Source organism: Nocardia sp. NPDC050412 (genome assembly GCF_044458825.1).
Lineage (GTDB): Bacteria > Actinomycetota > Actinomycetes > Mycobacteriales > Mycobacteriaceae > Nocardia.
The window spans coordinates 1-114,497 of sequence record NZ_JBITIJ010000006.1; the positions used below are offsets into that span (position 1 = coordinate 1).

At 65.8% G+C, this 114,497-nt stretch carries 108 protein-coding genes (1 of these 108 running past the window's edge); 55 read left to right on the forward strand and 53 right to left on the reverse strand.

What is annotated here, in order from left to right; all coding sequences use genetic code 11:
* Window positions 1-151: 151 nt before the first annotated feature.
* From aroA to ACIBI6_RS17725, 4 genes are read left to right on the forward strand one after another with little or no spacing between them, the layout of a single operon-like run.
* On the forward strand, window positions 152-1,462 hold the full coding sequence (gene aroA, locus ACIBI6_RS17710; protein ID WP_364343934.1) for a 3-phosphoshikimate 1-carboxyvinyltransferase: 1,311 nt from the start codon (window positions 152-154) through the stop codon (window positions 1,460-1,462).
* Window positions 1,459-2,445, forward strand: coding sequence for a ribosome small subunit-dependent GTPase A (rsgA, locus tag ACIBI6_RS17715; protein WP_364344565.1), 987 nt, complete (start codon window positions 1,459-1,461; stop codon window positions 2,443-2,445). Before aroA ends, rsgA begins: the two co-directional genes overlap by 4 nt.
* 35 nt (window positions 2,446-2,480) lie before the next feature.
* Entirely contained in the window at window positions 2,481-2,759 is a 279-nt protein-coding gene (locus ACIBI6_RS17720; RefSeq protein WP_396957073.1) for a type II toxin-antitoxin system Phd/YefM family antitoxin, read from the forward strand.
* A complete protein-coding gene (locus ACIBI6_RS17725) occupies window positions 2,756-3,022 on the forward strand; it encodes a type II toxin-antitoxin system RelE/ParE family toxin (RefSeq protein ID WP_364343940.1) in 267 nt (88 codons plus the stop codon). Before ACIBI6_RS17720 ends, ACIBI6_RS17725 begins: the two co-directional genes overlap by 4 nt.
* A 71-nt stretch (window positions 3,023-3,093) precedes the next feature.
* On the opposite strand, the gene secA is transcribed toward ACIBI6_RS17725, so the two are convergent.
* Complete coding sequence (gene secA / locus ACIBI6_RS17730) at window positions 3,094-5,922, reverse strand: preprotein translocase subunit SecA (protein ID WP_364343943.1); 2,829 nt, start codon at window positions 5,920-5,922, stop codon at window positions 3,094-3,096.
* A gap of 586 nt (window positions 5,923-6,508) precedes the next feature.
* Between secA and ACIBI6_RS17735 the strand changes: the two genes are divergently transcribed.
* The 6 genes from ACIBI6_RS17735 to bluB all read left to right on the forward strand — a co-directional run bounded on the left by ACIBI6_RS17735 (window position 6,509) and on the right by bluB (window position 13,475).
* Window positions 6,509-7,921: a wax ester/triacylglycerol synthase family O-acyltransferase gene (locus ACIBI6_RS17735; protein ID WP_364343946.1), complete on the forward strand. Its 1,413-nt coding sequence runs from the start codon at window positions 6,509-6,511 to the stop codon at window positions 7,919-7,921.
* A 7-nt stretch (window positions 7,922-7,928) separates the two neighbouring features.
* Window positions 7,929-8,486, forward strand: a complete 558-nt coding sequence (locus ACIBI6_RS17740; protein WP_396957342.1) for a DUF6912 family protein — start codon at window positions 7,929-7,931, stop codon at window positions 8,484-8,486.
* A gap of 95 nt (window positions 8,487-8,581) precedes the next feature.
* Window positions 8,582-9,739, forward strand: a complete 1,158-nt coding sequence (locus tag ACIBI6_RS17745) for a ferredoxin reductase (protein WP_364343949.1) — start codon at window positions 8,582-8,584, stop codon at window positions 9,737-9,739.
* 82 nt (window positions 9,740-9,821) lie between these two features.
* Window positions 9,822-11,237: a fatty acid desaturase gene (locus ACIBI6_RS17750; RefSeq protein WP_364343952.1), complete on the forward strand. Its 1,416-nt coding sequence runs from the start codon at window positions 9,822-9,824 to the stop codon at window positions 11,235-11,237.
* Window positions 11,238-11,336: 99 nt separating this feature from the next.
* Complete coding sequence (locus tag ACIBI6_RS17755; protein ID WP_396957077.1) at window positions 11,337-12,584, forward strand: fatty acid desaturase family protein; 1,248 nt, start codon at window positions 11,337-11,339, stop codon at window positions 12,582-12,584.
* Between the two features lie 246 nt (window positions 12,585-12,830).
* The gene (bluB, locus tag ACIBI6_RS17760) at window positions 12,831-13,475 is read left to right on the forward strand and encodes a 5,6-dimethylbenzimidazole synthase (RefSeq protein ID WP_396957079.1); all 645 of its coding nucleotides are present in this window, start codon (window positions 12,831-12,833) and stop codon (window positions 13,473-13,475) included.
* 320 nt (window positions 13,476-13,795) lie between these two features.
* Here bluB and ACIBI6_RS17765 read toward each other — a convergent pair whose 3' ends face one another.
* Window positions 13,796-15,088, reverse strand: a complete 1,293-nt coding sequence (locus ACIBI6_RS17765) for an acetyl-CoA C-acyltransferase (RefSeq protein WP_396957081.1) — start codon at window positions 15,086-15,088, stop codon at window positions 13,796-13,798.
* 417 nt (window positions 15,089-15,505) lie between these two features.
* On the opposite strand from ACIBI6_RS17765, the gene ACIBI6_RS17770 reads away from it, so the two are divergent.
* From ACIBI6_RS17770 to ACIBI6_RS17780, 3 genes are all read left to right on the forward strand, one after another.
* The gene (locus ACIBI6_RS17770; protein ID WP_364343964.1) at window positions 15,506-16,210 is read left to right on the forward strand and encodes a helix-turn-helix transcriptional regulator; all 705 of its coding nucleotides are present in this window, start codon (window positions 15,506-15,508) and stop codon (window positions 16,208-16,210) included.
* A gap of 12 nt (window positions 16,211-16,222) precedes the next feature.
* Window positions 16,223-16,645 (forward strand): hypothetical protein, encoded by a 423-nt coding sequence (locus tag ACIBI6_RS17775; RefSeq protein ID WP_364343967.1) that lies wholly within the window; start codon window positions 16,223-16,225, stop codon window positions 16,643-16,645.
* Between the two features lie 79 nt (window positions 16,646-16,724).
* Window positions 16,725-17,270 carry a hypothetical protein gene (locus tag ACIBI6_RS17780; protein WP_364343970.1) on the forward strand — a complete coding sequence of 182 codons (546 nt, stop codon included), beginning with the start codon at window positions 16,725-16,727 and terminating at the stop codon, window positions 17,268-17,270.
* A gap of 176 nt (window positions 17,271-17,446) precedes the next feature.
* On the opposite strand, the gene hpf is transcribed toward ACIBI6_RS17780, so the two are convergent.
* From hpf to cofD, 15 genes are all read right to left on the reverse strand, one after another.
* A complete protein-coding gene (gene hpf, locus ACIBI6_RS17785; RefSeq protein ID WP_364344571.1) occupies window positions 17,447-18,130 on the reverse strand; it encodes a ribosome hibernation-promoting factor, HPF/YfiA family in 684 nt (227 codons plus the stop codon).
* A gap of 263 nt (window positions 18,131-18,393) precedes the next feature.
* Window positions 18,394-19,038: a ComF family protein gene (locus ACIBI6_RS17790; protein ID WP_364343973.1), complete on the reverse strand. Its 645-nt coding sequence runs from the start codon at window positions 19,036-19,038 to the stop codon at window positions 18,394-18,396.
* A 74-nt stretch (window positions 19,039-19,112) separates the two neighbouring features.
* Complete coding sequence (gene lpqB, locus ACIBI6_RS17795; RefSeq protein ID WP_396957085.1) at window positions 19,113-20,930, reverse strand: MtrAB system accessory lipoprotein LpqB; 1,818 nt, start codon at window positions 20,928-20,930, stop codon at window positions 19,113-19,115.
* Window positions 20,931-20,932: 2 nt separating this feature from the next.
* Window positions 20,933-22,813, reverse strand: a complete 1,881-nt coding sequence (mtrB, locus tag ACIBI6_RS17800) for an MtrAB system histidine kinase MtrB (protein ID WP_396957343.1) — start codon at window positions 22,811-22,813, stop codon at window positions 20,933-20,935.
* Window positions 22,814-23,042: 229 nt separating this feature from the next.
* Window positions 23,043-23,720 carry an MtrAB system response regulator MtrA gene (mtrA, locus tag ACIBI6_RS17805; protein WP_062984230.1) on the reverse strand — a complete coding sequence of 226 codons (678 nt, stop codon included), beginning with the start codon at window positions 23,718-23,720 and terminating at the stop codon, window positions 23,043-23,045.
* Window positions 23,721-23,798: 78 nt separating this feature from the next.
* Window positions 23,799-24,446: a dTMP kinase gene (locus ACIBI6_RS17810; RefSeq protein ID WP_364343979.1), complete on the reverse strand. Its 648-nt coding sequence runs from the start codon at window positions 24,444-24,446 to the stop codon at window positions 23,799-23,801.
* Between the two features lie 101 nt (window positions 24,447-24,547).
* Complete coding sequence (gene ahcY / locus ACIBI6_RS17815; protein WP_364343982.1) at window positions 24,548-26,032, reverse strand: adenosylhomocysteinase; 1,485 nt, start codon at window positions 26,030-26,032, stop codon at window positions 24,548-24,550.
* 69 nt (window positions 26,033-26,101) lie between these two features.
* Window positions 26,102-27,172: an alkane 1-monooxygenase gene (locus tag ACIBI6_RS17820; protein WP_364343985.1), complete on the reverse strand. Its 1,071-nt coding sequence runs from the start codon at window positions 27,170-27,172 to the stop codon at window positions 26,102-26,104.
* 278 nt (window positions 27,173-27,450) lie between these two features.
* Window positions 27,451-28,071: a TetR/AcrR family transcriptional regulator gene (locus tag ACIBI6_RS17825; protein WP_396957344.1), complete on the reverse strand. Its 621-nt coding sequence runs from the start codon at window positions 28,069-28,071 to the stop codon at window positions 27,451-27,453.
* A gap of 39 nt (window positions 28,072-28,110) precedes the next feature.
* The gene (locus ACIBI6_RS17830) at window positions 28,111-28,293 is read right to left on the reverse strand and encodes a rubredoxin (protein ID WP_364343988.1); all 183 of its coding nucleotides are present in this window, start codon (window positions 28,291-28,293) and stop codon (window positions 28,111-28,113) included.
* Window positions 28,290-28,463: a rubredoxin gene (locus ACIBI6_RS17835; RefSeq protein ID WP_040694908.1), complete on the reverse strand. Its 174-nt coding sequence runs from the start codon at window positions 28,461-28,463 to the stop codon at window positions 28,290-28,292. The genes ACIBI6_RS17830 and ACIBI6_RS17835 overlap by 4 nt, the downstream gene beginning before the upstream one ends.
* 2 nt (window positions 28,464-28,465) lie before the next feature.
* A complete protein-coding gene (locus ACIBI6_RS17840; protein ID WP_396957089.1) occupies window positions 28,466-29,704 on the reverse strand; it encodes an alkane 1-monooxygenase in 1,239 nt (412 codons plus the stop codon).
* A 209-nt stretch (window positions 29,705-29,913) separates the two neighbouring features.
* Complete coding sequence (locus ACIBI6_RS17845; protein WP_364343995.1) at window positions 29,914-30,429, reverse strand: NUDIX domain-containing protein; 516 nt, start codon at window positions 30,427-30,429, stop codon at window positions 29,914-29,916.
* A 76-nt stretch (window positions 30,430-30,505) separates the two neighbouring features.
* Window positions 30,506-31,870: a coenzyme F420-0:L-glutamate ligase gene (locus tag ACIBI6_RS17850; RefSeq protein WP_364343998.1), complete on the reverse strand. Its 1,365-nt coding sequence runs from the start codon at window positions 31,868-31,870 to the stop codon at window positions 30,506-30,508.
* On the reverse strand, window positions 31,867-32,865 hold the full coding sequence (gene cofD / locus ACIBI6_RS17855) for a 2-phospho-L-lactate transferase (RefSeq protein ID WP_396957092.1): 999 nt from the start codon (window positions 32,863-32,865) through the stop codon (window positions 31,867-31,869). The genes ACIBI6_RS17850 and cofD overlap by 4 nt, the downstream gene beginning before the upstream one ends.
* A gap of 528 nt (window positions 32,866-33,393) precedes the next feature.
* On the opposite strand from cofD, the gene ACIBI6_RS17860 reads away from it, so the two are divergent.
* From ACIBI6_RS17860 to ACIBI6_RS17890, 7 genes are all read left to right on the forward strand, one after another.
* Complete coding sequence (locus tag ACIBI6_RS17860; protein WP_029901515.1) at window positions 33,394-33,627, forward strand: WhiB family transcriptional regulator; 234 nt, start codon at window positions 33,394-33,396, stop codon at window positions 33,625-33,627.
* Between the two features lie 152 nt (window positions 33,628-33,779).
* Window positions 33,780-34,259: a metallopeptidase family protein gene (locus tag ACIBI6_RS17865; RefSeq protein WP_330249994.1), complete on the forward strand. Its 480-nt coding sequence runs from the start codon at window positions 33,780-33,782 to the stop codon at window positions 34,257-34,259.
* Between the two features lie 106 nt (window positions 34,260-34,365).
* A complete protein-coding gene (locus ACIBI6_RS17870) occupies window positions 34,366-34,746 on the forward strand; it encodes a DUF3499 domain-containing protein (protein WP_083898166.1) in 381 nt (126 codons plus the stop codon).
* A gap of 60 nt (window positions 34,747-34,806) precedes the next feature.
* Window positions 34,807-36,177 (forward strand): phosphomannomutase/phosphoglucomutase, encoded by a 1,371-nt coding sequence (locus ACIBI6_RS17875; protein WP_396957345.1) that lies wholly within the window; start codon window positions 34,807-34,809, stop codon window positions 36,175-36,177.
* Window positions 36,178-36,418: 241 nt separating this feature from the next.
* Window positions 36,419-37,639, forward strand: coding sequence for a tobH protein (locus tag ACIBI6_RS17880; RefSeq protein WP_396957094.1), 1,221 nt, complete (start codon window positions 36,419-36,421; stop codon window positions 37,637-37,639).
* Entirely contained in the window at window positions 37,639-38,859 is a 1,221-nt protein-coding gene (manA, locus tag ACIBI6_RS17885) for a mannose-6-phosphate isomerase, class I (RefSeq protein ID WP_396957096.1), read from the forward strand. Before ACIBI6_RS17880 ends, manA begins: the two co-directional genes overlap by 1 nt.
* Window positions 38,860-39,155: 296 nt before the next feature.
* On the forward strand, window positions 39,156-40,076 hold the full coding sequence (locus ACIBI6_RS17890) for a cation diffusion facilitator family transporter (RefSeq protein WP_396957098.1): 921 nt from the start codon (window positions 39,156-39,158) through the stop codon (window positions 40,074-40,076).
* 82 nt (window positions 40,077-40,158) lie between these two features.
* Here the strand turns inward: ACIBI6_RS17890 and ACIBI6_RS17895 are convergent, their stop codons facing one another.
* Complete coding sequence (locus tag ACIBI6_RS17895; protein WP_396957100.1) at window positions 40,159-41,622, reverse strand: phytoene desaturase family protein; 1,464 nt, start codon at window positions 41,620-41,622, stop codon at window positions 40,159-40,161.
* A 55-nt stretch (window positions 41,623-41,677) separates the two neighbouring features.
* Entirely contained in the window at window positions 41,678-42,262 is a 585-nt protein-coding gene (locus ACIBI6_RS17900) for a TetR/AcrR family transcriptional regulator (protein ID WP_364344019.1), read from the reverse strand.
* Between the two features lie 104 nt (window positions 42,263-42,366).
* On the opposite strand from ACIBI6_RS17900, the gene ACIBI6_RS17905 reads away from it, so the two are divergent.
* Both ACIBI6_RS17905 and ACIBI6_RS17910 read left to right on the forward strand, forming a co-directional pair.
* The gene (locus ACIBI6_RS17905) at window positions 42,367-42,792 is read left to right on the forward strand and encodes a DUF4267 domain-containing protein (RefSeq protein WP_396957101.1); all 426 of its coding nucleotides are present in this window, start codon (window positions 42,367-42,369) and stop codon (window positions 42,790-42,792) included.
* 183 nt (window positions 42,793-42,975) lie between these two features.
* A complete protein-coding gene (locus tag ACIBI6_RS17910; RefSeq protein ID WP_396957102.1) occupies window positions 42,976-43,191 on the forward strand; it encodes a DUF4287 domain-containing protein in 216 nt (71 codons plus the stop codon).
* Window positions 43,192-43,265: 74 nt separating this feature from the next.
* On the opposite strand, the gene ACIBI6_RS17915 is transcribed toward ACIBI6_RS17910, so the two are convergent.
* Window positions 43,266-43,487: a hypothetical protein gene (locus tag ACIBI6_RS17915; protein ID WP_396957104.1), complete on the reverse strand. Its 222-nt coding sequence runs from the start codon at window positions 43,485-43,487 to the stop codon at window positions 43,266-43,268.
* A gap of 27 nt (window positions 43,488-43,514) precedes the next feature.
* Entirely contained in the window at window positions 43,515-44,873 is a 1,359-nt protein-coding gene (locus tag ACIBI6_RS17920) for a cation:dicarboxylate symporter family transporter (RefSeq protein ID WP_364344028.1), read from the reverse strand.
* A 109-nt stretch (window positions 44,874-44,982) separates the two neighbouring features.
* Between ACIBI6_RS17920 and ACIBI6_RS17925 the strand changes: the two genes are divergently transcribed.
* Both ACIBI6_RS17925 and ACIBI6_RS17930 read left to right on the forward strand, forming a co-directional pair.
* Entirely contained in the window at window positions 44,983-46,671 is a 1,689-nt protein-coding gene (locus ACIBI6_RS17925) for an ATP-binding protein (RefSeq protein ID WP_396957106.1), read from the forward strand.
* Window positions 46,668-47,369, forward strand: a complete 702-nt coding sequence (locus ACIBI6_RS17930; protein ID WP_364344034.1) for a response regulator — start codon at window positions 46,668-46,670, stop codon at window positions 47,367-47,369. Before ACIBI6_RS17925 ends, ACIBI6_RS17930 begins: the two co-directional genes overlap by 4 nt.
* An 89-nt stretch (window positions 47,370-47,458) precedes the next feature.
* Here ACIBI6_RS17930 and bla read toward each other — a convergent pair whose 3' ends face one another.
* Both bla and ACIBI6_RS17940 read right to left on the reverse strand, forming a co-directional pair.
* The gene (gene bla / locus ACIBI6_RS17935; protein ID WP_396957108.1) at window positions 47,459-48,379 is read right to left on the reverse strand and encodes a class A beta-lactamase; all 921 of its coding nucleotides are present in this window, start codon (window positions 48,377-48,379) and stop codon (window positions 47,459-47,461) included.
* Window positions 48,380-48,500: 121 nt separating this feature from the next.
* Complete coding sequence (locus ACIBI6_RS17940) at window positions 48,501-49,091, reverse strand: helix-turn-helix domain-containing protein (protein WP_396957110.1); 591 nt, start codon at window positions 49,089-49,091, stop codon at window positions 48,501-48,503.
* 315 nt (window positions 49,092-49,406) lie between these two features.
* Here ACIBI6_RS17940 and ACIBI6_RS17945 point away from each other — a divergent pair, with 315 nt between their 5' ends.
* A complete protein-coding gene (locus ACIBI6_RS17945; RefSeq protein ID WP_396957112.1) occupies window positions 49,407-50,429 on the forward strand; it encodes an NAD(P)/FAD-dependent oxidoreductase in 1,023 nt (340 codons plus the stop codon).
* 3 nt (window positions 50,430-50,432) lie between these two features.
* On the opposite strand, the gene ACIBI6_RS17950 is transcribed toward ACIBI6_RS17945, so the two are convergent.
* The 3 genes from ACIBI6_RS17950 to ACIBI6_RS17960 all read right to left on the reverse strand — a co-directional run bounded on the left by ACIBI6_RS17950 (window position 50,433) and on the right by ACIBI6_RS17960 (window position 54,081).
* Window positions 50,433-51,746: a cytochrome P450 gene (locus ACIBI6_RS17950; protein WP_396957114.1), complete on the reverse strand. Its 1,314-nt coding sequence runs from the start codon at window positions 51,744-51,746 to the stop codon at window positions 50,433-50,435.
* 103 nt (window positions 51,747-51,849) lie between these two features.
* The gene (locus ACIBI6_RS17955; RefSeq protein ID WP_396957115.1) at window positions 51,850-52,572 is read right to left on the reverse strand and encodes a TIGR03089 family protein; all 723 of its coding nucleotides are present in this window, start codon (window positions 52,570-52,572) and stop codon (window positions 51,850-51,852) included.
* Window positions 52,573-52,590: 18 nt separating this feature from the next.
* The gene (locus ACIBI6_RS17960) at window positions 52,591-54,081 is read right to left on the reverse strand and encodes an LCP family protein (RefSeq protein ID WP_396957116.1); all 1,491 of its coding nucleotides are present in this window, start codon (window positions 54,079-54,081) and stop codon (window positions 52,591-52,593) included.
* 228 nt (window positions 54,082-54,309) lie between these two features.
* On the opposite strand from ACIBI6_RS17960, the gene rfbD reads away from it, so the two are divergent.
* The 3 genes from rfbD to ACIBI6_RS17975 all read left to right on the forward strand — a co-directional run bounded on the left by rfbD (window position 54,310) and on the right by ACIBI6_RS17975 (window position 57,362).
* Window positions 54,310-55,176 (forward strand): dTDP-4-dehydrorhamnose reductase, encoded by an 867-nt coding sequence (gene rfbD / locus ACIBI6_RS17965; protein WP_364344051.1) that lies wholly within the window; start codon window positions 54,310-54,312, stop codon window positions 55,174-55,176.
* 91 nt (window positions 55,177-55,267) lie between these two features.
* Window positions 55,268-56,167, forward strand: a complete 900-nt coding sequence (locus ACIBI6_RS17970) for a glycosyltransferase family 2 protein (protein WP_364344054.1) — start codon at window positions 55,268-55,270, stop codon at window positions 56,165-56,167.
* 115 nt (window positions 56,168-56,282) lie between these two features.
* The gene (locus ACIBI6_RS17975) at window positions 56,283-57,362 is read left to right on the forward strand and encodes an NDP-sugar synthase (RefSeq protein WP_364344057.1); all 1,080 of its coding nucleotides are present in this window, start codon (window positions 56,283-56,285) and stop codon (window positions 57,360-57,362) included.
* A 213-nt stretch (window positions 57,363-57,575) separates the two neighbouring features.
* On the opposite strand, the gene ACIBI6_RS17980 is transcribed toward ACIBI6_RS17975, so the two are convergent.
* The gene (locus ACIBI6_RS17980) at window positions 57,576-59,153 is read right to left on the reverse strand and encodes a carboxylesterase/lipase family protein (protein ID WP_396957118.1); all 1,578 of its coding nucleotides are present in this window, start codon (window positions 59,151-59,153) and stop codon (window positions 57,576-57,578) included.
* Window positions 59,154-59,304: 151 nt separating this feature from the next.
* Here ACIBI6_RS17980 and ACIBI6_RS17985 point away from each other — a divergent pair, with 151 nt between their 5' ends.
* Window positions 59,305-59,532: a zinc ribbon domain-containing protein gene (locus tag ACIBI6_RS17985; protein ID WP_364344063.1), complete on the forward strand. Its 228-nt coding sequence runs from the start codon at window positions 59,305-59,307 to the stop codon at window positions 59,530-59,532.
* A 32-nt stretch (window positions 59,533-59,564) separates the two neighbouring features.
* Here the strand turns inward: ACIBI6_RS17985 and ACIBI6_RS17990 are convergent, their stop codons facing one another.
* From ACIBI6_RS17990 to ACIBI6_RS18005, 4 genes are all read right to left on the reverse strand, one after another.
* A complete protein-coding gene (locus ACIBI6_RS17990; protein WP_364344066.1) occupies window positions 59,565-59,840 on the reverse strand; it encodes a SelT/SelW/SelH family protein in 276 nt (91 codons plus the stop codon).
* 17 nt (window positions 59,841-59,857) lie between these two features.
* On the reverse strand, window positions 59,858-60,244 hold the full coding sequence (locus ACIBI6_RS17995) for a YchJ family protein (RefSeq protein WP_396957120.1): 387 nt from the start codon (window positions 60,242-60,244) through the stop codon (window positions 59,858-59,860).
* Window positions 60,245-60,497: 253 nt separating this feature from the next.
* Window positions 60,498-60,986: a hypothetical protein gene (locus ACIBI6_RS18000; RefSeq protein WP_396957346.1), complete on the reverse strand. Its 489-nt coding sequence runs from the start codon at window positions 60,984-60,986 to the stop codon at window positions 60,498-60,500.
* 40 nt (window positions 60,987-61,026) lie between these two features.
* Window positions 61,027-63,453 (reverse strand): AAA family ATPase, encoded by a 2,427-nt coding sequence (locus ACIBI6_RS18005; protein WP_364344072.1) that lies wholly within the window; start codon window positions 63,451-63,453, stop codon window positions 61,027-61,029.
* 475 nt (window positions 63,454-63,928) lie between these two features.
* Between ACIBI6_RS18005 and ACIBI6_RS18010 the strand changes: the two genes are divergently transcribed.
* The 4 genes from ACIBI6_RS18010 (at window position 63,929) to ACIBI6_RS18025 (ending at window position 71,671) form a co-directional block, all read left to right on the forward strand.
* Window positions 63,929-66,778: a DUF5691 domain-containing protein gene (locus tag ACIBI6_RS18010; RefSeq protein ID WP_364344075.1), complete on the forward strand. Its 2,850-nt coding sequence runs from the start codon at window positions 63,929-63,931 to the stop codon at window positions 66,776-66,778.
* Window positions 66,779-66,792: 14 nt separating this feature from the next.
* Window positions 66,793-67,875: an AAA family ATPase gene (locus tag ACIBI6_RS18015; protein WP_364344590.1), complete on the forward strand. Its 1,083-nt coding sequence runs from the start codon at window positions 66,793-66,795 to the stop codon at window positions 67,873-67,875.
* An 84-nt stretch (window positions 67,876-67,959) separates the two neighbouring features.
* The gene (locus tag ACIBI6_RS18020; RefSeq protein ID WP_396957347.1) at window positions 67,960-70,410 is read left to right on the forward strand and encodes a DUF5682 family protein; all 2,451 of its coding nucleotides are present in this window, start codon (window positions 67,960-67,962) and stop codon (window positions 70,408-70,410) included.
* A 100-nt stretch (window positions 70,411-70,510) separates the two neighbouring features.
* Complete coding sequence (locus ACIBI6_RS18025) at window positions 70,511-71,671, forward strand: VWA domain-containing protein (protein ID WP_396957123.1); 1,161 nt, start codon at window positions 70,511-70,513, stop codon at window positions 71,669-71,671.
* A gap of 1 nt (window position 71,672) precedes the next feature.
* On the opposite strand, the gene ACIBI6_RS18030 is transcribed toward ACIBI6_RS18025, so the two are convergent.
* The gene (locus ACIBI6_RS18030; protein ID WP_396957125.1) at window positions 71,673-72,500 is read right to left on the reverse strand and encodes a phosphatase PAP2 family protein; all 828 of its coding nucleotides are present in this window, start codon (window positions 72,498-72,500) and stop codon (window positions 71,673-71,675) included.
* Window positions 72,501-72,717: 217 nt separating this feature from the next.
* Here ACIBI6_RS18030 and ACIBI6_RS18035 point away from each other — a divergent pair, with 217 nt between their 5' ends.
* On the forward strand, window positions 72,718-73,059 hold the full coding sequence (locus ACIBI6_RS18035) for an ADP-ribosylglycohydrolase family protein (protein WP_396957127.1): 342 nt from the start codon (window positions 72,718-72,720) through the stop codon (window positions 73,057-73,059).
* Window positions 73,056-73,292 (forward strand): hypothetical protein, encoded by a 237-nt coding sequence (locus ACIBI6_RS18040; protein WP_364344087.1) that lies wholly within the window; start codon window positions 73,056-73,058, stop codon window positions 73,290-73,292. The genes ACIBI6_RS18035 and ACIBI6_RS18040 overlap by 4 nt, the downstream gene beginning before the upstream one ends.
* Here the strand turns inward: ACIBI6_RS18040 and ACIBI6_RS18045 are convergent.
* From ACIBI6_RS18045 to ACIBI6_RS18090, 10 genes are all read right to left on the reverse strand, one after another.
* A complete protein-coding gene (locus tag ACIBI6_RS18045) occupies window positions 73,276-75,792 on the reverse strand; it encodes an FtsX-like permease family protein (protein ID WP_364344596.1) in 2,517 nt (838 codons plus the stop codon). The genes ACIBI6_RS18040 and ACIBI6_RS18045 overlap by 17 nt on opposite strands.
* 174 nt (window positions 75,793-75,966) lie before the next feature.
* On the reverse strand, window positions 75,967-76,743 hold the full coding sequence (locus ACIBI6_RS18050; protein ID WP_364344090.1) for an ABC transporter ATP-binding protein: 777 nt from the start codon (window positions 76,741-76,743) through the stop codon (window positions 75,967-75,969).
* Between the two features lie 81 nt (window positions 76,744-76,824).
* The gene (locus ACIBI6_RS18055) at window positions 76,825-77,250 is read right to left on the reverse strand and encodes an acyl-CoA thioesterase (protein ID WP_364344093.1); all 426 of its coding nucleotides are present in this window, start codon (window positions 77,248-77,250) and stop codon (window positions 76,825-76,827) included.
* 54 nt (window positions 77,251-77,304) lie between these two features.
* Window positions 77,305-78,123, reverse strand: coding sequence for an alpha/beta fold hydrolase (locus ACIBI6_RS18060; RefSeq protein ID WP_396957131.1), 819 nt, complete (start codon window positions 78,121-78,123; stop codon window positions 77,305-77,307).
* A 78-nt stretch (window positions 78,124-78,201) separates the two neighbouring features.
* The gene (locus ACIBI6_RS18065; RefSeq protein ID WP_364344099.1) at window positions 78,202-78,780 is read right to left on the reverse strand and encodes a TetR family transcriptional regulator; all 579 of its coding nucleotides are present in this window, start codon (window positions 78,778-78,780) and stop codon (window positions 78,202-78,204) included.
* 11 nt (window positions 78,781-78,791) lie between these two features.
* The gene (locus ACIBI6_RS18070; RefSeq protein WP_396957133.1) at window positions 78,792-80,258 is read right to left on the reverse strand and encodes an FAD-dependent oxidoreductase; all 1,467 of its coding nucleotides are present in this window, start codon (window positions 80,256-80,258) and stop codon (window positions 78,792-78,794) included.
* Between the two features lie 12 nt (window positions 80,259-80,270).
* Window positions 80,271-80,660 (reverse strand): carboxymuconolactone decarboxylase family protein, encoded by a 390-nt coding sequence (locus ACIBI6_RS18075; RefSeq protein WP_364344599.1) that lies wholly within the window; start codon window positions 80,658-80,660, stop codon window positions 80,271-80,273.
* A 97-nt stretch (window positions 80,661-80,757) separates the two neighbouring features.
* Window positions 80,758-81,660, reverse strand: coding sequence for an NAD(P)-dependent oxidoreductase (locus ACIBI6_RS18080; protein WP_364344105.1), 903 nt, complete (start codon window positions 81,658-81,660; stop codon window positions 80,758-80,760).
* Window positions 81,657-82,409, reverse strand: coding sequence for an SDR family oxidoreductase (locus ACIBI6_RS18085; RefSeq protein ID WP_364344108.1), 753 nt, complete (start codon window positions 82,407-82,409; stop codon window positions 81,657-81,659). The genes ACIBI6_RS18080 and ACIBI6_RS18085 overlap by 4 nt, the downstream gene beginning before the upstream one ends.
* A gap of 18 nt (window positions 82,410-82,427) precedes the next feature.
* Entirely contained in the window at window positions 82,428-83,951 is a 1,524-nt protein-coding gene (locus tag ACIBI6_RS18090; protein ID WP_364344111.1) for an aldehyde dehydrogenase, read from the reverse strand.
* A 290-nt stretch (window positions 83,952-84,241) separates the two neighbouring features.
* On the opposite strand from ACIBI6_RS18090, the gene ACIBI6_RS18095 reads away from it, so the two are divergent.
* The 9 genes from ACIBI6_RS18095 (at window position 84,242) to ACIBI6_RS18135 (ending at window position 93,305) form a co-directional block, all read left to right on the forward strand.
* Window positions 84,242-85,447: a cytochrome P450 gene (locus ACIBI6_RS18095; protein WP_364344114.1), complete on the forward strand. Its 1,206-nt coding sequence runs from the start codon at window positions 84,242-84,244 to the stop codon at window positions 85,445-85,447.
* On the forward strand, window positions 85,447-86,253 hold the full coding sequence (locus tag ACIBI6_RS18100) for an SDR family oxidoreductase (RefSeq protein WP_364344117.1): 807 nt from the start codon (window positions 85,447-85,449) through the stop codon (window positions 86,251-86,253). The genes ACIBI6_RS18095 and ACIBI6_RS18100 overlap by 1 nt, the downstream gene beginning before the upstream one ends.
* Window positions 86,250-86,465: a ferredoxin gene (locus ACIBI6_RS18105; protein WP_396957135.1), complete on the forward strand. Its 216-nt coding sequence runs from the start codon at window positions 86,250-86,252 to the stop codon at window positions 86,463-86,465. Before ACIBI6_RS18100 ends, ACIBI6_RS18105 begins: the two co-directional genes overlap by 4 nt.
* Window positions 86,465-87,016, forward strand: a complete 552-nt coding sequence (locus ACIBI6_RS18110; protein ID WP_364344123.1) for a nuclear transport factor 2 family protein — start codon at window positions 86,465-86,467, stop codon at window positions 87,014-87,016. Before ACIBI6_RS18105 ends, ACIBI6_RS18110 begins: the two co-directional genes overlap by 1 nt.
* Entirely contained in the window at window positions 87,010-88,254 is a 1,245-nt protein-coding gene (locus ACIBI6_RS18115) for a hypothetical protein (RefSeq protein WP_396957137.1), read from the forward strand. The genes ACIBI6_RS18110 and ACIBI6_RS18115 overlap by 7 nt, the downstream gene beginning before the upstream one ends.
* A gap of 12 nt (window positions 88,255-88,266) precedes the next feature.
* A complete protein-coding gene (locus ACIBI6_RS18120) occupies window positions 88,267-89,874 on the forward strand; it encodes an acyl-CoA synthetase (protein WP_396957138.1) in 1,608 nt (535 codons plus the stop codon).
* 100 nt (window positions 89,875-89,974) lie between these two features.
* A complete protein-coding gene (locus ACIBI6_RS18125) occupies window positions 89,975-91,570 on the forward strand; it encodes a succinic semialdehyde dehydrogenase (protein ID WP_396957140.1) in 1,596 nt (531 codons plus the stop codon).
* Window positions 91,571-91,596: 26 nt separating this feature from the next.
* A complete protein-coding gene (locus ACIBI6_RS18130; RefSeq protein ID WP_364344135.1) occupies window positions 91,597-92,823 on the forward strand; it encodes a cytochrome P450 in 1,227 nt (408 codons plus the stop codon).
* The gene (locus tag ACIBI6_RS18135) at window positions 92,820-93,305 is read left to right on the forward strand and encodes a glutathione peroxidase (RefSeq protein WP_396957143.1); all 486 of its coding nucleotides are present in this window, start codon (window positions 92,820-92,822) and stop codon (window positions 93,303-93,305) included. Before ACIBI6_RS18130 ends, ACIBI6_RS18135 begins: the two co-directional genes overlap by 4 nt.
* 46 nt (window positions 93,306-93,351) lie before the next feature.
* Here ACIBI6_RS18135 and ACIBI6_RS18140 read toward each other — a convergent pair whose 3' ends face one another.
* From ACIBI6_RS18140 to ACIBI6_RS18160, 5 genes are all read right to left on the reverse strand, one after another.
* The gene (locus ACIBI6_RS18140) at window positions 93,352-93,933 is read right to left on the reverse strand and encodes a TerD family protein (protein WP_364344141.1); all 582 of its coding nucleotides are present in this window, start codon (window positions 93,931-93,933) and stop codon (window positions 93,352-93,354) included.
* An 80-nt stretch (window positions 93,934-94,013) separates the two neighbouring features.
* The gene (locus tag ACIBI6_RS18145; protein ID WP_364344144.1) at window positions 94,014-95,369 is read right to left on the reverse strand and encodes a cytochrome P450; all 1,356 of its coding nucleotides are present in this window, start codon (window positions 95,367-95,369) and stop codon (window positions 94,014-94,016) included.
* Window positions 95,370-95,670: 301 nt separating this feature from the next.
* The gene (locus tag ACIBI6_RS18150; protein ID WP_396957145.1) at window positions 95,671-95,940 is read right to left on the reverse strand and encodes an isocitrate lyase/phosphoenolpyruvate mutase family protein; all 270 of its coding nucleotides are present in this window, start codon (window positions 95,938-95,940) and stop codon (window positions 95,671-95,673) included.
* Window positions 95,916-97,745, reverse strand: coding sequence for a protein kinase (locus ACIBI6_RS18155; protein ID WP_396957147.1), 1,830 nt, complete (start codon window positions 97,743-97,745; stop codon window positions 95,916-95,918). The genes ACIBI6_RS18150 and ACIBI6_RS18155 overlap by 25 nt, the downstream gene beginning before the upstream one ends.
* Window positions 97,746-97,918: 173 nt before the next feature.
* Window positions 97,919-99,076 carry a serine/threonine-protein kinase gene (locus ACIBI6_RS18160; protein ID WP_364344153.1) on the reverse strand — a complete coding sequence of 386 codons (1,158 nt, stop codon included), beginning with the start codon at window positions 99,074-99,076 and terminating at the stop codon, window positions 97,919-97,921.
* A gap of 130 nt (window positions 99,077-99,206) precedes the next feature.
* On the opposite strand from ACIBI6_RS18160, the gene ACIBI6_RS18165 reads away from it, so the two are divergent.
* From ACIBI6_RS18165 to ACIBI6_RS18180, 4 genes are all read left to right on the forward strand, one after another.
* Window positions 99,207-99,977, forward strand: coding sequence for a deoxyribonuclease IV (locus ACIBI6_RS18165; RefSeq protein WP_364344156.1), 771 nt, complete (start codon window positions 99,207-99,209; stop codon window positions 99,975-99,977).
* Window positions 99,978-100,273: 296 nt separating this feature from the next.
* Window positions 100,274-101,203, forward strand: a complete 930-nt coding sequence (locus tag ACIBI6_RS18170) for a TauD/TfdA family dioxygenase (RefSeq protein ID WP_364344159.1) — start codon at window positions 100,274-100,276, stop codon at window positions 101,201-101,203.
* A gap of 135 nt (window positions 101,204-101,338) precedes the next feature.
* The gene (locus ACIBI6_RS18175) at window positions 101,339-102,547 is read left to right on the forward strand and encodes a CaiB/BaiF CoA-transferase family protein (RefSeq protein WP_364344162.1); all 1,209 of its coding nucleotides are present in this window, start codon (window positions 101,339-101,341) and stop codon (window positions 102,545-102,547) included.
* 222 nt (window positions 102,548-102,769) lie between these two features.
* Window positions 102,770-103,687 (forward strand): hydroxymethylglutaryl-CoA lyase, encoded by a 918-nt coding sequence (locus ACIBI6_RS18180; RefSeq protein ID WP_364344168.1) that lies wholly within the window; start codon window positions 102,770-102,772, stop codon window positions 103,685-103,687.
* A 47-nt stretch (window positions 103,688-103,734) separates the two neighbouring features.
* Here the strand turns inward: ACIBI6_RS18180 and ACIBI6_RS18185 are convergent, their stop codons facing one another.
* Window positions 103,735-104,568, reverse strand: coding sequence for a GNAT family N-acetyltransferase (locus ACIBI6_RS18185; protein WP_364344171.1), 834 nt, complete (start codon window positions 104,566-104,568; stop codon window positions 103,735-103,737).
* Between the two features lie 65 nt (window positions 104,569-104,633).
* Window positions 104,634-104,975 (reverse strand): hypothetical protein, encoded by a 342-nt coding sequence (locus ACIBI6_RS18190; RefSeq protein WP_364344174.1) that lies wholly within the window; start codon window positions 104,973-104,975, stop codon window positions 104,634-104,636.
* 228 nt (window positions 104,976-105,203) lie between these two features.
* On the opposite strand from ACIBI6_RS18190, the gene ACIBI6_RS18195 reads away from it, so the two are divergent.
* On the forward strand, window positions 105,204-105,680 hold the full coding sequence (locus tag ACIBI6_RS18195; protein WP_364344177.1) for a hypothetical protein: 477 nt from the start codon (window positions 105,204-105,206) through the stop codon (window positions 105,678-105,680).
* Between the two features lie 50 nt (window positions 105,681-105,730).
* On the opposite strand, the gene ACIBI6_RS18200 is transcribed toward ACIBI6_RS18195, so the two are convergent.
* The gene (locus tag ACIBI6_RS18200) at window positions 105,731-106,876 is read right to left on the reverse strand and encodes an acyl-CoA dehydrogenase family protein (protein WP_364344180.1); all 1,146 of its coding nucleotides are present in this window, start codon (window positions 106,874-106,876) and stop codon (window positions 105,731-105,733) included.
* Between the two features lie 9 nt (window positions 106,877-106,885).
* On the reverse strand, window positions 106,886-108,058 hold the full coding sequence (locus tag ACIBI6_RS18205; protein ID WP_364344183.1) for an acyl-CoA dehydrogenase family protein: 1,173 nt from the start codon (window positions 108,056-108,058) through the stop codon (window positions 106,886-106,888).
* A 198-nt stretch (window positions 108,059-108,256) separates the two neighbouring features.
* Between ACIBI6_RS18205 and ACIBI6_RS18210 the strand changes: the two genes are divergently transcribed.
* Window positions 108,257-109,009, forward strand: coding sequence for a hypothetical protein (locus tag ACIBI6_RS18210; RefSeq protein ID WP_364344186.1), 753 nt, complete (start codon window positions 108,257-108,259; stop codon window positions 109,007-109,009).
* Between the two features lie 4 nt (window positions 109,010-109,013).
* Here the strand turns inward: ACIBI6_RS18210 and ACIBI6_RS18215 are convergent, their stop codons facing one another.
* Window positions 109,014-110,150 (reverse strand): epoxide hydrolase, encoded by a 1,137-nt coding sequence (locus ACIBI6_RS18215; RefSeq protein WP_364344189.1) that lies wholly within the window; start codon window positions 110,148-110,150, stop codon window positions 109,014-109,016.
* A gap of 89 nt (window positions 110,151-110,239) precedes the next feature.
* Between ACIBI6_RS18215 and ACIBI6_RS18220 the strand changes: the two genes are divergently transcribed.
* Window positions 110,240-111,199, forward strand: a complete 960-nt coding sequence (locus tag ACIBI6_RS18220; protein WP_396957153.1) for a helix-turn-helix transcriptional regulator — start codon at window positions 110,240-110,242, stop codon at window positions 111,197-111,199.
* 57 nt (window positions 111,200-111,256) lie between these two features.
* A complete protein-coding gene (locus ACIBI6_RS18225; protein ID WP_364344195.1) occupies window positions 111,257-111,586 on the forward strand; it encodes an MmcQ/YjbR family DNA-binding protein in 330 nt (109 codons plus the stop codon).
* 9 nt (window positions 111,587-111,595) lie between these two features.
* On the opposite strand, the gene ACIBI6_RS18230 is transcribed toward ACIBI6_RS18225, so the two are convergent.
* A complete protein-coding gene (locus ACIBI6_RS18230; RefSeq protein WP_396957155.1) occupies window positions 111,596-112,513 on the reverse strand; it encodes an SMP-30/gluconolactonase/LRE family protein in 918 nt (305 codons plus the stop codon).
* A 130-nt stretch (window positions 112,514-112,643) separates the two neighbouring features.
* Between ACIBI6_RS18230 and ACIBI6_RS18235 the strand changes: the two genes are divergently transcribed.
* The 3 genes in view from ACIBI6_RS18235 to ACIBI6_RS18245 are tightly spaced (at most 47 nt apart) and all read left to right on the forward strand, a layout consistent with a single transcriptional unit that may run on beyond the window.
* Window positions 112,644-113,366, forward strand: coding sequence for an alpha/beta fold hydrolase (locus tag ACIBI6_RS18235; protein WP_364344201.1), 723 nt, complete (start codon window positions 112,644-112,646; stop codon window positions 113,364-113,366).
* 47 nt (window positions 113,367-113,413) lie between these two features.
* Complete coding sequence (locus tag ACIBI6_RS18240; RefSeq protein ID WP_396957157.1) at window positions 113,414-113,791, forward strand: hypothetical protein; 378 nt, start codon at window positions 113,414-113,416, stop codon at window positions 113,789-113,791.
* Window positions 113,784-114,497: the 5' portion of a hypothetical protein gene (locus ACIBI6_RS18245; protein WP_364344207.1), read on the forward strand. The gene runs 576 nt beyond the window's last position; the window shows 714 of its 1,290 coding nt (coding positions 1-714); the start codon lies at window positions 113,784-113,786; its stop codon lies off the right edge, out of view. The genes ACIBI6_RS18240 and ACIBI6_RS18245 overlap by 8 nt, the downstream gene beginning before the upstream one ends.

A 114,497-nucleotide genomic window follows, 5' to 3' on the forward strand; every position in this document is an offset into this window, starting at 1 on the left:
GGGGGCCGTGCGGGCCCCCGCCCGCCCGCCGGCCCGCCCCCGCGGGCGCGGGGGGGGGGGGCGGGCCCGCGAGACACCAGGGGGCCGCGAACCCGCCGCGGCGCAGCCGCGGCAAATCAAACACAGCCCAGCCCGCGTGTCCGGTGACGCGATGGGCGAAGATGGACGGGTGAGTTTCTGGCCAGCGCCCCATGTCGATGTCCCCGTGCACGCGACCGTGACCCTGCCCGGATCTAAATCGATCACGAATCGGGCCTTGATCCTGGCGGCACTCGCCGAGGGTCCCTCGACCATCTCCGGTGCGCTGCGCAGCCGCGATACCGAACTCATGATCGGCGCGCTGTGCGCATTGGGCGCGCGGATCGAGGGCGACGCCGAAACGCTGACCGTGACGCCCGCGCCGCTGCAGGGCGGCAACGTCGACTGTGGCCTGGCCGGCACAGTCATGCGGTTCCTGCCGCCGGTCGCGGCCCTGGCCACCGGTGATGTCGCCTTCGACGGTGACGAGCAGGCCCGGGTTCGCCCACTCGGCACCATCCTGGAGGCACTGCGCCGGATCGGCGCGGATATCGAGGGCGACGCACTGCCTTTCACGGTGCACGGCAAGGGCGCGCTGCGTGGCGGCGCGGTCACCATCGATGCCTCCGGATCCTCACAGTTCGTCTCCGGCCTGCTGCTGTCGGCGGCCCGGTTCGACGAGGGCATCGTGGTGCATCACGATGGCAAGGCGCTGCCCTCTATGCCGCATATCGAGATGACGGTGGAGATGCTGCGGCGCGCCGACGTCGCGGTCGATGCCCCCGCCGACAGCCGCAAAGCCCAGACCTGGACCGTCGCACCCGGCCCTATCCGCGCGGTGAACTGGGATGTGGAACCGGATCTGTCCAATGCCACGCCGTTCCTGGCCGCGGCCGCCGTCACCGGCGGCGAGGTCCGCATCCCGCACTGGCCACGGCTGACCACACAGCCCGGTGACGTGATCCGAGAGATCCTGGTGCGCATGGGCGCGGAGGTCACCCGGTTCGACGGTGTCCTGACTGTGCGCGGCCCGGAGCGACTGGCCGGTATCGATATCGATCTGCACGATGTCGGCGAGTTGACCCCGACGGTGGCCGCCCTAGCGGCACTTGCGGATTCGCCGTCCTGGCTGCGCGGTATCGCCCATCTGCGCGGGCACGAGACCGATCGGCTCGCGGCGCTGTCCACCGAGATCAACCGGCTCGGTGGCAATGTCACCGAGACCGAGGACGGACTCGAAATCACCCCGGCCCCGCTGCACGGCGGCAACTGGCATTCCTATGCCGACCACCGAATGGCAACGGCCGGTGCGATTCTCGGACTCCGGGTGCCCGGTGTGGCGATCGAGGATATCGGCACCACCGCGAAGACGCTGCCCGGATTTGTCGGCCTGTGGGAGCAGATGCTCGATCCCACGCTCACTGATCAGGGAGCGGCCCGCTGAGACGACGCGATTACGACGAGTCGGATGTCCGGGTACGCCCGGGCAAGTCGTCTCGTCCACGCACCAAAACCCGTCCGCAGCACAATGATGCGGAATCGGCCATGGTCGTTTCGGTGGACCGTGGTCGCTGGGGTTGCGTGCTCGGCGGCGATCCGGACAAACTGATCGTCGCCATGCGGGCCAGGGAACTGGGCCGCACGCCGATCGTCGTCGGCGATCAGGTCGACGTAGTCGGCGATCTGTCCGGCAAACCCGATACCCTCGCCCGCATCGTCCGCGTCGGCGAACGCCGAACCGTCCTGCGCCGCACTGCCGATGACACCGATCCGTTCGAACGGATCGTCGTCGGCAATGCCGAACAACTGTTCATCGTGGTCGCCCTCGCCGATCCGCCGCCGCGCACCGGTTTCGTCGAGCGCGCCATGGTCGCCGCGTATGCCGGTGGGCTGCAACCGATTCTGTGTTTGACCAAACACGATCTGGCCGCCGAATCCGAATTCGCCGCCGCCTTCGACGATCTCGACCTCACCATCATCTATGGCGGCGTCGACGACCCCATAGCACCGGTCCTGGATCTGCTCACCGACCGCCTCACCGCCTTCATCGGCCACTCCGGCGTCGGCAAATCCACGCTGGTGAATCGCCTTGTGCCCGATGCGGATCGGGCGGTCGGCGAGGTCTCGGGCGTGGGCAAGGGCAAACACACCTCCACCCAATCCGTCGCCCTACCGCTCCCGCAGAGCGGCTGGGTCATCGACACACCTGGTGTCCGCTCCTTCGGGCTGGCCCACATCACGCCCGACGATGTCATCGCCGCCTTCACCGATCTGGCCGCCGCCATCGAGGACTGTCCACGCGGCTGCACCCATCTCGGTCCCCCCGCAGATCCCGAATGCGCCCTGGATACCTTGCCCGGCAAGGATCGCCGTGTTGCCGCCATCCGCCTGCTACTGACCGCGCTGAACACCAACGAATCCTGGTAATTTCTCGTGTACACAGTTCGGTGTACACTCCAGATGTGGAAGATCAGCTCAGCATCCGTGAGGCTCGAGCCCAGCTCCCTGCCGTCATCAACGCCGCAGTACAGGATGGGCACGTGACAGTCATCACGCGTGCCGGAGAACCCGCAGCCGCAGTGATTCCGCTGTACATGCTCGCCAAGCTCGAAGAGTGGGAAGACGAGCAACTCGGACGCATGGCCGACGAGGCGCTCGCTGAAGGTGGTGAACCAGAACACATCACGCTAGGCCAAATGATGGATGAGATCCTCGATGCTGGACATGAAGGCACGGCGTGAAATACGAATTCCGCTGGACCCCAGCAGCGCGTCGTGCACTACGAAATATCCCGCATCCCGATGCCATGCGCCTGTTGATCGCGCTCACGCTGCTGGGCGATGACCCATACCGACGTGATGGGGTAGATGTCAGAGGTCTCACCGGTCGCCCAGGATTCCGGCTACGAGTCGGCAATTACCGACTGGTATACGAGGTCGATGACGGCAAACTGATCATTCTCGTCATCACCGCCGGACACCGTCGCGACATCTACGAGCGCTAGATACGGGACCGGACACGGCGAAGGCGCGCTCATCGACCTCGAGTCGATGAGCGCGCCTTCGGAATTGATGGTCAGTGCCGACGACGCGACTTCGGTGCGCGCTTCGGCTTGGCCTGCGAGCGGGCCGCCTCGCGACGCTCACGGCGGGTGGCGCCGTCGCCGTACTCCTCGACGTCGCTGTGCACCGCGGCGTGGCCGCCCTCGTCCGGCCCCGAGTAGTGGAAGCCGTTGTTGGCCCGGGAATCACCGATCCCCTTGGCGCGCAACGCCGCCGGCGCGCCATTGGCTACCGGCGCCTCCTGGGTGGGCAGTGGACGCGGCGCGGCGGCGCCGACCGGCGAGCGCAGGCCCGGATCGATCCCGACGCCCTCGGGCTGCGGCTGCTGCACCTCGACCTGCAGGTTGAACAGGAAGCCGACCGACTCCTCCTTCAGGCCGTCCAGCATCGCGGCGAACATATCGAAGCCCTCGCGCTGGTATTCCACCAGCGGATCGCGCTGCGCCATGGCACGCAGGCCGATGCCCTCCTTGAGGTAATCCATCTCGTAGAGGTGCTCGCGCCACTTGCGGTCCAACACCGAAAGCAGCACTTGGCGTTCGAGATTGCGCATCGAACCCTCGCCGGCCAGACCGTCGATCTGCTGTTCACGCTTCTCGTAGGCGTTGTGCGCGTCATCGAGCAGCGCTTCGACCAGTTCGTCCTTGGTCAGGTCGCCCGCCTCGCCGACACCGGTCTCACCGGTCAGCTCCTTGTAATCCAGGCTCACCGGATACAGCGTCTTCAGCGCGCTCCACAGCTTGTCCAGATCCCAGTCCTCGACGTAGCCGTCGGCAGTGGCGCCGTCGACATAGGCGGTGACCACGTCGGTGATCATCTCCTGGACCTGGCCCTCCATATCCTCACCGCGCAGGATCCGGTTGCGCTCGCCGTAGATGATGGTGCGCTGCTGGTTCATCACCTCGTCGTACTTGAGCACGTTCTTCCGGATCTCGAAGTTCTGCTGCTCGACCTGGGTTTGCGCGCTCTTGATTGCCTTGGAGACCATCTTCGCCTCGATCGGCACATCATCCGGCAGGTTGAGCCTGGTCATGATGGCCTCGAGGGCGGCGCCGTTGAAGCGCCGCATCAACTCGTCACCCAGCGAAAGGTAGAACCGGGACTCGCCCGGGTCACCCTGACGACCGGAACGACCGCGCAACTGGTTATCGATACGCCGCGATTCGTGCCGCTCGGTGCCGAGCACGTACAGACCACCGGCATCGCGCACCGCGTCGGCGTCCTCGGCGGTCTGCTCCTTGACCCGCTCCAGCGTCGGCAACCAGGCGGCCTGGTACTCCTCCGGCGTCTCAACCGGATCCAGACCCTCCTTGCGCAGGATGATGTCGGTGATGATGTCCGGGTTACCGCCGAGCACGACGTCGGTACCACGACCGGCCATATTCGTCGCGACCGTGACCGCGCCCGGGCGACCGGCCTCGGCGATGATCTCGGCTTCCTTCTCGTGGAACTTCGCGTTCAGCACGTTGTGTGCGATGCCGCGCTTGGTGAACTGCTTCGACAGGTACTCCGAGCGCTCGACGCTGGTGGTACCGATCAGCACCGGCTGGCCCTTCTCGTGCCGTTCGGTGACATCGTCGACCACGGCCGCGAATTTGGCCTCTTCGGTCTTGTAGATCAGGTCGGACTGGTCCGCGCGGACCATCGGCCTGTTCGTCGGGATCGGGACCACGCCGAGGCTGTAGATCTGGTGCAGCTCGGCGGCCTCGGTCTCGGCGGTACCGGTCATTCCGGAAAGCTTGTCGTAGAGGCGGAAGTAGTTCTGCAGCGTGATCGTGGCCAGGGTCTGGTTCTCCGGCTGGATCTCGACGCCTTCCTTGGCCTCGATCGCCTGGTGCATACCCTCGTTGTAGCGGCGCCCGACCAAGATGCGGCCGGTGAATTCGTCGACGATGATGACCTCGCCGTCGCGGACGATGTAGTCCTTGTCCCGGTGGTAGAGCTCCTTGGCCTTGATGGCGTTGTTCAGGTAGCTCACCAGCGGCGAATTGGCCGCCTCGTAGAGGTTATCGATGCCGAGCTGATCCTCGACGAACTCCACGCCCGCCTCGTGCACACCGATGGTGCGCTTCTTGATGTCGACCTCGTAGTGCAGGTCCTTCTTCAACAGCGGTGCGATGCGGGCGAATTCGGCGTACCACTTCGAGGAGGCGTCGGCCGGACCCGAGATGATAAGCGGCGTGCGGGCCTCGTCGATGAGGATGGAGTCGACCTCGTCGACCACGGCGAAGTTGTGCCCACGCTGGACCAGATCGTCCAGGGAGTGAGTCATATTGTCGCGCAGGTAATCGAAGCCGAATTCGTTGTTGGTGCCGTAGGTGATGTCGGAGTTGTAGGACTCGCGACGCTCGGCCGGGGTCATACCGGACAGGATCACCCCGACACTCAGCCCGAGGAAGCGGTGCACGCGGCCCATCCACTCGGCATCGCGCTTGGCCAGGTAGTCATTGACCGTGACCACGTGCACGCCGTCGCCGGAGATCGCGTTCAGGTAGGCGGGCAGCACACAGGTCAGGGTCTTGCCCTCACCGGTCTTCATCTCGGCGATATTGCCGAGGTGCAGCGCCGCGCCACCCATGATCTGCACCTTGTAGTGCTTCTGGTTCAGCACCCGCCAGGACGCCTCACGGGCCACCGCGAACGCCTCCAGGAGCAGATCGTCCAGCGATTCGCCGTCCGCGTAGCGGTCCTTGAACTCGTCGGTCTTGGCACGCAGCTCGTGGTCGGTGAGCTCCTCGACCTCGGGCCCGAGCGCGAGGACCTCTTCCGCGAGATGGGCGAGCCGCTTGACCGTGCGTCCCTCACCAATCCGTAGCAACCTCGTCAGTGTCAGCGCAGGCACGGGTCTCGTCAGTCCTCTGGTCGGTGTGTCAAATGTTCGGCCGTCACCCTGGGCGGGCAGTGTGCACATGGCCCCCGCCGAGCACGGCGGAATCCGCAGCACGCTTCATGGTAATGCGGCATCCATGGTAGGTGCCGATGACCAGCGACATCGCGCCGCATCCGCCGCTACCGCCGAGGCGATAGCCGTTTCTTCTCACCGTACCCGTGTGTCGGCCGTCGGAGCGGGTGGGAATCCGCTGGACCGGAACCTGTTTCAGCGCGGGTGTCATACGATATGAGTCGTCCGTCGTGCCGGACGCCGTGAACCTGATCTACCAGGGGCAACCCGTTATCCGACGGCACGTGACGACACCAAAGGGCAGCGCGGCTCAAAGGCATCCGTTATACGGCACCAGATTAATGTGAGCGGATCGAGTTCCTCCGGTCTCGATCCAAGGCAGCCTTCCACGGAACCAAGCGTGGGTAAAGGGATGCGCGAATATCGCTGGATATGCCACAGGGGGCAGGACGAACCGTTGTGGGCGACCACAATGGGCGGTGAGACGGCTCGGGTGGGAGCCACATCGGAAGGAGCACCGGGCAGCGTGATCACGAGATTGACGCCGCAGGACGCGTCGTTCTATCGGCTCGAGTCGAGCAGCAATCCGATCCATATCGGCTCTCTCGCGATCGTCCGAGGTAGCGACTCCGCACAGGAGGAAACGGCACTCGACTACGACAGACTGGTCGATCTGGTGGAGAGCAGGCTTTCGCTGGTCCCCCGCTATCGCAGGAAGGTGCGCGAAATCCCGTTCGCGCTCGGCCGCCCGGTCTGGGTGGAGGACAGCCATTTCGATATCACCTATCACATCCGCCGCTCCGCACTGCCCGCTCCGGGCAACGACGGCCAGCTGCACGATCTGGTGGCGCGGCTGGCGTCGCGACCGCTCGATCAGAGCCGCCCGCTGTGGGAGATGTATTTGATCGAGGGCCTGGCGCAGGGCCGGTCCGCGATCTTCACCAAAACCCATTCGGCGCTCGTCGACGGGGATACCGCACTCGAGATCGGGCACGTCATCCTCGATACCAGCGCATCACCGCGCGGTATCGCCGATGACGCCTGGGTGGCCCCACGCGAACCCAACGAGATGGAACTGATGATCGGCGCGCTCACCCACCTGGCCGCGCAGCCGCGCGAGGCGCTCGAGGTCGCGCGCGATGCGAGCGCGCAGGCGTTCTCGGTGGTCGAGGCCGCGGGAAAGGCGGTGGATTCGATGGTTTCGGCCGTGCGTGCGGCCACCATCGGCGCACCGGACAGCCCATTGAACGCCAAGACCTCACGCAACCGCCGCTTCGATGTGGTGCGCACCGATCTCGAGGACTACCGCAAGATCCGCAAGCGCTTCGAATGCTCGATCAACGATGCGATCCTGGCCGTCGTCACAGGGGCGCTGCGCAATTGGCTGCTCTCGCGCGGTGAGGCACTCACCGAATCGACCGTGCTGCGCGCGGTGGTGCCCATGTCGGTCTATGTCGAAGGCATCGACGACCAGCTGAAACCCGCCAGCGAGGTCTCCTCGTTCCTGATCGATCTGCCGGTGGGCGAACCGAATCCCGTGATGCGCCTATCGCACATCTCCCATGCCACCGAGGCCGATATCAAGCATCGGCGCGGGGTGCGGGCGCGCACCCTGGTGCACCTTGCCGGCTTCGCTCCGGCGAGCCTGCATGCGATGAGTGTGCGGGCGGCGAGTACGTTCGCAGAGCACACGTTCAATCTGGTGATCACCAACGCACCGGGTCCGCAGACCCCGATGTATATCGGCGGCGCGCGGATGCTGGAGATGTATCCGGTGTCGCCGCTGCTGCGCAACCAGGCCTCGAGCATCGGGATCACGTCCTATGACGGACGCGTCTTCTACGGACTCAATGCCGACCGCGACGCGATGGCCGATATCGGCGTGCTGGCCGCGTCGGTGCACGAGTCCATGGAGGAGATGCTCGGTGCCTGCGTCTGAGAACATCATGCGGGTCTATATCCCCGCCACCGTGCCGATGCTGCGGGAGCTCGTCGCGAACCGGGAACTGCGACCGGCCGGCGGAACCGCCTTCGCGGTCACGCCGACGCTGCGCGAGGCCTACGCCTCCGGTGACGACGATGAATTGGCCGAGGTGGCGATGGCGGAGGCCGCGCGGGCCTCGCTGCGCCTACTGGCCGCCGAGCGCGAGGAGGCCACCGAGGCGTCCGACGACGAGGACACCGACGCCGACGACCCCGCCACGACCTATCACAGCCCGGTCTATCGACGCGCGGTAATCGCCGCCGATGTGACCGGCGCGAAGCTGCGCCCCGATCTCGACGACGCAGTGGTCCGACTGGCCGGATCGATCAGTTACGACCGGATCGCGTCGGTGCACGTCGACCTGGCCGAGGCCGAACCCGAGGTGGCCAAGGCGGTAGATGTCATCGATGCCGCCGACCTCGGCGATGCCGATGCCGAATTCGTGCTCGGTGATGCCGAGGACCATCAGCTGGCCTGGTACGCGGCCCAGGAATTGCCGTTCCTGCTCGAATTACTGTGACGGGCAACCTACACGTCACGTAGTAACCTACGATGCCGTAACCTGGCTGCGAGGCGGCCTCACCGGTCGCTACGACAGGGAGACGAACGGCGGCAATGGTCTTGAAAAAAGCGGCACTCTCGGTGCGCACAGTCCGGGAGTGGCTGGAGGCTCCGGCGGCGGACGTCGCCGAACGCGGTGGACGGCTGAACGTGCTGCGCGGCGCCGTCGCGCGCGTCACCACGCCACTGCTGCCCGACGACTATCTGCATCTGGCGAATCCGCTGTGGTCGGCGCGTGAGCTGCGCGGCCGAATTGTCGAGGTGCGCAAGGAAACCGCCGATTCGGCCACCCTGGTCATCAAGCCGGGGTGGGGCTTCGACTGGAAATACGAGCCGGGTCAGTACATCGGTATCGGCATGCTGGTCGACGGCCGCTGGCACTGGCGCTCCTACTCGCTGACCTGCCCGCCGAACTGGACCGATCCGGAACATCGCGGCAAGCGCCTGATCTCCATCGCGGTCAAGGCGATGCCCGAGGGGTTCCTGTCCAGCCACCTTGTCAGCGGGGTCGCCGCGGGCACCATCGTCCGGTTGGCCGCACCGCAGGGCGGTTTCGTGCTGCCGTCGCCGCCGCCGGAGAAGGTGCTGTTCCTCACCGCGGGCAGCGGCATCACCCCGGTCATGGCCATGCTGCGCGCGCTGGATCGCCGCGATGTGGTCACCGATGTGGTGCACGTGCACTCCGCGCGCACCCGTGACGATGTGATGTTCGGCGCCGAACTGCGCGATCTGCACGATCGCCACCCCAGTTTCTCCTCGCATCTGCACCTCACCGATGAGCAGGGCCGGTTCTCCCTGACCACATTGGACGAACAATTCCCGGATTGGCGCGAGCGCCAGACCTGGGCCTGCGGTCCGGCCGCCATGCTCGACGAGATCGAACAGCACTGGCGCGAGGCGGGCATCAGCGACCGGTTGCATGTCGAGCGCTTCGAGATCGAGCGCTCCGCCGTGGGTGAGGGCGGCACCGTGACATTCGGCAATACCGGGCGCACTGTCGAGGTCGACGGCGCGACCAGTCTGCTGGAGGCTGGCGAATCCGCCGGTGTGCAGATGCCGTTCGGCTGCCGGATGGGCATCTGCCAAACCTGTGTCATCACACTGACTTCCGGACATACCCGCGATCTGCGCAATGGTGACGAGCGCCGCGAGGGTGACAAGGTGCAGACCTGCATCTCGGCCGCAGCGGGCGACTGCACACTCGACATCTGAGACAGCGACACTCGCAGACGCACCGTCCCCGGGGGATCCGCCAGGTACCCTCGAGATAAATTCAGTCAGGGAAAGGACCCCGGTGGCCATCGCCGATATCAAAGCGTTCGCCCATCTCACGGCGGCTGACATCGAAACACTGGGGCAGGAACTCGATTCCATTCGGCGGTCCGTCGAACTGTCCCGCGGCGAGCGTGACGCAAAGTACATCCGGCGCACCATCGCGGCACAGCGTGGCCTGGAAGTGCTAGCGCGCGCGGTGCTGTTCGGCAGCCGCAATCGGTGGGCTTGGCTGACCGGGACGGCGCTCCTGTCGGTCGCCAAGATCATCGAGAATATGGAGCTCGGGCACAACGTCAGCCACGGGCAATGGGACTGGATGAACGATCCGGAAATCCACTCCGGCACCTGGGAATGGGATATGACCGGGCCCTCGGCGCAGTGGCGGCGGGCGCACAACTATTCGCACCACACCTACACCAATGTGCTCGGCAAGGATGAGGATCTCGGCTTCGGCATCCTGCGGATGACCCGCGACGAGCAGTGGCGGCCGATCCATCTGATCCAGCCGCTGGCCAATATCCTGCTCGCGGCCACCTTCGAATGGGGTATCGCGCTGCACGACTTGAGCATCGAGAAGGAGCTCTCCGGCACGCCGCCCAAGGAGCGGATGTCGGAGCCGAACAAGGAGTTCGCCCGCAAGATAGCCCGCCAGGTGGCCAAGGACTTCCTGTTCTACCCCGCGCTCACCGGACCGGCCTTCATGTCGACGCTCAAGGCGAACGCGACCGCCAACCTGGTGCGCAACCTGTGGGCATATGCGGTGATCTTCTGCGGCCACTTCCCCGATGGCGCCGAGAAATTCACCATCGAGCAGCTCGAGGGCGAGACCAGCGGCGAGTGGTATCTGCGCCAGATGCTCGGCAGCGCCAACTTCAAGGCCGGACCCGCGATGGCCTTCATGAGCGGCAACCTCTGCTACCAGATCGAACATCACCTGTTCCCCGACCTGCCGAGCAACCGGTATCCGGAAATCGCCGAGCGGGTCCGCGAATTGTGCGACAAGTACGACCTGCCCTACACCACCGGCTCCCTCGGCAAGCAGTATCTGCTGGCCTTCCGGACCATCCACAAGCTCGCACTGCCGGACCGTTTCCTCAAGCGCACCGCCGATGACGCACCGGAGACCTCCTCGGAGCACAAGTTCGCAGGTATCTCACTGCCCGCCATGCCGTCGATGCCCAATGCCGAGCGCTGGGCCGACAAGTGGAACGAGACGCACTGGCTGCCCGTCGACCCCGAGACCGGTAAGCGGCGCGGCCTGCGTTCGGCGCTCAACGAGGCCAAGGTGGTGCTGCGGGAGACGGCGCGGCACGAGAAGGAAGTGCTGCGCGAGGCCAAGCTGGCGCTGCAGGAAAAGGCCCGTCAGGAGAAGGCGACATTGCAGCGTAAGGCCATGCGCGAGCGGGCGATCCGCCGCATCCGCCGCCGTAAGTGACCTAGCATCCCCCAGCCGCATTGGCAATGGGGGATTTGCCACACTCCGGAGACACACCTCGCAACCTACGGTCTCGTAACTTACGGTACTGTAACCACCATGGCGATTTCGGATGTCAAGGAATACGCGCACCTCACCGAAGCCGATGTGGAGGCGCTCGGTGCGGAGTTCGACGCGATCCGGCGCGATATCGAGTCCACGCGCGGTGCTCGGGACGCGCGGTATATCCGCAATGTCATCCGGCTGCAGCGTGCGCTCGAGATCAGCGGCCGCGCGGTGCTGTTCGCCAGTTTCCTGCCGCCCGCCTGGTTCGCCGGTGTGGCCCTGCTCAGCACGGCCAAGATCATCGAGAACATGGAGATCGGGCACAACGTTATGCACGGGCAGTGGGACTGGATGAACGATCCGGAGGTCCACTCCAGCACCTGGGAATGGGATAACACCGGCCCGTCCAAGCACTGGAAGCAGACGCACAACTATCTGCACCACAAGTACACCAATGTGCTCGGCATGGATGACGACATCGGCTACGGCCTGCTGCGCGTCACCCGGGATCAGCGGTGGAAGCCGTTCAATATCGGCAATCCGGCCTACAACCTGCTGCTGCAGCTGTTCTTCGAATACGGCGTGGCGATCCAGCATCTGGAGCTGGGCAAGGTGCACCGGCTGAAGGAGGGTTCGCCGCAGCGGGCCGAATTCGAGGTCAAGCGCCGCGAGGTGCTGGTCAAGATAGGCAAGCAGGTCGGCAAGGATTACCTGCTGTTCCCGCTGCTGACCGGGCCCGCCTTCTTCTCGACGCTCACCGCGAACCTGACCGCCAATATCATCCGCAATGTCTGGACCAATGCGGTGATCTTCTGCGGCCACTTCCCCGACGGCGCGGAGAAATTCACCAAGGCCGATATCGACGGCGAATCCAAGGGCCAGTGGTACCTGCGCCAGATGCTGGGCAGCGCCAATATCTCGGGTGGTCCGGTCATGCACTTCATGACCGGCAATCTGAGCCACCAGATCGAACACCACCTGTTCCCGGATCTGCCGAGCAACCGCTACGCCGATATCGCGGTGCGGGTGCGCGCCCTGGCCGAGAAGTACGACCTGCCCTACACCACCGGTTCGCTTCCGGTGCAGTACTTCAAGGCCTGGCGCACCATCCTGAAGCTGGCACTGCCGAACAAGTACCTGCGCGCGACCGCCGACGACGCCCCCGAGACCGCCTCGGAGCGTAAATTCGACGGCGCCATCATGCCGAGCTTCGATCCGGTCACCGGTAAGCGGCGCGGCCTGCGCACGGCGCTGAAGGATAGCCGCCGCCGGTTCGCCCGGCGGGCCGTCGCCGCCGGCTGACGCACAGTTCGTAGGCGAAGGTGCCCACGGAAGTCCGTGGGCGCCTCAGTCTTTCGAGTATCCGGAAGCGAGTACCGACAGCATCCGGCTGCTTGTAGCCGCGCTGTCACGACGGCCACAGCCGGTGAGCGCGGGCAGCCGTTGATGAGTCGTGCGGCCCGAGTCAGCCGGGGTGCAGGTTGGCGCGCAAGCGCATCCTCTCGGGTGTCGGCGAGAGCGAAAGGTTGCGGCTGGTTGACTGGGGCCGTGTGTGCTGAAGATCTGAGCGTTTACGAGGCCATCCGGATGCGGCGGGATGTGCGGGCCGAGTTCACCGGTGACCTCGTCGAGGATGCGACGCTGTGGCGGATCCTCGATGCCGCGCATCGCGCGCCCAGTGTCGGCAATTCACAGCCGTGGGACTTCGTGGTGGTGCGCGAGACCGCGACGCTGCGCAAGTTCGCCGATCACGTCGCACAGAAGCGGATCGAATTCCGGGATGCACTGCCGCCGGAGCGGGCGGCAACCTTCGAACCGATCAAGATCGAGGGCATTACCGAGAGCGGCACCGGCATTGTCGTCACCTATGACCACGACCGCGGCGGCCCGCAGGTCCTCGGCCGCGCCACCGTCCCCGAAACCGGCATCTACTCAGCGGTTCTCGCGATCCAGAACCTCTGGCTGGCCGCCACGGCAGAGCAGGTCGGCGTCGGCTGGGTCTCGTTCTACGACGCCGAATTCCTGACCGATCTGGTCGGCCTACCCGACAGCATCCGCCCCGTCGCCTGGCTGTGCGTCGGCCCAGTGCACGAATTCCAACAGGTACCCGACCTGGAACGCCTCGGCTGGCGCACCGGCCGCGCCCTCACCGACGCCGTCCACCAGGAAACGTTCCGCACGCCACCGAGCTGAGTCGAATGCTCACCGAGCGTAGTCAAATGGCTGCGCCAGCAACATCCGACTCCCCTCGACAAATGCTCGAGAATGCAACCCCGGCCGGTCGACCGAGCTGAGAGCTGCGGGCCTGCCCGCCGGTCCGCGGGAGATGAGCCGGGTACGACACCGACGCGCCCAGCACTGCGACTGCAAAACCGCGGGACAGCTAACACCCCAGGGGCGGCAGACCCGAGGGCAAGACAACAGGACCCACCGCAGCACGCCCAGAGAAGCCCACTGCCGCAATAGTCTTGGCCCTTGCACGGTCGAATCTATGGGAAGGATGCTCGGGGCTGTCAGACGCGTTCCAGTACTGCCGAGGCGCCGATTCCGCCAGCGGCGCAGATGCCGAGCAGGGCGGCGTTCTTTCCGGTGCGGGCCAACTCGTTGGCCATTGTGGTGACCATGCGTGCGCCGGTCGCGCCGAATGGATGCCCGAGCGAAACCGAACCGCCGTGCACATTGAGCTTGTCGACATCGACCTCGCCGACCGCAGTATCGCGATCGAGGCGGGTCTTGGCCCATTCGTCGCTGTTCAGCGCGGCGAGTACGGACAGCGTCTGGGCCGCGAATGCCTCGTGGATATCGACCAAATCGATATCGCCGAGCGACATTCCGGCCTTGTCGAGGGCGCGCGGCATAGAGATGGCCGGGCCGATCAGCACCTGATCGGTGGGGTCGACGCTGACGTAGCTCCAGGAGCGGAAGGCGGCCAGCGGACGGTAGCCGAGGGCGTGCGCCCGCTCCTCGCTCATCAGCAATACCGCGGACGCACCGTCGGTGAGCGGGCTGGCATTGCCCGCGGTCACGCTGCCGTCGCGGGCGAAGACCGGCTTCAACTTCGCCAACTTCTCGACGCTGGTATTCGCGCGCACCAGTCCGTCGCGCGTGACATCCGCACCTTCGGGGGTGCGCACCCGCAGCACCTCGTCGTCGAAGCGGCCCGAATCGATGGCCGCGGCGGCCCGGTGGTGTGAGCGCGCCGCGAATTCGTCCTGATCCGCGCGGCTGATGCCGTGGATGCGGGCCATTTTCTCGGCCGACTCCCCCATCACCTCGCCCGTGGTGCGTTCGGCGATTTTCGGTCGGCTCGGCAGCAGATCGGTGAACGGCGCGAGCTGACGTGCCGCCGCGAGATAGTCCTTCGGCTTCGGTTTGCCCAGTGCCAGCGGCGCACCGGCATGCACCAGCTTCTGCGGCAACTTCACCTCGGCATTGCTGGTCGAATCGCTGCCACCGGCGATCATGATGTCGTATTCGCCGCGCTCGATGGCCGCCACCGCCGAGGTGATCGCCTGGAGTCCGGAGGCACAGGCCCGCGTCACTGTGTAGCCCTCACACCCAGGGTCGAGACCGAGATCCAAGGCGATTTCACGCGCGATATTCGGCGCGGCACTCGGCAGAATTACGCCACCCCACACGATCGCCTGCACCTGGGCACCGGGCAGCCCGGTCCGCTCCAACAATCCACGCACCGCGGCATCGGCCAGCGCGATCGAATCCATTCGCGTGTAATCGCCGAACGCCTTGACGAACGGCGTCCGCGCCCCGGAAACGATGACGGCACGGCGAGCAGCACTGGTAGCCACGGGGTCTCCTCCTCGAGAGATCTACCCCACAAACTTACTTGGAAGTAAGTTCCAGGTCCAGAGCCGAGAGTACCCGGCTCAGCGATCCCCTCCATCGCCGCTGAGCCGGGCGTTCTCCACAGACCCGCTGCGCCCACTTTCGCAAGCACATGGGTAACTCCATCGGGCCCAAAAGCAGCCCGGCACTCAACCGCCAGCCCGCGACGACACTGTCGGGGCACCCACGGCCGACAAAGGCCCGCGGAGGCGGATGAGCGGCGCCCGTCCCGGCGAACGCCCCTGCTCGTCTCGGAACCCGCAAGGTCGACGTCGACACCACTCGGCGCGTAGGAACAGTAGCAATCTTTCCATCAGTTTTTCAAACTTTTTCTATGAAGTTGTCTTTTCTCCCAAAAGAGCTCTACCATGAGGCTCACTATGCAAAGCCCTTCGGAGCTGTCGCGACATAAGCGCTTCGGCCGAATCATCAAGGAACGCCGGGACGAACTCGGCCTCACCCAGATGCAGATCGGCGATCTGGGAGGGCCCTCCGCGCCGACGATCCGCAAGATCGAAGACGGCGATGCGACCATCAGCACGCACACCCTGAACAAGCTCGACGCCCCATTGCGCTGGCTGCCCGGGAGTGCGGCACGCACCTATGCGGGCGGCGATCCGACCCCGCATGAGGTCGCCACGCACACCCCGAACACCGACGAGTCGATCGTCTCCGGACCCGATTCGATCCGCTTCGAACTGTCCGACCTGACCGGACTGCTCGCCGCCGCCGGTCGGCTCAACGATGCGGTCGAGCGCGGTCGGACCACCGAACCCCATCTGGTGTCGGCCATTTCGGATCTCAACGGGGTCGTCTCGCGGCTGTCCGCCCGCTATGCCACCGCGATGTTGGAACGCAACGGCGGACCCGGCAAAACCCTGCACCCGTTGGTCGCGATGGCGTTCTCCCATCTACTCGATGTGCCCGCCGAGTCCAGCGATCCCGCCGACCTGGAGGAACGCCGCTATCGTCGCTGGCTGGCCGGACGCGCGGAGGATGTGGACGCCGGCACCGAGGGCCGCTTCCGCGCGCGCTGGCTGGCGGCCAATCCCGGTGCGGCATCGATTCGAAACGGCAAGCAGTAGAGGGCAGTACAGATGACCGACGATGCGACGAGCCGAGCGCGACTGACGCTCAGCCACAAGGTGAATCGACTATTCGCGACCGTGCACCCACGGTCGCAGCCCGAGCGTACGACGGCCGCGGTGGCCGAACAGATCGGCGCGCAATTGGGCCGCACCATCCCGCAGGACCAACTCGACCGGCTGCGGCGCGGCGAATTCGATTCCGCGCCGGTCGGATCCGAACTACTCACCGCCATCGCGCAGTGCTTCGGCGTGAGCGCCGACTACCTGACCACAACGGGCGCGGCCGCGGCCGCGATCGATCGGGAACTCGAATTGCTGGCCACCATGCGCGATGCGAATGTCGCCAGCATCGCGCTGCGCGGATCCGATGTCGATCTCGCCACGCTGACCGCGCTCATCCATCGCTCGGATCAACCGGTCGAGCGACCATAGACCGGGCAGTTTCCGAAGACTCGGTAGCATCGTCGGTTGCATGGGGCGGGACCGCAGCGCTGTAGGAGATTGCCGACGAATGCCCGGTATGGAGAACCGGTTCCGGGAAGTTTCCCGGGACGTACCGATACCGTCCCCGTGGAATCTGACGGCATACCTCGATGCCATTGCCGATCATCGCGGTCGCACCATCACCCTGCAACCGGTCGATACCGCACTACTCGCGGGCACCGGCTGCGGTACCGGCAGCGGTCTGTGGATTGCCAAGCGCGACAGCGACATCATCGTCTACGGCGCCGATACCACCGAATGGCATGCCGAGCACATCATCGTCCATGAGCTGGGTCATATGCTGCTCGGCCACGGACCGGAATCGGCGACCGAACCGCCCGCGCCACAACCGATGTCGGCCCTCGCGGAACTGCTCCCCTCGATCTCCCCGGAGTCAATCGCCTATGTGCTCGGGCGCAGCGATTACACAACCGCCCGCGAACGCGATGCCGAAACCTTCGCCGACCTGGTCATGCTGCAGGCCATGCGCCCGCGACGCCGAGATTCCTTGCTGCACAGAACCTTTTTCCGCGAACGGCTCCCTCGCCTCCCCGGACCTCACGCCGGAGATTGAGTGCCACGACACGAACGTCGCGGACCGGCGATCGAAGCTTGGCCGAGGTTTGGACGTACCCGATCAGTTACCCATGTGCTTGCGAAATCTGTCGTGACGCCGAGCAGGCAGACAGCGCGACTCTCCGGGCACCCAACTCATGGGCTGAATACCCGGAGAACAAGTGTGGCGAATGACTATGCGAGCCTGATCAGTCCATAGTCGAATGCGTGGCGACGGTAGACAACAGACGGTCGGTCGGTCTCTTTGTCTTGGAAGAGGAAGAAGTCGTGCCCGACGAGCTCCATCTGGTAGAGGGCGTCGTCGACCGACATAGGGGTCGCGGAATGGACTTTGGTTCGGACGATATGGCCAGGGCCGGCCGCGTAATCCGGTGACTCCGTTTCGGGCCGGGTCCGTTCGGCCTCGGGATGCTCGTGTGCGGTGGCGCCCTCCGCCTGCGCGAACAGTGATTCATCGATCAGATCGGCGGTCGCCTCGGCCACCGAGACCGGGGTCTTGTCCCCATAGTGGACGCGGCGGCGATCCTTGGTTCGACGCAGTCGGCTCTCCAGCTTCGCGGTCACCGATTCGAGGGCAGCGTAGAAGCTGTCCGCACATGCTTCCGCCCGGACGACCGGGCCCTTGCCGCGTGCGGTGATCTCGACGCGTTGGCAGGCCTTGCGCTGACGACGATTGCGTTCGTGGAACAACTCCACATCGAAGATGAATATCGACGGATCGAAGCGTTCGACACGGGAGAGTTTCTCCGCGACGTAAATTCGGAAATGATCGGGAACCTCCACATTGCGGCCTTTCACCACGACATCGCCGCGCGGCGCGCGAGGTCGGTCCGCTGTGGGTTGCTCTGTCGCATCCAGGGTGCTGTCATCGAGCACCGGGGCCTGTGTTTCTTTCACAGTGAGGGCGTCTTTCACTGAAGGTCGTGAAGAAGTCGTCACGCGTACCTCCCGGATATGGCCGCACAAACCAGCGTGCGTGCGGCGGGATGAGCCGTGCCGATAGACAATCTCTCGGCACATGATGTCCGAGGCGCCACCTCCAAACTCCCGGTTCGGGTGTGTGATCGCGACGCTAGTACGTCAACGGGCGGTCCGCCACTGTTCACGCAAATTTCCCGGAGTCAAGCCGAACACGTCACCAACACGGCACGTACCGGCACCCCGATCAGGTCGAGAACGCGTACTGATTCGCGAGCGGTAGCGCCGGTCGTGAGCACATCGTCGACCAGTACGAACTCGGCATTCGCCGCGATCTCCGAGCCGGCTCCGGCACCGGGTCGAGCCACGATCCGACCGCGCAGATTGTGTTGCCGCTCACCGACTGTCAAGCCCACCGAATCGCGCACACCCCACCACACACGCAACATCGGTATCACCCGGCTATCGGGCAGCCACCGCACCGCCGCCCGGCTCGTGCGCACCACCGGATCCCCGCCGCGGCGACGTGCGGCCGCCCGTCGACTCGGTGCCGGGATCAATATCAGCGGCCGCTGGTCATCGCGCAACCGTGCCAGACCGTCGGCAAGCGCCAGCCCCAGCGGCTCTGCCAGATCGCGACGCCCGTGCTCCTTCGCCGCGAGCACCGCCCGCCGCGCCGGACCCGCGTACGTCCCGAGCGCCCAGCACGGCACACCCGGATCGGTGCGCGGCCGCACCCGCGTCGGCGGCCCGGCCAGAGTGGCCGCACAGTCCGCACACCAGCCCACCCCCATCACACCGCATCCGGCACAGGCGGCGGCCAGAATCAGATCCAACAGGGTTCGCATCGCCCGAGTCTGCGCCCGCCCACCGACAGATTCGCGAATAACGGTGTCGCGGTACTCGTTTCGGCGCCCGACGATCAGCCGGGGAGCACCGGGACCGAGTTGTCGCCGTTGAGGCCGGGCACCTCCCGCCAGAAGCGGTCGGCGGTCTGATCGCTGTACTGGAGTTGGAGCACCGCGCGCGAATCTCCCACGTACTCGGCTTCCGGAGAGGCACTGACCACCCGAACGGGCGCGGTCAGATTCTGGCTGATCTGCGGGGTCGGCTGCGATCCGTCGATCGCAACAGTCGTCAGCGGATCGACATTGCCCTCCCTCGCGATGACGATCGCATCCGCGGTGAGCCAACTCAAAGACACCGCTCGCGTGCTGAGGGTGAGCGCTAGTTGCAGCGGCGAGGTGAGGGCGTACTTGCCGTCCGGGCGTCGTTCGACCACCGCCACATAGACCTTGCCGTCGGCGATGAGCGCCGCACGCACACCGGTGCGCGAGACCCGCAACTCGGTAATCGGCAGCCGCAGCGCCGATCCCTGCGCCGAGGCCATCAGTGCCGAGATGTCCACATCCTGCACCGAGACATTTCCGGTGGCGCGATCGTTGACCGCGCGGATGACCCGCTCACCATCGATCACAGCCCAGGCGGCGGTGCCGTCGGCATTCCAGGACGGCCGGCTGATGGTGGAACCCGCGGCGACCGGGAAGGCGTTGCCGCCGTAGCTGCCGACCATCAGTGTGCGCGGCGGCTCCGGTGGCGGCCGTCCGGCATCGGCGACCGCGGCGACCAACTGGCCGTCGGGGGAGAGCGCGACCGACTGCAGATTGTTCACCGCGCCGAAGTAGCCGGGCGGGGTGATCATTCCGCTGTCGGTGACCTGCACCAGCGAGCCGTTGCGCAGCGCGTGTAGCCCGATCTGGTTGCGCGCGTAGACAGCTGGGCTCAGCTGTTCGACATCGGCGACCGACCAGCCGTTGGCGGCGAAGCGATCGTCGAACGGTTTGCCGTCGGCGAGCAGCATGTACGGGCCGAGGATTTCCGCGCTCGCGAGCGTGAGCACCACCTGTCCGGCCAGCAACTCCTTATCGCGCGGAGACAATCCCGAAGCACCTGTGAAGTCGATGCGCACCCCGCCGAGCCCGACGCCGACATCGTTGTCATCGTTGTTCGGTTTGGTTATCGGGCCGCGCAGAGTCACCGGTGGTGCGAGTTCATTGCGCACGACCGGGGCGAGCGCGGGCTGGGTGCCCTCGGCAAGCAGGCCGAGCAGGCGCTGGGCCAGCTGGTTCTTGGCCACCGAAATCCAGCGCAGATCCGGGACGACGCTGGTACCGGTCGGGTCGACGAAGTACAGGATGTAGCGGCGGTAGGACTTGGCGAAGGCGGTCTGCTCCATCACCACGCCGTCGGGCAGCTCGTCGATGCGCCATTCGCCGTCGACCTTGCTCATTTCGATCTTGTTTTCCAGGGGCGCGTCAATGGCCCGATAGGCGCCGTCGGCGGCCAGTTCGCCGACCTTGTGCGCCCGGATCACATAGGTCGCCTTATCGCCCGAGCGCGATTCGCGCAGGGTATCGGCCTTGTCGACGATCAGGGTGCCCGCCGCGTCGTCCCACTGCGACGACGCCGACGGCGTCATGTACTGGCGTGCGGCCAGATGTCGGTTGGTCGGATCGGCGGTGGCCTGCAGGAAATCGCGCAGTAGCAGGTCCGGATCGCGACCGCCGATGGGCGCCGGCGGGCCCTCGGAGGTGGGCTGGCGGTTGATGGTGCCGAGCGCCTGCGGTGCGGAAGATTCCGGCAGGCTCGCGCATCCGGTGAGTACCAACAGCGCGGCCACGGCGGCTGCGCCCAGTGCGGACAGCCGTAGCGTTTTGCGCCTCGGATACGAGCTACGCATCCTCATGACTGTACGTCCCCGCCGTCACCCGGCACGCTGTGCCCGGTCTGCTTCGGCTCGGTGGATTCGGTTTGCTCGGCCTCCGCTCCGGTGCCATTGGTCGGCACGGATCCGATCGGACCGACGCCGTTCGAGTCGTTCGCATCCGCCGCGTCGGTGTCCGTCGAATCCTCCGCGACCGCATCGGTTTCACTCGGGGCCGATTCGCCACCGTTGGTCTCGACGCGGATCATCGACAGGTCCGTGACTGTCGCTTCGGTCGCCTCATCGGTGCTCGGATCCTCGGGCGGTTGCGGATCGACCCGCGGCGCCGGCAATGCCTTGCGCAACACCGGTTCCAGCGGCATCGGGCTCGCGCCCATCTTCTTGCCGCGCACCAGCGGCAGGGTGAGCCGGAAGCTCGCGCCGATACCGATCTCGCCCCAGGCCTCGAGTTTGCCCTCATGCAGATTGGCGTCCTCGACACTGATCGACAGACCGAGTCCGGTGCCGCCGGAACGCCGCATCCGCGACGGATCCGAGCGCCAGAACCGGTTGAAGACCAACTTCTCCTCACCGGGCCGCAGGCCGACACCCTGGTCGCGCACGATTACCGCGACCGCATTGGCCTCGACATCGCCGCGCATCCGGATCAGCACCGGCTTGCCCTCGCTGTGGTCGATCGCATTGGCCAGCAGATTGCGCAGCACCCGCTCCACCCGTCGCGGATCGACCTCGGCGACCAGCGGCTCATCCGGCATATCGATGACCACCTCGACACCGGATTCCTTGGCAAGATGCCGCACGGTGGAGATCGCCGCCCGCGCGCACATCCGCACGTCTAGCGATTCGACCTGCAGTTCGGCCACACCGGCGTCGTGGCGGCTGATCTCGAGCAGATCGTTGAGCAGACCCTCGAAGCGGTCGAGTTCGGTCACCAACAATTCCGAGCTGCGGGCCAGCGCAGGATCGAGATCGTCGCTGCTGCCGTGGATGAGATCCGCGGCCATGCGGACGGTGGTCAGCGGGGTGCGCAGCTCGTGGCTGACATCGGAGGTGAAGCGGCGCTGCAGATTTCCGAACTCCGCAAGCTCGTTGATCTGGTTGGACAGACTTTCGGCCATTTCGTTGAAGGCCTGGGCCAGCCGCGCCATATCGTCCTCACCGCGCACCAGCATGCGTTCCTTGAGCCTGCCGTCGGCGAAGCGTCCCGCGATCCGCGCGGCCGACCGAATCGGCAGCACCACCTGCCGGGTGACCAGTGCGGTGATCGCGGCCAATAGCACCAGCAGTACGACGCCGCCGATCAACATGGTGCCGCGCATCAGCGACAGGCTGCGCTCCTCATTGGTCAGCGGGAAGATCAGGTAGATCTGCAGTGTCGGGATCTCCGCGCTCGGGCTGCCGATGATCAGCGCCCTGCCGTGGTAGCCGTCCGGATCCGCGACCGTGGCGAACTGGTAGCTGACCTGGTTGCGCGCGACGAAGCGGCGCAGTTCCTCGGGCACCTCCTGGATCGGCCCGGTCGAGATCGGCTGCTGTGGGGTACTGCCGACAATGCTCAACGCGGAATCGAAACTGCCTGCGACACCAGTGGATTGACCGGTACCGCCGCGGTTGGACAGCGCATTGCGGGCATCGATCAGGCGCTGCTGCTGGGTGCCGATATCGTGCACACCGGCCAGCTGGCTCTCCACCGTATTGCGGGCGCGATCCATCTCCTCGACCGCGCCGTTGATCTTCGCGTCGATCAATCGATCGGTGATCTGACTGGTCAGCACCACACCGAGGATCGTGATGACGATCAGCGACAGGGTGAGCGTGGACACGATGACGCGCAACTGCAGCGAACGCCGCCAAACATGACCGAGGGCGCTGCCGACCTCCTTGAGCCAAGCGACCACCGGCGCGAGGGATTGTTCGAGACGCTGCACCAGTCCGGGCGAGGCGGTCGAACGATCCGCATCGCCACCGATCACGGCTTCGCCTCGCTGGCGCTCGGCTGCGCCGTTCTCGCGAACGCTGTGCCTATGGTTCGCTCGCTGCGCTCGCTCATGCCTACGCCTCGCTGGCGCTCGGCTCCGACATGACCGAGCGACTCGGCCGTGCCTATGGTTCGCTCGCTACGCTCGCTCACGGTGGTCCGGCCTTGTACCCCACACCGCGGACGGTCAGCACGATCTCCGGATTCTCGGGATCCTTCTCGACCTTCGCGCGCAACCGCTGCACGTGCACGTTCACCAGACGAGTGTCGGCCGCGTGCCGGTAGCCCCAGACCTGCTCGAGCAGTACTTCACGGGTGAAGACCTGGCGCGGTTTGCGGGCCAGCGCGACGAGCAGATCGAACTCCAGCGGTGTCAGCGAGATCTGCGCACCGCCGCGGGTCACCTTGTGCGCGGGCACATCGATGACGATATCGGCGATGGAGAGCAGCTCGGCGGGCTCTTCCTCGGTGCGCCGCAGGCGGGCACGCACGCGGGCGACGAGTTCCTTCGGCTTGAAGGGCTTGACGATGTAATCGTCGGCACCGGACTCCAGACCGAGCACGACGTCGACCGTATCGGTCTTCGCCGTGAGCATCACGATCGGAACTCCGGAATCGGCCCGCAGCACCCGGCATACGTCGATACCGTTCATGCCCGGCAGCATCAGGTCGAGCAGCACCAGATCGGGACGAATCTCCCGAACCGCCGCCAGCGCCTGCGTGCCGTCGCCGACCACATGCGGGTCGAACCCTTCCCCGCGCAAGACGATCGTCAGCATCTCAGCGAGTGCCATATCGTCGTCGACGACCAGAATCTTCGGCTTCATAAGTACTATGTTGTCATCTCTCGCGCTCGGAACGGGCCGCCACGCCAACACTGGTGCAATCCCGCCGCACATCCAACCTTATCCGGCAACAATTTCGACCAAACGAGTAGTGAGCGTCGCGGGATCGTCACCGGATCGGTATCTCGACCACGGCCCGTACCAGTCCCGTTCGGCCAGCTCACGGTACACCTCGCCGGTGCGCCACTGTAGTCCGCCGTCGCGCTCGTAGGCATCGAGGGCGCGACTGTCGTCGAGTTCGCCACGCAGCCGGGCACGCTCGGCCGCGACCTCGGTAGGCACATCCAGCAACAGCTGTAGCGTCGGCACCGGCAACTCGAACCGATCGAACTCCAATTCGCCCACCCAGCGCACGATTTCGCCGTCGGCCGACTGATGTAGGCGCGCAGCCGAATACGCGGCATTGGAGGCCACGTAGCGGTCCAGGATCACGATGTCGTTGTCGGCCAACAACTTCGACAGGTCATCGCGGGCCGCCGCCCGATCGAGCGCGAACATCAGCGCCATGCCGTGTACCGAATCGGCGAGATCGCCGTGGGCGCCACGTAATGCCTCGGCCGCGAGATCGGCGTGGATGGACCGGTCATAGCGTGGAAACGCGAGTGTTTGCGCGCGCAGACCCCGCGCGCGCAGGTTCGCGACAACGCTGTCGATCAGCGTCCGCTTCCCTGCGCCGTCGAGGCCCTCGACCGCAATCAACACGCCCATGGCGAGCAGGCTACCGCCAGGCTACGACATAGAGCGACAGCGCCCCGCCGACCGGGCTCGGTCGGCGGGGCACAGGCCTTTTCAGCGCTATCCGCGGCGGCTCAGTAGCGGTAGTGGTCGGGCTTGTACGGGCCCTCGACGTCGACGCCGATGTACTCGGCCTGATCCTTGGTGAGCTTGGTCAGCGTGCCGCCGAGCGCCTCGACGTGGATGCGCGCGACCTTCTCGTCCAGATGCTTGGGCAGGCGGTAGACCTCGTTGTCGTACTCCTCGGGCTTGGTCCACAGTTCGATCTGCGCGATCACCTGATTGGAGAAGCTGTTCGACATCACGAACGACGGATGTCCGGTCGCATTGCCGAGATTCAGCAGTCGGCCCTCGGACAGCACGATGATGGACTTGCCGGACTCCTTGAACGTCCACAAATCGACCTGCGGCTTGATATTCAATTTCGTTGCGCCGGAACGCTCCAGCGCCGCCATATCGATCTCGTTGTCGAAGTGACCGATATTGCCGAGGATGGCCTGGTCCTTCATCGCCTTCATGTGGTCGAGGGTGATGATGTCTTTGTTGCCGGTCGAGGTGATGACGATATCGGCCTGACCGATCGCCTGCTCCACGGTGACGACGTCGTAGCCGTCCATCAGCGCCTGCAGTGCGTTGATCGGATCGATCTCGGTGACCTGCACCCGGGCGCCCTGTCCCGCAAGCGATTCCGCGCAGCCCTTGCCGACGTCTCCGTAGCCGCAGATCAGTATCTTCTTGCCACCGATCAAAACGTCGGTGCCCCGGTTGATTCCGTCGATGAGCGAGTGGCGAGTGCCGTACTTGTTGTCGAACTTGGACTTGGTGACCGAGTCGTTGACATTGATCGCCGGGAATACCAGCTCACCCGCTGCCGCGAACTGGTAGAGCCGCAGCACGCCGGTGGTGGTCTCCTCGGTGACGCCCTGCACCGATGCGGCGATCTTGCCCCACTTGGTCTTATCGGTTTCGAAGCGCTCGCGCAGCAGGTTCAGGAAGACCTTGTATTCGGTCGAGTGGTCCTCGTCCTCCGGCGGCACCAGGCCGGCCTTTTCGAACTGCGCGCCGCGCAGCACGAGCATGGTGGCGTCACCGCCGTCGTCGAGGATCATATTGGCCGGCTCGCCCGGCCAGGTCAGCATCTGTTCGGCGGCCCACCAGTACTCCTCCAGGGTCTCGCCCTTCCAGGCGAAGACCGGGGTGCCCTTGGGCTCGTCCACGGTGCCGTGCGGTCCGACGACGACCGCCGCCGCGGCATGGTCCTGGGTGGAGAAGATGTTGCAGGAGGCCCAGCGGACCTCGGCGCCCAGCGCGGTCAGCGTCTCGATCAGCACCGCGGTCTGGATGGTCATGTGCAGCGAACCGGAGATGCGCGCACCCTTCAGCGGCAGCACCTCCGCGTACTCGCGGCGCAGCGCCATCAGGCCGGGCATCTCGTGCTCGGCGAGGCGGATCTCCTTGCGACCGAATTCGGCCAGCGACAGGTCCGCCACCTTGTAATCGATGCCGTTGCGGACATCGGCGGTCAGGGACGTGCGTGCGGGAAGTTCTGAGGTCGTCATCTGCCTCTATCAGCCTCTCCTGGTTCGTCAGTACCGGGTCAAGGCTAACCGCTGAGTGCACCCGACGGACTACGCGGTCACGCCATAGGACATCAGGATCCGGCGGCGCTTACGCGGCTGGATATTCGCGAGAGTGATGTCGCCGCCGTAATGGGCCAGTACGCGGTGATCCATGATGTGTCGCCACAGCGGTGGGATGGCCGCGAACACGATCATGGACAGGTATCCGGCGGGCAGTTGTGGCGCCTGCATCGAACTGCGCAGGGTCTGGTACCGCCGCCCCGGATTCGCGTGGTGATCGCTGTGCCGCTGTAGATGGAACAGGAAGATGTTGGTGACCAGGTGGTCGCTGTTCCAGCTATCGCGCGGCGAGCAGCGCACATACAGGCCATTGGGTCGGCGGGCCCGCAGCAGTCCGTAGTGCTCGATGTAGTTCACCGTCTCCAACAGCATGACGCCGATCACCGCCTGCAGCGCGAGATACGGCAGCACGCGCCAGCCGAAGATCGCGATCAGCGTGCCGAACAGCACCACGCTCATTGCCCACGCCTGCAAGATGTGGTTGCCCAAGGTGAACCAGCCTTTGCCCTTGCGGGTAAGGCGCTCGCGTTCGAGCCGGATGGCGGAGCGGTATCCGCCGGAAATACTGCGCGGCAAGAACTCCCAAAGTGACTCGCCCAACCTGGCGCTGGCGGGATCGTCCGGTGTCGCCACGCGCGCGTGATGGCCCCGGTTGTGCTCGACGAAGAAGTGTCCGTATCCGGATTGCGCCAGCGAAATCTTGGCCAACCAGCGCTCCAGATGTTCGACCCGATGCCCGAGCTCATGCGCCGCGTTGATGCCGATACCGCTGACGAACCCGAGAGTCATTGCCAGCCCGAGCTTGTCGACCACGGCAAGCTCGTCGCCGGCCCACATGATGGCGGCGATGACCAGGCCGACCAACTGAACCGGCAGGAAGAGATAGGTGCACCACCGGTAATACCGGTCGTTGGACAGCAACTCGTAATCCTCGTCGCGCGGATTGGTGCCGTCCACACCGACGACCCAGTCCAGCACCGGGATGACGATCAACACGATGATCGGCCCGATCCACCAGAAGACCGGGGCGCCGGTATGCAAGACCAGCTGCGATGGCAACAGCGCGATCGCAGGAGCGATCAGGCCGAGAACCCACAGATGGCGTTTAGGGTCGGGCGACCCCGCCGGTTTGCCAGCCGTTTGCACGTTTGCCCCGCTAAATAAGTTCCCTAACTCCGACGCATGAGAATACATACAGACCTTACGTCCGTTACACAGCAGCTTGGCACCGAAAGTTGTCAACCGTTACATGCGTGGCGGTCGGTTTTCAAGTACCTTCACATGTCGCCATGATCAGGGCACACTCACCGCAAACAGTCAATTTCCCAGTGGTGGAATCAGTGCCGTTCGCGCGCGGCCAGAATCGCCTCGACATACGGGCTGAAGACGGCACTCAATTCGGCGGGCGCATTGCGGCCTTCCGCGGGCGGCGTCGGGATGTAACTCAGCGCGATACGCACCAGAGCCTGTGCCAGCACATCGGATTCGATGACCGTCGCCTGTACCCAGCTGTGCTGGAACGCGATGGACAGCCGTGCGGTCGCATGTTCGACCAACGGCTCGGCATCAAGGGTGATGAGCCGCAATAGATCCAGCTTCACCTCACCTGCGACCAGTGACTGGACCAGCGGGTCGGCTGCGGCCGCCTGGAAGAAGTCGCGCAACCCCTCTTCGAATGCGGCGCGCGCGTCGCCGATATTGCCATCGATCGCGGAGCCGACATGATCGACCAGATCGTCGGCCAGGCGCAGCGCATAGGACTGCGCAAGTCCGGCGCGCGAACCGAATTCGTTGTAGAGGGTCTGCCTGCTGACACCGGCGCGGGTGGCCACATCACCGAGGGTGATCTTGGACCAGTCCCGCTCGGTGAGCAGTTCGCGCATCGAATCCAGGACGGAGGTGCGCAGGAGTTCCCGCGCCGCCTCCTGATAGGAAACTCTGGGTCCGTTGCGCGGCATACCCGCGAGGTTGTCACGGGTGGTTGCCGCAGTCAAAATTCACGACCGTTGGATCTCGACCATATAGAAGTCGGCCTTGGCGGCCCCGCAGTCTGGGCAGGTCCAGTCGTCCGGGATGTCATCCCAGCGGGTGCCCGGCTCGATTCCGTCCTCCGGCCACCCCTTGGCCTCGTCGTATTCGAAGCCGCATTGGATGCATTGGAACAGTTTGTATTCACTCATTTGGGAACCCCCATCGGTTCGAAGTCGATCTTCTCGCGCACGCCGCAGTCCGGACAGCACCAATCGTCGGGTATCTTTTCCCACGCCGTGCCGGCCGGAAACCCTTCGTGCGGTGCGCCTTTCAGCTCGTCGTAGACGTAATCGCAGACAGGGCAACGAAATCTGCTCATGGTCAAGCCTCCGACGCAGCCGTACCGTAGCGCGCGATCACCTTGTCCCGCTTGGCCGGATGGATATTCGCGCGGGTGATATCGCCGCCGTAGTGTGCGAGCACCCGCTTGTCCATCACGCGCCGCCACAGCGGCGGGAAGTAGGCGAGCAGAATCATGCTCGCGTAGCCGCTCGGCAGATTCGGCGCACCGTCCCAACTGCGCAGCGTCTGATAGCGGCGGGTCGGGTAGGCGTGGTGATCACTGTGCCGCTGCAGGTGGTACAGGAAGATATTGGTGACGATGTGGTCGCTGTTCCAGCTGTGCACGGGCGCGGGCCGCTCGTACCGCCCGGACGCGATGCGCTGGCGGACCAGCCCGTAGTGCTCGAGGTAGTTGACCGCCTCCAGCAAGCTGAAGCCGACGATCGCCTGCAGGATCAGATACGGCAGCAGGCCGATTCCGAATACCGCGAGCAAGACCGCATATAGCGCCACCGACATCAGCCAGGCACTGAGCACCTCGTTGCGCAGACTCCACGACTTCTTGCCGAGCCGATCCAGGCGGGTCTTCTCCAGCCGCCACGAAGAGACGAAGCTGCCCCATACCGTGCGCGGCCAGAAGGCCCAGAACGACTCGCCGACACGGGAACTCGCGGGATCCTCGGGTGTTGCGACGCGCACGTGATGGCCGCGGTTGTGCTCGATGTAGAAGTGGCCGTAGAAGGACTGGGCCAGGGCGATGCGCGAGAGCCAGCGCTCCAGATCGATCTTCTTGTGGCCGAGTTCGTGCGCGGTATTGATGCCGATGCCGCCGATCATGCCGACGGTGATGGCCAGGCCGATCTTGTCGACGATGTGCAGCCCACCGTCGATGCCGAGCCAGCTCAGGTTGTCCGCCGTGATCAGATAGCACCCCATGGCCAGCGTCGCATACTGGAACGGCAGGTAGAGGTAGGTGAGATAGCGGTAGTACCGGTCGTTCTCCAGGTACTCCATCACCTCGTCGGGCGGATTGTCGCCGTCCGGGCCGAAGAAGATATCGGCCAGCGGGATCACCACGTAGACCAGCACCGGGCCCAGCCAGAACGGCACCTGGGCCAGCCGGTGCCAGCCGAATTCGTTGAATGCCCAGACCAATGGAAGGCCGATGGTGAAAAGGCCGGTCGGCGCGAACAGCCCCCATAGCCACAGGTATCGCTTGCGGTCGCGCCAATCGGTCGCCGCGGCCGGGGGGCCTGGCGCATGGGTTTCCGTGGACATCGTTGTCTCCTCATTCAAGCGGCACATCACATGTGATGTGCAGTACCACTTACTTGGACATTAGAGATCAACTTGTCTTCTGTCTAGACAAATTTATGAATTTGTAAACTCTGGCGGAAACGGCGAATCGGACGCCGCGGCACGCCCGATACGACGATCGCCGCGCCATCCCGTCGATTGCGGACGACGTGCGATCGAACTGTGCGGATTCAACGAAGCAGGACGTCGGCGTCGTCGGGCAGTGCGTCGATCGGCCACCAGCGCAGATCGGTGGATTCATGACTGCGGACCGGGACCGCACCCGGCGGTGCGACAATGCGGAACAGCAGGTCGAGGTGACGGGTCGGGACGCCGAGCGAACAGGTGATCGGATGAGCCTGCGCGCCATAGAGTTCGGTAGCCATGCGCAGGCCGTTCATGCCGGACTCCTCGGTCGCCTCGCGCAGCGCGGCGTCGGCCACCGTCTGGTCACCCTCCTCGCAGTGCCCGCCGAGTTGGATCCAACGGCCGACCCGCGGATGCAGCGTCAGCAGCACCTCGCGCTCGTCATGCGAGAAGACGACGGCCGAGGCCGTGATGTGACCGGGTGCGTGCTCGCGCAGACACCCGCGCGGTGCGGATCCGAGGAAGGCCAGCATGGCCTCGCGCAGCGAGGCATCGACACCCGTCGGCTTCCACGCCTCGAGCAACCGCGTTGCCGAGAGGTGCAGCGAACTGGCGCTCATGACCGCACCTCGCCGGCGCTGCGCCCCGTCGTACGCGCGGGCGCACTGTGTTCACGGTTCACTGGCCGGCACTCGCTCACAGCTCGACCAGGCCGGGGCCCGGCCCGAAGACGGGACGGGGGGTGAGTTCTTCGAGGGGGTAGCCGATCGCGATGGCGCCCAAGGGGTTCCAGTCGTCGGCGAGGCCGAGGACGTCGCGGGTGATCTCCGGGGCGAAGATGGTCGACCCGATCCAACAGCTGCCGATGCCCTCGGTGGCCAGCGCGACGAGCAGGCCCTGTACCGCCGCGCCCACCGCGACGGTGAACATAGTGCGTTCGTTGCCGCGCCGCCGCTCATCCGGATAGTCGTGTGCACCGTCGGGCACACAGAATGGGATGATCACCTCGGGTGCGTCGTGCAAGATGCGGCCGCGGGCGATTCGGCGTTCCACTCGCTCCGGATCGAGACCGTCCGCGGTGAGATCGGCCCGCCACTTCTCGGCCATGGCTTCCAACAGTTCGGCGCGCATGCCGGGTTTACGCACCCAGACGAAGCGCACCGGGCGAGTGTGATGCGGCGCGGGCGCGGTGAGCGCCTTCGCCACGGCGGCGCGGATGCGTTCGGGATCGACTGGGGTATCGGCGAATTGACGAATCGAGCGGCGCAGCAGCAGTGCCTCGGAGCGGCCCCGCTCGATCGCCTCGGCTGTGCCGAGCCAGAACAGGTCATCGGTGCCGCCGCGCAGCAGGTCCGCGGCGCAGGAGCCGTCGTCGGTGATCGGCAGCCCGCGCACCACCGCGACCGGCACGCCGCCGAGCTTGCCCTTCACCAGATCCGCGGCGGCGGCCAATTCGTCGGCCACCGCCACCTGGGTGACCTGCAGTTCATTGCCCTGTCCGTCGACGGCGCCCGCATAGTCGTGCAGCACCCGCAGTCCGGCGGCGCCGATGGCGGTATCGGTCTGCCCGTTGCGCCAAGCGCGGCCCATGGTGTCGGTGATGACCACCGCGACATCCACCCCGAGCCGCTCGGACAGCGCGGCGCGCAACGCCTTCGCGCTCCCGTCCGGATCCGCTGGCAGCAGAACGAGTTCACCCTGCTCGACATTGGATCCATCCACCCCGGAAGCGGCCTGCACGATGCCGAGCTTGTTCTCGGTGATCAGCGTGCGGCCCCTGCGCGCGAGCACGCGCACCGCCTCCTGTTCCACCAGCGCGCGGCGCGCGGTATCGCGCTCCTCCGGATCCAGCGGCGCCTCGACAATCCGACCCTCGACCTTGGCGACGATCTTGCTTGTGACGACCAGGATGTCGCCCTCGACCAACCAGGGCGCGGCGGCAGCGATGTGTTCGGCGAGATCGTCGCCGGGCCGAAACTCCGGCAGCCCGGTAATCGGCAGGATCCGCAACTCCCCCGCCGCGTGGTCGGCCCGACCCGTCAATGGCTCTTGTGTAGTCATGGTTTCACCCCAGCCAGGTCGAGCGCCTCCCGCACCATTTCGGCGGTGGTCGGCGGATCGGTCATCAATAGCGGCACGCTTCGCACGTCGACACCGGGCACATCCGCGGTATCGGTGCTGTGGATCAGCCACCCGTCCAGGATGCCGGTGGCCGAGCGAGCGCCATAGTGCCGTCCGATCGCCTCGGCGGTGGTTTCCACGCCGATCACCGAGAGGCATTCATCGGCCATGCCGCGTAACGGTCTTCCGTCGATCACGCCGGAGATGCCGATCACCTTGGCCTCGGTGGTGCGCAGTGCGCCGCGAATGCCGGGCACCGCGAGGATCGCACCGATGCTCACCACGGGGTTGGAGGGGGCCAATAGCACGACATCGGCCTCGGCTATGATCTGCGTCACATTTGACGCCGGTTTGGCTTCATCGGCCCCAATTGTGGCGAATCCGTGCGTCTGGATGTCCGCGCGGTAGCGAACCCACCACTCTTGGAAATGGATCGCGCGACGTTCGCCAGGGTTGTCGGGGTCACTGACAACGACATGTGTTTCGCAACGATCATCGGTAGCCGGGATGAGTTTTACGCCCGGCTGCCACCGATTGCACAATGCCTCGGTGACCGCGGAGAGCGGATACCCGGCGCGCAACATTTCGGTCCGAACCAAGTGCGTGGCGATATCGCGATCCCCCAGACCGAACCAATCCGGTTGGGCATGGTATTTGGCGAGTTCTTCCTTGGCGTGCCAGGTCTCGGCGACCCGGCCCCAGCCGCGTTCGGTATCGATCCCACCGCCGAGGGTGTACATGCAGGTGTCGAGGTCGGGGCAGATCCGGAGGCCGTGCATCCAGACGTCGTCACCGACATTGACGATGGCGGAAACGTCCGCATCGGGCAGTAGTTCCCGGACGCCCTGAAGGAAGCGCGCGCCGCCGACCCCGCCCACCAGGACGGCGATCTTGGGCCCACTTGCGGGTGCGGTGTCCGCTTGTTGTGGAGTCACATCGACACAGCCTATGCGCTGTCGGAGCGGCCCCGGTTCACGCCGTATTTGCTGCTCATTTGCTATTCCGCGTTCAAGATCAGCTCTGGAAAGCGGTAGCGGATAGTAACGGAATTGCGACGGCGGCTTGACCATCGACACGTCCGGCGTGTCTAATCACAGACATGTCATTTCGGGTTCGCGCGAGAGTTCAAGGCGCGGACAGTTTTTCGAACAAGTGTTCGCATCGGAGTGGCAAGCTCGGGGATGTCCGCGGGACAACGTCGCGGGGTACGGCCGTCGGTGTGCGTGTTGGTCCGACGGAAAGAATCAATCTGCGCTAACACACAGTGAGGAGGCGGAGCGATGGCCAATGAGCTGGCCCCTTCGGGCATGCCGGGCGGCGTATCGCAAACCGATTCCACAGCAGGCGCAGCACGTGGCGTCTGCGCAGACATCGGTCGGATCGAACCGGACCGGATCGGGCCTGAGATGACCGACGGAGTGACAGCACCCCGGCTCAGCTTGGTCGTGACGGGCTTCGACGAGATGTTCGAATCGATCGAAGAGCAGTGGCAGGAACGTGCCCTGTGCGCACAGACCGATCCGGAGGCGTTCTTCCCCGAGAAGGGCGGCTCGACCCGTGAGGCCAAACGGATCTGCATGGGCTGCGAGGTACGCGACGAGTGCCTCGAGTACGCACTCGCACACGATGAACGCTTCGGTATCTGGGGCGGGCTCTCCGAACGAGAGCGGCGCCGCCTGAAGCGCGGCATCGGCTAGAGACTTGGGGCAAGCCCCGGAGTTGCCTCGGGCAACTCCGGGGGGCAAGCCCAGAAGTCGACCGCACCCGACCCTCGGCCGCCGACGCGGCGAACGCGGCACCCAATGGGGCGCCGAAGGTCGGGGGAGGCGGATTAGCCTAAGTTTTAGTCATGGCCCGTTCACGTAATCGTCGTCCACCGACCGCACGATCGGTGATCCGTCGTGGGCGCGGGGTGCGCGGGCCGATGCTCCCACCGACGGTGCCGGCATGGCGCACCAGGGGCCAGCAGTTCGACCGGCTGGTCCTGGAGGCCTTCGCGCCCTTGGACACCCGGTGGCACGATCGACTCACCAAGCTCGATATCGCGGTCGACGATGTGCCGAAAATCCGTCCGCTGCACCCGGATTCGGTCACCTGGCCGGATGAGGTGGTGGCCGACGGACCGGTGCCGCTTTCCCGACTCATTCCGGCGGGCGTAGACAGGCACGGAGTGGCCACCCGCGCCCGAGTTGTGTTGTTCCGCAAGCCACTCGAACTGCGCGCGGGCGATCCCGACGATCTGGTCGATCTTCTGCGCGAGGTGCTCGTGCAACAGATCGCCACCTATCTCGGCGTCGATCCGGACCTCATCGATCCCGAAGGCGCGTGACGAACACACCGCCGAGGGCGGGTGAACTCGCCCGAAATCGCCGAATCCTTAGCGTGTCTGAGCACATCGCAACGCCGAGCGCGTTACTCTCATCGGCGTGATCCCCATGCGTCGTTGCTGCCGACCAGGTTGCAAGAATCCCGCTGTTGCGACGCTCACCTACGTGTACTCCGACTCGACCGCGGTGGTCGGGCCACTGGCAACGGTGGCCGAACCACATTCCTGGGATCTGTGTGAAACACACGCTTCCCGCATCACCGCACCGAAGGGTTGGGAAATGGTTCGCCACGAAGGCGGATTCTCTTCCAGCACACCGGATGACGATGATCTGACGGCATTGGCCGAAGCGGTCCGCGAGGCGGGCCTGCGCCGCCGTCCCCCGGAGCACGATCAGCGTGGCTATTCCGATTACGCCCCGCCCGCACCGCGCGCCACGCGCACCGGCCGGCGCGGCCACCTTCGAGTACTCCCGGACCCGCCCAGCTAGCACTCGGATGGGACCGTGTCAGGGGTGTCGGCGCGAGCCACTAGGGTGGTCATCATGACAGTGGCCCGCTCTGCCGAATTCGTGAACGCGGTGATCAAGGCTTATGACGTTCGCGGGGTCGTCGGTGAACAGATCGACGGAGAATTCGTCAAGGATGTGGGGGCCGCGTTCGCGCGGTTGATGCGCGCCGAGGGCGCGACCCGCGTAGCCATCGGACACGATATGCGCGAGTCCTCCCCGGAACTGGCCAGCGCCTTCGCCGACGGCGTGCTCGGCCAGGGCCTCGACGTAGTGCACATCGGACTCGCCTCGACAGATCAGCTCTACTTCGCCTCCGGTGACCTCGACTGTCCCGGCGCGATGTTCACCGCCAGCCACAATCCGGCCCGCTACAACGGCATCAAGCTGTGCCGTGCGAAGGCGCTTCCGGTGGGCCAGGACACCGGTCTGGCGACGATCAAGGACGAGGTGATCAACGGGGTACCCGGCTACGACGGAACACCGGGCAGCGCCACGAAGATCGATCTGCTGGCCGATTATGCGAAGTTCCTGCGCGGGCTTGTCGATCTCGACAAGGTCCGCCCGCTCACCATCGCGGTGGACGCGGGCAACGGCATGGGCGGACACACCGTGCCCGAGGTGCTGGGCACCGTGGCGCAGCTGAACCTGGTGCCGCTCTACTTCGAGCTGGACGGCTCGTTCCCCAACCACGAGGCCAATCCGCTCGATCCGAAGAATCTGGTCGATCTGCAAGCTCTGGTCCGCAAGTCCGGTGCCGATATCGGTCTCGCCTTCGACGGCGACGCCGACCGCTGCTTCGTGGTCGACGAGAACGGCGATCCGATTTCGCCGTCGGCCATCACCGCACTGGTCGCCGAGCGTGAGCTGGCCAAGGAGCCGGGCGCGGTCATCATCCACAATCTGATCACCTCGCATGCGGTGCCCGAACTCGTGCACGAACTCGGCGGCACCCCGGTGCGCACCCGGGTCGGGCACTCGTTCATCAAGCAGGAGATGGCGGCCACCGGCGCGGTATTCGGCGGCGAGCATTCCGCGCACTACTACTTCCGCGATTTCTGGGGCGCCGATTCCGGCATGCTCGCGGCCCTGCACGTGCTCGCGGCGCTCGGCGAAAAGGACCGGCCGATCTCGGAGCTCATGTCGTCGTACGAAACATATGCGGCCTCCGGAGAGATCAACTCGACAGTGGCGGACGCGAAGGAGCGGACGATGGCTGTAGTGGACGCATTCGGTGATCGGGCCAAATCGGTGGATCGGTTGGACGGGGTCACCGTTCAGCTCGCCGATGACGCCTGGTTCAATCTGCGCGCGTCGAATACCGAACCGTTGCTGCGGCTGAACGTCGAGGCCAGGTCGACGGAGGAAGTAACCGCACTCGTGACCGAGATCCTGAGCATCGTCCGGTCCTGACTGGGATAGTGGAATCACAGCCCGGAATGGACACGCAGGCTCAGGATTCGACGCCCGAGGAAGTAGACGACTCAGCCCGATACCGAGATTCTGAGCATCGTTTGCTCCTGACTGGAATAGTGGAATTACAGACGTTGGATTCGCCCGACCTGGGTGCCCCTGTCGATCCCTCCGAATCGACAGCCCGGGTGGGAGCAGGGCGGGACCGCACACAGCGCGATGAGGGGAGGTGGGATGCCCGATGATCGCTGGAACACCGGTGCTCGACCTCGATGATGCCGCTTCGCTCGAGGCTGCCGATGTCGGCGGCGCCCTGCGCTCCGCGGCATCCGGCGGCGCGCAGGTACGTGCGACCGCGGCCGCGGTCGGTGAGGACGCGCTCGCGCGCCTCGCGGATCTGCGACCACGCAGCGTGGTGTTGGTCTCCGGCGCGGGCCGAGCCGCACGCGCCGCGAGTCTGATCGTCGCCGCACTCGGCGACCGCGCTGGCCTACCCGTGGTCCCGGTCGCCGCCCTTCCGCCATGGGTCGGTCCGCTGGACGTGGTGCTCGTCGCTGGTGACGACGCCGGCGATCCCCGGCTGATCGATGCGGTCGACCGGGCACGGCGCCGGGGCGCGGAGGTCGTGGTCGTGGCTCCGCACGAGGGGCCGCTGCGGGCCGCCGCGGCCGGGCGTACGTCCCTGCTGGAACCCCGGATTCCGGTTCTGGACCACAATCGGCTGCTGCGCTTCCTCTCCGCCTGTATAGCGGTGCTGCGCATCGTCGATCCGACCCGCGCAGGTGCGCTCGTACCCGATCTGACCGAGTTGGCCGACGTGCTCGATGCCGAGGCATTGCGCGACGGCCCGCACAATGAGGTCTTCCGCAATCCGGCCAAGACGCTGGCCGCCCGCATGCAGCAGCGCGCCATCGTGCTGGCCGGGGACTCCCCTGCCGCCAGTGAGCTCGCCGAGCACGGCGCCGAGGTGCTGTTGCAGTCGGCGGGCAAGGTGGCCACCGCGGTACATCTGGCCGAGGCCGTTGCCGCCAATCCCCGAATGGTCGAGGCCGCAGGCGAATCCGCGCCGAACTTCGACCCGCTGTTCCACGACGAGGAACTCGACGGTCCCGCGCCGGTGGAGCGCATCGGGGTGTTCGTGCTCAGCGCCGATCTGGATCAGGCCGCGGCGCATCGCCGGCTCGCCGTTTTCGGCACCGGATCGGGTCTGGTCGACGCCGATCTGGTGAGTGCGGATGTCGAACTGCTGCACACCTCGCTCAACGATCCGGCCGCGCCCATGCCTGCCCGAGTGGATGATTCGGGTGCACCCCTGCCCGGCACCATCGCCCACGCCAGCGAACTCGAACAACTCGCGGTGCTCGCGGTGCGCTTGGAAATGGCCGCTGCGTATCTACGCTTGATCGGCTCGCGTGGCGGTGCGGCACCGTCCACCGAACAGCTCGACGGGGGACACTACTAGTGCACGAACTCGTTGGTGCGCTGCGTTCCTATGCCTGGGGTTCACGCACCGCACTCGCTAGGTTGTGCGGTCGACCGGTTCCTTCCGCGCATCCGGAGGCGGAGCTGTGGTTCGGTGCGCATCCCGCCGATCCGGCGCATGTCCGCTTGGAGAACAGCACCCGCTCGCTGCTGGAGTTGGTCGCCGAGGATCCGGAGCGCGAACTCGGTCCCGCCGCACCGGAATTCGGCGGGCGGCTGCCGTTCCTGTTGAAGGTCCTCGCCGCCGAGGAACCGCTATCGCTGCAGGCGCATCCGAGTTCGGCGCAGGCGCAGACCGGGTTCGAACGGGAGAATCTCGCGCGGGTGCCGCTGGATTCGCCGATGCGCAACTATCGCGACGAGAACCACAAGCCGGAATTGGTTGTGGCGCTGGACCGATTCGAGGCGCTGGCCGGATTCCGGGATCCGCGGCGCACGGTCGAGTTGCTGCGCGCACTGGATGTGCCCGGGCTGCGTTCGTATGCGGATCTGCTTGCCGCCCAACCCGATTCGGCCGGACTACGGACGCTGTTCACGACCTGGATCACGCTGCCGCAGAATGTCCTCGGCACCCTGCTGCCCCAGGTGCTCGACGGGTGCGTGCGCTATCTCTCGGAGAAGGGCACTCGTGAGTTCACCGCCGAGGCGCGCACCGCGCTCGAACTCGCCGAGGCATATCCGGGCGACGCCGGTGTGCTGGCCGCGCTGCTGCTCAATCGGTTGACGCTGGAACCGGGACAGGGGCTGTTCCTCGCGGCGGGCAATCTGCATGCGTATCTGCGCGGACTCGGTGTGGAGATCATGGCCAACTCCGACAATGTGCTGCGCGGCGGTCTCACGCCCAAGCATGTCGATGTGCCGGAATTGCTGCGGGTACTGGATTTCGAGCCGATCGATCTGCCGGTGGTGCTGCCGGAAGCGGTCGACGATGGGTCACTGCGTTATCGGACGCCCGCGCCCGAGTTCGCGCTGCGGCGGTTCGACCTGACCACCGAATCCGGGCAGGTGCCGCTGACATCCGCGGGGCCGGGAATCATGCTGTGCACCGCGGGTAGGGTGCGACTGTTGCAAGGGGTGAGTGAGCTGGTGCTGGCGCGGGGTGCGGCGGCGTGGATATCGGCGGCCGACACCGAGATTCACGCCCAGGCCCTAGACGCTGACGCCCAGTTGTTCTGCGCATGCGTCGGTGGCTCGAACTGACCTGTCGCCCAGTTTGCCCGTGTGCTGCCCTAGGCTGTTCGTTCGACGGCCTCCTAACCGGACCACACCGGAGCGAGTCTTACGAGCGACGTTCGCGGCCCGTCTCGCGTCCGAGTTGTCGAAGCGCACGCGCCGCAGGCGCGAGTCTCGACGACACCCGCCAGCGACTTGCAGGTCGCTCGTAAGGGTAGGACGCGAGACACCGGGGGGCCGCGAACACGACGCGCCGCAGGCGCAGCAATTAGACAGAGCAGCGCCGAAGGCGCGGCAAATCGGACACAGGAGGAACTACCTAGATGTCGGCTGGTGGTGGCAAAAAGGCGATTCTCGCCGCATTGTCGGCGAATGCGGGGATCGCGGTGGCGAAGTTCGTCGGCGCGTTCATCACCGGTTCGGGATCGATGCTGGCCGAGGCGGTGCACTCGGTCGCGGACACCGCGAACCAGGGGCTGCTGCTGCTCGGGCAGCGCCGGGCCGCGCAGGATGCCGATGAACTGCACCCATTCGGTTACGGGCGCAATCGCTACTTCTACTCGTTCATCGTGGCGCTGGTGCTGTTCACGCTCGGCTCGATCTATGCCATCTACGAGGGCATCCACAAGATTCAGCATCCGGAGGAGCTGACCAACCCGATAGTCGCGATCGTCATCCTGTTCATCGCGATCTGTCTCGAGGGCTACAGCTTTACGACCGCGATGCGGGAATCCATCCCGCTCAAAGGCAATTCGAGTTGGTGGCGGTTCATCCGCAATTCGCGCAGTCCGGAACTGCCGGTGGTGCTGTTGGAGGACACCGGCGCGCTGGTCGGTCTGGTCTTCGCATTCGCGGCGGTCGGGCTGACCATGCTCACCGATGATCCGGTCTGGGACGGCATCGGCACGCTGGCCATCGGTGCGCTGCTCGGCATTATCGCGGTGATCCTGATCGTGGAGATGCAGAGCCTGCTGATCGGTGAGGGCGCGACGCCGGAGGAGGATAAGGCGATTCGCGCCAACCTGGTCGACGGCAACCGCATCGACCGGGTGATCCACCTCAAGACTCAGTATCTCGGGCCGGAGGAGATCCTGGTCGCGGCCAAGATCTCGATCGTGCCGGATCTGGATATCGACGATATCGCCGCGGCCATCGATGACGCGGAGGCCAGGGTGCGGGCGGCCGTGCCCGCCGCGCGGGTGATGTATCTGGAACCCGACCTGTACCGGACGCCGCGGGCCTGAGCCGGATCGCCCGCGTAATCCGGCCTGGGCGCACTTTCCGCCAAATCCGGCGGCTTTGTCAGATCCGGCGAAAAGTACATGCTCAGGCCGGATTCGGTGTGCGCAGCAGATCCAATGGGTTGATGTGGATGCCGAACTCCGTGCGCAGCACGTGCCGCGCGGCATTCGAACCGGACATGCCATGGACACCGGGGCCGGGCGGGGTCGAGGCGGAGCAGAGGTAGACGCCGGGTAGTGGTGTGGCGTAGGGATTCCAGCGCGGGACCGGACGGAAGACGAACTGGCGCAGGGTCATCGCGCCCGCGGAGATATCGCCGCCGATGTAGTTGGCATTGTGCGTCGGCATTTCGGCGCCGGTGACGACGTTCCTGGCCAGGATCAGGTCGGTGAAGCCCGGGGCGAAGCGTTCCAATTGGGCAATGACGGAGGCGCTGATATCGCGGGTGGACCCGTTCGGAACGTGGGCGTAGGTGTAGAGCGTGTGGCCGCCCGCCGGCGCCCGCGTCGAGTCGACCACGCCCGGCTGGATGGCAAGGACATACGGACGATCCGCGTGTTGTCCTGCGGCGATGGTCTTTTCGACGGCCATTGCCTCGGCGCGGGTGCCGACCAGATGCAGCGTCCCGGCGAGTTCGCAGCCCGGGGCCTGCCACGGCACCGGACCGGACAAAGCGAAGTCGACCTTGCAGGCCGCGCCGCCATAACGGAAGCGGCGCAACCCGTTTGCGTAATGATTCGGTAGCCGATCTCCCGCCATGCGCAGCAGTTCGGTGGGCGCGGTATCCAGCACAACCGCCCGCGCGCCGCCGAATTCGTCGAGCGAATCGACGCGGTGTCCGGTGACGAGCTTGCCGCCGAGCCGTTCGAGTTCGGCGCTCAGCGCATCTGGAATGGCCTGACTCCCGCCGCGTGGCAGCACCCAGCCTCCGGCGTGGGCGAGGGTCGCGAGCAGCATGCCCGCTCCGGCCGCCGGAATGGCGCGCGGCGGCGTGATCGCATGCGTGGCGACGCCGGTCAGCAGCGCGGGTGCCGTCTGTTCACGAAATCGCAGGTTCCACAGGGGCGATCCCTGCTCGAGCACGCGCAGTCCGAAGCGCAGTCCGGTCAGCAGGTCTGCAGGCGGGCGGCGCAGATCCGACATCGCGAAATCCACGACCTGCCGCCAATGCCGGACCATCGGTTCGAAGAGCGCACGCCATGCGGTGCCGTCCCGGCCGAGGCCGGCGGCGGTGCGGTCCAGATCGCGCCAAGCCAGACCGGCCGTGCCGCCGTCGAGCGGATGCGCGTATGACACCTCGGGCGCGAGCAGTTCGACACCGTGCGCGGCCAGATCGAAGGCGCGGAAGAATGGCGATGCCAAGGCCATCGGATGCGCACCAGCACAGACATCGTGTCGGTATCCGGGCAGCGTCAGCTCGGCGGTGCGGCTGCCGCCGCCCGCGGTGCCCTGCGCCTCGTACACCTCGACGGTGAGACCGGCACGGGCCAGGATCACCGCCGCGGCGAGACCGTTGGGACCGGAACCGACCACCACGACATCGGGCATACCTCGATTCTGCCGGGCCGCCCCGGGCTGTGCCGTCACCCCTGCGAGGTATCGGTCACCCATTCGCTCCCTGATGTGCCCATTGGCCGAGCAGCACCCGGATGCGGTCCTCGCGCAGGTCATCGACCAGGCGACCGCTGCGATCCAGGGTGGCGATGCCGTGCAGGGTGCTCCAGGCCACCTCGGTGCCCGCCTGTAGGTTGAAATCGCCGGCGAACGGCGCATACGCGCTCTGGATCTCGCCGAATGCGTCGCGCAGCACCTGTGGCGCGTCATTGCCGAAGGTGAGTTCGGTGTTGAGGACGAACATCGCGTCGTAGCGCGCCGGATTCTCGGTCGCGAAGTCCAGATAGCCGCGCACCATGGCCTCGAGTGCCTCGACCGGGGTTTTCGCGCGGGCCCGCCGCTCGCGCAGCTGTGCGGTGAGTTCGGCGATGCCTTCTTCGGCGACGGCCGAGACGATCGCAGCCTTACCCGCGAAGTGGCTGTATAGCACCGGCTGGCTGTATTCGATCTTCTCCGCGAGGCGGCGCACGGTCACCGCCTCCCAGCCCGATGTTTCGGCGAGTTCGCGGGCCGCGTCGATGATGCGCTGGTGGCGTTCGGCGCGTTCGCGTTCTTTGCGGTTCTGCGTGGTCATATTCGAAATTCTAGCATCGCTAGACAAACTAACGAGGCCTTCGCTATCGTTGCTATAACACCTAGCGACGCTAGAAACTAGAGCACGATTTCGAGGAGCACGTCATGACCATATCGCGCATCGCCACCGCCCTTTCCCTGATCGGCGCCGCCTTCATCCTCTACATCGGCATCAGCTACCTGGTCACCCCGGAGACCATCGCCAACGGGTTCGGCCTGCCGCAATGGCCCACGGGTGATGCGGTCGCATTCATGAATCTCAAGGGCGTCCGCGATACCGTCTCCGGGCTGATCATCCTGGTGCTGCTCGCCACCAAGCAGCGCTACGCCCTCGGCATCGTCACCTTGGTGATCGCACTGATTCCGACCGGCGACATGCTCACCGTGCTCAGCTGGGGCGGCTCGGCCGCGGCCGCGTTCGGCATCCACGGCCTCACCGCAGCGCTGGTCGCCGTCACGGGCGTCCTGCTGATCCGCGAGCGTACCGTCGCGCACCGGCAGGACTCCCAGCGCGTCGCCGTCAACGCCTGATTGTCCGGAGCACGCTGGTCGACACCAGGTTTCGCCGCAACCGGATCCCCGTTTGCCGACCTCGTACCCCGCGAGGTCGGCGCCGGTGTTCGTGATCAGGCACACATTCCCGCGCGCACCGATAAGTTTCGGCAAGCGGCCCCGTCGATATTGCGGAACGTCCAGCGAATACAGGAGACGAACATGGCGACCGAACCCAAAGGCCCCGCATCCTACTTCCCGTCGATCGAAGCCAAATACGGCAGAACGATCGACGAATGGAAGGCCGCAATGGTCGCCTCGAACCAGAAGTCGCACAAGGAACTCGTCGAGTGGCTGAAGTCCGAGCATGGCTTCGGGCACGGGCACGCCACCGCGATCACCCAGCACTACCTGAACCCCGAGAAGTGGGCCAGTTGAGCCGCACGCCACGAAGGGGCCCGCAGATCCTGCGGGCCCCTTCGTATTCGGGAAGCGCTAGCGCCTCGGCCCGGTCACGGTCCGAGGAACAAGCGTTCGCACGGCAGGCGCGGTAGCAGCCGGCAGTTCTCGACGGTGTCACGAATCAATTCGATTGTGCACCAGTGCTTTCGCCGCCAATCGTGGATCAGATTGCGTACCGCCGCCGCGGTGGCGGCGTAGTCGAAGACCACACCGGCCATCCAGATCCGCAGGTGCAGATCATCTTCGGGCGGGAACCATCGTTCGGCGGTCATGGCTTATCTCATCGTCCGCGCGAGGCACTAGGCCTTGACCATGTCTACGGCGTCTGGCTGCTGCGGTGTCCGCGGCTCGTGGTCGTCGTCGATCATGGTCCGCTCGTCGAAGGGCAGTTTGCGGTCGAGGACCGAGTGGACCCAATCCATGTCGATGGTCTTGGTCCAGGTGCCGACCAGCACGGTGGCGACCGCATTGCCCGAGAAGTTGGTCAACGCACGGGCTTCGGACATGAACCGGTCGATGCCGACGATCAGTCCGACGCCGTCGAGCAGTTCGGGGCGATGGCTCTGTAGCCCGCCCGCCAGCGTGGCCAGACCCGCGCCGGTCACCCCGGCCGCGCCCTTGGATGCGACGATCATGAACAGCAGCAGGCCGACCTGCTCACCAATGTTGAGCGGTTTGCCCATCGCATCGGCGATGAACAGCGACGCCATGGTCAGGTAGATGGCAGTGCCGTCCAGGTTGAACGAATATCCGGTCGGTACGACGACACCGACGGTGGTCCGCTCGACGCCCAGGTGCTCCATCTTGGCGATCAGCCGCGGCAGCGCGGACTCGGAGGACGAGGTACCGAGGATCAGCAGGTATTCCCGGGCCAGGTACCGGACCAGCTTGAAGATCGACACCCGCGATACCGACCACAGCAGCACGCCGAGCACACCGAAGACGAACACCAGACAGGTCAGGTAGAACGCGAACATCAACAACGCCAACTGCTTCACCGCGTCCAGGCCGGTCTTACCGACCACATTCGCGATGGCGCCGAACGCGCCGATCGGGGCCAGCCACAGGATCATCGACAGGATCCGGAACACCAACTTCTGCAGCGATGCGACACCACGCAGGATCGGCTCCCCCGTCGTACCCATCGCCTGCAGCGCGAATCCGACCAGCAGTGCGATGAACAGCGCCTGCAGCACGCTGCCGGTGGTCAGCGAGGAGACCAGTGTGGTCGGGATAATGCTCTGGATGAAATCCCAGGTGCCGCCGGCGGCGTGCGCCTGATCGGCGAGCTTCGCGCCCTGCTTGGCGGTAGTGGCGACATTCATGCCGGAGCCCGGTTCGAGCAGATTGCCGACGACCAGCCCGATGCCGAGTGCGATCGTCGACATCACCAGGAAGTAACCGATCGCGAGTCCGCCCACCTTGCCGACGCTGGCCGCGGAGCGCACCGATCCGATGCCGAGCACGATCGTGCAGAAGATGACCGGCGCGATCATCATCTTGATCAGATTGACGAACATGGTGCCGAGCGGTGCGAGGTCCTGACCGAATTCAGGCGCCAACCAGCCCACCAGAATTCCCGCGATTACGGCGACAATCACGCCCAGATACAGCCAGTGCGTACGGTCGCGCGGCTGTCGTTTTGCTACATCGCTCATATCGGGAAAGTCCTCTTCAGTGGTACCGGCGTGAGGTGGCTCACGCCCTCACGTGCACAATGTTGGCTGCTAGGGGTGACGGCGGTCACGCTTTGGTGCATTACGTTCAATGGGCACGAGGGAAAAGCAAGTGTTGCGCGGTGAGAAACACGGGGGACGCGGTCGGCTATCGCTGGCCGGACAGGCCTTCGTGCTGCAACTGGTGGTGCTCGGGCTGGTCATCGGCATCGGGGCGGTGCTAGCCGTACTCGACGCCAGGCACGACAGCGATGTCACCACCTCGCGCGAGGTCACCGATGTCGCTTTGGCCGTGGCGGACGCGCCGTCCACCATCGAGGCCCTGCGCACCCCCGACCCCACCGCGTTACTGCAACCGGTGACCGAACGGACCCGCATGGCGACCGGGATGGACTTCATCGTGGTGATGGCACGTGATCGGACCCGCTACACCCACACCACGCCCGCACTCATCGGGCAACCATTCAGCGGCAATATCGATCGGGCGCTGGCCGGGGAGACGTTCACCGAGACGTACACCGGAACGCTCGGGCCCTCCATTCGGGCGGTCACGCCGGTCTATGACGACGGGCGCATCGTCGCATTGGTCTCGGCGGGTGTCACCCGGGCACGGATCGGCGCTCAGGTCGGTACGCAATTGCCGTTGATTCTCGGCGTGGCCGCAGCGGGTCTAGTGGTAGCGGCGGCGGGTTCGTTTCTGTTGAGTCGCCGGATTCGTCGACAGACGCACGGTCTCGCGCCGGATGAGCTGCGCACGCTGTACGAACAGCACGATGCGGTGCTGCATTCGATCCACGAGGGGCTGGTGGTGTTCGGTCCGAACGCCGATGGCGCGGAGGTCGTCAACGACGAGGCGCGCAGGTTGCTGGATCTGCCCGATGGACCCGTCGCGCGTGCGGATCTGCCGATTTCGATGCAGCGGATGAGTTGGGGGGTGGTTCGCGACGAGATGCATGTGACCACGGACCGGATTCTGCTGGTCAATCAGGATGTCGTCACCTGGGAGCGGCGGCCGATCGGCACCGTGATCACCATCCGCGACCACACCGAATTGCGTACCGTGATGGGCGAACTCGATTCGGTGCGCGGATTCGCGGAATCGCTGCGCGCACAGGCGCACGAATCGGCCAACCGGCTGCACACCGTGATCACCATGGTGGAGTTGGGACGCTATCGGGAGGCGGTGGAGTTCGCGACCGCGGAACTTCAACTGTCCCAAGCTCTTATCGATCGGCTACTCGCCTCGGTCGGCGATCCGGCGCTTGCGGCACTGTTGCTCGGCAAGGTGAACCAGGCGGCCGAGCGCGGCATCGAGTTGACGATCACCGAGGATACGGCGCTCGACTCGACCGCGCCGCTGTCCGCGCAGGAGACAGTGACACTGGTCGGCAATCTGATCGATAATGCCATCGACGCGGCTGCCGAAGGTGACGCTGGATGGGTGGAAGTTACTGTGCGCCAGCAGGATGCGTCGGCTGCTGCCGATCCGGCGCTGGCACCGGAGCCAGCACTGGCCATCGAGATGGCGGCGGCGTTCGATTCGGTGCGACCGGCGAACGATTCGGCACTGTATATGCGCGTCGCGGATAGCGGACCCGGCATGTCGGCCGAAGCCTTCGCCCGCGCCGCCGAACGCGGCTACTCCACCAAGGCCGACCATCAGGGCCTCGGGCTGGCACTGGTCCATCGCCTTGTCGACCGGCACAGCGGCGTAATCGACACCGAACGCGATCCGGAAAGTGCCGTGACCGTGACGATCCCACGAAAGGATGCGCGATGATCCGAGTGTTGATCGTCGAGGACGAGCCATTGATCGCCGAGGCGCACCGCGCCTACGTCGAACGGATTCCGGGCTTCAGCGCGGTCGCCGTCGCACACACCGGTCGCGAGGCCATGCGCGCCGCGGCCGATGCGGCTGCCGAGAATGCACCGATCGACCTGGTGCTCATGGATATCGGACTTCCCGATGCCAGCGGCCTGGATGTGGCCGCCGCCCTGACCGGCCTCGCACCCCGCCCCGACGTCATCGCCATCACCTCGGCCCGCGACCTGGCCATGGTGCGCACCGCGGTCTCCTACGGGGTGGTCCTCTACCTGCTGAAACCGTTCACCTTCGCCGCCTTCCGCGACAAACTCGAACGCTACCGCGAATTCCGCACCGCCCTACCCGCGGGCGAAACCGCCATCTCCCAACAGGATATCGACCGCGCCCTCAGCGCCCTACGCACCTCCGACCAACGCGCCACCGCACCCAAAGGCGTTGCCCCGCAAACATTGGACGAAATCTCCCGCACGGTCCGCGACGCCCCAGGCGGACTCACTGCCGCCGATACGGCCAGCACCGTCGGGGTTTCGCGGATTACGGCATGGCGCTACTTGGAAAAGCTGGCCGACGACGGCCTGGTCGACCGTAAGTCCGACTACGGCCACGCAGGCCGCCCCAAAACCCGCTACACCTGGAAACCGCGCCCAGAGTGACTCGGACACGGCGAGAGAATGGGATGTGCACACTCTTCGTTCGCTGCCGCACCGATGCCGCGTGCGGACCTCGGACCGGAACCCGGAAATCAGTTCAAGATGGTGAAGATATGTCGGGCGGCCTCGGCTATCAGGTCTTCGCTGGGTTGTGCGTCATAGCCGCTGGGGCGGTCCGACATGATCGCCAGCAGCAGCGGCGGGCGCGAGGGTGGGGTCACGATGGCAATGTCGTTGGCACGGCCATAGTTGCCGGTGCCGGTCTTGTTGGCGATAGTCCAGCCGTCGGGGGTGGCGGCTTTGATGCGTTTCGCACCGGTGACATTGCGCCTGAGCCAATCCGTCAGGAGTGCGCGCTTGTCATCCGGTAGCGCCGAGCCCAGGATCAGCGTCCGGAAATCGGCGGCGATCGCGCGCGGGGTGGTGGTGTCGGAATCATCGCCCGGGACAACGCTATTGAGCTCGGGTTCGTAGTTGTCCAGCTGGCTGACCTGGTCGCCGAGGCCGCGTAGGTAGTCGGTGAATCCAGCCGTTCCGCCGATATCATCGAGTAGCAGATTGCCTGCGGTGCCGTCGCTGTAGCGGACCGCCGCGTCACACAGCTCGCCGATTGTCATGCCGGAATCTACCCGGTGCTGGGTGATCGGTGAGATGGATCGGATGTCCCCGCGAGTAAACCGTATCCGAGTATCCAAATGCGACAGCGGATTTCGCGACAGCACCGCGGCCGCGGCAAGCGCCTTGAATGTCGAGCAGAACGCGAAGCGCTCATCCGCCCGATACGCGAGCGTGGATCCGGATCCGGTCGCGACAGCGAAGATCCCCAGTCGAGCGTCGAATCGTCGCTCCAGTTCGGCGAAGTGCGCCGTCGAGTCCGGGCGCGCCACTGAATCCGATACTGGTGCAGGGGTGATCTCGCGCGCGGGTGCCTTCGCGCAGGCGGCCAGCGTGGACAGCAGAGCAATACCGAGCAGCGCGCGCCGCCTGGAATCGGTTCCGGCAGAATGAGTCATGTCACAACTTTCGTAGATCGCGGCACTTGTTCGATCTTCGCAACGAAGACCCGAGCCGTCGAGCGAGTTCTGGCAACCATTCAGCTGCGCGGCAGGCGGCACGGCGACTGCTCGGCACGCCCTACCGACGGGCGGATTTCGGCGCGGCGCGAACATGGGCGCGTTCGCCCTGTTTCCCGAAAAGGCTGAGGAATTCGACTGTCTCGTTGTCCGCCGCGCCGAACCAGTGCGGGACGCGGGTGTCGAATTCGGCGGCTTCGCTGGGCACGAGAATCACGTCATGTTCGCCGAGGACGAGGCGTAGGCGTCCGTTGAGGACGTAGAGCCATTCGTAGCCCTCGTGGGTTCGCGGGTCGGGCTCCTGACGGGGGCTGTAGGCCGGGATGACGAGCTTGTATGCCTGGATCCCGCCCGCTCGGCGGGTCAGGGGCAGCATGGTCATGCCGTGGCGGGTGATGGGGCGCAGGTGGATGCGCGGGTCGCCGGTGGGTGGGGCGTCGACGAGTTCGTCGAGGGTGACGCCGTGCGCCTTGGCCAGCGGCAGCAGCAGTTCGAGGGTTGGGCGGCGGTCACCGGATTCCAGGCGCGACAGCGTGCTAACCGAGATGCCGGTTTCCGTCGACAGGTCGGCCAGTGTGGTTTCGCGCTGGCGACGCAGCGCGCGTAACCGAGGTCCGACCGCGTCGAGGGCTCGGCCGAGGTCATTGTCCATGCCCACCAGTTTGCCATAACGGCAAGTTTGTTTGCCATTATCGCCGCCCAGCCTGCATGGTTGCCTGGAGGAGGTGGTCATGTGACCGAGCGAAGCGAGGGAACCGATCAGCACAGCACCAACGGTCGCAGCGGAGCCAAGCGCCAGCGAGGCGCAGCTGTGACCGAGCCAAGCGAGGGAACCGATCAGCACAGCACCAACGGTCGCAGCGGAGCCGAGCGCCAGCGAGGCGCAGCTGTGACCGAGCCAAGCGAGGGAACCGATCAGCACAGCACCAACGGTCGCAGCGGAGCCGAGCGCCAGCGAGGCGCAGCTGTGACCGAGCGAAACGATCAGCTGAAAGACGGCTATGACGTGGTGGTGATCGGCGGTGGCGCGGCCGGATTGAGCGGTGCGCTGATACTGGCCAGGATGCGCCGGTCGGTGGTTGTCATTGATGCGGGGCAGCCGCGTAATGCCCCGGCCGAGGGTGTGCACGGACTGCTCGCCAGGGACGGAACACCGCCCGGCGAGTTGCTGGAACGCGGTCGGGCCGAGGTTCGCGGCTATGGCGGGCATGTGGTGAACGGCGAGGTCGTCACGGTCGCGAGGGATGCCGAGGGATTCGCGGTATGCCTCGGTGACAGATCCGTGCGGGCGCGTCGGCTTTTGGTGACAACCGGGCTGGTCGATGAGCTACCCGAGATCGCGGGACTGCGGGAGCATTGGGGTCGCGATGTGATCCACTGCCCGTACTGCCACGGCTGGGAGGTCCGCGACCAGGCCATCGGTGTCCTGGGCACCGGCCCTATGGGGGTGCACCAAGCACTGCTGTTCCGTCAGCTCACCGCCGATGTCACGTACTTCTCGCACACCATCCCACTCACCGCCGAACAGGCCGAAGAGTTGAATGCCCGCGGTATTCGCATGGTGCGCGGTGAAGTGACCGCGCTGGAGATTACCGACGACCGCCTCGCGGGAGTCCGGTTGAGCGACGGCACCGTAGTCCCCCGCGAGGTCGTGGTGGTCGGCTCACGGATGGTGGCCCGAGCGAACTTTCTCGAAAAACTCGGACTGCAACCAACTGAGCACCCGGCTGGCGTCGGCGAATACATCCCCACCGACGCCACCGGCCGGACCGACGTGCCCGGTGTCTGGGCCGCAGGCAATGTCACCGACCTGACGTCCCAGGTCGGTGCGGCCGCGGCAGCGGGCGCAGCCGCCGCAGCCCAGATCAACGCCGATTTGGTGGACGAGGAGACCCGCCGAGCCGTTGCCGCCTACCGCGAACCGTTCTCACCCGAAACCGAAGCGCAGCTGTGCGAAGCCGTTACGGGCGACCATCGGCACGGCATGTAGCCCTCAGACCGTCGTCGGTTCGGGAGCCGGGGCGCTGGCCCGGCGACCGAGCCGAACCGGCATCCGTTCATATCCGTGCAGCGTGAACAGTTCTCGCCGTTGCGGTGTCCCATCGAGTCGCAGGTCCGGGAACCGCTCGAACAACGATTGCAGCGCGTAGGTGGCTTCCATGCGGGCCAGGCTCGCACCGAGGCAGGCGTGGAGGCCACTGCTGAATGTCAAGTGCTCCTTGGCATTCGAGCGTCCGACATCGAAGACAGCCGGATCGGCGAAGACGGCGGGGTCGCGGTTCGCACCTGCCAGCGACAGCACCAGGGTATTGCCCTTGTGCAACCGCACACCCTCGAGCTCCAAGTCGGTCAATGCGATTCGTGCCGTCGTCTGTACCGGCGCATCGATGCGCAGCACCTCTTCGACCGCATTCGGCCAGAGATCGGGTTGGGCCCGCAATCGATCCAATTGTTCGGGGTGGGTGACCAATTGTGCGACGCCGTTGCCGATCAGGTTGACCGTGGTCTCGAAACCCGCGCCCATCAACAGGCTCGCGGTCGCCTTCAAGGCGTAATCGTCGAGTTCACCCGCGGTGACCAGACTGCTGAGGATGTCATCGCCCGGTTCGTGGCGCAGTCGCGCGATATGTCCGTCGAGGTAATCGTTCATCACCTCCATCGAGCCGAGCGCCCGCCGGAATGCCCGCCAGGAAATCCCGACGTCGAGCAGGGGCGTCATCCGATCGCCCCAGTCCAGGAATAACTTTCGGTCCCTTTCCGGGAAGCCGAGCATTTCGGAGATGATGGCAATCGGCACCTGCGCGGCGTATGACTCGATCAGATCGGCCGAACCGCCCGAGGGCAGCGCACCGAGCAGTTCCTCGGTGACCGTCTCGACCCGTTCGCGCAATCGTCCGATTGCGCGTGGAGTGAAGGCCGCGGCGACCGGCTTGCGCATCTGCGTATGCTCGGGCGGGTCGATGACCAGCATGGATGGCGGCTCAACCGGATTGGGCGGCAAGGGAAGTCGCTTGGCGAGCAACTGCAGCGGCTTCGGAATATTGAAGGAGTCGGTGGTACGCACACCGAATCGGTTGTCCCGCAGCACGGCTCGGCACAGGTCGTGGTCGAAGCTCGCCCACGCGATCGAGGTGCGCTGCACCCGGCCCTGTCCGCGTAGCCGCTCGATCAGTGGATAGGGGTCGGCGAGACCGTCCGGTCCGCCCATGAGTTGGGCGAACGGATCGCCGCGTCGCGCCTGGGTGCGCAGGGCAAACCGCGGCGCACCCTGCACCGATAACCACCGGAACCAATACTGCGGCTTCATCACTTCACCAACCCCATCGTTGCGCGACAATTCCACCGTACGGACTCCCCGGCCAGGGTGGAACGTCCCATGGTCGGACGCCGACCTATACCAGGGTAGGAGCTCAGCCGCGCTGCGCGGTGACCCGCTCGGATTCGATGCGTCGCTCGCGCAGCGCCGGATCCGGATTGACCACCTGCACCAGCGAGGCCCCCGCGACGAGCACCGAGACGAACCCGTCGATCAGCTCGGCCGGGGTATCCCACGACGCGCTCGACAGCACCCGGTCACCCTCGGAAAACCCTTGTAGCACAGCGGATTTCCTCGCCTCGGCGAGAACCTCGGAGACCGGCATCCCGTCCAGCGCCACCCCGGCGCCGCGCGGCATGAACTGGTCCCCGTGCACCCGCACAGAGGTGGCGAAATCGGTGATGCCGATCGGCAGATCGCGCACCGGCATGCCGAAGGCATCCAGCGAAAGCGCCGCGACCTCCGCAATACCGTCGGTCTCGTCCATCCGTTCGGCGGTCGCGAGCGCCAGATCGGCATCCGCATCGGGCCCGAGCACCACCTCGGTCCCGGCCCACCAGCAGCCGAGCAGCACCGCGGCGGTCTGCCAGTGCGCGGGCAGCAGCACCGCGACGCGCGCACCCGGGCTCAGCCCGAATTCGTCGCGGATCAGATTGGCGGTCTTGGCCGCCCAGTTCGCCAGGGTCAGCCCGGATAGTTCGATCCGGGCGCCGGTGGCATCGTCGTAGTAGGTGACACGCGGACCTGCCGGATCGCGCTCGAGGATTGGATCCAGCACCGCCTCGGTGAGGGTCAGTACCTGGTCGTGGTCACGCATCGGTCAATTCACGCATGGTCAATTCACGCATTTCGGTCCATTCTGGCCTGCGTCGATCGGTGGAGCCGGTGGTACGGGCGTCGCGGTGCTCGACGTTCCGGAGAAGTCGAACATGCTGCCCGCGGTCGAGCCCGGACCAGAATAGTCGCTTGCCAACACGACGCTGACCGAATCCGGGGACAACGTGCTGTCCGCGATGACCGTCAACCCGCCGAGCGCCTGCGCGACCGCCTTGGCCTTCGGATTGGAGGCATCCATCGCGAGGACTCGACTGCCGGTGACGCTGGGCCCGGTGTAATTGCCGACCAATCCCTCCTGGAATCCCTTAGCCGTCAACGCCTGTGCCACCTGTCCCGCGAGCCCGCCGATCCCGCTCGCATTGAACACGCTGACGCTCACCGATGCCGGATCGATTGTCGGCTCGGCATGATCCTGCGACTTGCCGTCGACCAGCGATGCCACATAAGACTTGACCGTCTTCGAATCCACCCGCACGACCGATTCACCGTCGCTGGTCGTGTCGTTGAGATCGGCGACCGGAATCGTCGCGAAACTGACCTGACCGCCCGAAAGGTCCTTCAACTGTTGCAGAAACGCCAGCACGTCCCAATCGTCGTCCAGCACCACGGTGCGACCGACGGCATCGCTGAGATTATGCAACTTGCCCGGATTGCTCAGCGTCTTGGCGCTGAGCACCTGGCCGACCAGCCGCGCCATGAAGACCTGCTGGCGCACGATCCGGTCCAGGTCGCCGCGCGGCAGATCATGGCGCTGGCGCACGAAACTCAAAGCCTGTGGGCCGTCGAGCTTCTGGCGCCCCGCCCGGAAGTCGGCGCCGGACATCCATTCGTCCACCGGACTGTTCAGGCACACATCGACCCCGCCGACCGCATCGGTCAGCAGCACGAACCCGAGCAAACTGACCTCGGCATAGTGGTCGACCGTGATGCCGGTGAGATTGGCCACGGTCTTGATCAGCGCCTGCCGTCCCGCCTGGGTGGACTGCTTGTCCGCGTCGGCTTCCGAAACGCCCTGGTTGGTCAGCTTTAGCCGCTGGGCCTCCTTGGTTGCGCCATAAGCCGAGTTGATCTTGCCCTTGCCCATACCCGGAATGTCGACATAGGAGTCGCGCGGAATCGAGAGGGCGGTGGCGGAGCGACCGTCGTTCGGTACACGAACCAGCACGATGGTGTCGGTATTGGTGCCGACCTCATCGCCCGCGTGCAGCATGGCGCGCTCATTGCCGCTGAGCGGATTGCCGTGCGCGTCGGTGCGGCTGTCCACACCGACCAGCAGGATGTCGACGGCGCCGTCGTGCCCACCGCCGAGGCCGAGGCCGCCGATGCGTTCGATATTCGAGATCAGCGAGTCCACGCTGTGCCAGGCGAATCCGGTGATGAGCAGGACCAGCACCGCCCCGACCGCGATGAACGTGCGCAGCGGCCCCAAGCCGCTCGCAGCATCGGACAGTCGCGACGACGCTGTCGCCCTCACCTTCTGCGGCACCACTGCATCCTCTCGCCAAAAACCGAGCATCCTGCCCAAGCACCATGCTGCGCTTGCCCCGCGCGCTCCCAGCTGATTCCGACTGCGCAGCGCCGGTTTCGTCGAAGCCGACGCGTCGCTGACTCGACCGCCCCGCCTCCGGTAGCCCCCGTCACCGTCGCCCCGAGGCTAACCGACGGCTACCGCGGCAGACCTCAACCGCAGGTGCCACGGCGTGCCAGACTCGTGCCCGTGACCGCGATATCGCCCTTGTCGACCGTAGCCGCGCGCCTCGTCGTGACCGGAGCCGGCGGGCAGTTGGGACGCGAACTCCTGCGCCGCGCACCCGACGCCCACGCCTTCGCCCGCGACGAATTGGACATCACGGACGCGGCCGCCGTGCGCGCCGCAATCGAACCGGGCGATGTCGTGCTGAACTGTGCCGCCTACACCGCCGTCGACCAGGCCGAATCCGATCCCGAGGCCGCCTTCACGGTCAATGCGACCGGACCGGCCGTACTCGCTGCCGCATGTGCGGAGGTGGACGCTCGATTGATCCATATTTCGACCGACTACGTGTTCGCGGGAACACACGACAAGCCGTACGACACCGACGACCCGACCGAACCCGCCACGGTCTACGGCCGCTCGAAATTGGCAGGTGAACAGGCCGTGCTGGAAACCGCGCCGCACGCTCATGTGGTGCGCACGGCATGGGTATACACCGGGCGCGGAAGCGATTTCGTCGCGACCATGCTGCGGCTGGAACGCGAACGCGACACCCTCGACGTGGTCGAGGACCAGCTCGGCTCCCCGACCTACGCCGCCGACCTGGCCGCCGGACTCCTTGAATTGGCGGGTCGACCGGATGCGCCGCGAGTGCTGCACGCCACTAATTCCGGCCAAGTCAGCTGGTTCGAATTCGCGCGGGCGATATTCGCCGGAATCGGCGCGGATCCGACTCGGGTGCGCCCGTGTGACTCGACCGCATTTCCGAGACCCGCACGGCGCCCGGCGTATTCGGTGTTGGCCAACCGTTCCTGGGCCGATGCCGGGCTGACGCCATTGCGGCCGTGGAAGGTCGCACTCGGGGACGCGCTGGCGAGGTTGTCACAGTAGGCTGCTTGCCCGTGAGGGAGCCACAGCGAGTGAACCATCAACACAGCGCGCAATCGCGCACAACGGAGCCGAGCGTCAGCGAGGCGCAGTCGTGAGCGATTCCGGATCCTTGGCCCCCGGCGGCCTTGTCGTCGTCACGGTGACTTATTCACCCGGCGAGCACCTCGAGCACTTCATCACCACCCTGTCCGCTGCCACCAGCGAAAAACCGCAGGTGATCCTGGCCGACAATGGCTCGGTGGACGGTGCGCCGGAGCTCGCGGCGGAGGCGAACGCACACGTGCGACTGCTGCGGACCGGCGGAAATATCGGTTACGGCGGCGCGATCAACCGGGCGGTCGCGGAGATCGATCCGAGTGTCGAATTCATCGTCATCGCCAATCCGGATATTCGCTGGGGCACCGATTCCATCGACAAACTGCTCGCCGCCGCCAAGCGCTGGCCGCGGGCGGGCGCGCTCGGACCGATGGTGCGCGAGCCCGACGGCAGCGTCTACCCGTCCGCGCGCTCAGTGCCGGGCCTGCTCGATGGCGCCGGACACGCCATCCTCGGCACGGTATGGCCGTCGAATCCATGGACCCTGCGCTACCGCCAGGACAACGAGCAGATCTCCGAGCGGGCCGTCGGCTGGTTGTCCGGTTCCTGCCTGCTGGTCCGGCGCGCGGCCTTCGATTCGATCGACGGCTTCGACTCGCGCTACTTCATGTACATGGAGGACGTGGACTTCGGCGACCGGATGGGCAAGGCCGGTTGGCACAACGTCTTCGTGCCCGACGCCGAGGTCACCCACGCCAAGGGGCATGCGGCCGGACGCCATCCCGAGGTGATGCTCCCCGCGCACCACGCGAGCGCGTACCGATTCCAGGCCGATCGGCATCCGCACTGGTGGCAGGCGCCGTTGCGGTTGGCGTTGCGGGCCGGACTTGCGATCCGTTCCCGAATTGCGGTTCGATCTGCGCTGCGCCAACAGGCGCGGGAAGCCCAGAGCTAACGTCACAAGTTCGGCACACAACGGTGCCGAACCCGTGTCGCTGGGTACCGAAACTGGTGTCTGTCTGTAGGCGCGCACCTACCGAGCACACGATCCACTGTGAACAGGGAGCATGATGGCAGGAAATGTAGGCACCGACGCCGTGATTCTGGTCGGCGGCCAGGGCACGCGGTTACGTCCGCTCACCCTGTCGGCGCCCAAGCCGATGCTGCCTACCGCCGGACTGCCGTTCCTGACCCACCTGCTCGCCCGCATCGCGGACGCCGGAATCACCCACGTCGTGCTCGGCACCTCGTTCAAGGCGGAGGTCTTCGAGGAACACTTCGGTGACGGCACAGACCTGGGCCTGGAGCTCGAGTACGTCACCGAGACCGAACCGCTCGGCACCGGTGGCGGCATCCGCAATGTGCTGCCCAAGCTGCGCGCCGACAACATCATGGTGTTCAACGGCGACGTCCTCGGCGGCACCGATCTCGGCGCGATCCTGGACACCCACGAGTCCACGAACGCGGATGTGACCCTGCATCTGGTTCGGGTGAGCGACCCGCGCGCATTCGGCTGTGTGCCGACCGACGAGGATGGGCGGGTCACCGCGTTCCTGGAGAAGACGCAGGATCCGCCCACCGATCAGATCAATGCCGGTTGCTATGTCTTCCGGCGCGAATACATCGAGAAGATTCCGGCCGGGCGGCCGGTGTCGGTGGAACGTGAGGTGTTCCCGGCGCTGCTCGCCGAAGGCGCCCGCGTCCAAGGCCATGTCGACTCGTCCTACTGGCGCGATATGGGTACTCCCGAGGACTTCGTCCGCGGCTCGGCCGACCTGGTCCGGGGCATCGCCCCTTCCCCGGCCCTGCCCGGTCAGCGTGGTGAATCCCTGGTCCACGAGGGTGCGGGCGTCGCTCCCGGCGCGCTGCTCATCGGCGGTACCGTCGTCGGTCGCGGCGCTGAAGTAGGCGCAGGCGCTCGCCTCGACGGCGCGGTGCTCTTCGACGGCGCCCGCATCGAAGCAGGCGCCACCGTGGAGCGCTCCATCATCGGCTTCGGCGCGCGCATCGGTCCCCGCGCCCTCGTCCGCGACGCCGTCATCGGCGACGGCGCGAACATCGGCGCCCGCTGCGAGCTACTGCGCGGCGCCCGCATCTGGCCCGGCGTCGACATCCCGGACGGCGGCATCCGCTTCTCCACGGACGTGTAATAGTAAGGCGCACAAGGCATTCGACGTTCGCGAGGTGGCGCACGGTGAGCCGTGCGCGAGCTCGACGCAGCACATGGTGAACCACCCGCAAGCTCGCATGGGGCGTGGGCACGGTTGCCGCACCGGATGCCTCTGGGGCAACCATGGCACTAGGTTTCCCGCAGCAACGGCCGCCACCCCACACCCTGGCTGCCCGTCGGAAGGTGCGGCGACTCAGCTGAAGCCGACGGCTTGTTCGCCCCAGGCGGTGTGCAGGTCGCGGTCCGGGTCGTCGATTACGCGGTCGATGTTGTCGATGAGGAGGGTGGTGCGGGTGTCGGGGCGGTAGGGGGGCCAGTGTTTGGAGCCGTCGATGGCAGCCGGTACGCCGTGGGTGGCGAAGGCAAGCCAGCGGCGCTGCATGCGACCGGAGACTTCCAAGGCAACCTTGCGGCCGCCGAGCCAGAAGGTGGGGTCATGGTTCAGAGTGCCGAAATTGCCGAATACATAAGGTAATTCGGTGGCGTGACCGGCACCGACGCGGGCCGCCTTCAACATGGGGGTGGCATGGTCGAAGCGGTAGATCCAAGTCGGTGAGTGTTGAGCGTGGCCGTCGGCAACCCAGTGGGCGGGCATGCGGAAGGCCGCGTCGGTGGACATGGCAAGTGCGCCACGTGTTTTCGCGAGATCCGGATAGGCCGAGGTGATTTCGGCGATACGCTCGGGCGACATATCCGGATGGCTTGCGGCCACATCGCGCAGCATGACGTTCACCGCATCCGGGGTCACCGGCATGATCGGCGAGCGGAAGACGCGGAACAGCGAGGCCTCGTCCTTATTGGTGCCGATGATCAGCGGCACACGATGTGAACGGCCTTGTTGGAAGCGGTCGATCGGATAGGTCGGCACCAGATCGCCGTCGACCACCGGCGCGGCTGCCAGTCGGCCCGGCTCCTTCAACGGAATCTCGTCCAGCAGTACGCCCGCCGCGGTCACGATCCGTTCGATCGGGCACTCCAGCAATTCGCTTGCGCGCGAATACGGGAGTTCGATCAGTTCCAGAAATCGTTGAGCCACACCGGCAGCGCGCGCCTGGCCGAAAACCGTTGTCGCGGGCGGGCTTTGCGCGATTGCCTGGTGGAACAGACCAGCGGCGTGCGGTGAGGTCAGCAGTGCGGTCACGCATCCGGCGCCGGACGATTCACCGAACAGCGTCACATTGCCTGGATCGCCGCCGAATGCGGCGATATTGTCCCGGACCCACTCGAGCGCGGCGATCTGGTCGTGCAGACCGAGATTCGGCGTGAAATCGTCGGAGAGCGAGGACAAGTCGAGGAAGCCGAGCGCGCCGAGGCGATAATTGACCGTCACCACGACCACGTCACCGGCTTCGGCAAGCTTGCGACCGTCGTAGATCGCCTGGGCCGCCGTGCCGAGGCAGTAGGCGCCGCCGTGCAACCACACCAGCACCGGGCGCGGCGCACCGGTATCGGCAGAACTGCGCGGCGACCACACATTGAGCCACAGGCAGTCCTCGCCCATCCGCAGGTCGGAGTCGACCGGGACCATATTGCCCATTGTCTGCGGGGCGATCTCGCCGAAAGTGGTGCACTCGCGGATGCCGTCCCATGGCTGCGGCGGCAGTGGCGGCCGGAACCGGTTCGGACCGGACGGCGCGGATGCGTACGGAATGCTGCGCCACACCGCGACCGGTCCGTCCCAGCGTCCACTCACGCGGCCCCAGGTCGTTTGCGCGACCGGCTCGGTGTCGCCGACCTCGGAGCCAGGTTCGATATCGAACTGCGTGGTCATCTTCCGCACCTCCTGCCTACGACCCGGGCAGTGCGCTGCGAGTTTGCTCCGGCCGGGTCCAAGCACCTAGCGATCTCTTATCGAGAGTACGTCCAGTTGGACAGTGGGATAGGTGGGACGCACCACTCACCCTTGGCGCTACGCTGGGCCGATGCCGAGTTATAGCTTCCGGTGCCGCAGCTGTGGCGACACTTTCGAGGTAAACCGTCCGATGGCGGAGGCGTCGAATCCGGCGGCCTGCCCGAACGGTCACGATGACACGGTCAAGCTGCTGACCACATTTGGCACGGTCAGCAGGGGTGGCGGCGGTGCCGCGTCACCTGCACCCGCGCCGCGGCCCGCCGGTGGTGGATGCTGCGGTGGCGGCTGCTGTTCCTGAATCCGGCGTCGTCGATATCACGCTCGGTTGGGTCAGTGCCGCTTGTCGACGTGGCCGAGGTCACGGTCGGGCGCGACGCGATCGCGCACACGCTGTTTGAGTACCGCAATATCCGGGAACCCGCCGTCCGCCTTGCGCTCCCAGATCTGGTCGCCGTCGATGGTGATGCGGAATACACCGCCCGACCCGGGGATCAGTGCCACCTCACCGAGTTCGGTGGCGAAGGTGCTCAACAATTCCTGTGCCATCCAGCTCGCGCGCAGCAACCAGCGACATTGCGTGCAGTATTCGATCGCGACACGTGGCATGGTTGGCACGCTACCCGTCATGGTTCGAGGACGCCGTCGAGGTAGACCCAGACGCCCTCCACACGTGTGAATGTGCTGACCTCGTGCAGGGATCCGCGTCGATCGGCCTTGTAGTGGGCGATGAATTCCACGATGCCGGTGTCGTCGAATGGACCGCCGCGCTCGGTACGCACGATCTCCAGGAACAGCCAGCGCTGGTCCGGATCCAGGTCGAGCGTCTTCGGTCGGGTGCGCGGATGCCAGGACCGCAGCAGATATTCGGTATCGCCGACCGCGAATGCGGTGTAGCGCGAGCGCATCAGCGCCTCGGCAGTCGCCGCGGACCGCTCCCCTGCCAGCACCGGTCCACAACAGGCGCCGAGCGGCTCCCCACGCTTACACGGGCATGGCTGCGACTGGTCCATGACTCCGAATCTTGCTCGTCGCGCGGATCACTGCGTGCACCGGGGCCGGGCCTTATCAAGATCAGGTGGCACTGGTGGAGGGGCTACTCGCTTGGCGACTGCACAGATTCCACCTGATCTCGATCCACATGCCTTGCGCCGCCGCGCGACTCATGCGCGGCCATACCGAAGCGCCGACATATCGTCTAGCAACGATCGTCGAGCGGATTGACGCCATCGATGGTCGGGGCGGTCACCCTCGCGCAGCGTGTGGTCATCGGGTGGCGGCTTTGGCTAGTGCGGTGGCGATCGCGACGGTCTGTTCGCGCCAGCGGCGTAATTCGGTGACGCTCGGGGCGAGTTCGTAATCGTGGTGGTGGGCGGCGCGGGATAGGGCGGCCCATACCGTTGCGACCTGCGCGGCGGTGGCGTCGCCCGCGAATACGCGCAGGGCGAGCAGTTGTGCGCGCATCGGGCAGCGCGCCAATTCCGGTGCCACCTTCAACCACAGCTCGTCGACGGACTGTTCGAGCGCGAGCCGCAGAATCCACACCGTCGCCCGCGACCACAGCCCGTCGGCATCGGTCACCGACCCGTCGAGCAGCCGATCCACCGCATCGAACCGCTCGGCCACTGTCGGCCGCGGCGGATGTGGTTTCCGCGCCGCCCCTTGCTTGCGCGCGCCACCTCGCCGCCGCGCCCCGTCCACCTTCGGCCGCCGAGGCCGACCGTCGCCCGCAGCGCCCACGTCATCATGCGCCACGCTCAACGCCACCCCTTAGCTATCGATGCGCAGCCCTCGTTCATCGTCGTAGCCAGCCGACGAACTTTTCGGTGTCCGCGATCAGGTCGCGCATGCTGCGGCCGATGGGTACGTGGGCTCCTGCGGTGGCGTCCCGTAAGGCGTCGACGACCCATTTGCCTTCCCGGGCAAGGTGTTTGTTGAGGTCGTCTACTCGGCCGTCGATACCCATTACCGCGAGCGCGACCATTGCGCGGGTGGTTTGCGCGCCTTCGATGTGGCGTTCGACGTCACGATGGTCCATTCCGTCGGCAAGCAGATTGCGTCGAGCTCGGGCCAGACTGGCCGCTTCGACGGCCGAGCGGCAGCAGGTGGCCACCAGTTCGTCGGCGATCGCCGGAGGAAGTTGGGGGGTGCGGACGAGGGAGCGGGCGTCGTCGAGGTAGCGGCGGATGGGGTCGCTGGAGACCCGTACTTCCACCACCGAGCGCTCGCGGCGCTGCACTTCCAGCACGCTGGCATCCAGTTGCATGCGCCGCACCGCCTCGGCCAGCCGCTCGTCATGGGTGAAGACGATCACCTGGCGCGTCCACGCCATGACCTCTAACACCCTGGCCAGTCCATCCACCTTCGCCGGATCCATGGCCTGCACCGGGTCATCGATCATGACGAAGCGAAAAGGACTGTCCTCCACCGTCGCTCGCGGCAGAAACAGCGAAAGTCCGAGGGCGTGCAGCTCACCCTGACTCATCACGCCGAGCGCGGCGCCATCCACCTCGTCGACGGTGACATCGAGCAGCACCCGACGCGCGGTTCCGGCATTGCCCTGCAATCGAATCGCACCGAGTTCGACATTGCTCTGCTGACGCAGCGTGCGCCACACCCAGCGCGCCGTGGTCTCCAGCGGCGCCATCCGCTCCCCGCGCAATCCGGCCGTCGCGGATTTGAGCCAATCCTCGGCGCGCTTGAGCGTGCGCAGTTCGCTGCCGTTCGCGACGACAGCGCGTGCCCCCGCCAGCCAGCCACTGATGCGTGGCACCAGCGGCGACCACACCTCGTCGAGGCGGTTCAGTTCCTTGCGGGTGCCCTGCTGCAGCAGTTCGAGTTCGTCGACCAGACGCGTATGCGCACCACGCAGGCGATCGGGCAGGTCAGGCGAGTAATCGGCGCCGGTCAGCGCCGCCCAGTCCGTCCAGGCCCGACGCACCGCGGTGGTGTCGACGGTGGGCGGATTGCGTGGATCGAAATCCAGTTCCGGCGGGATATGTTCCGGTAGCGCGCGGGCGTCACGGACGGCCTGCCGCAGCGCGGCGCGCGCGGTCGCGAGCGCGTCGACCCGGGAGGTCAGCTCGGCGATCGAGGCTTGCGCACCGCGCAGCCACGTCGCATCCAATTCCCCGCGTCCACAGACCGGGCATGGGCATTGTCCGCTGGCACCGACATGATCGCGTGCCCGCCGCAGCAACTCCAATACCCGCAGATCGGCCTCGGCATCAGCGGTCGAATCGCGAGCGAGCACCGCGCGGCATCCTTCGAGGCGCGCGGCTATGGCCTCGACCTCGGCACCCGACGGCAAAACAAGTCGCACGATTGCCCGCAACCCATCCGGCCCGACCGGATTCTCTGCCGTACCGAGTATTTCGCGACCAATGGCCGTGAGATCGGGACGGTCCGGGCGCAGTAGTGCCGCCATCCGCACCGCACGGTCATCGGCCACCGCACCGAGCGCGGTCACCAGTTCGATGCGTTCCTGACGCGAATCCCGTACGGCGCGTTCGAGTTCCAGTCGGCGAGTGCGAATCCGCTCCTGCGCCACGGTCAATTCGTCGAGGCCGAGCAGCCGATGCAGCGCGTCGAACAGATCGCTCGGTTTGCCGTCGACGAGTGCGCCGAGTTCGCTGTAGGACAGGAATGGGCGATACAACTCCAGCAGACCAGCCCAGCGGTGGCCGTCGAAATCCGTTGGCGCGGTGCGGGATCGCTGCTCGGTCCAATGCGCCTGGCCGAGATCGGCCTGTGGTGACCACTCTTTGGCGATGGTGAGTTCGGGATCGGCACCGGCGGTGAGCAATTCGAGTTCGATGCGCGCCGACCCACCATCGTGCAGATTCCGCCAACCCTCGCGCCACGCCGCGGACCGGCCGTCCCAGCGGCGATTACTACCGGTGAGCACCAGTTCAGCGGCCTCGGCGAAGCTCGACTTTCCACTTCCGTTGCGGCCCACCACCAATGTGAGACCGGGACCGGGCGGCAGCTCCAGTGTTGCCTCGGGTCCGATGCCGCGGAAGCCGCGCACCCGGATCGCACGCAGGAATATGCCGGAACCGTCGAATTCGGTTGTCAGATCATCGGACTCGCCGCCACCGAGGGCGCGGAGCACGGTATGCGCGACATCGGGGGTGACCGCGGGATCCGCGGCGAGCCGCCTGGATACCACTTCGGTCAGGCGCGGCACCGTCGCAGTATCAGTTCCGGGATCTGTACGCATGCGTAACCCCCTACACCACCGAACCGCGGCATGTCCTCCAACCCCGCACGGGTATCACTGTTGAAAGCTGAGCGAAACGCTACCCGATGGCGTGGAATTCGCCCACAGCGGCACCGTTTCGCCTGGTGGGAAGCGGAAATGCGAATCTGCCCGCGGGGATGGTATGGCCATCGAACAGGCTGGGCCCCGCTCGATGTCCACCCCTCGCCAACCCCGGCGGGCAGCTCGATGGTGTGTCACCCGATTCGGGTGGCTCGGTCGGAGCCGAACAGGACAGAATGCCAGAATCAGACAACCAGCGCAAGGCGCATTTGCTGCCGAATCTGCCGTCCGCGCAGCGTATTCCAGGAAAAACACCCGCTCACCACCCAACTTGTCGGTGGGGTGCGGTAGAAATTCGACAACCTAGTAACGGGGGAAGACATGACATACAGTCGATCCGGGGCCGCCGGATGAACCAGGCGGGAGCCAACACATGACCGCGCTGTGGACCGAGGAACAGGTCAGCGCGCTCGCACCGGATGCGAGCTCGCTATCGGCCGCGCGCAAGCTCGCCGGGCGGTGGCACGGCACCGGGCAGTCGGACACCGCATTGTGGGGCCTGTGCCAGGGCAGCGGCTCCAAGCCGTATCAGACGATCGTGGATCTGGCGGGTCCGGCATACAAGTGCTCGTGTCCCAGCCGCAAGTTCCCGTGCAAGCACGCTTTGTCGCTCTTACTCGGCTGGTCGGGCGGTGCGGTCGCCGAAGCCGCTATCGCGGACTTCGCGGCGGAGTGGATCAACGCACGCGCGGTCCGCGCGGCCGAGCCCGCCGCCGACCCGCAGGCCCGCACTGCCAATCCGGCGACCGCCGAACAGCGGCGGCTGCGGGTGACGGAGGGTCTGGAGGAACTCGATATCTGGCTCGGCGATCAGGTGCGGACCGGATTGGCCCAGACAGATCGCTCGTTTCGGGCATTCGAGGCGATCGCGGCCCGAATGGTCGACGCGCAGGCCCCCGGCGTCGCCGCCGTGCTGCGCCAGTTGCCGACCACCCTGGTGACCAGGGCGGATTGGCCAGATGTCGTACTCGCCGAATACGCGAGACTGCATCTGCTGATCGCCGCGCACCGCCGCCTCGACGAATTGTCACCGGAGCTGCGGGCGAGCGTCCGTACCCATATCGGCTATCCGACGTCAGCCGAATCCGTGCGCGCCGAATCGGCAGTTCGGGACCAGTGGCAGGTACTCGGGATCCGGACCAGCGAGGAGGAGCGGCTCTATACGCGCCGAACCTGGTTGTACGGCAGGCAGACTCGACGCTGGGCATTGCTGCTCGAGCATTCCTTCGGTTCGCCGAGCTTCTCGGCGGAGGTACCACTTCCTGGCATGATGGCCGAAGCGGATCTGCACTACTACCCGGGTGGCGCGCCGCTGCGGGCGCTCTGGGGCGAACGGCACCGCGCGGCCGAACCATTCACCACGCTGCCGGTCACCGACGGAACGATCGCCGCCGCATTAGCCGAACATGCCAAGGCGCTCGCGGGCGATCCGTGGCTGCGATTGCGACCGCTGCTGCTCACCGATGTCGTGCCGGTGTGGACCGAAAATGGCTGGTATATCACCGAATCCGACGGCACTGCACTACCTGTTGCGGCCACCGAGCAGCCGTGGCGACTGCTCGGCGTGTCCGGAGGGCATCCAGTGACGCTGGCGGCCGAATGGGGAGCGGCCGGATTGGTGCCGATCTCGGTATTCACCGCGGGTGAGGTCGTCGACGTCGGTAGCGCCGAGTTCGGCCCGCGTGGGGCGTCGAATGCGCCGGTGTCTGCGGAGCTGACCTCGGTGGCGCTGCTCGGCACTGCGCGTAGGGCAGCGGATCCCGCGCGGCTCGAGGCTCCGGTGGCGGCCGTCGCGACCCGGTTGCGCACCGATCCCGCACTGCTGCTGCTCGAATCTGCCGCGCTGCGTGGCGCTTTCGCGCGCGGCGGCGTATCCGTCAGCACGGCGGCCGAACCCGAACCCGCCGTGGATGACGCGCGGCGACTCCTGCCCCGCGCCGCGGCATCCCGTCTCGCCCGCCTGTTGCGGGACCGGTCCCCCTTTCTGCCCGAATGGTTCGCGGGCGCAGCACCCTTCGACTATCGCGCCCCGGATGCACTGTGTGCGCTACTGCTCGAACAGGCGAAGGCGAATACCGACCTGCGCGAGCCGCTATTGCGCCTGGCCGGAACCCGCGGCCGCTGGCTGGCCGACCAACATCCGGACTGGCGCGACCTGGTGCCGCGAGGACATTCCGATGCGCCGACGGAGCAGAGCTGGCTGTTCGGCCAACCGTCCGAGCGCCGCGAATGGCTCATCGAACTGCGCGGCCGAGATGCCAAGGCCGCACGTGAAGCACTGACCGCGGCTTGGCCGAAGGAATCCGGTCCGCTGAAAGCGGAGCTATTGGCCGTACTCGCCGACGGGATTTCGGCCGACGACGAACCACTGCTCGAGACGGCATTGGACGATCGGCGATCGGATGTGCGGCGAGTCGCGGCCGGATTGCTGCCGCTGCTGCCGAATTCGGCATTCACCCAGCGCGTGACTCGGCGCTCGAGCGCATGGGTCACGGTCGAACATCTGCTGCTGCATCCGAATCTGGTTGTCCGCATACCGGAGGAACTCGACGATGCCGACCGCAGGGACGGCATCAACGACCGCACCGTTGAGTTCACCTATCGCTGGGACGGAGCACCGGATCTGCGTGCCGGTAGGCTGCGGCAACTCGTCGCGGCGACACCACTGACGCACTGGGAGTCGGAACTAGGCGCACCGGATAAGGCCACTCGGGCCAAGATCAGTGACCGGTTCCGGCAGCCGCTGTTCGACGGCTGGGTGGATGCCACACTGGCACAACATGATCCGGCCTGGGCGCGGGCGCTGTTCGATGCAGGCGTGCCGACCGACCTGGCAATGCTGCGGCGTCGCGAATTGTTCGCACTGCTGCCGCTGCCGGATCGCACCACACATTTGCTCCAATTGGACGGCGCTTGGCTCTCGGAGCTCGAGGCATTGTTGCCCGCCATGGGCCATCCGTGGCCGGAACCTCTTGCCCAACACTTGATTCTGTTGTTGTTCGAACGCGCACGTGCCGCGGCCAAACGCCCAGAAGCGCATGGCACCGGCCCGAACGCACATCGGTCGCTGCTGTCCGCGGCGGCCGTGCATCTGCCCGTCACCGCGGCGCGGACGACCACCGCGGTGGCGCGCCGCTGCACCGATCCCAATTGGGAGCGAGCATTCGATCAGCTCGCCCATGACCTCAACCACCGCTCGATGATGCTCGAGGAGTTGCAGTGACCACTACCGATTCGATGCCGGAGCTGTTGCGTCCACATGCCGAACAGGCCTATGCCGAGGAGTTGCGGGCACTGACCGCGATCGATGATCGGCCGCGACCGCCGTCTTGGCAACTGTCGCCGTGGGCGGTGGTCACTTATCTACTCGGTGGCACGCTCGACGACGGCACCGTGATCAGCCCCAAGTACGTCGGGCCGCGCCGGCTTATGGAGGTGGCGGTCGCGACGCTGGCGACCGATCGGGCGCTGCTGCTGCTCGGCGTGCCGGGCACCGCGAAAACCTGGGTATCGGAACATCTTTCGGCCGCGATCAGCGGTGCTTCGACACTGCTGGTCCAGGGCACGTCCGGCACTGCCGAAGAGGCGATCCGCTATGGCTGGAACTATGCGCGACTGCTCGCGGAGGGGCCGAGCGAGGGTGCGCTGGTGCCGTCGCCGGTAATGACGGCGATGCGCCGCGGTGCGATCGCGCGGATCGAGGAACTCACCCGTATCCCGTCCGATGTGCAGGATGCGCTGATCACCGTGCTGTCCGAGAAGACGCTGCCGGTGCCGGAACTCGGGATGGAGGTACAGGCGGCCAAGGGCTTCAATGTCATTGCCACCGCCAATGACCGCGACCGTGGCGTCAACGACCTGTCCTCCGCTTTGCGGCGCCGCTTCAATACCGTTGTGCTGCCGCTGCCCGCCAGTGAAGACGAGGAGGTCGCCATTGTGGCCCGCCGCGTCGAACAGCTCGGCTCCGCGCTCGAACTCCCAACTGTTCCGGCTGCGGCCGAGGAGGTGCGGCGGGTTGTTCGCATCTTCCGCGAGCTGCGCTCCGGTATGACCGCCGACGGCCGCACCAAGCTCAAGACGCCCTCCGGCACCCTGTCCACCGCCGAGGCGATCTCGGTGATCACCAATGGGATTGCCCTGTCGGCGCACTTCGGTGACGGCACCTTGCGTGCGTCCGATATAGCGGGCGCGGTCCTCGGCTCTGTCGTCAAGGATCCGGTGGCCGACGCAGTCATCTGGACCGAATATCTGGAAGCCGTTGTGCGTGAACGCCCCGAGTGGTCCGACTTCTACCGCGCCTGCCGCGAGGTCACGGGATGAGGGCTAGGCGCCGCCTGATCCGACCACAGCGCATGTTCAACCGGGGGTGACACGGTGAGCAAGACAAACACGACCGACGACCATATGGACGTCCAGCAGAGCGTCGCCTCGAGTGGTCCGGTGACCCACGTATTCGGTATCCGTCATCACGGCCCGGGTTCGGCCAGATCCCTGCGCGCCGCGCTGGAACAGTTTCGTCCCGACGCGATACTGATCGAGGGCCCGGCCGATGCCGACCCCTTGGTCGGATACGTCGCGGCCGAGGGCATGTCGCCGCCCGTCGCGCTACTGGCCTATGTGCCGGACCAGCCCGCCAAGGCCGCTTTCTGGCCGTTCGCAGTGTTCTCCCCCGAATGGCAGGCGCTGCAATATGCGGTGGAACACGCAGTGCCGGTGCGGTTCTGCGACCTGCCCGCGAGCACCGTCCTGGCCACCGAGGACGAACCGGGTGACCGCATCGACCCACTCGCCGAATTGGCCGCTGCCGCCGGCTACGACGATGCCGAACGCTGGTGGGACGCGGTAGTCGAATCCGTGGCCGACGCCGACGCTTTCGAAGCGATCACCGAGGCAATGGGCGCACTGCGGGACGCTGCCGGACAAGGCATGTTCGCGATCGGACCTGCCACGGCCCCAACGGACGACGCTTCAGGTCACCAGCCGGACGAAGTGCGCGGCATCCGCGCGGGTGATCGCTCAGCCACGGGTAGCGCTGACGACGAGACGCTCATGTCCAACGGCGAACCCCGGCCCACCGCACATGATGGGTCGCCCAACTCACCGACCGGCGACACTGTCGACGAAGCGATCGGTCCCGAAGACGTTGAGCGCGAACCCATCGGCATCGACGCGCACACCTTGCGGCGTGAAGCGTATATGCGGCAGACGATACGGAAGGTGTTGAAAGAGGGGGCGCGGCGGGTTGCGGTGGTGTGTGGGGCGTGGCATGCGCCGGCGTTGGCGGGGAAGTTGGGGCCGGCGACGGCGGATACCAAGCTGCTCAAAGGGCTGCCGAAGGTGAAGGCGACGGTGACGTGGGTGCCCTGGACGCATTCGCGGCTGGCGACGACCTCCGGATACGGCGCCGGAATCGCCTCGCCGGGCTGGTATCACCACCTGTTCACCGAGACCGAGCAGCCGATCGCGCGCTGGCTGACCAAGGTGGCTGGAGTGCTGCGCGCCCACGATCTACCGGTCTCGAGCGCGCACATCATCGAAGCCGTCCGGCTCGCCGACACGCTCGCGGTGCTGCGGGCACGGCCACTGGCCGGACTGTCGGAGGTCACCGAGGCAGTGCGGTCGGTGATGTGCGCCGGTGATGAGTCGATGCTGCGGCTCGTCGCTTCCGAACTGGTGGTCGGTGAGGCGCTCGGCGCTGTTCCCGATGGCACGCCGACAGTCCCGCTGGATGCCGATCTGCGTGCCCGGATCCGCACACTGCGGCTCAAGCAGGAAGCCCTGTCCCGCAGCCTCGATCTCGACCTGCGCAAGGAGCGCGAAGTCGAGCGTTCGCGACTGCTGCACCGGCTGCGCGTGCTCGGAATCGACTGGGGCACACCGACAACCGGCGAAGTGCGCAGCACCGGCACCTTCCGCGAATCCTGGACGCTGCGGTGGCGACCCGAATTCGCCGTCTCGATTATCGAGGCCTCCCGCTGGGGCACCACCATCCGCACCGCGGCGCAGGCCAAGATCCTCGATACCGCTGGCCGCGAGGGCAGTACCGTCGGCGATCTCACCGACGCGCTCGAGATCGCGCTGCTCGCCGACCTCGGCGATGCCACCGACGGTCTGATCACCCGCCTGGAATCGGCGGCGGCACTCGACCACGACGTAACCCACCTGCTCGCCGCCCTTCCCGGCCTGACCCGCACACTGCGCTACGGCGACGTCCGCGGCACCGATACCGAGGCACTCGCCCACGTCGCGGACGGTCTGCTCGTGCGAATCTGCGCGGGCCTGCCCGGCGCGGTGACCGGCCTCGATACCGACGCCGCCGAACATCTGCGCACTCAACTCGATGCCGCGCACACCGCCATCCACACCCGCGACAACGACTGGGCAACCGGCGAATGGCTCGCCGCCCTGCACCGCGTGGCCGACCGTGACGATGTGCACGGCGCCCTCGTCGGCCGCGCCGTCCGATTGCTCGCCGATGCCGGACGCATCGACGAAACCGAGTCCGCGCGTAGGCTTTCGGCCGCACTGTCGATCGGCAATACGGCCGCCGGCAAGGCGGCCTGGATCGACGGGTTCCTCGGCGGTCGCGGGCTACTGCTGGTCCACGACCGAGAGTTGTTGCGGCTCATCGACGATTGGCTGCGCGGTCTCGGCGACGATATGTTCGTCGAGATCCTGCCGTTACTGCGCCGCACGTTCGGCGCGTTCGAATCCGGGGAGCGCCGCGCCATCGGCCAGGCGGTGCGCGACACCGGCTCCGGCGCATCGCGTACCGGCGAGGACACGACGTTCGATGTCGAACGCGGGATCGTCGCTATGCGCACAGTCGCGGACATCCTGGGAGTACCGGTATGAGTCCGACATGCTCCTTCGGCACCGCGCTCGGGCCTCTCGATCAATCCCGAACCACGATGTGGCGGCATCCTGCCGTCACCTACCTCCTCGGAGTGACCGGATGAACGCGATCGATGAAACGCAGTCCAGGCGTTGGCGTCTGGTGCTCGGCACCGCCGCCGAACAACCCCTGGGCGGCTTGGGTGCCGCGGACGACGAGGCGATGGATCGAGCCCTCGGAGCGCTCTACAACACCGATGATCAGACCTCCGGTAAACGCTCCGCCGGACTGGGCGGCTCCGCACCGAAGGTGGCCCGCTGGCTCGGCGATATCCGCACCTACTTCCCGTCCACCGTTGTCGAGGTCATGCAGCGCGATGCCGTGGATCGCCTCAATCTGACCCAGCTCCTGCTGGAACCGGAACTCCTCGAAGCGGTGGAACCCGACGTGCACCTGGTCGGAACCCTGCTGAGCCTTAATCGGGTGATGCCCGAAACCACCAAGGCGACAGCGCGAATGGTGGTCGAGAAGGTGGTCCGCGAAATCGAACAGCGCGTTGCCGCGCACACCGTCGCCGCGGTCTCCGGCGCACTGAATCGCGCCGCCCGCGTCACCCGACCTCGGCTGCGCGATATCGACTGGGACCGCACCATCCGCAAGAACCTGGCCAACTACCTCCCCGAACATCGGACCGTGGTGCCCGAACGCCTGGTCGGCTACGGCCGCAAGGCGCAGGCGGTGCGCCGGGACGTAGTCCTCGCGATCGATCAATCCGGCTCGATGGCCTCGAGTGTGGTCTACGCCTCCGTCTTCGGCGCGGTCCTGGCCTCCATGCGCTCGCTGAAAACATCTCTGGTCGTTTTCGATACCGAGGTCGTCGACCTGACCGAACAACTCACCGATCCGGTCGAGGTGCTCTTCGGCACCCAACTCGGCGGCGGCACCGATATCAATCGCGCCCTCGCCTACTCCCAGTCGCTCATTACCCGCCCGGCCGACACTCTGTTCGTCCTCATCTCCGATCTCTACGAGGGCGGTATCCGTGAAGAGATGCTGCGCCGCGTCAACGCCATGCGGGAATCCGGAGTGCAGGTGGTAGTGCTGCTCGCCCTCTCCGACGACGGCGCTCCCGCCTTCGACCACGACAATGCCGCCGCTCTGGCCGCCCTCGGCGTACCGGCCTTCGCCTGCACCCCCGACAAGTTCCCCGACCTGCTCGCGCTGGCCCTGGACCGCGGCGATGTCCAAGCCTGGGCCAACCGAAATGCCGGAACCAGCTGATTCAGCGCGTCGGCACCGGCTGCGGACCCACCGGCCCCATGGCGCCCCACGCCGTAGCCGAGGCGGGCACCACCAGCGGATGCAGCAGCGCCGCCAACCCGAGCAGCACCACCGCGACGATCGCGTCGAGCCAGTAGTGATTGCCGGTCCCGACCACGACGACGGTGGTGAGCACCGGATGCGCCAATGCCAGCCACCGCCAGGAACTACCGGTCGCCGCGACCATGGCGAAGGCCAGCAGCAGGGCCCACCCCACATGCAGCGAGGGCATGGCCGCGAACTGGTTCGAGAGTCCGCCGGAATCCGGTGAGCCATAGACGGATTGGCCGTGGACTGCGGCGAGGTCGACGAAACCGTAGTCGGGCAGCATGCGCGGCGGTGCGAGCGGTATCAGTACATGCACCATGAGCGCGGCCCCGGTCAATGCCACCATCAGGTTGCGGGTCCAGCGGTAGTGCTCCGGCCGGAAGGCCCACAGCCACAACAGCACCGCGACCGCCACCGTGAAATGTGCGGTGGCGTAATAGAAATTGGCCGGTACCGCGAGAGAATCCCGGTGCAGGAATACCGCCTGCACTGTGGTCTCCTCCGGCAGCCCGAGCTTATCCTCGAGCCCGAGCATGGCCCTGGCATTGCCGAGCGCGTGCACGGTGTCGTCGGCGGTGAACATCCGCCCCACCCGATAGGCCAGATAAAGCACGGTGATCAATGCGAGCTGTCGAACCGCCTCGCCGCCGCGGCCGTGCACCGCCGCCCCCATCTTCTCGGCGATGCCGCCGAACGCGGGCGAAAAATCCACGTTCGGACCACCGAGACCCACTGCCACCATTGCCAGCGGCCTCCTTCCCCATCCAACCCCACATGTTAAACGGAGTAACTACCTCCGCTTACCGTAGCATTACTCGTTAGCCAGACTCAGCACACTGTGACCGGACAGACACATCTCCGATAGGCTGCTCGGCGATCTCGACGCGTTGGAGGGGCCCGCTCGCTGCGCCGTGGTGATGTATTCGCGGAGAACGTAATCGAACGGGAACTGGGCCGCGGTGGCATGGGCGCGGTGTACGCGGCACACCATCCCGCGCCAGCCCTACGCACCGCAGAGCATCCTGTCGCAGGAACTCATGAGCCATCGCGGCAACACCCACGCCCCGATCTCCGCCCTACGGCGAGCGGCCGAGCGGCGAGAACCGGGCCCGCTCGGCACCCGGACCGCACCCATCAATGACTCCAAGGGCTGCGCGGCCGTCGTCCGCGCGGCACCCTGCGGTCTCGACCGCCGGAGGACCATCCGACAGATCTTCGAATTCGGCTGTGACACAGCGGCGCTCACCCAGGGCAATCCGAGCGGCCGACTGCCTGCGGGGCACCATTGCCGGGTCGGATGAGCGAATACGACAAGCCGACGCATTTCGAGGTCCTAGCCGCGATAATCGCGGGTCTGTCCCGAGGCGCTGACCTCGGTTCCGCACTCGACCTGGCCCGCACCGAATTCACCCGGCACAACAACCACGCGGAGACCTCGACCGCCCTCGCCACCGCCATCGAACTGGCCGCGCACGAGGGCGGACGGATGCCCGCACCCGAGGTTCCCTGGCTAGGACCTACAGATCCGCGATAGCCGCCAGCGGTGGCGTACGGGCGGCACGGATACCTGGCCACAGCGCGGCCAGCACACCGACCACGGCCGAGCTGATGAGCACCAGCACCAGTTGGTTCCACGGGATGGCGATCTCATCGATGCCCAGGTCACGCAGGGTTCGCAGGAAGCCGACACCGAGGCCGAGACCGAGCAGCATCCCGACGATCGCACCGAATACCGCTATCAGCATGGATTCCAGATAGATGGTTCGGCGCACCTGCGCCCGTTGCATGCCGACCGCGCGCAGCATGCCGATCTCTCGACGGCGTTCCACCACCGACAGCGCCAGAGTATTGACGATGCCGAGAATCGCGATCACCACCGCGAGCGCGAGCAGTCCGTACAGGATGGCGAGCAGCGTATTGATCTGCTTGCCCTGCGCACCCTTGAACTCCTCGCGGTCCTGCACCTGGACCACGACGAACTGCTCGGTCGCATTCTCCAGATCGGTACGCATCCGGGTGAGGTCGGCACCGGGCTCGGCCTTGACGAACATGAACAGGTTGGTCCGGAAGTTGACCGGCATCACCTCGTCGTACATGACCGGCGACACCACCAAGGGGCCGAGCAACGGCGTCTTCTTGTAGATGCCGACCACCTTGACCGGAATCTTCTTGAACCCGAGGCTCGTCACGGTGACCTGATCGCCGACCTTCCAGCCGCGCTTGTCGGCCTCGTTCTCCGACACCATGACATCGCGGTCACCCAGCGTGTTGGTGCCCTCGATCATGTCGTAGTTGAGGACGCTGTCGGGCGAGCCGTCGAATTCGGTGCCGGTCAGCTGCTCATCGCCCACCTTGAACGTGACACCGCGCAAGCCGACCACATCCGCCACCCCGGGCACCGATTTGCGCACCGCGTCACCCGCGCCGAGCGGCACACCGATCAGCTGCGGTCCGGCCAGCACGTAGTCGGCCTTCACACCCTTGTCGACGAGCACGGTCACGCTGGCCTTCGCAGATGCGCCGAGCATGCCGATCGCGGTCACCAGCATCAGACCGAGGGTGAGCGCGAAAGCCGTTGCGGCAGTGCGCCGTGGGTTGCGCGCGGCATTATTGCGCGACATCCGACCAATAGGACCGAACGGCCGCAGCAGCACCCCGAGACCGCCCACCACCGGCCGCGACAATGCGGGTGCGGCCAGCAGTACCGCGAAGATCAGGCCGAGTGCGCCGATCCCGACCGTCAATGCGGCATGGCCGCCGGTCTTCTGCGCACCGAGCACCACGAGCACCACACCCGCGACGGCCAGCGCAATACCGATTCCGGTCCGCAGCCGCAGCGATTCACCGGTCGAGGCGAACTCCTCGCGCATGGCCTCCACCGGCGGAATCTTGGCGGCGCGACGCGCGGGCGCATAGGCGCTGACCACCGTCACCAGCAGCCCGACGAGCAGCCCTACGATCGCCGTGCGCGGCAGCACCGTCAGCGATCCGGTCGGCAGGCCGAGATCGAATGCGTTGAGCAGTGCCGAAAGCCCGAAGGCCAGACCGATGCCGCACGCCAAACCGATTGTGCTGCCGATCAATCCGATGACCAGTGCCTCCGTGACCACGGATCGGCCAACCTGTTGTCGACTCGCGCCGACCGCGCGCAGTAGCGCCAGCTCACGCAGCCGCTGGGCCACGATCATCGAGAAGGTGTTGTAGATGATGAAGGTGCCGACGATCAGTGCGATCGCACCGAAGGCGAGCAGGAAGTAATTGATGAAGTTGAGCGCGTTGGAGACTTCCTTCTTCAGATCGGCGCGCACCTGATCGCCGTTCTGCACCTTGTAATCCACCAGTACGTTCGCGATGCTGTCGCGCAGTTCGTCGCCGGGCGTACCGGCGGCGGCCGCGATATCGACATAGGCGACATGCGAACCGTCGGTGAACAGCTGGCGGGCCTGCGTGTCGTCGAACAGCACGCCGATGAATCCGCCGGTGTCCGAAGGGACTTCGTAGACTCCGGTGAGGGTGACGTCGATCGGGTTACCGTGTGAGGGAACCAGCACTTTGGTCTTGTCACCGACATGCAGACCCGCGCGTTCGGCACCGCCGGTATTGAGCGCGATTTCGCCCTCGTGCGCGGGCGGAACGCCGTGAACGAACTTATCCGGTTCGGCGACCGCCTTATCCGGCGGAATATAGGACTGACCGAAAGTCGGTGCGCCACCGGTCTGTACGGCCTTTTTGCCATCCGGATACAGCAGCACCAACGGTCCGTTGACGCTCGGCGCGACCGCCCGCACCCCGTCCATCTTCGAGATCTGATCGACCATGCTGAGCGGGATGCCCTGTGCCTGTTGCTTTTGCGGACTCACTCGAACATCGACGCCCTTGGCCTGATTGGCGAAGATTCCGTCGAAGGTGCGCTGCAACGTGTCGGTGAAGACGAATGAGCCAGCGATGAATGCGGTTCCGAGCACCACCGATAGCAGGGTCAATGCCAGGCGCACCTTGTGCGCGGCGAGATTGCGCAAGACCACCTTGCGCATCGGTTTGCCGCTCACGACTGCGCCTCGCTGACGCTCGGCTCCGTCGTGCGCGAAGGCGCGCTGTGTCTTTGGTTCACTCGCTGACGCTCGCTCACGACTGCGCCTCGCTGACCCTCGGCTCCGTCGTGCGCGAAGGCGCGCTGTGTCTCTGGTTCACTCGCTGACGCTCGCTCACTACACCTGCTCCAGCGACTTCATCTTGTCGAGCACCGATTCGGCGGTCGGATCACGCAACTCGTCGACAATGCGACCGTCGGCGAGGAACACCACCCGGTCGGCATATCCCGCCGCATGCGGCTCATGGGTGACGATGACGACGGTCTGCCCGAATTCGTCCACCGCCGCGCGCAGGATCGAGAGCACCTCCTCCGAGGCGCGCGAGTCGAGATTGCCGGTCGGCTCGTCACCGAAGATGATCTCCGGCTTCCCTGCCAGCGCCCGCGCACAGGCCACGCGCTGCTGCTGCCCGCCGGACAGTTCGCTGGGCCGGTGTGTGAGTCGATCGGTGAGCCCGAGCCGCTTGATGACCGTATCCAGCCAGTCCTGGTCAGGCTTGCGGCCCGCGATATCCAGCGGCAAGGTGATGTTCTCTTGCGCGGTCAGCGTCGGCACCAGGTTGAACGCCTGGAAGACGAAGCCGATGCGATCGCGGCGCAGCCTGGTCATCTGCTTATCGGAAAGCTCGGCGAGATCGGTATCACCGATCCGCACGGTTCCGGTGCTGGCACTGTCCAGGCCGGCCAGGCAGTGCATCAGGGTCGATTTGCCCGATCCGGAGGGCCCCATGATCGCGGTGAACTCCCCCTTCACGAACTCTGCCGATACCCCATCCAGTGCCCTGACCTGCGTATCTCCGTGTCCATAGACCTTCACCAGGTCGATGGCGCGGGCCGCCACAGTAGTGGCGGCTGCCGAATTCTCGAGGTCGGCACCTAGGGCGTGCGAAGTCATGGGATCCAGTCTGTCCGGTATCGCGCGCCCGCGCCATCAGGGACGTCCCCCAACTCTCGAGGTCTCAATGAACCCTTAGAACTACTCCGACCGGCCCAGACCGAAGACCGTGGGATCCTGCGCGAGGTCGCGGAAGTAGCGCGCGCCGTCCGGCACCAAGCGCCGTTCGGTGAGATCGAGTAGACCGCCCACGCCGACGATCTCGGCGGAGATCGTGCCGTCCGCCTTGCGGATCTCCTGAATGGTCCGGTGGGTCTTGCCATCCCAGGCGAAATCGCAAGTGACAGTGACTTCGTCGCCCACGAACAGTTCCTGTTTGAATTGGAGCGTCACCTGCAGCGAGATCGGCCCGACTCCGGCCTCCAGCAGCTTCTCCTGGGATAAGCCGCCCTCCCGCAGGCAGGCCCACCGCGCTCGTTCCGCGTATTGCAGATAAACGGCCTGGTTCATATGCCCGTTGCCATCGATATCCTCGGGCGACACCGTGAGCGAGAGCGCGAATCCCATGGGCTCACGGTAGCGGCGGGGTACGACAAGAATCCGCCGCTACCGCATCGAGCATCATGCCTTGACGAAATCGAGGATGTCGGCATTGAGTTGCGCGGCGTGCGAGATCATGATGCCGTGGCCGGTAGCCGGGTATTCCTTGTAGGTGTTGCCGGGAATCAGGTCCTTGATCACCCGACCGCAGAGGTCGATGGGGGCCGAAGCGTCGGCGTCACCGTGGATGACCAGCGTGGGCACGGTGAGTGCGCGCAACTCGTCGCGGAAGTCGGCGTGGTAGATCGTATTCATGATCTCGTCCGCCGCCAGAAGTGAACAGTCCATGCACTTCTGGACCATCCAGGCGATCCGCGCCGAGGACACCTGGTTGCCCAAATGTGTCGCGAAGAATGCCTGCGCGTTCTGCTCCATCCACAGCGGCCGGTCCGCGGCGCGCGCCGCACCAACCGCATCGAAAACCGCCTTCGGCACGCCGTTCGGATTGTCCTCGGCCTGCGCGAAATACGGCATTGTCACCGAGACCAGCGCGACCCGGCTGATCCGTTCGCTGCCGTACCGGGTCAGGTATCGGACGATCTCACCGCCCGCCATCGAATGTGCGACCACGGTGACCTCGCGCAAATCGAGGTGTTCCAGGAATGCCGCCAGATCCGCGGCCAGCGTGTCGTAGTCGTAGCCGTGCCCGACCCAGTCCGACTTGCCGTGTCCACGCCGGTCGTAGGACAGGCACCGCAGCCCCTGCTTGGACAGCGGCAGCATCTGCAACTCCCACGAGGTGCTGCTCAACCAGCCACCGGCCAGGAAAAGCACCGGCTGCCCGGACCCCCAGTCCTGGTAGTGCAGTGCGGTGCCGTCGTGCGATTCGAAGTAGGGCATCGGTTTCTCCAATCATGAGGTGCCCCACCATCATTGCGAGCCCGGATAATGAAGTCGATTACCTCACAGGTAAGCGCCCTACTTCAGGATCAGCAGCGCCGACTTCTCGATGCGGTCGGCGATTTCGGAGTAGGAGGCGTAGCCCATACCCGCGCGGACGAGCGCGCCCGCGTAGAGGAGTTCCAGGGATTCGACTACGTCCTGGTCGGCGTCGGGACCGAGAGCGCGCACCAGTCGTTTGCGGATCTCCATCCCGATCCGCGCGCGGAGATGGGCCACATCGGGATCGCGGCCGAGTAGGGCACTGGTCACCGCGCCCGAGAGTTCCTGCTCATCGGCGACGAGCATGGCGATATTGCGCAGCTCGGCGACGACCCGGACCGTGGGGTCCGGATCCTCGCTGACGGGAGCCGAACTGGCGAACAGGCGACGCCAGAAGATCTCGGCGACGAGGTGTTCCTTAGAGGAGAAGTAGGTATACGCCGTGGCGGTGCCGACACCGGCCGCTGCGGCGACCATGCGGATGGTCATCCCCGCGAAGCCTTCGCGCGCAAGCACTTCCACTGCGGCCCTGGTCAGCTTGTCGACGGTGTCGGCCTGCTTCTCGGTGAGGCGACGCCGGGTCGCCTCCAGGATGATGGACTCACCTTCGGACATGTGTCTAGATCCTACTTTGCGGCGGCACGACCGGCGCGTCGGCCATAGAAGCTGCCGTCACCGAGGGACGCACCGCTGACATAGCCGCCGGCACAGAGTCCGGAGGTGCAGCGGCCCGCGGCGAACAGACCGGGAATCGGTTCCCCGGAGACGTGCAGCACCCGCGAATCCAGATCGGTGCGCAGCCCGCCGAGGGTGAAACCCGCCGTGAATCCCCGCATATCGAACGCCGCGACCGGGGTGCCGATCGGCTTGACCCACTGGGGCTTCTTCCCGAGCAACGGATCCTTGCCGTCGGCGGCGTGCAAGTTGTAGCAATCGACGGTGCCCTGCAACGCGCGCTCCGGCAGACCCATATCGGACTCCAGCTCCGCGACCGTCTCGGCCGCCCAGGTCGGCGGCTGCCGAAAGAACGGCGTGGATGTCACCGTGGCCAGCGCCGCCTCGAGCGACTGCTCATCGATGACCAGAAATGCCTGATTCTCCTGCTGGATCAGCGTCGCCTGCCCGATCCGCCCCGGATAGGTGTCCTCCGGGATATAGCGCTGACCGCGCCCGTTGACCAGGATGCCGCGCGCCAACAGCTGCGGATCACCGAAGAACGCCACCTCGGTGGCATCCATATGGGCCAACTCCGCACCCAGCGCCTGCGCGACCAGGATGCCGATGCCGTCGTGCTCCTCGATGGCGGCGGCGGGCCGCCCGATCAGCCGCGGCGCATAGCCTTCGATCATCTGCTGGTGGTAGGCGAAACTGCCGGTGGCGAGCACGACCCCGCGTTCGGCGCGGACCGCGACCTCCTTGCCGAAGCGCGTCGCGATGACGCCGACCACCCGATCGCTCTCGTCGATCACCAGCCGCCGGATCCTGATGTCGTATTCGACACCGACACCGAGACTTTCGGCGGTGTCGGCGAGCGGCTTCATCAGCATGTAGCCGCCGCTCTTGGCACCGATCTTCTTATCCGCCATCTGCGGAACATGGCCGCGCGGAGCGGGTTTCGCGATCGCATTGAACGGCGCGGCATTCTCGCCGCCGGAGTACATCAGACCTTCGTCGTGCGGCGGCTCCCAGCCGGGCTCACCCCAGAACTCCTCCTTGAACGGGACACCGCAGGAGATCAGCCAGTTGTAGTGCTCGACGCTGTTGTGGCAGTAGTCCGCGATCTTCGCCCGATCCTGTCCCGGCCCCAGCGCGGCCTGCAGGAATGTCTCCATATTCTCCGGTGTGTCCTCGAACCCGAGCGCCTGCTGCAAGGGCGTGCCACCACCGAGGTAGATGAATCCGCCCGCCATGGCCGCCGCGCCGCCCCAGCCGCCGGTGCGTTCCAGGATCAGCACGTCGGCACCCGCACGGGCGGCCTCGATAGCGGCGCAGACACCGGCGATGCCGTATCCGGCGACGACGACATCCGCCTCGAAATCCCACGCGGCGATCGCGTCGGCACGCAGCGGCCGGATCTTTGCGGCATCAGACATGTTTCGCGTTCCTCACTTGCTCACGTCTTCGGACAGCACAGGCGAATCGGACTCCCCTGCCTGTTCGGACTTCTTACGCGCCGCCTTTTTCTGTTGGGCGACAATCGTTCCCACCAACAGGTCGAGTTTGGTGCCACTTGGCCAGCCGACGTAATAGCAGAGGAACAGCGCGATCTCGTGCAGCTGCGCCTCGGTCAGCTCCTCGTTGCGTAGGGCCGCGCCGATCTGGATACCCGCCGTATCCATCGCCCCCTGGGCGGTGAGCGCGCCGAGCAGGATCAGTCGCCGGTCCCGGATGGTGAGTCCGGGACGCGACCAGATTTCGGCGAAGAGATGATCGGCCGTCATGGCGAAATGGTCGCTGGGGTAGTTCTGGAATTCGGTGCCGTAGACCTCGGCCATCTTGGCCAGCCCGCGCTGACGCACGGAATCCGCTGATCCGTTCGCACGCCCACCCGTCACCCGACCGCCACCCTCCACCGAATCGCTACGCGATGCTTCACTCATTGGATTCCCTTTCCTTTGGCACGCCGAGCCCGGGCCCGAGGCGGTCGAGAGCCAGTTCCGCCAGCGGCAGTTCGACGCCGAGTCGCGCGCCGAGATCCAGGGCCAGGCTCAGATCCTTTTCGCCGAGATCACGCACATGGCTCAGGATCGGCAGCCAGAAATCATTCGGTTCGATCGGCGCGGTGCGGTCGCGCAGCATGATCGCGCCGGGGCCGCCGGTGACGGCGTCCGAGTGCCGGACGACATTGCCCAGCACGGTGATATCCAAATCCGCGGCTTCGGCGAGCCGCTGCGCCTCGGTGGCGGCGGTGAAGGCGATGAAGTGCAAGAGGTTGCGCGCCAACTTCATTCGGGTGCCCGCGCCGACCGGTCCGGCGTGCACGACCAGATCGGCGAAGCAGCCGAACGGTCCGCGCACCCGCTCGAACGCCGTATCGCTGCCGCCGACCATCACCGCGAGCTTGCCGCGCGTCGCCCCGGCCGCACCACCGCTGATCGGTGCGTCCACCAATTCGACGCCGTATTCGGCACATTCGCCCGCCAACTGTTCGGCGGTCCGGTCGCTGATGGTGGAGTGCACGGCGATTACGGTGCCCGGGGCGGCCGTTCGCAATACCCCGTCCGGTCCGGTGACCACGGCCCGCACTTGCGCATCGTCCAGAACGGTCACCGAGATGACGGCCGCCTTCTCGGCGATTTCGGCGGCCGAAACCGCCGATGCCGCACCGGCTTCGGTCAGCGGCGCGACCGCATCGGGGCGCATATCGCAGACGGTGAGTCCGCCGGGCCAGGACAGCAGACTCTTGGCCATCGGTGCGCCCATATTGCCCAAACCGATGAACCCGACCGGCAATTCGCCAGCCGTGCCGATAGTTCGCTCGCTGCGCTCACTCATGACCGGAACACTTGTCCGCCGTCGACATTGAAGATCTGCCCGGTGACCCAGCTCGCGTCGTCCGAGAGCAGATACAGGCAGGCGCCGACCAGATCATCCGGTGTTCCCATTCGCTTGAGCGGCAACCGTTTCACCATATCGTCGACGATGACGCTCGGTGTCACGGTTTTGGTGGCTTCGGTATCGATGGGGCCGGGTGCGATGGCATTGATGCGGATGTTGGAACCGCCGAGTTCGAAGGCGAGTTGCTGGGTCAGGCCGTTGATACCGACCTTGGCCAGGCCGTAGAAGCTGGAGTAGGTCCATGCGGCCGTGGAGGACTGGTTGACGATCGATCCGCCGCCCGCCTTGACCATGTGCTGCCACACCGCGCGAGTCATATTCAGCGCGCCGTCCATATTCACGCTCATGAACTTCTTGTAGTAGTCCCATGGCACGCTGAGCAGCAGGTTGAGTTTCATATCGCCGTAGATGGCGGCATTGTTCACCAGATGGTCGATCGCGCCGAATTCGCGGACGGTCAATTCGGCGAGGGCGGTGGCCGATTCCGGATCGGCCACATCGACCTCGCCGAAGATGGCACTGCCGCCGCCGGCGGTGATCTCGGCCGCGACGGCCTTACCGCGTTCGGCATTCAGATCGGCGACAACGACATTGGCGCCTTCGTTGGCCAGCGCCTTGGCGTATGTGGCGCCGATGCCTTGGGCGGCGCCGGTGACGATGGCGGTCTTTCCCGGGAATCGAGTCATGAAATCAGCTCCTAATAATTATCCGGCGGTCGCGACGAGCTTGGTTTCCAGATATTCCTCGAACCCGGCGACGCCCATTTCCCGGCCGATGCCGGATTGTTTGTAGCCGCCGAACGGTGCGTCGGCGGAGTACCAGATGCCGCCGTTGACGCCGATCGTGCCGGTCCGAACGCCATTGGTGACGTGCCGAATTCGGTCCGGGTCGGTGCCCCATACCGAGCCGGAGAGCCCGTACGGTGAGTCGTTGGCGATCCGGATCGCATCGTCGTCCCCGTCGTGCGGTATCACCACCAGCACGGGGCCGAAGATTTCCTCGCGAGCGACCGTCGCGGTATTCGGCACATCCGCGATCAGGGTGGGTTCGATGAAGTACCCGCGCTCGCGGCCCGGTGGTCGGCCGCCGCCGACTACGATCCGGCCGCCTTCGGCGCGCGCGATCTCCAGATACCGCTCCACCCTGGCCCGCTGGCGTTCGGAGATCAGCGGTCCGCAGACGGTGCGCGCATCGGCCGGATCACCGGGCACAATGCTCGACAGAGTGGCGGCCGCGGCCTGGATGGCTTCGTCGTATGCCGCGCGCGGCACCAGCAGTCGGGTCGTGAGGGCACATCCCTGTCCCGCGTGCACGGCCACCGAGAACGCCGCCACCGAACAGGCTCCCGCGATATTCGCATCGTCGAGCACGATGAATGCCGATTTGCCGCCGAGTTCGAGGAAGGTCTTCTTCAAAGTCGTCGCCGCGCCCGTCATTACCGATCTACCGGTCTGGGTCGAACCGGTGAAGCTGATCATGTCGACGCGCGGATCGGTGGTGAGCTGCGCGCCGAGACCGTGATCGGTGGAGGTCACGATATTGACGACGCCGGGCGGAATATCGGTCTGCTCGGCAATGATCGCGCCGACGGCCGCCGCACACCACGGGGTATCCGGGGCGGGCTTGAGCACCACGGTATTTCCGGCCGCGAGCGCGGGACCCAGTTTGGCGAAATTGATCTGGTGCGGGAAGTTCCACGGCGTAATGGCACCCACCACGCCGACCGCCTCCCGGCGCAGCACCCGATGACTTTTGATGCCCATGGGGGTCGCGGTGCCGAGATCGGTTTCCCAGCTGTAGGTTTCGGCCAGCGATGCGGAAAAGGACAGGTCCGCGACCGGGCCTTCGAGTTGCGGCCCCCTGGTCAGCATGGTCGGTGCGCCCGCCTCGGCGACGGTGATCTCGCGCAGTTCGTCCACATTTGCCTGCAATGCGGTGTGCAACTGTTCGAGGCAGCGGGCGCGGAAGAGGTGATCACGCGACCAGTCCGTATCGTCGAAGGCGGTGCGCGCGGCCGCGATGGCCGCGTCCATATCCGCGCCGTTCGCATTCGCGGCCTGACCGATGACGGCTTCGGTCGCCGGGTTCACCGTCGCGAAGACGCCGTCCCCACCGGTGACCAGTTTGCCGCCGATCAGCAGGCGCGAACCGTCGGCGGGCAGGATGCTGCGCCCACCCGTCGCCCGATCACCGCCGCTCACCGAATCGCTGCGCGATGCTGCATTCATAAAGGCTCCGATACTGTCTGGACAGGTGTACGGAATATAGTCTCGCTTCGCTCCCATGCGCAAGAACCCGTTTCAGAACTGCGCTCGCAAGCTAGCCCGAGGGCACCCGAGAAGAACTACCAGCCATTGTTCGGCCCGAGCCCCATCCCCACACAGATTGTTCAGGAAACCCCTGTCGATTCCGGCGCGCCGCTGGTACCGTCCAGACACATGTCCAGCTATGTGTCTCCCATCAATGCCGCGGCACCGGTCATTGATGAGAACCGGTTCTCGAATTCCGGGTTATCGCGATGACGGCCGCCTCACTGGAGCCCCTGACCTTCGACCCTTACGACTACGCGTTCCACGAGGACCCTTACCCCACCTATGAGCGGCTGCGCACCGAGGCGCCGCTCTATCACAACGCCGATCTGGATTTCTGGGCGCTGTCGCGGCACGCGGATGTGACCGCGGCCTTCCGCGACAGCGTCCGCCTGTCCAGCGCCAACGGAGTCTCGCTGGATCCGGCGGCCTGGGGCCCGCACGCGAGTCGAGTGATGTCGTTCCTGGCCATGGACGATCCGCGGCACATGCGCATGCGCCGACTCGTCTACAAGGGCTTCACCCCCAAGCGGGTGGCCGAGATGGAAGACCGGATCAGGGCCCTGACACTCTCCTACCTCGAACCGGCACTCGCGACCGGCGAGTTCGACTGGATCGACGAGGTCGCTGGCAAACTCCCGATGGATGTCATCTCCGAACTAATGGGCGTGCCCGAGGCCGACCGTGCGGAGATCCGCAGGTTGGCTGATCTGGTGCTGCACCGCGAGGACGGCGTTTTGGATGTCCCGATGGCCGCCGCGCAGGCATCGATCACGCTGCTCACCTATTACGCGGATCTGGTCGCCGCGCGAAGACGCGCTCCGACAATGGATCTCACCTCGGCGCTGCTGGATGCCGAAATCGACGGAGACTCCCTGTCCGATGAGGAGATCATCGGCTTCATGTTCCTGATGGTGGTGGCCGGTAACGAGACCACCACCAAACTCCTCGGCAATGCGCTGTATTGGAGTGCGCGCAATCCGGGCGAATACGCCAAGGTCGTCGCGGAACCCGAGCTTGTCACCGACTGGGTCGAGGAGACGCTGCGCTACGACACCTCCAGCCAGATGGTCGCGCGCTGTGCCGCGGTGGATATCGACCAGCACGGCCGGACCATCCCGAAGGGCGCGAAGGTGCTGCTGCTGATCGGTTCGGCCAATCGGGACCCGGAGGTCTTCACCGACGGCGACAGCTACCGCATCGAACGCACCGATAAGGCCGCAATGGCCAGTTTCGGTGCGGGCGTGCACTTCTGCCTGGGCGCACACCTCGCCCGGTTGGAAGCCACCGTCGCGCTGCGCGAATTCACCTCGCGCGTGCGGTCTTACGACGTCGTCCACGCCGGGATCAAGCGCGTGCACTCGAGCAATGTCCGCGGGTTCGCCAACCTGCCCATCATCGTGGAGGCCAAATAATGCCACGGTTCGAACCGAATCCGATGCGTCGACCGGCGATTGTGGCCGGGGCGTCCTCCGGTATCGGCGCCGCGACGGCCGAGGCGCTGGCCGAACTCGGGCATCCCGTCGCGCTCGGGGCACGCCGGGTGGATCAATGCGAGGCGCTGGCGGCCAAGATCCGCGCCAACGGCGGCGAGGCCTTCGCCCATCAGCTCGATGTCACCGACCCCGCATCCATCGACGAATTCGTCACCATGGCCGAAGACACCCTCGGACCCACCGAAATCCTGGTCTCCGGTGCGGGCGATATCGAATTCTCGCTGGTGCACGAGATGGAACCGGAACGGTTCCTGCAGCAGGTACAGGTGCATCTGGTCGGTGCGCACCGGTTGGTGCACCGGGTACTGCCGGGGATGATGCGCAGGCAGCGCGGTGATTTCGTCTTGATCAGCTCCGACTGCGCCGAGGAACCGCGCCCGCGCACCGGCGCCTACAGCGCGGCTAAGGCCGGGCTCGAGGCAATGGTCCAGCAGATGCGAATGGAGCTGGAGGGCAGCGGGGTTCGCGCGTCACTCGTGCGCCCGGGTCCGACGTTGACCGGCATGGGCATGAACTCCACGCCCGAGGTAGTCGGGCCGATGCTGGAGGACTGGAAGACCTGGGGTTTCGCCCGTCATCCGTACATGCTGCGTGCCGGCGATCTGGCCGCTGCGGTCATTGCCGTGGTCTGCGCACCGCGCGGGGCACATCTCGTGCTGATCGAGGTCCAGCCCGAGGCCCCGCTGCGTCCATTACCGAATGCCGAGGACGGGAGCCGACCTTGAGGATCATCGCCGATCTGGATCTGTGTCAGGGGCATGCCGTCTGCCAGGACGAAGCGCCCTCGGCCTTCACCGTGCCCAAGCGCGGCAAGGTCGAAATCCTCGACCCGACACCGGGTCCCGAAGACCGCGCCGATATCGAACGCGCGGTGCGCTACTGCCCCACCCAAGCGCTATCGATCCGGGACGACGACCCCGCGAAAGGAACACGGTAATGCCAGATTTCGACCGCGCCGAACTCGACGAGATGGTCCGGCGCTGGGTGCTGGAGAACCAGCGCTGCGAGGAAAAGGGCGATTGGAAACCGCTCGCCGAGATGTACACCGAGGACGCGACCTACGGCTGGAACTACGGACCGACACAGGAATTCATGGCGGTCGGGCGGGCCGAGATCCGGGAACTCGCCCTCGGTCAGGAGATGGAGGGGCTGGAGGGCTGGTCCTATCCGTACCAACAGTTCGTCATCGATGAGCGCAGCGGCGATGTCATCGGGTTCTGGAAACAGATCAGCGATAACAAGCGACCCGATGGCCGCAACTACAGTCCGGAGGGTATCGGCGGCAGCTGGTTCCGCTACGGCGGCAACTACCAATGGACCTGGCAGCGTGACTTTTTCGACTTCGGCAATGTCTCGCAGTTGTTCGTGGAGATGATCCAGAACAATGCGCTGACGGCGGGGATGCACAAGCGCATCCAGCGTTCGGTCTCCGGTAAGACGCTGCCGGGCTGGTATCGGATCGGCGAAGCACCGGTTCCACTGTGGTGATATCGAGCTTCGACCGATTGTCGCGGGCCCAGCTGGCGAGGCTGGTGCCCGAACTGCTGCTGTGCGGTCATCTGATCGACCGGTCCGGAATGGCGCACTCCATCGGCGCATTCGGGCGCGAGGGCATGGCGGCGGTCGCCATCGAGGAGTGGCAGCTGGCCAGTCCGGTCTACACCCGCCGCATGCGCCGCGCGCTCGATTTCGACGGCGATGACGTGCCGACGATCTTCAAAGGTCTGCAACTCGATATCGGTGCGCCGCCGCAGTTCATGGACTTCCGGTTCCGCGTCGAGGATCGCGATCACGGCGAGTTCTGGCTGGACCACTGCGGCGCGCTGGCGGATGTGGAGCCGCTCGGCGAGGAGTTCGTGGTCTCCATGTGCCACGACATCGAGGATCCGACCTTCGATGCGACCGCCCTCGCCACCAATCCGCATGCCCAGGTTCGGCCGATCCACCGGCCGCCGCGTCAGCCAGCGGACCGAAAGCCGGTGTGCGCGTGGACCGTCATCATCGACCCGACACATATTCCACCGCCCACACCGCCGAATGCCGAGGTGGTCGCCAATTCCCGAGCCGCATTGCTGGAGTTGGCCCCGATCGATAAGGACGATCCGGGCCAAAGCGATTACGCGGGTCCGCTGCTCAGTGATCTGCGCTTCGCGGACTTCTCCAAATCGGCGTTGGTGCGGATGGCCGACGAGGTCTGCCTGCAACACCACCTGCTCACCATCGGCTTCATGACTGCTGTGCGCGCTCGATCTGCCGACACCGCAACAGATATCGGCCGCAAACAATTCACGGGCATCGCCGGAATAACCTCCGAGCGGATTCGCAACGCACTCGGGCTCGGTGACGATCCAACCGCGTTGGCAGCGGTATTGCGTTTGCATCCGGCGTGGAATCCCTTGCCGTACAGCAAACTCGACGTATCCGTCGCCGACGACGCGGTGCACCTGCGGGTGCCGTGGCACAGCGATGCCAGCACTGACCGCACCTGGCCAACGCTGACCGATCCCGACCATCTCGCACCACTGGAAGCCATGGTGCGCGGCGTGAACCCGCGGTTCGGCGTCAGGTCCACCGCCGCTGACGAACATGGCTGGACCGCTGAGATAGCTCTCGCCGCAGCGCCGTTCAAGGAGGCGACCGAGGTGGCCATTACCCGGATCAGCACCGGCGCCGCCTTCACCTTCACCGACCGCGGCATCCCGCTACCGCTCACCGTCATTCACTGAGAGTGAATTGCCATGTCCCACAACTTCGCCGACCTCTTCGAGCACGCGGTCGACGCGATGCCGCAGCGCACCGCGCTGATCGAGGGCGATCTCGCACTCACCTACGCCGAACTCGAGGCCCGCGCGAATCGGCTCGCCGATCATCTCGGCTCGATCGGCGTCGGCCACGGTACGCACGTGGGCTTCCAGATGCACAACGGCATCGAGACCATGACCACCCTCATTGCCTGTTTCAAGGCGCGGGCAGTGCCGATCAATATCAACTACCGCTACGGCGTCGAAGAACTGCGCTACCTCTATGACAACGCGGATCTCGAAGTGCTTGTGTGCCATGAGAAATACACAGACACGGCGCTGGAAGCACTCGCCGAAACGCCGTCGATCCGGGTGCTGATCGTCGATCGGCCACCCGCCGACACCATCGCCCCGGCAGACCTGTCCGCCTCGTTCGAGCAGGCACTGCTCAGCGGCTCCCCCACCCGCCGCGTCATAGACCGCAGCCCCGACGACCTGTTCATGATGTACACCGGCGGCACCACCGGCCGACCCAAGGGCGTCATGTGGCGGCAAGAGGATATGTGGCGGGTTCTCGGCGGCGGCATCGACTTCTACACGAATGAACCGGTTTCCGACGAATATCAACAGTCCCGTGTCGGCGCGCGGGGCGAACCGAGCACCTGGTTCGTGCTCCCGCCGCTCATCCACGCCGCCGCCATGATGCCGTCCTTCACCGCCCTGTGGTCCGGCAATGCCGTGATCTTCGAGCCCAAATTCGATGCGCGGCGAGTGTGGCAGGTGGTCGAACAGCGCCGCCCACAGATCATGGTGATCACCGGCGATGCCATGGCACGTCCACTGATCGATGCCTACCGTGCCGCACCGGTCGACGCCTCCTCGCTCGTCGCCATCGGCTCCGGTGCCGCGCTGCTGTCGCAGCCGGTGAAAAACGCACTGCTGGAATTGTTTCCGTCGACGATCATCTCCGATTCCATCGGCTCCTCCGAAACCGGTTTCGGCGGTATCGGTATCGCGCAGAAGGACGACAATCCAGGCCGCGGTCCGCGGGTGCAGAGCGGGCGCGGCGCGATAGTGGTCGATGATGCGGGACGACCGGTCGAACCCGGTGCCGAGGGCTGGCTGGCCAAGACCGGCGCGGTGCCGATCGGCTATTACAAGGATCCGGAGAAGACCGAGCGACTGTTCAAGACGGTCGACGGTGCCCGGATCGTGGTGACCGACGATCGCGCCAGGGTCGAGCCGGACGGCTCGGTGACACTGATCGGGCGCGGCAATATGGTCGTCAACACCGGCGGCGAGAAGGTCTTCGTCGAAGAGGTCGAGAGTGTGGTCAAGGCGCATGAGTCCGTCTATGACGCGGTAGTGATCGGGGTACCGCACGAGCGTTGGGGCCAGCAGGTGGCCGCGGTCATATCCGTAGCGGGTGCCGAGGTGGATTTCGCCGCGCTGGAGCGCCACGTGCGCAAGCACCTCGCGGGGTACAAGGTGCCGAGGCAGATCTGGCTCGCCGACGTCGTTACGCGCGCCCCGAGCGGCAAGCCCGACTACCGCTGGGCACGCGAGTTCGCGGCGAGCCGCGCACCGGATCATCAGGCGGACTGAATATGCATTCGACCAGGTCATCCCCCATCAAGCCGCTGACAGTCGTGATGAGAACGTGTTCTAATTTGGGGGCATATGCCGTCAGCACGGAGAAGGTCCGATGAATACAACCGAAGCAAAGAAGGATTCCGCACCGGCGCTGCCCGCCCGGATCACCGAAACGTTGATCGGCAGGCTCACCGAAATGATCGCGGCCTCCGGCACCGCCGCTGCGTATTCGATGGTCGAGGTCTACACCGGCGCCGTGGTCGGCGAACTACCGCAATCGACGCCCGAGGACGTCGCCGCCGCCTATGCGACCGCACGCGCGGCCCAGAAGGAGTGGGCCGCCTGGCCGCTGCAGCGCCGCCTCGAGGTCTTCCAACGCGCACACGACCTGATCCTCGCCGAATACGAAACCATTGCCGACCTGATCCAGATCGGCTGCGGTAAGACCCGCCGCATGGCCTTCGAGGAATCCTGCGATGTCCCGATGGTCATCAGCCACTACCTGAAGACCGCACGCCGGGCGCTCGCGCCCAAGCGGCGCGGCGGCCCGGTGCCACTGATCACCACCTCGACCGAGGAACACCGCCCCAAGGGCGTCGTCGCGGTCATCGCGCCGTGGAATTTCCCATTCGCCATCGCACTGTCGGATTCGATGCCCGCGCTGATGGCGGGCAACGGCGTCGTACTCAAGCCCGATAACAAGACCGCGCTGTGCGCGCTATTCGGGGTGGAGCTGCTGTATCGGGCGGGTCTGCCGAAGGGGCTGTTCCAGGTCGTCTGCGGTGAGGGTCCCGATGTGGGGCCGGCCTTGATCGACAATGCCGACTTCGTCATGTTCACCGGCTCCACCGCGACCGGACGGGTGGTCGGCGAAGGCGCGGGCCGCAATCTGATCGGCTGCAGCCTCGAACTCGGCGGCAAGAACCCGATGATCGTGCTGGACGACGCGAATCTCGACGAGGTGATTCCCGGTGCGTCATTCGCGGTCTTCGCGAATTCCGGCCAGGCATGTATGCACATCGAGCGGATCTATGTGCAGGACAAGTTGTATGACGAGTTCGTGCGCCGATTGGTCACAGCCGCGGAGGAATTGAACGCCGAGATCGGCGCGGCTTACGACTTCACACCAGAATTCGGTTCGTTGGTATCGGTGCAACATATGGAGCGAGTCGCGGCGCATGTCGAGGACGCCCGGGCGAAGGGCGCGACAGTACTGACCGGTGGCAAAGCGCGAGCGGATATCGGCCCGGCATTCTATGAACCCACCGTGCTGACCGATGTCACCCCGGAGATGACGCACGCGACCGCGGAAACCTTCGGTCCGGTGGTGAGCGTCTACCGGTTCACCGACGAGCAGGAGGCCATCCGGCTCGCCAACGACACCACCTACGGTTTGAATGCCAGCGTCTGGAGCCGAGACCTGGCCCGCGCCAACCGCATCGGCGCGCAGCTCGAGGCCGGGAATATCAATATCAACGACGGCTTCGTGACCACCTACGCCGCCAAGGGCACCCCGTCCGGCGGCGTCAAACAATCCGGCGTCGGCACCAGGCATGGCGATCAGGGCCTGCTCAAATACACCGACACCGTGAATATCGGCGTGCAGAAGCGCCAGGTCATGGCGGCCCGCGCGGGCCTGCCCTACGAGAAGCAACTGAAGACGACGCTGACGACGCTACGACTCATGCGCCGACTCAGGCTGCGCTGAAACACTTTTCACCCCAGGAGGTAGCTATGGCAGCGCCCGCGTTCCCGGCAGGCTTCGATTTCACCGACCCGGGGCTGTGGGAAAACCGCATGCCGGTCGAGGAATTCGCAACCCTGCGCCGCACGGCGCCGGTGTGGTGGTGCGCGCAGCCGGATGCGACCTCGGGCGGCTTTCGTGACGGCGGCTACTGGGTGGTCAGCAAACACGAAGACGTGAAGGAGATTTCGCGCAGCCCGGAAATCTACTCCTCGGCACAGAAGGGCGCGATCATCCGGCTGCCCGACGATGTCACTCCGGAGCAGATCGAACTCACCGGTGCGCTGCTGGTCAATATGGATGCGCCCAAGCATGCCAAGATCCGCCGGATCGTCTCCAAGGGCTTCACCCCGCGTGCGGTGGAGGGCCTGCGCGCCACGCTCGCCGAACGCGCGGCGCGAATCGTGCACGAGGCCAAGCGAAGCGGCGGCGGCGATTTCGTCCAGCAGGTGGCCTGCGAACTGCCGCTGCAGGCCATCGCGGAACTGCTCGGCGTACCGAATGACGACCGCCACAAGCTGTTCGAATGGTCCAACCAGACGCTGAACTACGACGATCCGGAATACGGCGACGCCACCACCGCCTTCGCCGAAATCCTCGGCTATGCCTGGAACATGGCCGAAGAGCGGCGCGCCTGTCCGGTCGACGATATCGTCAGCCAATTGGTGCATGCCGATGTCGACGGCGAAGGACTCGGTTCGGACGAATTCGGCTTCTTCGTCATCCTGCTCGCCATCGCGGGCAATGAGACCACCCGCAATGCCATCACCCACGGCATGAAGGCCTTCGTGGACCATCCGCAGCAGTGGGAGCTGTACCGGGCGCAGCGGCCGCGCACCGCACCCGATGAGATCGTGCGCTGGGCGACCCCGGTGAATGCCTTCCAGCGCACCGCCGCCCAGGACACCGAACTCGGCGGACAGCAGATCAAGCAGGGCCAACGGTTGGGAATCTTCTACAGTTCGGCCAACTTCGACGAGGACGCCTTCGAAAATCCGTTCACCTTCGACGTATTGCGCGATCCGAATCCGCACGTCGGATTCGGCGGCACCGGTGCGCATTATTGCGTCGGGGCGAATCTGGCGCGACTGGAGATCGACCTGATGTTCAATGCGATCGCCGATGAGATGCCCGAGATCAGCCAGGTCGCCGATCCGGTACGGTTGCGATCGGGGTGGATCAACGGAATCAAGAACTGGCAGGTGCGATACGAATGAATATCCGCAACATTCCCCTACGTACCCTCTCCGGCGCCCCGGCAACACTGGGCGAATTGGTCGGAGACAAGGCGGTACTGCTGGTCAATGTGGCCTCTAAGTGTGGGCTGACACCGCAGTACACCGGGCTCGTCGAACTTCAGAAAATTTACGGCGAACGCGGTTTCAGCGTGGTCGGGGTGCCGTGCAACCAGTTCATGGGCCAGGAGCCGGGTACCGCCGAGGAAATCGCGGAATTCTGCTCGACCACCTATGGCGTCGACTTTCCGCTGCTGGAGAAGACCGATGTCAACGGCGAGGACCGGCATCCGCTCTACCAGGCACTGGTAGAGACCGCGGATGGCGAGGGCACTGCCGGTGATATCCAGTGGAACTTCGAGAAATTCCTGATCGATCGCGAAGGTGCGGTGGTCGGCCGGTTCCGGCCGAGCACCACACCCGACGACGCCGCGGTCGTTTCGGCCGTCGAAGCCGTTCTGTAGCACCAGCAGCGGCCGGAGCTCCTCGCCAGAGCTCCGGCGCGCATGCTCACGCCATGGCGAAGTGCAGTAGGGCCTGCTTATCGCCCTGCTTGATCTTGCCCTTGCGGTTGAGCACCTCGAGCTGCCAACTTCCGCCGTTGCGGAACGCCTTGGCCACCGCATTGGCGTTGTCCGTGCCGAGCAGCGACGGCCAGATATCGGCCACCTGCTCGGTACCGCCGCCGGACGCGTCGTAGATCTTGAACGAGATGTTGTTGGCCTTCTCGAACGATGAGCCCTTCTTGAAAGCCGCGGCCACGAAAATGATCGCGTCGATGGCCTCGGGCACATTCGCGAAGGTGACATGCACCGATTCGTCGTCTCCGGAGGCGGCGCCGGTCTGTTCGTCGCCGGTGTGCTGGACCGAACCGTTGCCCAGCGGGTCGAGCGAGTCCAGACCGGCGAAACGCACCGGCTCGGCGCCTTGCATGAGGATGGCGATCAGATCCAGATCCACACCGCGCTTGCGGCGCAGCATTCCGAGCGCGCCGCCGCTGGTGCCCCCCGACGGGTCCCAACTCACCCCGACCGTCAGCTTGGTGATGCCGTTGAGATCCGCGGCACCATCTTCCTTCTTGAGCGTGATCATGTCTTCACATTACAAGCGAATTCGCCAAGTCCATGGGGCACAGAATCTTCCCGCGCACGCTCCCGTAACTGGGTGTTCGCCTATGCCTTTCGCCGCCTGCGGTAGCGGACCGCACACGGCTGTTGCAGCTGCACCACCATCTTGCTGTGGTCGTTGCGGTAGCTGTCGGACGGTTGTGCCATCTCGAATTCCCAGTCCCGCAGCAGTATCGAGAAAATCGCTTTGAGCTGCATGAGCGCGAAGGCCGCACCGACACAGCGGTGACGGCCCGCACCGAAGGGAATCCAGGTCCAGCGGTTGACGATATCCGCCTGATTCGGATCGATATAGCGTTTAGGGTCGAAGAGATCCGGATTCGGGAAGTCCTCTGGAATCCGGTTGGAGATGGCCGGAGTCGCCGCCACGAGATCGCCGGGTGCGATGCGATGACCGCACACCTCGAATTCACCCTGCGCCACCCGCATCAGAATGATCAGCGGTGGATGCAGCCGCAAGGTCTCCTTCAGCACTGCCTCCAGATTCGGAATCTGGCGCAGCGCACCGAAACTGATATCGGAACCGTCGGCATACAGCTCGTCGAGTTCATCGACCACCCGACGCAATTCCGCAGGATGCCTCAGCAATTCGATAACCGTCCAGGCCGCGGTGCCAGAGGTGGTGTGATGGCCCGCGAACATCATCGAGATGAACATTCCGGTGATTTCGCTCGCGCTGAATCGCGGCTGCCCCTGCTCATCCTTGATCGAGATCAGGATGTCGAGCATGTCCCGATCTTCCTTGTTCGCCGGCGGATTCACGGCGCGGCCGTCCATGATGCCCTGCACCAATTCGACCAGTTCGGCGCGGGCGGCATCGCGACGGCGGAAGCTTTCGATCGGCGCGTACGGGTCCACATAGGCCAGCGCGTCGGTGCCGCGCTCCAGATCGTGGTAGAGGTGGGCGAAGCGGTCGTCGAGTTCATCGCGGAAGCGTTTGCCGATCAGGCAAGCCGATGAGGTGTAGATGGTCAGCTCGGCGAAGAAGTCGAGCAGGTCGATCTGGCCCTCATCGCCCCAGTTCGCCAGCATGCGCTCGACCTCGCGCCCGATGGTTGCCGCATGTCCGCGCATTTGCTCGGCGCGCAGCGCCTGATTGTGCAGCATCTCCTTGCGCCGCTCCGGACTGGCGTCGAACACCACGCCCTCGCCGAAAATCGGCTTCATGAACGGATAGGCGGCGGCCTGATCGAGATCCTCGTCGCCCGACCGGAAGAAGAACTCATTGGCCTCGGCGCCGGACAGCAGAATCACATGCCGCCCCGCGAGATCGAATGCCCCGACATCCCCGCATTCCGCCCGCACCCGCCGCATCAAAGCCAGTGGATCGACGCGGAATTCCTCGAGATGCCCGTGCTCGTGCTCGCCTCCGGAAACCCGCAGCGGCTTGACCAGGGTCATGAAAATCCTCCTGGGATATCTGTCCACACACATGATGGACATGTGTCTGGACAGTACTACGAGTGACGTAGGGCAGGCAAGGTTCCTCGCCCGAATTCGGATGCTCTCCGCGCCCTGTGCCTGGGAACGCGCTGCCGCAAATAAAATGCCCGGCACTGGTGATACGCAGTGCGGGGCTCTTGTTCGTCGGTTCTACCCGCGATCGAACTCGCCGTAATTCACGCCCGCCGGTTCCCCTCGAATGCCGCGCGATGTGCGTGAGCCGACGAATCAGCGCAAACGCCCCTACCTGGAGCACTGATCAGCGACGGAAGAGGTTGTTGAGGTCGTTCTGGGTGAGTTGCTCGGCGGCGTAGGTGAACGTGCCATGATCGGCCAATTCGTGTGCGGTATCGAGCAATTGGCGATACGTGGCGCGGAAGATGCTGCCGCCGACAGTGACTCGGCGTACACCGAGCTCGCGCAGGTCATCGAGGGACAGTGCATTGCCGGTCAAACCCATGACCACGTTGAGTGGACCGTCGAGTCTCGCGCCCGGTTCGGCTGTCAGTTCAGCGGGGCCGAACGCCACCAGCGCAGGACCTTGTCCTGAGCGCCCGCCAAACCATCTGCGTACATGAGGAATTGGGCGCGCTTGCTGTCGCCGGTGAACGCGGTGACGATCTTGGGCCCGTCGTTGACAAACTTGTAGTTGGTGTAGGTCTTGCCGCCATTGGTATCGGTCGACTTGGTGGCGTCCGACGGTAGGTTGCTCAGCGCCTTCTGCACGTCGGAGGCGTTCTTGTAGACGTAGATCGTGTAGAACGGGTCGTCGTTGTCACCGCCGCCGTAGCAATCCCACTGCGCGGCCCAGGCGCCGAAGTCCGGCGTGCCCGGCGTGGGCAGGGTCAGGTCGCCGGTCTTGTGAGCATTGCATTTCGCGCCGTTGTAGCCGACCGAATCGGATTCGCTGGCGGGCACCATGCGCGGGAACTCTTTGCTGATCGCGGCCGCCGTCGCATCCACCGAGCCGCTGCCACCATAGGACGAACTCGACGAGGTCGTCGTACTACTGCCGCCGGAGCTCGACGAACCGCTACTCGACAGCGCACCGATGATCGCGACCACGATCACCAACAGGATCACCAGACCGACGCACAGCGCGACGATCAGCCCCACATTCGATTTGCGCTGCGGCGGCGCGGGCGGGCGCGGTCCACCCATCGGCGGCCGCGTCGCGAAGCCGAGCGGCTGCTGGTTGTACGGATTGCTCGGATGCGGTTGCTGTTGGGTCGGCGCGGTCTGCACCGGCTGCGGATGTGGGATGCCCTGCGATGCGGGATTGACGGTCGTCGGCGCCAATGGCTGCGGCTGCACAGTGTGCGGTGCACTTGTCTGCGGATACGGCCCGCTGGTCTGCGGATACGGTCCGGCGGTCTGCGGGTACGGCCCGTTCGTCACCGGTATCGGCTGGCCGGTAACCGGCCGTGGCACACCTGTCACCGGAATCGCCGGACCGGTGCCCGGACGCGGTCCACCGACCACCGGCATCGACGGAACGCTCGGATTGGTCAGTGCATGCTTGGCGGCCTGCGCGAATTCCGAGCAGGAGGCGAACCGATCGTCGGGCCGCTTGGCCATGGCCTTGGCCATCACCGCGTCCAACTGGTAGGGCAAGCCGGGGCGAACACTGCTCAGCGCCGGCGGCGCGGCCTGCAGATGTCCCTGGATCACCGCCGCCGGATTGGTCGCCGCGAACGGACCGGACCCGGTGAACAGCCAGAACAGCGAGCACGCCAGCGAGTACTGATCCGATCGGTGATCCAGCGATGCGCCGGTGAGTTGTTCGGGCGAGGCGTAGGCGAGGGTGGCGGTGAAGGTGCCGGTCTGGGTGAGGTGACCGGTGTCGTCGCGCAGCCGCGCGATACCGAAGTCGGTCAGGTAGACCCGCTCACCGCGGCCGCCACCGGAGCGGGCCAGCAGGATGTTCGCGGGCTTCACATCGCGGTGCAGGACACCCATGCCGTGCGCGTAGTCGAGCGCGTCGGCGGTCTCCTTGATGATCTGGACTGCCCGCTCCGGCGGCAGTGACTTGGGATCGACCGACGCGGCATCGATGCCATCGATGTACTGCATCGAGATCCACAACTGCTCGTCGTCGAGGCCGCGGTCATAGACGGTGACGATATTCGGGTGATCGAGCTGGGCGACCAGATCCGCCTCCCGTTCGAACCGCGCCCGCACCTCCTTATCGAAGAACATCTCCCGATTCAGCAGCTTCAGCGCCGTCATCCGCGGCAGTCGCGGATGTTTCGCCAGGTACACCGAACCCATGCCACCGCGACCCAGTTGCCGATCGATGACATAACCGGCGAATACGTCACCGCTGGCCAGCATGTCTGCTCCACTTCCCGCCGCCACCGGGACCCACCGATGAACAGGCGTACAGCATAAGAATGCGCGATCAGGACCTTCTGACCACGGAAAACATCGAAACCTTAGCAGGATTCGCTTAAGCCCTGGTTATCGTCGACTTATAGGTATCGCAGGCGATATCCGATCGTCTTCGGCTATGGCGGCGGGCGCGGCGCGGGTCCGGGCGGCGTTCTGCCGGGGCGACGTGGGATATCGGGCAGGGCGATGGTGCCGGGTCGCGGTGAGCGGCGCGGTGGCAGCGGCAGGCGCGGCTGAGATGTTCTCGATGGCTCAGCGGCGGAGCGGTTTGTCGGCTCGGGCGGCCGGGCGGTTCTGCCACTGCCGACTTGCCCGGAAGTGTTGGGAGGCACCGCGTTTGCAGAGGGCACCGGGTTTCGGGCCGCACCGGCCTCGCGAGGATGCTCGGTGCCGGGCCCCATCGACGGACCGTGATACCCGTTCCCCTGATGCGGGTGCGACATCGACGACAGCAGCGCCCGACGGGCGGCCTGCGCGAATTCGGTGCAGCTGACGAACCGGTCCGCGGGCCGTTTGGCCATGGCCCGCGCCAGCACCGCGTCCAGCGCGGGTGGTACGTCGGGGCGATATCGACGCAGCGACGGTATCGCCCCATACAGATGCCCATTGATGACGGCCATGGGATTCGCCCCCTGGAAGGGCGCGGCACCGGTCAGCATCCAGAACAGCGAGCAGGCCAGTGAGTACTGGTCTGCCAGGTAGTCCGGCGTCCCGGTCAGTTGTTCCGGCGCGGCGTAGGCCAGTGTGGCGGTAATGGTTCCGGCCGAACTCAGCGTGGATTCACCGTCGCGCATGCCCGCGATACCGAAGTCGGTGAGCAGCACCCGTTCCGGCTGTCCGATCGGGGCCTTGGCCAGCAGGATATTGGCCGGTTTCACGTCCCGGTGCAGTACGCCGTTGCCGTGTGCGAAATCCAGTGCGGCAGCGGTATCGACGATGATCTGCACCGCGCGGCCGGGGGCGAGCACGTTGACATCCGCGCAGGAGGCATCCGCGCCCGGCACGAATTGCATCGAGATCCACAACTGTTGATCCTCGGCGCCGCGGTCGTAGACGGTGACGATATTCGGATGGTCGAGCTGGGCGACCAGATCGGCCTCGCGCTCGAAGCGGCGCCGGATCTGGGCATCGGTATACAGTTCGCGCTTCAGCAATTTCAGCGCGGTCAGGCGCGGCAGACGCGGATGCCGGGCCAGGTACACGGTGCCCATACCGCCTTGGCCGAGCACGCGTTTGATCGTGTACCCAGCGAAAACATCGCCAGTTCGCAGCACAGTGGATTCACCCCCCGTATCGGGTCGAGCACCTGGATCCTACCGATGTATCTGTTCGCACGGCCCGGACGCAACATGTTCGTTGCGGTGGGCGAAGACGTTGTCGGTGGCAGTCGTTAGGCTCGGCCCCATGCGCATTGGAGCACACGTCCGGCTCGACAGCGATCCGATCGGCTTCGGTGAAAAACTCGGCGCCGATGTCATCCAACTGTTCGTCGTCGACCCGCAGAGTTGGGATAAACCGACCCCGCATCCGCGGACCGAGGAGATCCTCGCCAGTCCGATCGATGTGGTGGTGCACTCGTCCTATCAGATCAATGTGGCCAGCCTGAACAATCGCTTGCGCATGCCGTCGCGCAATGCGGTTGCGCAGCAAGCGAAGGCCGCCGCCGATATCGGTGCGTTCGGTCTGGTGGTGCACGGCGGACATGTGCGCTCCGATGGCGAACTGGAAACCGGAATCGATAACTGGCGCAAGCTGTTCGAGCGTCAGCAGGACAAGGGCGGCTTCGCGGTGCCGATCCTGATCGAGAACACCGCGGGCGGTAACCACGCCATGGCCCGGCATTTCGATTCGATCGCCCGGCTCTGGGACGCGGTCGGCGATTTCAGCGCGGGCTTCTGCCTGGACACCTGCCACGCCTGGGCGGGCGGTGAGGATCTGGTCGGCGTCGTCGAGCGGATCAAGGCCATCACCGGCCGGATAGACCTGGTGCACCTGAACTCCTCCCGCGACGAATTCAATTCGGGCGCAGACCGTCATGCCAACTTCGCGGACGGCACGATCGATCCGCAGCTGCTGGCCGAGGTGTGCCGGACGGCGGATGCTCCGGTGATCCTGGAGACGCCCGCCGAGGGTGTCGCCGAGGACCTGGCGTACCTGCGCGAGCACGTCGGCTGATCGCCCCGCCCGTCCCCACCCCCATTCGGGGTGTGCGCAAGAAAGACGTAGATCAGAAGGCGCGCGCAGACGCATGCGACCGCCACAAGCCTGCCGAACGCTGAATCATCAACCCGAGCGGACAGCGCATAAAGGGGAGTCGAATGGCGGCTCTGCCCACGCGCGCAGCCGCCACATGACTACGTTCGGCGGGGTGCCATGTTGGGATCAGGGCGATGGAAACCCTGGTTGGGGTGCAGGTTTCGGTGGTGTGCTCGATGGCGCATCAACCGATTTCAACCAGCGAAGGTGATCTCATGACGGTCGACTACGCCCAGACAACCGCCACCGTGACCAAAACCGGCGCTCGCATCGGCGCCCAAGTCGACAATGTCCGGCTCGGCGGCGATGTGGACGCGGCAACCGTCGCGGTGATCCGGCGCGCGCTGCTCGAGCACAAGGTCATCTTCTTCCGTGGTCAGGATCATTTGACCGAGGACGGGCAGTACGAGTTCGCGCAGTTGCTCGGTACCCCGACCACCCCGCATCCGACGGTCACCTCGCACGGTGTCAAGAGCCTGGCCATCGACTCGGAGTACGGCCGCGCCAACAGCTGGCACACCGACGTCACCTTCGTCGACCGGATCCCGAAGGCCTCCATCCTGCGCGCGGTCACCCTGCCTACTTACGGCGGCTCGACCACGTGGGCCTCCACCGTCGCCGGCTACGATTCGCTGCCGGAGCCGCTCAAGCGCCTGGCCGAGAGCCTGCGGGCGGTGCACACCAACCTCTATGACTACGCGGCAACCGACGTCGACCGGCGCGGCCCGAATACCGATGCCTACCGCGCCGAATTCCAGTCCGACTACTACGAGACCGAGCATCCGGTGGTGCGCGTGCACCCGGAGACCGGGGAACGCGCACTGCTGGTCGGGCACTTCGTCAAGCGTTTCGTAGGGGTCTCCACCAGCGAGTCCCAGGCGCTGTTCCGCCTGTTCCAAGACCGGGTGACCCGGCTGGAGAACACCACCCGCTGGAACTGGCAGCCCGGTGACGTCGCTATTTGGGATAACCGCGCCACCCAGCACTACGCCGTCGACGACTACGACGACCAGCCGCGCAAGCTGACCCGGATCACCCTCGCCGGGGATATCCCGGTCGGTGTCGACGGAGTCAAGAGCACCTCGCACCATGGCAATGCCGAGCACTACTCGATCATCGAGGAAGTTTCCCCGCTCGAAGTGTGACGACGATCGCACGGCTGCCGCAGTACCTCCGATTGTGCTGCGGCAGTTGAGGGGCCGTGCGGGTGCTTTACCCGCATTCGCCGAGGTACCAGGTCGGGCCGCTGCCGGGCGGCGCGATGGTACAGACTGATGCCCATGAGTATCAGCCCGCTGGACGGGGTTCGCGTCCTGGAACTCGGCAATTACATCGCCGCGCCGACCGCTGGTCGCATCCTCGGCGATTTCGGTGCCGAGGTGATCAAAGTGGAGCGGCCGAAGGCCGGGGACGAGCTACGCAACTGGCGGCTCTACGGCGGCGATACCTCGATGCTGTACCGCACTATCAACCGGAACAAGAAGTCGATCACGCTGGATCTGCGCACCGAAGCGGGCCGGAGCATCGTGCTGGATCTGCTCCGGCATTGCGATGTGCTGTTGGAGAATTTCCGGCCGGGGATGCTGGAGAAGTGGGGCCTCGGCCCGGATGTGCTGAACGAGGTCAATCCGGAACTGGTGATCACGCGGATCTCCGCTTACGGCCAGACCGGACCACTGGCCGCACGGCCCGGGTTCGCGGCGGTCGCCGAGGCGGTCGGCGGACTGCGTGAACTGGTCGGGGATCCGGATCGGCCGCCGGTGCGGGTCGGTGTGTCCATCGGTGATTCGATCGCGGGGATTTATGCGGCGTTCGGCACGGTGATGGCGTTGTTCCAGCGGGAGCGCACCAACGCATCGATTCCGCTGGGGGAACGTGTCATCGATGTGGCGTTGAACGAGGCGATCCTGTCGGTGATGGAATCGCTCGTGCCCGACTATCTTGCCTACGGCATCAACCGCGAGCGGGTCGGCGGGCGGATGGAGGGCATCGCGCCGAGTAATGCCTACCCGACCAGCGACGGTACGAGCATCATTATCGGCGGCAACGGTGATGCCATCTTCCAGCGCTATATGGAGGTGATCGGCCGTCCCGATCTGGCCGCCGATCCGGAACTGCAGGACAACGCCGGACGCTGGCGCAATCGCGAACGGCTCGACGCGTCCATTGCCGAATGGACCGTGCGGCATACCCGCGACCAGGCGCTGAAAATATTGGAGGCGGCCGCCATTCCGTGCGGTCCCATCTACACTGCCGCAGACATCGTCGTCGACGCGCAGTACAAGGCGCGCAATATGATTCAGCCGTTCCCGGTGGATGTCGGTGCGCCGCAACCGAAGACGGTCGGCTTTCCCGGCATCGTGCCGGTGATCGGTGAAAAGTCCCTGCCGATCCGCAATGTCGGTCCGGACCTGGGTGAGCACACGCGCGAGGTGCTGTCGGAACTGCTCGGAATGAGCGATGCCGATATCGCCGGGTTGGAGGCGTGATGCGCGCCGGTATCGATGAAGTGGAGGCGGTATGACGCGACGGGTATACGGCAGGCGTCGACCGCCGGGGCGCAGTGTGCGCGAAGTGAGTGCGCCCGGACACGTGCGTCCGACAGTGCATCCCACCCCCGCTTCGAACGAAAAGCCTTGCGGTGGCGTGATGTGCGTGCCGCCGCATGTGCGTCAGGCGCCGCCGGTCCGGGATGCGCAGGAGGAGGAGTGATGCTGCGCGATGTGACATTGCGCGACGGGCTGCAGTTGACCGGAAAGGTGCTGCCGGTTGAGCGAAAGGTGGATATCGTGCGCCAGCTGTTCGCCGTCGGCGTGCCCGCACTGGAGATCGGTTCGATGGCGCGTCCCGATCTGGTGCCGCCGATGGCCAACACCATGGATCTCATTGCCGCGTTGAGCCCCGAAGAGCTGCAGCGCTGTTGGGTTTGGGTGGCCACGCCGCGCCATGTGGAGAAGGCCGCCGCCGCGGGCGTACGCAACTTCCAGTACTGCTTCTCCGCATCGGACGCGCACAATAAGGCCAATATCGGCCGCAGCACCGAGGACAGTGTCGCCGCCATGCCGGATGCGGTTCGGTTGGCGCGGGAGGCGGGCGGCGAAATCCAACTCTGCCTTGCCACCAGCTTCACCTGCCCCTTCGACGGTCCCGTTGATCCCGAGCGAGTTCTGGCAATTGCCAACGATCCGCGCACCGAGGGCGCTTGCGACATCGTCATCGCCGATACCCTCGGCCAGGCCCACCCGACCCAGGTATCCGAGCTGATCTCGGCGGTGCGCGGCCGAACCCCACACCGCCGCATCGTCTTCCACGGTCACGACACCTGGGGCATGGGCGTGGCCAATACCCTTGCCGCCCTACAGGCCGGAGCCACCATGGTCGACGGCTCCCTCGGCGGCCTCGGCGGCTGCCCCTTCGCCCCCGGCGCCAGCGGCAACACCGCCACCGAAGACATCCTCTTCGCCACCCGCCCCAACTGGTTCACCCCACCAGCCCTGGCCACTCTGGTTACCCTCACCGAATCCCTACTCACCGACCTGAACGAACCCAACCGCTCCCGCACCGCCGAAGGCACCCGCTCCAAAGCCACCGCCTTCGAATGGGTCACCCCAGCCCCCGTCGAAATCTAAAGAAACGCGGAAAGTTCGGCGCGCGGCGAGCAGGGAGCGATTGTGGCCTAGGTGAATTGGTAGTGCGTGAAATCGCGGACGGGTTCGAAGCCGATGGTTCGGTAGATGTGGTTCGCGGTGGGGTTGGCGGTGTCGGCGAAGAGGCAGACGTTCAGGTTTTGCCACCGCAGGGTGCGGGATACGTGAGCGGTGAGGATGCTGGCGTAGCCGTGGCCCCGGTGGCCGGGTGGGGTGTAGACGGGGCCGATTCGGGACCATCCGAAGACCGGAACCTGGTGTGCGGCAAGGGAGACGGGTTTACCGTCGAGCTCCCAGAGCCACCAGCGGCCGGTCGAGATGCGGTTCCGGATGGCGATGGCAGTCAGGCTCGGCGGCGGCATACCGGATTCGCGGCGCATGGCTTCGGCCCAATCGACGCACAGGCCGACGTCGGAATCGGTTGCGCGGCGGGCTGATCCGGCGACAATCGGAAAGTTCAGGTCCGCGAGCTGGTAGAGGCGGGTCGAGTACGCCTCCCGATAGCCGACACCGTACCGCTTGCCCCAGTGCTCGGCGAATTCGGCGGCGTCGTCGGTCGCGCCCTCGACCCCGTCCGCGTCCGCGGCGACCTCGGCCAGCGCATCGGCAACGGGCACAACACTTCCCACGGGCAGCTCACCGAGATACATCCCGCGTCCGGCCGCGCGCATGGCGACACCGATCACCGTCGCGTCCTCGTCGTGGACCGATAGGAACCGCGAGTGGTCGGCGTCTACCTGCATGCCGGTCAGGTGGTTGGCGATGCCGGTGGCGATCACCGTGTGCCGCAACGGATCACGCAGCAGAAACGGTTCGGTCAGCGACCGGAACCGCGCGGCGTCGGCGGTGATCTCGATCCTCATACCGAATCACGCTAGAGCCCGAAAGCCCCGTGCGCTCGCAATTTTCCCGCAGCCGCGGGCACGGTTCAGCTCGTTCGGTCCGCGCGTAGCTTCAGCAGCACCAGACCGGCGGTGCACGCCAGAATCAGTCCGGCGACGGTGATTTCGACGTGCAGTCCGGCGATGCCGAGCACGGCTCCGACAATGCCGCCGATGAAAATCAGCCAGGCCGTTATCCGCGACAAAATCGTGGACAGGGTGCGCCCCGGCGGGTTCGACACGACTTGCTGCGAGGTTTCCGGGGCGGCCGATTCGTCGGCCGCGGCGGAGGCTCGCAACGGAGTTGTCGAGTAAGCTCCCATCATCAACTCCTCGATGACGCCGATCAGAGTATTGCCGTCGCCCGATTTGCACCGCGCGTCTCTCATCTAGGTACTGGCGTCTCACGCGTAACTTTGATCACACGCTACGGCCCCGAGACGTGGTTCGACCACGACACGTGCCCGCGACACGCCGAAGAGACCAATTCGATATCTGAATCACCGCTGTTTAATCTGCGCTGGCACTGCCGCGCGCCCAACGTGTTTCCCTCATCTGGCCGGGGCGACCGGCCTCGATTATTGTGAGCCCCACTCGAACGACGAGGAGTGTTACCGATGGAGAGCAGTAGGGCCAAGATCGCCGGTCCGGTGATCGCCGCGGGCGCGGTCTCGCTCGGACTCGTTCTCATCGGAGCCTGCGGACTCGGCAGGGACGACACCTACGTCGCGCCCCCACCGATCAAGTCCGCCAACGACGCCAACGACGCGGTCCCGGCCGTGCGCTACGGCACCACCACCTCGGCGGCACCGAAGGTGATCATCCCGCCCTCGCCGAGTTGGAAGGTAGCGCCGGGACAGCCGCGCAAGCCGGTCGATTTCACCGTGCCGCCGACGGCCTTGCCGGAATCCACGACCCGAGGGTCGCGGACCTCCACTCCAGCAGCCGTACCGCCGCCCGGCTTCAACACCGAGTTCGAGCTGCCCAACACCCAGCCGCGTCCGACCACCGTCGACCAGCCCACCGAAGATCCGCCGACCACGACGCGCCGCGTGCCGACGGCCACCTCGCCGGGCCTGAGCGACGACGAATAGCAAAACGGCGGCGCGTACCTCGCACGCGCCGCCGTTCGAACTACCGAGCCCTACAGCTCCGGCAGGTCGTAGTCACCGACCTGTGCGCTGAGCACCCGCAGATGCTCCAACCCACCACCGAGCGTGCGCTCGATCGCGGTGAGCCGAGCGACGTAATGGCTCACCGGGTATTCCGCGGTGACGCCGATGCCGCCGTGCATCTGGATCGCCTCCTGGCCGATATGCCGAGCCGACCGGCCGACCTGCAGCCGCGCCCGCGAGGCAACCACCGCGTCCACGGAGCTTGCGGAGTGGCCGAGAGATTCAGCGTCGGCCAGCGACGCGTTCGCGTAGAGGCTCATGCTGCGCGCCAGTTCCAGCGAGACATACATATTCGCCGCCCGCTGGGTCAGCGTCTGGAACTTCGACAGAGTGACGCCGAACTGCTTGCGCGTCTTCAGATAATCGGTCGTCAGCCGCAGCGCCTCTTCCATCGCGCCGATGGATTCCGCGCACAGCGCGGCTTGGGCGTGTCCGATCGTGACCTGCACCGCCTCGGCGGCGTCGCTATTGTCACCGAGCAATTCGCCCGCGACCTTGTCGAATTCGATCTGCGCGCCACGCTGACCGTCCAGCGTCCGGTACGACTTGCGCTGCACCCCGGCCGCATCCACCAGGAACAGTCCGATACCACCGGTCGGCAGCACCGCGCTGACGACCAGCTCATCGGCGCTGTCGCCGTGCGGAACCGGATTCTTCAGACCCGTCAGCACCCACGAATCCCCCTGCTGCACAGCGGTGGTCACGAGTTCGGTGGACGGCCAGCGCACACCCGGCTCGGCGTGCGCGAACGCCAGCAGCTTGGTGCCGCCCGTCACCTCGGGCAGAATCCGCTGCCGCTGTTCGGCACTGCCGACCCGCGCTACCAGCCCGCCCGGCACCAGCACCGCATCCAGCAGCGGTTCGGGTGCGAGCCGACGCCCGATCTCCTCGAGTACGACCATCGTCTCGACGGGACCGGCGCCGACGCCGCCGTCCTCCTCGGTGAAGCTCAGGCCGAGCACGCCGAGTTCGGCCAGCTGGTTCCAGACATCGCGGCTCCAGCCGAGTTCGGTGTCGGTGACCTTCAGGCGGGTCTCGGGATCGTAGTTGCGGGCCAGCAAGTCGCGAACCGTATCGCGCAACATGACCTGTTCATCGGTGAGTTCGAAATCCATGGCTGCGCCTCACAATCCGAGGATCGTGGAGGCGATGATGGTGCGCTGCACCTCGCTGGAGCCTCCGTAGATGGTGGTCTTGCGGTAATTCAGATAGCTGGGACCGCTGCGCTGTGCCCAACCGGGCGAGGCGATATCGGCGGCATCGACCGGGAGGGCGTCCTGTCCCGCGATATCGAGCAGCAGCTCGGTCGCGGCCTGCTGCAGTTCGGAACCGCGCAGCTTGAGCACCGACGAGGCCGGATTCGGTTTACCGTCCGAGGAGTTGGAGACCACGCGCAGCTGGGTCAGTTCCAGTGCGAGCAGTTCATTCTCCAGTTCGGCGATGCGCGCGGCGAAGACCGGATCCTCGAGCAGGGTGCCCGAACCCGACTTGGTCTGGCGCGCGTAATCCTTCGCGACACCGAGCTTGACCTTGGTGCGCCCGACTCCGGTAATGCCGGTGCGCTCGTTGCCGAGCAGGAATTTCGCGTAGGTCCAGCCCTGGTTCTCCTCGCCGACCAGCTGATCGGCGGGTACCCGCACGTTCTCGAAGAAGACCTCGTTGACCTCGTAGCCGCCGTCGATGAGCTTGATCGGGCGGATGGTGACGCCGGGAGACTTCACATCGAACAGTAGGAAGGAGATGCCCGCCTGCTTCTTCGGTGCGTTCGGATCGGTGCGGACCAGGCAGAAAATCCAGTCCGCGTACTGGCCGAGGGTGGTCCAGATCTTCTGCCCGTTGACGATGTAGGAGTCACCGTCGCGCACCGCGGTGGTGCGCAACGAGGCCAGATCGGATCCGGCGTCGGGCTCGGAGAAGCCCTGGCACCACCAGATATCCAGCGCGGCCGTCGGCGGCAGGAAGCGCTGCTTGATCTCCTGTGAGCCGAACTGCGCGATCACCGGACCGACCATCTGGGCATTGAACGTCAGCGGCTCGGGCACCGAGGCCAGCTGCATTTCGTCCTGCCAGATATGACGCTGAATCGGCGTCCAGTCCTTACCGCCCCACTCGACCGGCCAGTTCGGCACGGCCAGACCATGGTCGTTGAGGACCTTGTGCGAAGTGACGATGTCCTCGCGGGACAGTTCGTGGCCGTATTTGACGCGGTCACGGATGTCGGCGGGGATCTCGGTCCGGTAGAAGTTCCGCAGCTCGTCGCGGAAGCCCACCTCGTCGGGCGTCAGACTTAGTTTCATACACATCTCCCGGTGTGTCTCGTACAACCGAGTCAAACCTACCCCCCGGTAATCTCCCGCTGTCGAGTGGGTCACAGGGGTAGGTCGGGTATGTGTCGGGCGTCGGGCCTCAGCGGTTGGTCGGGAGTCCCTGGGCGGCGTAAGCGACGAGCTGGTACGTTGCTGCACTATCCCGGTGTTCGGTATCGAGGAGAACGAGTGAACGGCAGATCCATCGCACGCGCGGCCGCCGCAGTGACATCTCTCGGCATCGGAGCGGTCCTCGCCCTCACCGGCACGGCAGTCGCCGAGCCATCCCCCGTCGACGCCGGACTCGAACAGCTCAGCACCGACGCCGGATCCGATCCGGCCGCCCAGGCGGGCGTCGGCGTGCTGAACCAGTTCACCAAGATGGTGGATATCGCCGAACTGCGCAACGTCTCGGCCGCCTTCACACCGTTCGCCTATGCCGCGCCGACCTTCGGCTGCGGCAGCGTCGGCCCGGTCACCACGATTATCGCGGCGGCCTCCACCGACGGCTCCAACCCCAATGGCGCCGCGGATCCGCTGCCCGGCACCCTGCGGTTCAGCGCGACGCCCGCGCATTCGGGCGCCCCGCTGTCCTCCGGTCTCGTGGTGGCCTGGCTGAACGTCAATACCGGCGCGAGCGGCCTCACCACCCTCGACGACCGCACCGAATACAACATGCCGACGCTGTCCAAGACCGTGACCAGCGGTCCCGGCACAGTCATCGCCTCGATGTGGGGCATGATCGACTACCCGTTCGCGCACTGTGTGATGACGCCGACGGTCGGGATGTTCTACGTTCCGGACCTTCCGGTGCTGCCGCCCGCACCGGCACCGGCACAGCCCGCCGCGACCCAGGAGCCGGCGCCACAACCGGTGGCACCGGCCGACCCGAACCGCGCGGGCGCCGTCTCGCAGGACGAGATCGCGCACCAGAACAACTGAGCGCTCAAGCTACCTTGCCGAAGAACGCTCGGATATCGGCGACGTGCATATCCGGCAGTTCCATCGGCACGAAATGGTTTCCGGTATTGCCCTCGGGCCAGTGCGCAATCGTGTTGTCGCGCTCGGCCAGGCGCAGCATGAGTGCGGAGCCGCCCGCGTAGACGCCCGTCGGCACCGCCTTTTGGCCGGTGGGCCAGGCGAATCCGCCATCGCCGAGGCCGTTGTACATCGGCCAGGACGAGGTCCCCGCAGTGTTGGTGAACCAGTACAGGCTGATATTGGTCAGCAGATGATCTCGGTCCATGACGTCCTCGGCCAGGTCGGCCAGCGGGGTGAACTCGTTGAATTTCTGCATCAGCCAGGCGAGCAGGCCCACCGGGGAATCGGTCCAGGCGTGCGCGAAAGTCTGTGGCGCGGCATGCAATAGCACGTGGTGGTTCACCCCGCCGGACATCCAGCCCTGCATCTGATCCCATTCCGCGCGTTCCTCCGGCGTCATCGTCGGCACATCGGCCTCGGTCGGCATGCCGATACCGCCATCGATATGCACACCGACCACGCGATCCGGTGCGATACGGGCGATTTCGGGTGCGACGTAGGCCCCGAGATCCCCGCCCTGGGTGCCATAGCGCCGGTAGCCGAGCCGGTCCATCAGCTCCACCCACATCTCGGCGACCCGACGCACGGTCATCCCGGTCTCCTTGGGCCCTTCGGAGAATGCGAAACCGGGCACCGACGGGACCACCACGTGGAATGCCTGCGCCGGATCGAGCCCGTGGGCGCGTGGATCGGCCAGCAGGTCAATGGTTTTGGTGAATTCGACGAACGAGTTGGGCCAGCCGTGGGTCAGGATCAGCGGCAGCGCATCCGGCTCGGGCGAACGCACATGCAGGAAGTGCACGTCCAGGCCGTCGATTTCGGTGATGAACTGCGGGAACTCGTTCAATGCCGCCTCCTGGGCCCGCCAGTCGAATCCGGTTCGCCAGTACTCGGCCAGCTCCCGCAGATAGTCGACCGGAACCCCGCGCTCCCAGCCCTTGCCCGGCAGCTGCACCGACCAGCGGGTGCGGGCCAGCCGGTCGATGAGATCGTCGATATCGGCCTGCGGAACATCGATGCGGAAGGGGCGAATCTGGTTCATCGGGATGACTCCTAGCTCTCGGGGACAGCAACCACGTTAGGAGGCAAGTAGGACCATCTATGTCCTACTTATCTGGAATTCTGAAAATCATGAACGACACACCCGCCCGCCTGCTGCGCCTGCTCTCTCTATTGCAGACACCACGGGAATGGCCGGGCAGCGAACTCGCCGATCGACTCGGCGTCACCGATCGAACCGTGCGCCGCGATATCGATCGGCTGCGTGAACTCGGCTATCCGGTCGAGGCGACGATGGGTGCGACGGGCGGCTACCGCCTGGTGGCCGGTGCCGCGATGCCGCCGCTCTTGGTCGATGACGAAGAGGCGGTCGCCATCGCGGTCGGGCTGCGCGTCGCCGCCGGATCGGCCCTCGTCGGCATCGAGGAGGCCTCGGTCCGCGCGCTCGCCAAGCTGGAGCAGGTGCTGCCCGCGAAATTGCGCCGCCGGGTACGGGTACTCGGCACCGCCCTGGTGCCGCACACCGACGACGCTCCCGCCGTCGATCCCGAGGTGCTGACCGCACTGGCCGCAGCCGTAGCCAACAGGGAGCGGGTACGTTTCGCGTATCGGGGCGAATCCGGTGCCGAAACCCGTCGGCATATCGAGCCGGTCGGGTTGGTGCCGTCACGGCGCCGCTGGTACCTCGTCGGCCACGATGTGGACCGCGAGGACTGGCGCATCTTCCGCGTCGATCGCATCGACCGACCGCAGCCCACCGGCGCCCGCTACAGCCCGCGCGCACTGCCCGCTGCGGATCCGGCCGCCTATGTGGCGGGCCGCCGAACCAATTGGGGCACACCGTCCTTCCGCGTCCGTGTCACGATCCACGCCCCGATCGGCCGGGTGGCGGGCCGTCTCGGCGACTCCCCGGGCGATATCGCCGCCATCGACGACAAGTCCTGCCGCCTGGACGCCACCCGCGACGACGACCCGACCTGGTTGGCATCTCGCCTGATCGACCTCGGCGCGGACTTCCGAGTCCACGAGCCGCCCGCCCTGGTGGACCGGTTGCGTACGATCGCGGCCCGCATAACCGATGCCGTCACTTGATGGCCGACGAAGCGATGTGCACGATAGGAGTCCGATTTCAGAACCGGAGGCTGAACCGTGCTCGACGCCGACGACGTGCGCCGCATCGCGTTGTCCTTTCCCAAGACCGTGGAGAAGGAACGCTGGAACCATCCCACCTTCGATGTGGCGGGCAAAATGTTCGTCACCATCCCCGGCGATCAGACATCGTTCGCCATCCGCTGCCCCAAACACGATCGCGAAGAACTCATTGCCGCCGAACCGGACAAGTTCTGGGTTCCCCCGCACGAGGCATCCTCCTCCTGGGTCCGCGCCCGGCTCTGCGCCGTGGAAGATATCGACGAACTGTACGACATCCTGCTGGATTCCTGGCGGCAGGCAGCACCACCGGACCTCATCGAGCAGTGACCGATTCGCTCAGCGCGGCAAGCGAATCCGCAGGATCGCACCGCTCTCGGTACCGGCAAGGAGTTCGTCGGAACGACCTGGCACGGCGACCACCGATGTCATCGGTTCGCCGGTCAGTACGGCGCATGCGGTGTTCGTGCCAGGATCGACCCGAATCAGCTGACCGGTCAGGGTGGTCACGTAGAGCACACCGGCGTCATCGATGACGAAATCGTCTGCGAAATCCGGTATTCCGGGTGACACCGTCAAGTCGGCGAGCACGGTGACGCGGCCCGGGTCGTCGATCGGGAAGCGCACGATCCGGCCGAGCGTATTGCCGTTCATGCTCAGGTAGATCGAATTATCCCGCACCACAATGCCATTGGCGCCGGTGTACTTCGCCCACGCGGTCCAGTCCGCGTCGACACCGCCGTCCGGACGAATCCGGATCACGCCGAGGCTGGAGGCGACATACAGATTGCCCAGCGCATCGAATGCGGCACCGTTGGGCATGGTGAATCCGGAGGCGAAAACCGCAGGCCTTGGATCGTTGGGATCGAAGCGCACCACGCCGCCCGGGCGCAGCACACTTGTCGGTGAATCGCCGAAGACGACGTAGAGCAGTCCGTCCGGCCCGAGCCGAATCGCGCCCGGAAATTCGACCGGCACCGTCGCGGTCAACCGGCCCGCGTTGTCGTAGCGCTGCACCTCATTGCGGTACAGCCGCGAAACCCATAGGTTGCCCTGCGCGTCGTACCCCACGTTCTCCGACCAGTCGAGCACCGGCAGCCCCGCGGGCACGGCGGTCGCGGCCTGGGCCGACGCGCATACAGCGACCGCGCCCTGCTCGGATTCGGCGATGGCGGACGGCGCACCGATACCGGCGCAACTCAGCGCGAGCGCGGCGACCGCCCACACTCGTGCGTCCGGACGATAGAGCTTTCTCAAAGCGAACCTCGACCCTCCTGCCGGAACCTCGGCCGGAAGTCTAGCCACCCATGCCGGTTATGCATCGCGAAGTAGACATAGTTATGTCAAGAACTCGACTGTATGTCGACGAGTTTGACAGTATTCACAGATGCCTTTCTTCGATGGCGCGCGCGGGCGTATGCACTATCGGCGATGGCCGGTCGAGCACCCGGTTGCGGTGGCGGTGCTCTTGCCCGGCATGGGCCAGCACAGCGGCCACTACCACCGCTTCGCTCGCATCCCGACCTCGGCCGGGATCGAAGTGTGGGCGCTGGACACCTCGGGGCACGGGTTGAGCGAGGGCGATCCGAATAATCCCGGCACGCTGGTGGAACTGGTAGCCGATGCGATGCGGTTGATCGAACTGGTCCGCGCGGAATTACCGGGTACGCCGCTGATCCTGATGGGCCACTCACTCGGGGCGGTCACCGCCTTGGGAATTCTGGGCGCGGCGGTGCCGGATCAAACCAGCGCGGCCGACGACTTGCACGGATTGGAGGCCAAGTACCCGCTGTGGCCGAGCCTGCCCCCGAGCGAGCTGGTCGGGCTGGTGCTGTCCGGAGTGCCCAAGCGCGCGCTCGGCGGCGGCGCGCCCGGCGCACCCGGCACGCCGTTGCCGAGCACCCTGCCCATCCTCGCCGTGCACGGTATCGAGGACCGCAGGGCGCCGATCGATGCGATGAGGGGCTGGATTCGTCGCCACGATTGGGTAAGTTTGCGTGAGTACGCCGACGCCGGGCACGACCTGTTGCACGAGCCGGTACAAGCGCGGGTCGCCGCCGACATCGCGGACTGGATGCAGGGTGTCGTCGTGGGGTTGACGCACCGGTGAGTTGATCACGGCTGCGCGGGCAGCACGATGAGGAAGGGGGCGGCGAAATGTCGGACGTGACAGCGCTGAATCAAGCGATCGACGATGGCCAGCTCTGGATCGATGGGGTACTGGTCGCCGAGGGTGCGCATGAGCAGTGCGCCGTGCGCTATGAACAGCTTGCCGATGAGGTCGAGGCCCAGATCGCCGTATTGAGCGGTGCCACATCGCTTCCCGGCTTCGGCGGCTTCGATTCCGGTGCGGCGCTGCGGCGTGGCTTCGAAGACAAGGCCGACGGCGCGATCATCCGATTGCGCGCGTATGCCGACGCCGCAAGGGCGCTCGCGCAGACCTTCCGCGCGGCCGCAGCGGCATACACCCGGGCCGATACGGATCTGGCAGTCGCGGTCGGTCAGGTCGAGGTGGCGGGAGCCGCGCATGCGTAAGATGCCGCACTCCGGTGAGAAGACCCCCATTCGGTATGCCGACCCCAGCTACACCGACCCCAACTACGCGCAGACCGTCGAAATCTTCGACAATCTGTCGCATCGGGAAATCCACGACGGTGTCCAGCTGATGAATCCGGTTGTCCTCGCGGCCGGACAGCAGGCGTGGCAAGGCAGTTCGACCGGACTCGCCACCGCCGTAGCGCAGGCGCACAGCGAGATTCGGGTCGCGATGGCCGACGGTTGGCGCGGTGCCGCGGCGGACTCCGCGGCCGCTGCGGTGCGCGAATTCGAGCGGCACGGACAGCAACTCGCCGATATCATGGCCGCCGTCGGTCAGCGGCTCGGCCAGGCGGGCGATGCCGCCGAGGCACTTCGCGCGGCCGTGGTCGAACCGTCCAGCGAAACAACGGATCTGGCTGGTGCACTGCTGGATCCGACGAGGGCGACCGAGAACACCACCACCCAGAAATCCGCCGACGGCACCCGCCAGGATGTCGTGCAGGCGATGGATGGCATCTACACGAATGTGTTCATCTCGACCGGTTCCGGTGTGCCCGCCTTCCCGGATGCGGTGACCGCCGATGTGCCGCAGTCATCCGACACCACACCGGTCGCTCAGGTATCCACCACGACCGTTCTCGACACTGGTACGCAAACCCTCACCACCCCAACGGTTTCGGCGACCGCGCCGGTGCCGACTACA

What these genes read in the sequence shown, in the direction of transcription:
- ACIBI6_RS18010 (WP_364344075.1), top strand. Translation starts at nt 63,929, where the DNA reads ATGACCGCGCTGTGGACCGAGGAACAGGTCAGCGCGCTCGCACCGGAT.
- ACIBI6_RS17825 (WP_396957344.1), bottom strand. Translation starts at nt 28,071, where the DNA reads ATGCCGCGCAACGGACCCAGAGTTTCCTATCAGGAGGCGGCGCGGGAA.
- ACIBI6_RS17810 (WP_364343979.1), bottom strand. Translation starts at nt 24,446, where the DNA reads ATGGGCGTGTTGATTGCGGTCGAGGGCCTCGACGGCGCAGGGAAGCGG.
- ACIBI6_RS18085 (WP_364344108.1), bottom strand. Translation starts at nt 82,409, where the DNA reads ATGACTCGATTCCCGGGAAAGACCGCCATCGTCACCGGCGCCGCCCAA.
- ACIBI6_RS17995 (WP_396957120.1), bottom strand. Translation starts at nt 60,244, where the DNA reads ATGGACCAGTCGCAGCCATGCCCGTGTAAGCGTGGGGAGCCGCTCGGC.
- ACIBI6_RS18120 (WP_396957138.1), top strand. Translation starts at nt 88,267, where the DNA reads ATGTCCCACAACTTCGCCGACCTCTTCGAGCACGCGGTCGACGCGATG.
- ACIBI6_RS18045 (WP_364344596.1), bottom strand. Translation starts at nt 75,792, where the DNA reads ATGCGCAAGGTGGTCTTGCGCAATCTCGCCGCGCACAAGGTGCGCCTG.
- ACIBI6_RS18090 (WP_364344111.1), bottom strand. Translation starts at nt 83,951, where the DNA reads ATGAATGCAGCATCGCGCAGCGATTCGGTGAGCGGCGGTGATCGGGCG.
- ACIBI6_RS17775 (WP_364343967.1), top strand. Translation starts at nt 16,223, where the DNA reads ATGACCGACGATGCGACGAGCCGAGCGCGACTGACGCTCAGCCACAAG.
- ACIBI6_RS18005 (WP_364344072.1), bottom strand. Translation starts at nt 63,453, where the DNA reads ATGCGTACAGATCCCGGAACTGATACTGCGACGGTGCCGCGCCTGACC.
- ACIBI6_RS18175 (WP_364344162.1), top strand. Translation starts at nt 101,339, where the DNA reads ATGAGTATCAGCCCGCTGGACGGGGTTCGCGTCCTGGAACTCGGCAAT.
- ACIBI6_RS18075 (WP_364344599.1), bottom strand. Translation starts at nt 80,660, where the DNA reads ATGGCCGAGGTCTACGGCACCGAATTCCAGAACTACCCCAGCGACCAT.
- ACIBI6_RS18080 (WP_364344105.1), bottom strand. Translation starts at nt 81,660, where the DNA reads ATGAGTGAGCGCAGCGAGCGAACTATCGGCACGGCTGGCGAATTGCCG.
- ACIBI6_RS17955 (WP_396957115.1), bottom strand. Translation starts at nt 52,572, where the DNA reads ATGCGTGACCACGACCAGGTACTGACCCTCACCGAGGCGGTGCTGGAT.
- ACIBI6_RS17870 (WP_083898166.1), top strand. Translation starts at nt 34,366, where the DNA reads ATGCGTCGTTGCTGCCGACCAGGTTGCAAGAATCCCGCTGTTGCGACG.
- ACIBI6_RS18125 (WP_396957140.1), top strand. Translation starts at nt 89,975, where the DNA reads ATGAATACAACCGAAGCAAAGAAGGATTCCGCACCGGCGCTGCCCGCC.
- ACIBI6_RS18155 (WP_396957147.1), bottom strand. Translation starts at nt 97,745, where the DNA reads ATGCTGGCCAGCGGTGACGTATTCGCCGGTTATGTCATCGATCGGCAA.
- mtrA (WP_062984230.1), bottom strand. Translation starts at nt 23,720, where the DNA reads ATGAAGCCGAAGATTCTGGTCGTCGACGACGATATGGCACTCGCTGAG.
- ACIBI6_RS17895 (WP_396957100.1), bottom strand. Translation starts at nt 41,622, where the DNA reads ATGCCCGATGTCGTGGTGGTCGGTTCCGGTCCCAACGGTCTCGCCGCG.
- ACIBI6_RS17770 (WP_364343964.1), top strand. Translation starts at nt 15,506, where the DNA reads ATGCAAAGCCCTTCGGAGCTGTCGCGACATAAGCGCTTCGGCCGAATC.
- ACIBI6_RS18040 (WP_364344087.1), top strand. Translation starts at nt 73,056, where the DNA reads ATGAGCGAATACGACAAGCCGACGCATTTCGAGGTCCTAGCCGCGATA.
- ACIBI6_RS17850 (WP_364343998.1), bottom strand. Translation starts at nt 31,870, where the DNA reads ATGACTACACAAGAGCCATTGACGGGTCGGGCCGACCACGCGGCGGGG.
- ACIBI6_RS17920 (WP_364344028.1), bottom strand. Translation starts at nt 44,873, where the DNA reads ATGAGCGATGTAGCAAAACGACAGCCGCGCGACCGTACGCACTGGCTG.
- ACIBI6_RS18135 (WP_396957143.1), top strand. Translation starts at nt 92,820, where the DNA reads ATGAATATCCGCAACATTCCCCTACGTACCCTCTCCGGCGCCCCGGCA.
- ACIBI6_RS18180 (WP_364344168.1), top strand. Translation starts at nt 102,770, where the DNA reads ATGCTGCGCGATGTGACATTGCGCGACGGGCTGCAGTTGACCGGAAAG.
- ACIBI6_RS18215 (WP_364344189.1), bottom strand. Translation starts at nt 110,150, where the DNA reads ATGAACCAGATTCGCCCCTTCCGCATCGATGTTCCGCAGGCCGATATC.
- ACIBI6_RS18020 (WP_396957347.1), top strand. Translation starts at nt 67,960, where the DNA reads ATGGACGTCCAGCAGAGCGTCGCCTCGAGTGGTCCGGTGACCCACGTA.
- ACIBI6_RS17865 (WP_330249994.1), top strand. Translation starts at nt 33,780, where the DNA reads ATGGCCCGTTCACGTAATCGTCGTCCACCGACCGCACGATCGGTGATC.
- ACIBI6_RS18015 (WP_364344590.1), top strand. Translation starts at nt 66,793, where the DNA reads ATGCCGGAGCTGTTGCGTCCACATGCCGAACAGGCCTATGCCGAGGAG.
- ACIBI6_RS18095 (WP_364344114.1), top strand. Translation starts at nt 84,242, where the DNA reads ATGACGGCCGCCTCACTGGAGCCCCTGACCTTCGACCCTTACGACTAC.
- ACIBI6_RS18235 (WP_364344201.1), top strand. Translation starts at nt 112,644, where the DNA reads ATGCCTTTCTTCGATGGCGCGCGCGGGCGTATGCACTATCGGCGATGG.
- ACIBI6_RS18055 (WP_364344093.1), bottom strand. Translation starts at nt 77,250, where the DNA reads ATGGGATTCGCGCTCTCGCTCACGGTGTCGCCCGAGGATATCGATGGC.
- ACIBI6_RS18165 (WP_364344156.1), top strand. Translation starts at nt 99,207, where the DNA reads ATGCGCATTGGAGCACACGTCCGGCTCGACAGCGATCCGATCGGCTTC.
- ACIBI6_RS17950 (WP_396957114.1), bottom strand. Translation starts at nt 51,746, where the DNA reads ATGAAGCCGCAGTATTGGTTCCGGTGGTTATCGGTGCAGGGTGCGCCG.
- ACIBI6_RS17915 (WP_396957104.1), bottom strand. Translation starts at nt 43,487, where the DNA reads ATGACCGCCGAACGATGGTTCCCGCCCGAAGATGATCTGCACCTGCGG.
- ACIBI6_RS18170 (WP_364344159.1), top strand. Translation starts at nt 100,274, where the DNA reads ATGACGGTCGACTACGCCCAGACAACCGCCACCGTGACCAAAACCGGC.
- ACIBI6_RS18145 (WP_364344144.1), bottom strand. Translation starts at nt 95,369, where the DNA reads ATGACCCTGGTCAAGCCGCTGCGGGTTTCCGGAGGCGAGCACGAGCAC.
- ACIBI6_RS18030 (WP_396957125.1), bottom strand. Translation starts at nt 72,500, where the DNA reads ATGGTGGCAGTGGGTCTCGGTGGTCCGAACGTGGATTTTTCGCCCGCG.
- ACIBI6_RS18130 (WP_364344135.1), top strand. Translation starts at nt 91,597, where the DNA reads ATGGCAGCGCCCGCGTTCCCGGCAGGCTTCGATTTCACCGACCCGGGG.
- ACIBI6_RS17860 (WP_029901515.1), top strand. Translation starts at nt 33,394, where the DNA reads ATGTTCGAATCGATCGAAGAGCAGTGGCAGGAACGTGCCCTGTGCGCA.
- ACIBI6_RS17990 (WP_364344066.1), bottom strand. Translation starts at nt 59,840, where the DNA reads ATGCCACGTGTCGCGATCGAATACTGCACGCAATGTCGCTGGTTGCTG.
- ACIBI6_RS18190 (WP_364344174.1), bottom strand. Translation starts at nt 104,975, where the DNA reads ATGAGAGACGCGCGGTGCAAATCGGGCGACGGCAATACTCTGATCGGC.
- ACIBI6_RS17980 (WP_396957118.1), bottom strand. Translation starts at nt 59,153, where the DNA reads ATGACCACGCAGTTCGATATCGAACCTGGCTCCGAGGTCGGCGACACC.
- ACIBI6_RS17830 (WP_364343988.1), bottom strand. Translation starts at nt 28,293, where the DNA reads ATGAGTGAATACAAACTGTTCCAATGCATCCAATGCGGCTTCGAATAC.
- ACIBI6_RS18065 (WP_364344099.1), bottom strand. Translation starts at nt 78,780, where the DNA reads ATGTCCGAAGGTGAGTCCATCATCCTGGAGGCGACCCGGCGTCGCCTC.
- ACIBI6_RS18205 (WP_364344183.1), bottom strand. Translation starts at nt 108,058, where the DNA reads ATGAAACTAAGTCTGACGCCCGACGAGGTGGGCTTCCGCGACGAGCTG.
- ACIBI6_RS18220 (WP_396957153.1), top strand. Translation starts at nt 110,240, where the DNA reads ATGAACGACACACCCGCCCGCCTGCTGCGCCTGCTCTCTCTATTGCAG.
- ACIBI6_RS18240 (WP_396957157.1), top strand. Translation starts at nt 113,414, where the DNA reads ATGTCGGACGTGACAGCGCTGAATCAAGCGATCGACGATGGCCAGCTC.
- ACIBI6_RS18200 (WP_364344180.1), bottom strand. Translation starts at nt 106,876, where the DNA reads ATGGATTTCGAACTCACCGATGAACAGGTCATGTTGCGCGATACGGTT.
- ACIBI6_RS17880 (WP_396957094.1), top strand. Translation starts at nt 36,419, where the DNA reads ATGATCGCTGGAACACCGGTGCTCGACCTCGATGATGCCGCTTCGCTC.
- ACIBI6_RS17905 (WP_396957101.1), top strand. Translation starts at nt 42,367, where the DNA reads ATGACCATATCGCGCATCGCCACCGCCCTTTCCCTGATCGGCGCCGCC.
- ACIBI6_RS17910 (WP_396957102.1), top strand. Translation starts at nt 42,976, where the DNA reads ATGGCGACCGAACCCAAAGGCCCCGCATCCTACTTCCCGTCGATCGAA.
- ACIBI6_RS18050 (WP_364344090.1), bottom strand. Translation starts at nt 76,743, where the DNA reads ATGACTTCGCACGCCCTAGGTGCCGACCTCGAGAATTCGGCAGCCGCC.
- ACIBI6_RS18100 (WP_364344117.1), top strand. Translation starts at nt 85,447, where the DNA reads ATGCCACGGTTCGAACCGAATCCGATGCGTCGACCGGCGATTGTGGCC.
- ACIBI6_RS17975 (WP_364344057.1), top strand. Translation starts at nt 56,283, where the DNA reads ATGGCAGGAAATGTAGGCACCGACGCCGTGATTCTGGTCGGCGGCCAG.
- ACIBI6_RS17925 (WP_396957106.1), top strand. Translation starts at nt 44,983, where the DNA reads ATGGGCACGAGGGAAAAGCAAGTGTTGCGCGGTGAGAAACACGGGGGA.
- ACIBI6_RS17985 (WP_364344063.1), top strand. Translation starts at nt 59,305, where the DNA reads ATGCCGAGTTATAGCTTCCGGTGCCGCAGCTGTGGCGACACTTTCGAG.
- ACIBI6_RS17755 (WP_396957077.1), top strand. Translation starts at nt 11,337, where the DNA reads ATGGCGATTTCGGATGTCAAGGAATACGCGCACCTCACCGAAGCCGAT.
- ACIBI6_RS17790 (WP_364343973.1), bottom strand. Translation starts at nt 19,038, where the DNA reads ATGCGAACCCTGTTGGATCTGATTCTGGCCGCCGCCTGTGCCGGATGC.
- ACIBI6_RS18025 (WP_396957123.1), top strand. Translation starts at nt 70,511, where the DNA reads ATGAACGCGATCGATGAAACGCAGTCCAGGCGTTGGCGTCTGGTGCTC.
- ACIBI6_RS18070 (WP_396957133.1), bottom strand. Translation starts at nt 80,258, where the DNA reads ATGTCTGATGCCGCAAAGATCCGGCCGCTGCGTGCCGACGCGATCGCC.
- ACIBI6_RS17845 (WP_364343995.1), bottom strand. Translation starts at nt 30,429, where the DNA reads ATGAGCGCCAGTTCGCTGCACCTCTCGGCAACGCGGTTGCTCGAGGCG.
- ACIBI6_RS18185 (WP_364344171.1), bottom strand. Translation starts at nt 104,568, where the DNA reads ATGAGGATCGAGATCACCGCCGACGCCGCGCGGTTCCGGTCGCTGACC.
- ACIBI6_RS17745 (WP_364343949.1), top strand. Translation starts at nt 8,582, where the DNA reads ATGGTCTTGAAAAAAGCGGCACTCTCGGTGCGCACAGTCCGGGAGTGG.
- ACIBI6_RS17740 (WP_396957342.1), top strand. Translation starts at nt 7,929, where the DNA reads ATGCGGGTCTATATCCCCGCCACCGTGCCGATGCTGCGGGAGCTCGTC.
- ahcY (WP_364343982.1), bottom strand. Translation starts at nt 26,032, where the DNA reads ATGACGACCTCAGAACTTCCCGCACGCACGTCCCTGACCGCCGATGTC.
- ACIBI6_RS17890 (WP_396957098.1), top strand. Translation starts at nt 39,156, where the DNA reads ATGTCGGCTGGTGGTGGCAAAAAGGCGATTCTCGCCGCATTGTCGGCG.
- ACIBI6_RS18140 (WP_364344141.1), bottom strand. Translation starts at nt 93,933, where the DNA reads ATGATCACGCTCAAGAAGGAAGATGGTGCCGCGGATCTCAACGGCATC.
- ACIBI6_RS18110 (WP_364344123.1), top strand. Translation starts at nt 86,465, where the DNA reads ATGCCAGATTTCGACCGCGCCGAACTCGACGAGATGGTCCGGCGCTGG.
- ACIBI6_RS17840 (WP_396957089.1), bottom strand. Translation starts at nt 29,704, where the DNA reads ATGTCCACGGAAACCCATGCGCCAGGCCCCCCGGCCGCGGCGACCGAT.
- ACIBI6_RS18195 (WP_364344177.1), top strand. Translation starts at nt 105,204, where the DNA reads ATGGAGAGCAGTAGGGCCAAGATCGCCGGTCCGGTGATCGCCGCGGGC.
- aroA (WP_364343934.1), top strand. Translation starts at nt 152, where the DNA reads ATGGGCGAAGATGGACGGGTGAGTTTCTGGCCAGCGCCCCATGTCGAT.
- ACIBI6_RS17780 (WP_364343970.1), top strand. Translation starts at nt 16,725, where the DNA reads ATGCCCGGTATGGAGAACCGGTTCCGGGAAGTTTCCCGGGACGTACCG.
- bla (WP_396957108.1), bottom strand. Translation starts at nt 48,379, where the DNA reads ATGACTCATTCTGCCGGAACCGATTCCAGGCGGCGCGCGCTGCTCGGT.
- ACIBI6_RS17940 (WP_396957110.1), bottom strand. Translation starts at nt 49,091, where the DNA reads ATGGACAATGACCTCGGCCGAGCCCTCGACGCGGTCGGACCTCGGTTA.
- ACIBI6_RS18060 (WP_396957131.1), bottom strand. Translation starts at nt 78,123, where the DNA reads ATGCCCTACTTCGAATCGCACGACGGCACCGCACTGCACTACCAGGAC.
- ACIBI6_RS17835 (WP_040694908.1), bottom strand. Translation starts at nt 28,463, where the DNA reads ATGAGCAGATTTCGTTGCCCTGTCTGCGATTACGTCTACGACGAGCTG.
- lpqB (WP_396957085.1), bottom strand. Translation starts at nt 20,930, where the DNA reads ATGCGTAGCTCGTATCCGAGGCGCAAAACGCTACGGCTGTCCGCACTG.
- ACIBI6_RS17900 (WP_364344019.1), bottom strand. Translation starts at nt 42,262, where the DNA reads ATGACCACGCAGAACCGCAAAGAACGCGAACGCGCCGAACGCCACCAG.
- ACIBI6_RS17930 (WP_364344034.1), top strand. Translation starts at nt 46,668, where the DNA reads ATGATCCGAGTGTTGATCGTCGAGGACGAGCCATTGATCGCCGAGGCG.